102 protein-coding genes and 2 pseudogenes are annotated in these 115,343 nt (G+C 48.3%); 81 read left to right on the top strand and 23 right to left on the bottom strand.

Going from position 1 to position 115,343, the window contains the following annotated elements:
• Positions 1 to 288: 288 nt before the first annotated feature.
• The 6 genes from AC6R1A_RS13275 to AC6R1A_RS13250 all read left to right on the top strand — a co-directional run bounded on the left by AC6R1A_RS13275 (position 289) and on the right by AC6R1A_RS13250 (position 4,397).
• Positions 289 to 987 (top strand): hypothetical protein, encoded by a 699-nt coding sequence (locus tag AC6R1A_RS13275; protein WP_500633692.1) that lies wholly within the window; start codon positions 289 to 291, stop codon positions 985 to 987.
• Positions 988 to 1,139: 152 nt separating this feature from the next.
• On the top strand, positions 1,140 to 1,676 hold the full coding sequence (locus tag AC6R1A_RS13270; protein WP_500633693.1) for a hypothetical protein: 537 nt from the start codon (positions 1,140 to 1,142) through the stop codon (positions 1,674 to 1,676).
• A 156-nt stretch (positions 1,677 to 1,832) separates the two neighbouring features.
• Positions 1,833 to 2,240 (top strand): hypothetical protein, encoded by a 408-nt coding sequence (locus AC6R1A_RS13265; RefSeq protein ID WP_500633694.1) that lies wholly within the window; start codon positions 1,833 to 1,835, stop codon positions 2,238 to 2,240.
• Entirely contained in the window at positions 2,230 to 2,673 is a 444-nt protein-coding gene (locus tag AC6R1A_RS13260; protein WP_500633695.1) for a hypothetical protein, read from the top strand. The genes AC6R1A_RS13265 and AC6R1A_RS13260 overlap by 11 nt, the downstream gene beginning before the upstream one ends.
• 174 nt (positions 2,674 to 2,847) lie before the next feature.
• Positions 2,848 to 3,606, top strand: a complete 759-nt coding sequence (locus tag AC6R1A_RS13255) for a hypothetical protein (RefSeq protein WP_500633696.1) — start codon at positions 2,848 to 2,850, stop codon at positions 3,604 to 3,606.
• A 191-nt stretch (positions 3,607 to 3,797) separates the two neighbouring features.
• Positions 3,798 to 4,397, top strand: coding sequence for an outer membrane beta-barrel protein (locus AC6R1A_RS13250; RefSeq protein WP_500633697.1), 600 nt, complete (start codon positions 3,798 to 3,800; stop codon positions 4,395 to 4,397).
• A 20-nt stretch (positions 4,398 to 4,417) separates the two neighbouring features.
• On the opposite strand, the pseudogene AC6R1A_RS13245 reads toward AC6R1A_RS13250, so the two are convergent.
• From AC6R1A_RS13245 to AC6R1A_RS13235, 3 genes and pseudogenes are all read right to left on the bottom strand, one after another.
• Positions 4,418 to 4,558 (bottom strand): annotated as a pseudogene (locus AC6R1A_RS13245) (IS110 family transposase); the annotation flags it as partial.
• A 107-nt stretch (positions 4,559 to 4,665) separates the two neighbouring features.
• Positions 4,666 to 5,727 carry an HNH endonuclease family protein gene (locus AC6R1A_RS13240; protein WP_500630036.1) on the bottom strand — a complete coding sequence of 354 codons (1,062 nt, stop codon included), beginning with the start codon at positions 5,725 to 5,727 and terminating at the stop codon, positions 4,666 to 4,668.
• 19 nt (positions 5,728 to 5,746) lie between these two features.
• Positions 5,747 to 6,322, bottom strand: a complete 576-nt coding sequence (locus AC6R1A_RS13235) for a class I SAM-dependent DNA methyltransferase (protein WP_500633698.1) — start codon at positions 6,320 to 6,322, stop codon at positions 5,747 to 5,749.
• A gap of 402 nt (positions 6,323 to 6,724) precedes the next feature.
• Between AC6R1A_RS13235 and AC6R1A_RS13230 the strand changes: the two genes are divergently transcribed.
• Both AC6R1A_RS13230 and AC6R1A_RS13225 read left to right on the top strand, forming a co-directional pair.
• Positions 6,725 to 6,934 carry a helix-turn-helix domain-containing protein gene (locus AC6R1A_RS13230; RefSeq protein WP_500626067.1) on the top strand — a complete coding sequence of 70 codons (210 nt, stop codon included), beginning with the start codon at positions 6,725 to 6,727 and terminating at the stop codon, positions 6,932 to 6,934.
• A 9-nt stretch (positions 6,935 to 6,943) separates the two neighbouring features.
• Positions 6,944 to 8,215 carry a VapE domain-containing protein gene (locus tag AC6R1A_RS13225; RefSeq protein WP_500633699.1) on the top strand — a complete coding sequence of 424 codons (1,272 nt, stop codon included), beginning with the start codon at positions 6,944 to 6,946 and terminating at the stop codon, positions 8,213 to 8,215.
• A gap of 173 nt (positions 8,216 to 8,388) precedes the next feature.
• Here AC6R1A_RS13225 and AC6R1A_RS13220 read toward each other — a convergent pair whose 3' ends face one another.
• Positions 8,389 to 9,714: a tyrosine-type recombinase/integrase gene (locus tag AC6R1A_RS13220; protein WP_500633700.1), complete on the bottom strand. Its 1,326-nt coding sequence runs from the start codon at positions 9,712 to 9,714 to the stop codon at positions 8,389 to 8,391.
• Positions 9,715 to 10,087: 373 nt separating this feature from the next.
• Here AC6R1A_RS13220 and AC6R1A_RS13215 point away from each other — a divergent pair, with 373 nt between their 5' ends.
• The 16 genes from AC6R1A_RS13215 to AC6R1A_RS13140 all read left to right on the top strand — a co-directional run bounded on the left by AC6R1A_RS13215 (position 10,088) and on the right by AC6R1A_RS13140 (position 27,329).
• On the top strand, positions 10,088 to 10,441 hold the full coding sequence (locus AC6R1A_RS13215; RefSeq protein ID WP_500626070.1) for a DUF1428 domain-containing protein: 354 nt from the start codon (positions 10,088 to 10,090) through the stop codon (positions 10,439 to 10,441).
• Positions 10,442 to 10,619: 178 nt separating this feature from the next.
• Positions 10,620 to 11,702 (top strand): calcium/sodium antiporter, encoded by a 1,083-nt coding sequence (locus tag AC6R1A_RS13210; protein ID WP_500633701.1) that lies wholly within the window; start codon positions 10,620 to 10,622, stop codon positions 11,700 to 11,702.
• A 222-nt stretch (positions 11,703 to 11,924) separates the two neighbouring features.
• Complete coding sequence (locus AC6R1A_RS13205; RefSeq protein WP_500633702.1) at positions 11,925 to 12,665, top strand: nucleoside recognition domain-containing protein; 741 nt, start codon at positions 11,925 to 11,927, stop codon at positions 12,663 to 12,665.
• Entirely contained in the window at positions 12,665 to 13,132 is a 468-nt protein-coding gene (locus tag AC6R1A_RS13200; RefSeq protein WP_500633703.1) for a YjiG family protein, read from the top strand. The genes AC6R1A_RS13205 and AC6R1A_RS13200 overlap by 1 nt, the downstream gene beginning before the upstream one ends.
• A gap of 10 nt (positions 13,133 to 13,142) precedes the next feature.
• On the top strand, positions 13,143 to 14,267 hold the full coding sequence (locus AC6R1A_RS13195) for a M20 family metallopeptidase (protein ID WP_500633704.1): 1,125 nt from the start codon (positions 13,143 to 13,145) through the stop codon (positions 14,265 to 14,267).
• A gap of 216 nt (positions 14,268 to 14,483) precedes the next feature.
• The gene (locus AC6R1A_RS13190) at positions 14,484 to 15,092 is read left to right on the top strand and encodes a DUF2913 family protein (RefSeq protein ID WP_500633705.1); all 609 of its coding nucleotides are present in this window, start codon (positions 14,484 to 14,486) and stop codon (positions 15,090 to 15,092) included.
• A gap of 526 nt (positions 15,093 to 15,618) precedes the next feature.
• Positions 15,619 to 17,091, top strand: a complete 1,473-nt coding sequence (locus tag AC6R1A_RS13185; protein WP_500633706.1) for a protein adenylyltransferase SelO — start codon at positions 15,619 to 15,621, stop codon at positions 17,089 to 17,091.
• Positions 17,092 to 17,239: 148 nt separating this feature from the next.
• Complete coding sequence (locus AC6R1A_RS13180) at positions 17,240 to 17,968, top strand: response regulator (RefSeq protein WP_500633707.1); 729 nt, start codon at positions 17,240 to 17,242, stop codon at positions 17,966 to 17,968.
• Between the two features lie 24 nt (positions 17,969 to 17,992).
• Complete coding sequence (locus tag AC6R1A_RS13175) at positions 17,993 to 19,441, top strand: ATP-binding protein (protein ID WP_500633708.1); 1,449 nt, start codon at positions 17,993 to 17,995, stop codon at positions 19,439 to 19,441.
• 144 nt (positions 19,442 to 19,585) lie between these two features.
• The gene (locus AC6R1A_RS13170) at positions 19,586 to 20,836 is read left to right on the top strand and encodes an ABC transporter substrate-binding protein (RefSeq protein ID WP_334552591.1); all 1,251 of its coding nucleotides are present in this window, start codon (positions 19,586 to 19,588) and stop codon (positions 20,834 to 20,836) included.
• Positions 20,837 to 20,953: 117 nt separating this feature from the next.
• Complete coding sequence (locus AC6R1A_RS13165) at positions 20,954 to 21,877, top strand: carbohydrate ABC transporter permease (RefSeq protein ID WP_500630328.1); 924 nt, start codon at positions 20,954 to 20,956, stop codon at positions 21,875 to 21,877.
• On the top strand, positions 21,874 to 22,731 hold the full coding sequence (locus tag AC6R1A_RS13160; protein WP_334552587.1) for a carbohydrate ABC transporter permease: 858 nt from the start codon (positions 21,874 to 21,876) through the stop codon (positions 22,729 to 22,731). The genes AC6R1A_RS13165 and AC6R1A_RS13160 overlap by 4 nt, the downstream gene beginning before the upstream one ends.
• Positions 22,732 to 22,736: 5 nt before the next feature.
• Positions 22,737 to 23,852: an ABC transporter ATP-binding protein gene (locus AC6R1A_RS13155; protein ID WP_500633709.1), complete on the top strand. Its 1,116-nt coding sequence runs from the start codon at positions 22,737 to 22,739 to the stop codon at positions 23,850 to 23,852.
• Positions 23,853 to 24,211: 359 nt separating this feature from the next.
• On the top strand, positions 24,212 to 25,207 hold the full coding sequence (locus tag AC6R1A_RS13150) for a TRAP transporter substrate-binding protein (RefSeq protein WP_500633710.1): 996 nt from the start codon (positions 24,212 to 24,214) through the stop codon (positions 25,205 to 25,207).
• 91 nt (positions 25,208 to 25,298) lie between these two features.
• A complete protein-coding gene (locus tag AC6R1A_RS13145; protein ID WP_334552581.1) occupies positions 25,299 to 25,964 on the top strand; it encodes a TRAP transporter small permease in 666 nt (221 codons plus the stop codon).
• A gap of 3 nt (positions 25,965 to 25,967) precedes the next feature.
• Positions 25,968 to 27,329 (top strand): TRAP transporter large permease, encoded by a 1,362-nt coding sequence (locus tag AC6R1A_RS13140; RefSeq protein WP_500633711.1) that lies wholly within the window; start codon positions 25,968 to 25,970, stop codon positions 27,327 to 27,329.
• Between the two features lie 48 nt (positions 27,330 to 27,377).
• On the opposite strand, the gene AC6R1A_RS13135 is transcribed toward AC6R1A_RS13140, so the two are convergent.
• A complete protein-coding gene (locus tag AC6R1A_RS13135) occupies positions 27,378 to 28,727 on the bottom strand; it encodes a sigma-54-dependent transcriptional regulator (protein ID WP_500633712.1) in 1,350 nt (449 codons plus the stop codon).
• Positions 28,727 to 30,514, bottom strand: a complete 1,788-nt coding sequence (locus AC6R1A_RS13130) for a sensor histidine kinase (RefSeq protein WP_500633713.1) — start codon at positions 30,512 to 30,514, stop codon at positions 28,727 to 28,729. Before AC6R1A_RS13130 ends, AC6R1A_RS13135 begins: the two co-directional genes overlap by 1 nt.
• Positions 30,515 to 31,049: 535 nt before the next feature.
• Here AC6R1A_RS13130 and tig point away from each other — a divergent pair.
• The 13 genes from tig (at position 31,050) to pyrF (ending at position 45,602) form a co-directional block, all read left to right on the top strand.
• The gene (gene tig / locus AC6R1A_RS13125; protein WP_500626083.1) at positions 31,050 to 32,351 is read left to right on the top strand and encodes a trigger factor; all 1,302 of its coding nucleotides are present in this window, start codon (positions 31,050 to 31,052) and stop codon (positions 32,349 to 32,351) included.
• A 104-nt stretch (positions 32,352 to 32,455) separates the two neighbouring features.
• Positions 32,456 to 33,082, top strand: a complete 627-nt coding sequence (gene clpP / locus AC6R1A_RS13120; protein ID WP_045975254.1) for an ATP-dependent Clp endopeptidase proteolytic subunit ClpP — start codon at positions 32,456 to 32,458, stop codon at positions 33,080 to 33,082.
• Between the two features lie 82 nt (positions 33,083 to 33,164).
• Positions 33,165 to 34,448 (top strand): ATP-dependent protease ATP-binding subunit ClpX, encoded by a 1,284-nt coding sequence (gene clpX, locus AC6R1A_RS13115; RefSeq protein WP_500633714.1) that lies wholly within the window; start codon positions 33,165 to 33,167, stop codon positions 34,446 to 34,448.
• A gap of 129 nt (positions 34,449 to 34,577) precedes the next feature.
• Positions 34,578 to 36,923, top strand: coding sequence for an endopeptidase La (gene lon, locus AC6R1A_RS13110; protein ID WP_500630052.1), 2,346 nt, complete (start codon positions 34,578 to 34,580; stop codon positions 36,921 to 36,923).
• A 194-nt stretch (positions 36,924 to 37,117) separates the two neighbouring features.
• On the top strand, positions 37,118 to 37,396 hold the full coding sequence (hbs, locus tag AC6R1A_RS13105; protein ID WP_334552786.1) for a non-specific DNA-binding protein Hbs: 279 nt from the start codon (positions 37,118 to 37,120) through the stop codon (positions 37,394 to 37,396).
• Positions 37,397 to 37,573: 177 nt separating this feature from the next.
• Positions 37,574 to 39,433 carry a peptidylprolyl isomerase gene (gene ppiD / locus AC6R1A_RS13100; RefSeq protein WP_500630324.1) on the top strand — a complete coding sequence of 620 codons (1,860 nt, stop codon included), beginning with the start codon at positions 37,574 to 37,576 and terminating at the stop codon, positions 39,431 to 39,433.
• 160 nt (positions 39,434 to 39,593) lie between these two features.
• Positions 39,594 to 39,926, top strand: a complete 333-nt coding sequence (locus AC6R1A_RS13095; RefSeq protein WP_334552570.1) for a ComEA family DNA-binding protein — start codon at positions 39,594 to 39,596, stop codon at positions 39,924 to 39,926.
• Between the two features lie 329 nt (positions 39,927 to 40,255).
• Entirely contained in the window at positions 40,256 to 40,936 is a 681-nt protein-coding gene (cmk, locus tag AC6R1A_RS13090) for a (d)CMP kinase (RefSeq protein ID WP_500633715.1), read from the top strand.
• 103 nt (positions 40,937 to 41,039) lie between these two features.
• A complete protein-coding gene (gene rpsA, locus AC6R1A_RS13085) occupies positions 41,040 to 42,710 on the top strand; it encodes a 30S ribosomal protein S1 (protein WP_334552568.1) in 1,671 nt (556 codons plus the stop codon).
• A 204-nt stretch (positions 42,711 to 42,914) separates the two neighbouring features.
• Positions 42,915 to 43,196, top strand: a complete 282-nt coding sequence (ihfB, locus tag AC6R1A_RS13080) for an integration host factor subunit beta (protein WP_011080796.1) — start codon at positions 42,915 to 42,917, stop codon at positions 43,194 to 43,196.
• 160 nt (positions 43,197 to 43,356) lie between these two features.
• A complete protein-coding gene (locus AC6R1A_RS13075) occupies positions 43,357 to 43,635 on the top strand; it encodes a lipopolysaccharide assembly protein LapA domain-containing protein (protein ID WP_500630323.1) in 279 nt (92 codons plus the stop codon).
• Between the two features lie 32 nt (positions 43,636 to 43,667).
• Complete coding sequence (gene lapB, locus AC6R1A_RS13070) at positions 43,668 to 44,837, top strand: lipopolysaccharide assembly protein LapB (RefSeq protein ID WP_334552566.1); 1,170 nt, start codon at positions 43,668 to 43,670, stop codon at positions 44,835 to 44,837.
• Positions 44,838 to 44,906: 69 nt separating this feature from the next.
• Positions 44,907 to 45,602, top strand: a complete 696-nt coding sequence (gene pyrF / locus AC6R1A_RS13065) for an orotidine-5'-phosphate decarboxylase (protein WP_500630322.1) — start codon at positions 44,907 to 44,909, stop codon at positions 45,600 to 45,602.
• 56 nt (positions 45,603 to 45,658) lie between these two features.
• Here pyrF and miaE read toward each other — a convergent pair whose 3' ends face one another.
• Both miaE and AC6R1A_RS13055 read right to left on the bottom strand, forming a co-directional pair.
• The gene (gene miaE, locus AC6R1A_RS13060; protein ID WP_500630321.1) at positions 45,659 to 46,438 is read right to left on the bottom strand and encodes a tRNA isopentenyl-2-thiomethyl-A-37 hydroxylase MiaE; all 780 of its coding nucleotides are present in this window, start codon (positions 46,436 to 46,438) and stop codon (positions 45,659 to 45,661) included.
• Positions 46,439 to 46,503: 65 nt separating this feature from the next.
• Entirely contained in the window at positions 46,504 to 47,265 is a 762-nt protein-coding gene (locus tag AC6R1A_RS13055; RefSeq protein WP_334552563.1) for a DNA repair protein, read from the bottom strand.
• A gap of 294 nt (positions 47,266 to 47,559) precedes the next feature.
• Here AC6R1A_RS13055 and cysB point away from each other — a divergent pair, with 294 nt between their 5' ends.
• The 5 genes from cysB to AC6R1A_RS13030 all read left to right on the top strand — a co-directional run bounded on the left by cysB (position 47,560) and on the right by AC6R1A_RS13030 (position 52,715).
• On the top strand, positions 47,560 to 48,534 hold the full coding sequence (cysB, locus tag AC6R1A_RS13050) for an HTH-type transcriptional regulator CysB (RefSeq protein ID WP_334552562.1): 975 nt from the start codon (positions 47,560 to 47,562) through the stop codon (positions 48,532 to 48,534).
• Positions 48,534 to 49,760 carry a methyltransferase gene (locus AC6R1A_RS13045; RefSeq protein WP_500632691.1) on the top strand — a complete coding sequence of 409 codons (1,227 nt, stop codon included), beginning with the start codon at positions 48,534 to 48,536 and terminating at the stop codon, positions 49,758 to 49,760. Before cysB ends, AC6R1A_RS13045 begins: the two co-directional genes overlap by 1 nt.
• 179 nt (positions 49,761 to 49,939) lie before the next feature.
• Positions 49,940 to 50,905 carry an ABC transporter substrate-binding protein gene (locus AC6R1A_RS13040; protein ID WP_334552561.1) on the top strand — a complete coding sequence of 322 codons (966 nt, stop codon included), beginning with the start codon at positions 49,940 to 49,942 and terminating at the stop codon, positions 50,903 to 50,905.
• 77 nt (positions 50,906 to 50,982) lie between these two features.
• Positions 50,983 to 51,924, top strand: coding sequence for an ABC transporter permease (locus AC6R1A_RS13035; RefSeq protein WP_334552560.1), 942 nt, complete (start codon positions 50,983 to 50,985; stop codon positions 51,922 to 51,924).
• Entirely contained in the window at positions 51,921 to 52,715 is a 795-nt protein-coding gene (locus AC6R1A_RS13030) for an ABC transporter ATP-binding protein (RefSeq protein WP_334552559.1), read from the top strand. The genes AC6R1A_RS13035 and AC6R1A_RS13030 overlap by 4 nt, the downstream gene beginning before the upstream one ends.
• A gap of 28 nt (positions 52,716 to 52,743) precedes the next feature.
• On the opposite strand, the gene dusC is transcribed toward AC6R1A_RS13030, so the two are convergent.
• Positions 52,744 to 53,703 (bottom strand): tRNA dihydrouridine(16) synthase DusC, encoded by a 960-nt coding sequence (dusC, locus tag AC6R1A_RS13025; RefSeq protein ID WP_500632687.1) that lies wholly within the window; start codon positions 53,701 to 53,703, stop codon positions 52,744 to 52,746.
• 104 nt (positions 53,704 to 53,807) lie between these two features.
• Between dusC and AC6R1A_RS13020 the strand changes: the two genes are divergently transcribed.
• The 4 genes from AC6R1A_RS13020 (at position 53,808) to serS (ending at position 57,840) form a co-directional block, all read left to right on the top strand.
• Positions 53,808 to 54,413 (top strand): SEC-C metal-binding domain-containing protein, encoded by a 606-nt coding sequence (locus AC6R1A_RS13020; protein ID WP_500630319.1) that lies wholly within the window; start codon positions 53,808 to 53,810, stop codon positions 54,411 to 54,413.
• A 58-nt stretch (positions 54,414 to 54,471) separates the two neighbouring features.
• The gene (gene lolA / locus AC6R1A_RS13015; RefSeq protein WP_334552555.1) at positions 54,472 to 55,068 is read left to right on the top strand and encodes an outer membrane lipoprotein periplasmic chaperone LolA; all 597 of its coding nucleotides are present in this window, start codon (positions 54,472 to 54,474) and stop codon (positions 55,066 to 55,068) included.
• Between the two features lie 2 nt (positions 55,069 to 55,070).
• Positions 55,071 to 56,417 carry a replication-associated recombination protein A gene (locus AC6R1A_RS13010; RefSeq protein ID WP_500632690.1) on the top strand — a complete coding sequence of 449 codons (1,347 nt, stop codon included), beginning with the start codon at positions 55,071 to 55,073 and terminating at the stop codon, positions 56,415 to 56,417.
• A 115-nt stretch (positions 56,418 to 56,532) separates the two neighbouring features.
• Positions 56,533 to 57,840 carry a serine--tRNA ligase gene (gene serS / locus AC6R1A_RS13005; protein WP_334552554.1) on the top strand — a complete coding sequence of 436 codons (1,308 nt, stop codon included), beginning with the start codon at positions 56,533 to 56,535 and terminating at the stop codon, positions 57,838 to 57,840.
• A 90-nt stretch (positions 57,841 to 57,930) separates the two neighbouring features.
• On the opposite strand, the gene ansA is transcribed toward serS, so the two are convergent.
• Together ansA and sppA are read right to left on the bottom strand one after the other, a co-directional pair.
• Positions 57,931 to 58,947, bottom strand: coding sequence for an asparaginase (ansA, locus tag AC6R1A_RS13000; protein ID WP_334552553.1), 1,017 nt, complete (start codon positions 58,945 to 58,947; stop codon positions 57,931 to 57,933).
• A gap of 115 nt (positions 58,948 to 59,062) precedes the next feature.
• On the bottom strand, positions 59,063 to 60,913 hold the full coding sequence (gene sppA / locus AC6R1A_RS12995; protein ID WP_500626094.1) for a signal peptide peptidase SppA: 1,851 nt from the start codon (positions 60,911 to 60,913) through the stop codon (positions 59,063 to 59,065).
• Positions 60,914 to 61,112: 199 nt separating this feature from the next.
• Between sppA and AC6R1A_RS12990 the strand changes: the two genes are divergently transcribed.
• Positions 61,113 to 63,116, top strand: coding sequence for an FAD-dependent oxidoreductase (locus AC6R1A_RS12990; RefSeq protein ID WP_487901242.1), 2,004 nt, complete (start codon positions 61,113 to 61,115; stop codon positions 63,114 to 63,116).
• Between the two features lie 68 nt (positions 63,117 to 63,184).
• On the opposite strand, the gene purU is transcribed toward AC6R1A_RS12990, so the two are convergent.
• Entirely contained in the window at positions 63,185 to 64,018 is an 834-nt protein-coding gene (purU, locus tag AC6R1A_RS12985; protein ID WP_487901103.1) for a formyltetrahydrofolate deformylase, read from the bottom strand.
• 266 nt (positions 64,019 to 64,284) lie between these two features.
• Here purU and AC6R1A_RS12980 point away from each other — a divergent pair, with 266 nt between their 5' ends.
• From AC6R1A_RS12980 to rnd, 8 genes are all read left to right on the top strand, one after another.
• Positions 64,285 to 64,485, top strand: a complete 201-nt coding sequence (locus AC6R1A_RS12980; protein WP_500630316.1) for a hypothetical protein — start codon at positions 64,285 to 64,287, stop codon at positions 64,483 to 64,485.
• A gap of 113 nt (positions 64,486 to 64,598) precedes the next feature.
• The gene (gene yoaA / locus AC6R1A_RS12975) at positions 64,599 to 66,515 is read left to right on the top strand and encodes a DNA repair helicase YoaA (protein ID WP_500630315.1); all 1,917 of its coding nucleotides are present in this window, start codon (positions 64,599 to 64,601) and stop codon (positions 66,513 to 66,515) included.
• A 23-nt stretch (positions 66,516 to 66,538) separates the two neighbouring features.
• The gene (gene tsaB, locus AC6R1A_RS12970) at positions 66,539 to 67,240 is read left to right on the top strand and encodes a tRNA (adenosine(37)-N6)-threonylcarbamoyltransferase complex dimerization subunit type 1 TsaB (protein WP_500630314.1); all 702 of its coding nucleotides are present in this window, start codon (positions 66,539 to 66,541) and stop codon (positions 67,238 to 67,240) included.
• 40 nt (positions 67,241 to 67,280) lie between these two features.
• Positions 67,281 to 67,583, top strand: coding sequence for a chromosome partitioning protein ParA (locus AC6R1A_RS12965; RefSeq protein WP_500630313.1), 303 nt, complete (start codon positions 67,281 to 67,283; stop codon positions 67,581 to 67,583).
• Between the two features lie 32 nt (positions 67,584 to 67,615).
• The gene (locus AC6R1A_RS12960) at positions 67,616 to 68,152 is read left to right on the top strand and encodes a Slp family lipoprotein (protein ID WP_500630312.1); all 537 of its coding nucleotides are present in this window, start codon (positions 67,616 to 67,618) and stop codon (positions 68,150 to 68,152) included.
• On the top strand, positions 68,149 to 69,006 hold the full coding sequence (locus tag AC6R1A_RS12955; RefSeq protein WP_500630311.1) for an alpha/beta fold hydrolase: 858 nt from the start codon (positions 68,149 to 68,151) through the stop codon (positions 69,004 to 69,006). The genes AC6R1A_RS12960 and AC6R1A_RS12955 overlap by 4 nt, the downstream gene beginning before the upstream one ends.
• 108 nt (positions 69,007 to 69,114) lie before the next feature.
• Positions 69,115 to 70,806: a long-chain-fatty-acid--CoA ligase FadD gene (fadD, locus tag AC6R1A_RS12950; protein ID WP_500630310.1), complete on the top strand. Its 1,692-nt coding sequence runs from the start codon at positions 69,115 to 69,117 to the stop codon at positions 70,804 to 70,806.
• 110 nt (positions 70,807 to 70,916) lie between these two features.
• Positions 70,917 to 72,032 carry a ribonuclease D gene (rnd, locus tag AC6R1A_RS12945; protein ID WP_500630309.1) on the top strand — a complete coding sequence of 372 codons (1,116 nt, stop codon included), beginning with the start codon at positions 70,917 to 70,919 and terminating at the stop codon, positions 72,030 to 72,032.
• 73 nt (positions 72,033 to 72,105) lie between these two features.
• Here the strand turns inward: rnd and AC6R1A_RS12940 are convergent, their stop codons facing one another.
• Complete coding sequence (locus AC6R1A_RS12940; RefSeq protein ID WP_334552541.1) at positions 72,106 to 73,665, bottom strand: SulP family inorganic anion transporter; 1,560 nt, start codon at positions 73,663 to 73,665, stop codon at positions 72,106 to 72,108.
• A gap of 258 nt (positions 73,666 to 73,923) precedes the next feature.
• Positions 73,924 to 76,968, bottom strand: a complete 3,045-nt coding sequence (gene rne / locus AC6R1A_RS12935) for a ribonuclease E (RefSeq protein ID WP_500632686.1) — start codon at positions 76,966 to 76,968, stop codon at positions 73,924 to 73,926.
• Between the two features lie 571 nt (positions 76,969 to 77,539).
• On the opposite strand from rne, the gene rluC reads away from it, so the two are divergent.
• Positions 77,540 to 78,481, top strand: a complete 942-nt coding sequence (rluC, locus tag AC6R1A_RS12930; protein ID WP_500630307.1) for a 23S rRNA pseudouridine(955/2504/2580) synthase RluC — start codon at positions 77,540 to 77,542, stop codon at positions 78,479 to 78,481.
• A gap of 46 nt (positions 78,482 to 78,527) precedes the next feature.
• Here the strand turns inward: rluC and AC6R1A_RS12925 are convergent, their stop codons facing one another.
• Complete coding sequence (locus tag AC6R1A_RS12925; RefSeq protein WP_500630306.1) at positions 78,528 to 79,109, bottom strand: Maf family protein; 582 nt, start codon at positions 79,107 to 79,109, stop codon at positions 78,528 to 78,530.
• A 149-nt stretch (positions 79,110 to 79,258) separates the two neighbouring features.
• Between AC6R1A_RS12925 and yceD the strand changes: the two genes are divergently transcribed.
• The 14 genes from yceD to ptsG all read left to right on the top strand — a co-directional run bounded on the left by yceD (position 79,259) and on the right by ptsG (position 91,853).
• The gene (yceD, locus tag AC6R1A_RS12920) at positions 79,259 to 79,783 is read left to right on the top strand and encodes a 23S rRNA accumulation protein YceD (RefSeq protein WP_500632685.1); all 525 of its coding nucleotides are present in this window, start codon (positions 79,259 to 79,261) and stop codon (positions 79,781 to 79,783) included.
• 48 nt (positions 79,784 to 79,831) lie between these two features.
• Positions 79,832 to 80,002, top strand: a complete 171-nt coding sequence (rpmF, locus tag AC6R1A_RS12915) for a 50S ribosomal protein L32 (protein ID WP_014232495.1) — start codon at positions 79,832 to 79,834, stop codon at positions 80,000 to 80,002.
• Positions 80,003 to 80,011: 9 nt separating this feature from the next.
• Positions 80,012 to 81,052, top strand: a complete 1,041-nt coding sequence (gene plsX / locus AC6R1A_RS12910) for a phosphate acyltransferase PlsX (protein WP_334552536.1) — start codon at positions 80,012 to 80,014, stop codon at positions 81,050 to 81,052.
• Between the two features lie 5 nt (positions 81,053 to 81,057).
• Positions 81,058 to 82,038, top strand: a complete 981-nt coding sequence (locus tag AC6R1A_RS12905) for a beta-ketoacyl-ACP synthase III (protein WP_500630304.1) — start codon at positions 81,058 to 81,060, stop codon at positions 82,036 to 82,038.
• A 107-nt stretch (positions 82,039 to 82,145) separates the two neighbouring features.
• Positions 82,146 to 83,072, top strand: a complete 927-nt coding sequence (gene fabD, locus AC6R1A_RS12900) for an ACP S-malonyltransferase (protein ID WP_500632684.1) — start codon at positions 82,146 to 82,148, stop codon at positions 83,070 to 83,072.
• A gap of 26 nt (positions 83,073 to 83,098) precedes the next feature.
• The gene (gene fabG, locus AC6R1A_RS12895; protein WP_334552782.1) at positions 83,099 to 83,833 is read left to right on the top strand and encodes a 3-oxoacyl-ACP reductase FabG; all 735 of its coding nucleotides are present in this window, start codon (positions 83,099 to 83,101) and stop codon (positions 83,831 to 83,833) included.
• A gap of 305 nt (positions 83,834 to 84,138) precedes the next feature.
• Positions 84,139 to 84,372, top strand: a complete 234-nt coding sequence (acpP, locus tag AC6R1A_RS12890) for an acyl carrier protein (RefSeq protein WP_004406112.1) — start codon at positions 84,139 to 84,141, stop codon at positions 84,370 to 84,372.
• 91 nt (positions 84,373 to 84,463) lie between these two features.
• Positions 84,464 to 85,708 carry a beta-ketoacyl-ACP synthase II gene (fabF, locus tag AC6R1A_RS12885; RefSeq protein ID WP_500630303.1) on the top strand — a complete coding sequence of 415 codons (1,245 nt, stop codon included), beginning with the start codon at positions 84,464 to 84,466 and terminating at the stop codon, positions 85,706 to 85,708.
• Between the two features lie 84 nt (positions 85,709 to 85,792).
• Positions 85,793 to 86,596: an aminodeoxychorismate lyase gene (pabC, locus tag AC6R1A_RS12880; RefSeq protein WP_500632683.1), complete on the top strand. Its 804-nt coding sequence runs from the start codon at positions 85,793 to 85,795 to the stop codon at positions 86,594 to 86,596.
• Positions 86,593 to 87,609 carry an endolytic transglycosylase MltG gene (mltG, locus tag AC6R1A_RS12875; protein ID WP_334552531.1) on the top strand — a complete coding sequence of 339 codons (1,017 nt, stop codon included), beginning with the start codon at positions 86,593 to 86,595 and terminating at the stop codon, positions 87,607 to 87,609. The genes pabC and mltG overlap by 4 nt, the downstream gene beginning before the upstream one ends.
• Entirely contained in the window at positions 87,606 to 88,256 is a 651-nt protein-coding gene (gene tmk, locus AC6R1A_RS12870; RefSeq protein ID WP_500632682.1) for a dTMP kinase, read from the top strand. The genes mltG and tmk overlap by 4 nt, the downstream gene beginning before the upstream one ends.
• Position 88,257: 1 nt before the next feature.
• On the top strand, positions 88,258 to 89,220 hold the full coding sequence (gene holB, locus AC6R1A_RS12865) for a DNA polymerase III subunit delta' (RefSeq protein ID WP_500632681.1): 963 nt from the start codon (positions 88,258 to 88,260) through the stop codon (positions 89,218 to 89,220).
• A complete protein-coding gene (locus AC6R1A_RS12860; protein WP_500632680.1) occupies positions 89,211 to 89,978 on the top strand; it encodes a TatD family hydrolase in 768 nt (255 codons plus the stop codon). The genes holB and AC6R1A_RS12860 overlap by 10 nt, the downstream gene beginning before the upstream one ends.
• Positions 89,979 to 90,422: 444 nt before the next feature.
• On the top strand, positions 90,423 to 91,853 hold the full coding sequence (gene ptsG, locus AC6R1A_RS12855; RefSeq protein WP_500630298.1) for a PTS glucose transporter subunit IIBC: 1,431 nt from the start codon (positions 90,423 to 90,425) through the stop codon (positions 91,851 to 91,853).
• A gap of 89 nt (positions 91,854 to 91,942) precedes the next feature.
• On the opposite strand, the gene AC6R1A_RS12850 is transcribed toward ptsG, so the two are convergent.
• On the bottom strand, positions 91,943 to 92,728 hold the full coding sequence (locus AC6R1A_RS12850; protein ID WP_500632679.1) for a hypothetical protein: 786 nt from the start codon (positions 92,726 to 92,728) through the stop codon (positions 91,943 to 91,945).
• Between the two features lie 409 nt (positions 92,729 to 93,137).
• Here AC6R1A_RS12850 and AC6R1A_RS12845 point away from each other — a divergent pair, with 409 nt between their 5' ends.
• Both AC6R1A_RS12845 and AC6R1A_RS12840 read left to right on the top strand, forming a co-directional pair.
• Positions 93,138 to 94,088 (top strand): glutathione S-transferase family protein, encoded by a 951-nt coding sequence (locus AC6R1A_RS12845; protein WP_500632678.1) that lies wholly within the window; start codon positions 93,138 to 93,140, stop codon positions 94,086 to 94,088.
• Positions 94,089 to 94,189: 101 nt separating this feature from the next.
• Entirely contained in the window at positions 94,190 to 95,461 is a 1,272-nt protein-coding gene (locus tag AC6R1A_RS12840) for an MgtC/SapB family protein (protein ID WP_500632677.1), read from the top strand.
• A gap of 62 nt (positions 95,462 to 95,523) precedes the next feature.
• On the opposite strand, the gene pta is transcribed toward AC6R1A_RS12840, so the two are convergent.
• Positions 95,524 to 97,668 carry a phosphate acetyltransferase gene (pta, locus tag AC6R1A_RS12835; protein ID WP_487901124.1) on the bottom strand — a complete coding sequence of 715 codons (2,145 nt, stop codon included), beginning with the start codon at positions 97,666 to 97,668 and terminating at the stop codon, positions 95,524 to 95,526.
• A gap of 157 nt (positions 97,669 to 97,825) precedes the next feature.
• A complete protein-coding gene (locus AC6R1A_RS12830; RefSeq protein ID WP_500632676.1) occupies positions 97,826 to 99,022 on the bottom strand; it encodes an acetate kinase in 1,197 nt (398 codons plus the stop codon).
• 345 nt (positions 99,023 to 99,367) lie between these two features.
• Here AC6R1A_RS12830 and yfbV point away from each other — a divergent pair, with 345 nt between their 5' ends.
• Positions 99,368 to 99,820: a terminus macrodomain insulation protein YfbV gene (gene yfbV, locus AC6R1A_RS12825; RefSeq protein ID WP_500632675.1), complete on the top strand. Its 453-nt coding sequence runs from the start codon at positions 99,368 to 99,370 to the stop codon at positions 99,818 to 99,820.
• Between the two features lie 114 nt (positions 99,821 to 99,934).
• Here yfbV and ald read toward each other — a convergent pair whose 3' ends face one another.
• A complete protein-coding gene (gene ald / locus AC6R1A_RS12820) occupies positions 99,935 to 101,059 on the bottom strand; it encodes an alanine dehydrogenase (protein WP_500630293.1) in 1,125 nt (374 codons plus the stop codon).
• Between the two features lie 156 nt (positions 101,060 to 101,215).
• Here ald and lrp point away from each other — a divergent pair, with 156 nt between their 5' ends.
• Complete coding sequence (lrp, locus tag AC6R1A_RS12815) at positions 101,216 to 101,710, top strand: leucine-responsive transcriptional regulator Lrp (protein ID WP_284190498.1); 495 nt, start codon at positions 101,216 to 101,218, stop codon at positions 101,708 to 101,710.
• A 170-nt stretch (positions 101,711 to 101,880) separates the two neighbouring features.
• Positions 101,881 to 104,757, top strand: coding sequence for a DNA translocase FtsK (locus tag AC6R1A_RS12810; protein WP_500632674.1), 2,877 nt, complete (start codon positions 101,881 to 101,883; stop codon positions 104,755 to 104,757).
• 170 nt (positions 104,758 to 104,927) lie between these two features.
• Here AC6R1A_RS12810 and dsbB read toward each other — a convergent pair whose 3' ends face one another.
• Both dsbB and nhaB read right to left on the bottom strand, forming a co-directional pair.
• Positions 104,928 to 105,440, bottom strand: a complete 513-nt coding sequence (dsbB, locus tag AC6R1A_RS12805; RefSeq protein ID WP_500632673.1) for a disulfide bond formation protein DsbB — start codon at positions 105,438 to 105,440, stop codon at positions 104,928 to 104,930.
• A 110-nt stretch (positions 105,441 to 105,550) separates the two neighbouring features.
• Entirely contained in the window at positions 105,551 to 107,140 is a 1,590-nt protein-coding gene (gene nhaB / locus AC6R1A_RS12800; protein WP_500632672.1) for a Na(+)/H(+) antiporter NhaB, read from the bottom strand.
• A gap of 674 nt (positions 107,141 to 107,814) precedes the next feature.
• Between nhaB and fadR the strand changes: the two genes are divergently transcribed.
• On the top strand, positions 107,815 to 108,654 hold the full coding sequence (fadR, locus tag AC6R1A_RS12795; RefSeq protein ID WP_334552516.1) for a fatty acid metabolism transcriptional regulator FadR: 840 nt from the start codon (positions 107,815 to 107,817) through the stop codon (positions 108,652 to 108,654).
• Between the two features lie 78 nt (positions 108,655 to 108,732).
• On the opposite strand, the gene AC6R1A_RS12790 is transcribed toward fadR, so the two are convergent.
• A complete protein-coding gene (locus tag AC6R1A_RS12790) occupies positions 108,733 to 109,929 on the bottom strand; it encodes a DUF1887 family protein (protein WP_500630289.1) in 1,197 nt (398 codons plus the stop codon).
• A 139-nt stretch (positions 109,930 to 110,068) separates the two neighbouring features.
• Positions 110,069 to 112,060: a HAMP domain-containing methyl-accepting chemotaxis protein gene (locus AC6R1A_RS12785; protein WP_500626118.1), complete on the bottom strand. Its 1,992-nt coding sequence runs from the start codon at positions 112,058 to 112,060 to the stop codon at positions 110,069 to 110,071.
• 232 nt (positions 112,061 to 112,292) lie between these two features.
• Here AC6R1A_RS12785 and hinT point away from each other — a divergent pair, with 232 nt between their 5' ends.
• The 5 genes and pseudogenes from hinT to AC6R1A_RS12760 all read left to right on the top strand — a co-directional run.
• Positions 112,293 to 112,643, top strand: a complete 351-nt coding sequence (gene hinT, locus AC6R1A_RS12780; protein ID WP_500626119.1) for a purine nucleoside phosphoramidase — start codon at positions 112,293 to 112,295, stop codon at positions 112,641 to 112,643.
• Between the two features lie 204 nt (positions 112,644 to 112,847).
• Complete coding sequence (locus AC6R1A_RS12775) at positions 112,848 to 114,176, top strand: COG3014 family protein (RefSeq protein WP_500632689.1); 1,329 nt, start codon at positions 112,848 to 112,850, stop codon at positions 114,174 to 114,176.
• Positions 114,173 to 114,562: a YcfL family putative periplasmic lipoprotein gene (locus AC6R1A_RS12770; RefSeq protein WP_334552512.1), complete on the top strand. Its 390-nt coding sequence runs from the start codon at positions 114,173 to 114,175 to the stop codon at positions 114,560 to 114,562. The genes AC6R1A_RS12775 and AC6R1A_RS12770 overlap by 4 nt, the downstream gene beginning before the upstream one ends.
• Positions 114,563 to 114,598: 36 nt before the next feature.
• Positions 114,599 to 115,189 (top strand): penicillin-binding protein activator LpoB, encoded by a 591-nt coding sequence (lpoB, locus tag AC6R1A_RS12765; protein WP_334552511.1) that lies wholly within the window; start codon positions 114,599 to 114,601, stop codon positions 115,187 to 115,189.
• Between the two features lie 21 nt (positions 115,190 to 115,210).
• Positions 115,211 to 115,343, top strand: a pseudogene (locus tag AC6R1A_RS12760) (thiamine kinase); the annotation flags it as partial.

The raw sequence follows: 115,343 nt of genomic DNA, 5'->3' as shown, positions 1-115,343 counted from the left end.
ATAAAAAGAGCTCATGCTCGTATGCAAGGGAAGTTGAATCTTCAAGTGTATAAGGCCTAGTTAAAGTCAAAATTAGCAGTCAATGCCGTCATATACATGATAGACGGGGATTTGCTATAGTATCCAACAGGTCTCATAATGGGCCGTTTACTAATACTCTGATTTTCGGTTATTTATTAGTGCAGCGTCTTAGTGGGTGGAAGTATTAGGCGGAAGGATGCGAGTTGGAAAGGCGGCTTGTTGCCGTATATAAAGCGTTAGCCATACCGCAGTAAATTTGGAGTATCGATGGAAAATACTTGGGCTTCTGGAGCATTAGAATTGCTTCGTCATGCAGATTCTCATATTGAGTTGGGTTCAGCATTCGATTCGCGGATAGCTTTCATAAGCATTGATAACTCAGTTGAAACGTCGATACGAACGTTCTTGTCATTACCTGAAAAATTATCTGGTTTCAAGTTTCCTCGTAAGGAAAAAGATGAGGCAGGTAATAGTTTCCCCAAAATGGTCGAACTTCTGTTCAAATATGCTTCACGTAAGCTAATAGGCTTAGACGAGGGAGATATAGAGCATTACCACAGAATTAGGAATCAACTTTACCATGACGGTACAGGCTTATCTGTTGATAGTCGCTACTTAAAAGCGTATCGACAAATTGCAGCGGTATTACTGAATAACTTATTTGGTGTCGAAACCGAGAAAGTAAACAAAGCGGTAAGCATTGAAAACCTAATATTGTTGTGGAACCAGCTTGAATCAACCATCCATGCAAAGTTCAAACAACACAATATTTCTGCTGGTCACACGTTTAAGTGGGAGCAACTCGAGAAAACTGGTGAAATCAGTTGGGAGCAATTTGAACGGCTTACAAAACTGAGAATGATTCGAAATCATCAGGTGCATTCTACAACCGAAAACTTTGACTATGAACAGTTAGAGGCAAGTATAAGTTTGGCTGAAGCGCTACTCGGTGAGTTGAATGGCTAACAAATTGCTCAACCCAGTTAACGCTCGGCGATTTTGGTTTGGTTGAGTTCTGTGATTAAGGTGGCTTTGCGTGAGAGTCGTGGTTGTTAGCGGCTACTTAGCAAGGCGTTAGCTATTTTAATTGAAGCTTTTACATATAATAGGATAAGAATATGAAAAGAATGTTGGTATTGGGCGCATCGATTGTAGCAGCTTCAGGGTTGTTAGGCATAGAGCAAATTAATAGCTTCAAGCAATTTGGAAATGTTATTGAATTAACTTCTGGGAAAATTAGACTTGGTGAAGTCTACCGTGAAACACTGAGTTCAACATACGAGGTTACATTTGTAGGTGATGACCGTGCATCTACCTCAGTTTATGCAAACACTAAAAATCTTTACTCTTCTGCTTATGATGATCTCAAGAGTACGATTGACGAAATTAACAAGAGCAGAGAAAAAAACAAAGAAGAACCGTTATCAATTGACAGTGTAACTTGGACTAAAGATGCGACGATCAGTTTAACAACCAAAGTTACCTACCAGTCAGAGTTTCATCCAAATTTTGTTCTCACCATTGATGAAACAACGATGGACTATGTAGCTGGTAAAGAAGATTCAAAGAATATTTCGCATTATCTAGCTGAATTAAAGTCATACTCCAACAAAATGGAAAAGCAGTATGAAGCAAGTAATTCATTTATCAAATAGCTAACAAACGCTTTAAGTCGATTCGTAACGCTCGGCACTTTTGGCGTCAAGTTAGGCTTATGTGATTACGGTATTCAAGCTAGGTTCAGTGGCGCGTTACTCACAACTTAAGCGGGCGTTATAGCTTTTTTAGTTTTAATTAACGTTGGAAGTTCTATGGTAAAAAAAGAAATAAGTGACTTAGAAATTACCGAAACTCAAATAGTCGATGACTTAATGACCGGTGGTGATATCGGCACTTGGCAAGCAGACTATTTATTGCGAGAAGTCGAATTTGAGCGACTTAAAAATGGTAAACCCGTTACATATAACTGGGCAAATAGTATCGGCTTAACTACCTTTGGGTTTGCGTTAAATTTACTCGGCAAGGGATATTCTGATTACACCATAATTATTAAAGGTGAGTGGATTGCTTTGGCTTTTGGCGGAGGGGCAACTATCGTTCTTTATTTGGTTGGTTTGTACTTAAAAGATAGCCGAAAATTAGTCATGAAAAAGATAGAGAAGCACTTTGAAAGTGCTCCTACAAGAAGAAGAGTGCTCGGAGGTAACAATGGACAATAAGCTTCCTGATGGTTACAAGCCACTTAAAAAGCTCACTATATGTAGCAACACATTAACTGGCGGTGGAAATTTGGTATCTATTGGTGGGGACATTCCAGTACTAATAGGTAAGGGTAGTATTCCTCAAGTTTGGATCAAAGCTGTAGCTGATTCGTCTACCAATGAATTGGTTCCCGTAGTAGAGAAAAACAAATCATTACACCCAGCAATAAAAGTCGTAACCCAGAACAACAAAATTACGGTACTAATCTCTGGCGAAACGGTCTTATCAGCTAAAGCACCGTCTCAAGATGTTGTAGCTGTTGATAAATTAGACTTACGCCCTCTAGGTCTTAATTTGTACGGCGATAGTTCTTCATTAAAAGTTGGCGGTAACACTTTTTCGCGTAACTCAATGCATGGTGGTGGAACTTTAATAGGGTTTGGTGCATAGAGCTATAACAAACAATTTAAGAGTGATTCCTAACGCTTGGGATTTTTGATTCTAAATTTGAGTATGGTGTTTACAGTGGTCTGATTGAGTTTCGTGGTAGCGTTACCACACCTTAATTGGGCGTTAGCAGTTTTCAAATGAAGCCGATAATAATATCCATGATGGAGTATTAAAATGACAACGTTTGTAGGTACGGAATTAAAAATAGTCAGGGCAAAAAGTCATATTCGAGAACTAGAAAATCAGTTAGTGGATTATATAAAATCAAAGCCATTTAAAGTGGTTGTTGAGAGTGAAGATGGTGGTAGTAATCACCTTTGGACGCTTCGAGTAAAGCATGATATCCCCATGATTTTTGCAGCAATAATTGGGGACGTAATCCATAATTTAAGAGCTTCTTTAGACCTTCTAGCTACCGAGTTAGTAGAACATGCTGGTCAGGATGCAAAAAATGTGTACTTTCCTTTTGGAAATGACGCTTATGGTCTCGAGCAAATGATTAAGAAGAGACGTATTGACAAAGCAGGTCAGGGGGTTGTCGATATCGTTAGAGATTTAAAACCTTATACAGGTGGTAATAAGTTACTTCGCTCGTTACATGATCTTGATATTACTGACAAGCATAAATCACTCGTTCCAGTCGCACACTACGCAGGGATAAAAAATTTTCAAATGAATGGCGTTTCTGGACCAATGCTAACAATTCAAAATTTACATTGTGGTCCAATTCGAGATGGAATGGTATTGATGAGTTTACCTCCAGCTGGAAATGTCAGGGTTGGGCAATCATTCAATCCATCATTAAAACTGTGCTTGGACGAAGATGTAATAGAACGAGATGAAGAATTAGTAGAATCAATGCACAAATACGTCGATATGGTCGAAGGTATCTTACAAAGGTTCAAAGACCTTGTGGCAAAAGAAAACAGCTAAAAATCATTTAAGAGTGATTCAGCACGCTTGGCATTTTTGGCTCGGGTGAGGTTCAGTGTTTAGGGTGTTCAAATTAAGTACCGTGGTAGCGTGCTTCACACCTTAATTGGGCGTTATGCTACCTTGTCTATACGGTGTTCCATAAGTTTGGATTTCTGATATAATTTCGGTTTTAAGTATCGGTATTAATTATGAAAAACACAGCTGGCTTGATCGTAGGTTCTTTGCTTTTATTTAGCTCACCTTCCATTGCAAAGCCTGATGACTTTGTCAAAAAGACTGGCGATCAGTTTTATGTAGGCGCAGATTTAACTGCGGCAAATAATGTTGATGTTAGCATCAATGGTGAATCGGCTGACGAATCTGCAGATATTGGGTTCAATTTTTTAGCGGGTTATGAATTCAATACGCATTCGCTAGTAAAAACGAGTGTAGAAGCAGAATATAGGACGTTTGGTGAAGTTGATAATACAGGGACTTTGAAAGTTGACGGTGATGCTTTCTTTGTGAATCTGAAAGCAAAACTATTTGTACTGTACGACTTCGGTAATTTGTACTTAGCGCCTATGGCAGGCATCGGTCATGTATCAATAGATGGCTCTGGAAACAATATCAGCATTTCAGAATCTCAAACAGGCTACCAAGCGGGTTTGGAAGTTGGTACACGTTTAAAGCAAGGCGTTGATTTAAACTTGGGCTATCGTGCTACATTTACATCAATCAGCCGAGCTGGAAATGATATCGATGTAAACCTATCAGGTGCTTATGCTGGTGTAAGGTACTACTTCTAAAGTAGTAGCATAACAAACGACTATGGCGTCAATCCTTTATTTTGGGCGATGTTTTGGTCCCACATGACGCCATCTCGAAGCATGGAGTTTAAGATGACCACAATCTTGCGAACGCAAGCGATAATCGCCACTTTCTTTGGTTTTCCAGCTTCGAGTAACCGAACGTTTAAGGTTTCAATATATATCTTCTAATGTGAACGAATTAGTTTAGATCAGCACACCTAAAAATTTTTCCCAAAGGTGTGCTGATGCTGACCACTAAGCTGGATTAAAAAGGAGATCCCTTAAGTAATCGAGGTTTCCACTCGTAAGGTGTAGCTTGTTTTGCAACTTTGAATACTTCTTTAATGTAATTTTTGCGCTGCGATGCAGTGTTTCCTGTCTCTAATTGAATTGTTTCACCTAATGGATGCTTGCTACTGATGTAATAATCATTTCTCCGTATTAATGCTGGGAGAAGAGAGTAATCGGGTGTGTGAGCCCATTTAGACCATGCTTCTTCACCATTACAGTCTTTGCAGGTAAGAACTAGGTTCCAAATACCGTTGAGGTTGAGGTTTATGTCAGTTCCAACTTGGTATTGTAGGCTGATTGGGAAAAAATGATCGACGGCTGCCGTATTTGGTTGGTTAGGTACGATACTAATGTCATCAAAGCAGTAAAAACACTTACCTTTTTGATAGCCGCTCAAAGGCTTACGGGCGTGTGTTACAGGGGCTCGTATATGACTATTAAGGTATGATTTATTTGATTTAATGCGTCGTCCGCAGAAAAGCTTTTCAGTGTCATCATACTCAATGATCAACTTGTCTCCCTTGGCATCCCAAGATGACTCTACAAGGTTCCAACGCCCTTCAACTTCTTCAGACAAGTTGCTTGCCTGAGCGAGCTCTCTCAAACGATATAATGAATCATCTATAGTGATACCTTTGACATTGTCTACTACTGATTTTGTATAAAATTTTGCTCCTTGGCCGTATTGCTTTTTTAACTTGGGAAAAGCGTCAATTACATATTGGAAACCTGTTGAAACCGTTAATGAGATTATCTCATCTTCAGTTAGTTTGCCTTCAGAGAAGAGCTGACACGCGTAAAGATATTTTGATGACTTAGCGCTGGTTTGCTTCTTGCCTGATAGGACATGCTGTACTATATGTTTGTAAAAGGGAACAGCGAGCTCATCGAGTCTAATGAAACTCCGTTTTTCTATAGGTAGTTCAAGTAAGGCTTGACCTAAAGCAAATTTGTAGCTGGCAGTATTTGCGCCGTATAGAATAATTGTTCGGAAAGTTTCGAGTTCTGTACTGTTATTTGAAAACTGGATGGTCATTCTTGATTCCAACTTAATACTATTTCTCTTTAATGAGAATTGCGTTGAGCCATTTTTCGTTCTCTCGCCCTTGACGCAAGTCTGACGTTTTCCATGTTTTTAGTATTCTTAGCGGGCTATCTTGAAGCACTATTTCAAGTAAGGTCTCGTTCAGATTTGTAAAATTACGACCATCTCGGTTGACTTCATCATTCCCATACTTGAATGAGCAATAGAACAGCCCTTTAGCTTTTAGGCTTCCAGCAAGATTGTTGAATGCAATTGGTAGTTCGGCTAAAGGTAAATGGAGTAATGACGCACAAGCCCAGATGCCGTCGAATGAAGACTTCGACTGAAATTTCTGGAATGTTGTTACTTCGACGGGTTGTTCAATAAGGCTTTGGGCTAACAACGCAAGCTTGTTACTTGCATCAATAGCATGAACTTTAAACCCTCGAGCTTTGAAAGCTAATGCATCACGACCTGAACCACAACCAGCATCAAGTATGAAACTTCCTAATTTTAGATGCGGCAGGAATTCCTCATATAAGCTATCCATTTCAACATTGATGGTTCCATCATAAAACGCTCGAGCATTTTTATCGTAGTAGTTCATCCTAGTGACCGTGTTGAAATTTATTTCGAATACATGATACCAAAAGTTACAGTAAAATTGAGCTTTCCCATACTGAAGATTATTCGAATTTATGGAGTTAGATTTAATAATCTAAGAAGATTTTGACCAAAAAGAGCGGATATTGAATGACTGTAAGTCTGAGTGCCGATTTCGGTCTTACTGTTCTTAAAATGGTAGGCTTTGGGGGCATGTTAGCGCTCTGACATAACTCAGTATCTATGTTATCCGTTCCCGCTCCAGCCCTTTAAATCAAAGGGATGACGGCTTGTCGCTTAACTCTCTACACTAAAAACCGTTCCCCTCTTCTGATTGCCGTTAAACCTGATCATTCGTAGTCTGAATTTATCCAATTAGGATGATTTCAAACGAGGAAGATTAATTATGAGTAATTCAGAAATTTCAAAGTACGGCAAGAAGTTGAACCGTAAATCAGCAGCAGAGTATTTGGGTGTGACAGAAGGGACGCTCGCCGTTTGGGCATCAACTGGACGCTATCGCCTGCCATTTATCAAAGTGGGCCGTAAGGTGTTTTATACACTGGCTGACCTTGATGCTTTCCTTGAAAGCCGAGTTCAAACACAAACGGCATAAGGAGTGACTATGGATTGTGTTGTTGAAAAAGTAAGCCAGTTACACGACACGGTGAAACCTAACTACCCTGACTTAGATGCGAGGTTTAATCCGCTACCTACATCAAGAAACCTACAAGCGCTGTTAAAAAGCAATGGCATCGATGTAGTGGTCAACAAAATGAATATGGAAGTTGAGTTGTTTGTCGATGGCCAAATGCTCGACAAAACAGCCGAGCAAAAACGTAGCTTGTTGATTGATGTTTGTGTTCGCGGTGGCTTCAAAAAAGAGATTCTAGCCGATCACCTTATGTCTTTGGCTGAGAACAACAGTTACCACCCTTTTGCCAATTACCTGCATGAAAGTAATTGGGACGGTATCGACCGTATGACACCTGTGATTGACGCCATGAACGCGAAGGATAAAGAGCTTGCAAGCTGCGTGATGCGAAAGTTTTTTATTGCGGTGGTGGCATCGGTATTTGAAACACCATTTAGCTCAAAATTGATTCCGGTTCTTCAAGGCGGGCAGTCGTTCAGGAAAACGGCGTTTATCAAGCGATTTGCCTCCGTGTTTGAAGGGGCGTTCTTGGAAGGGCAAGAGATCAACCCTGACTCTAAAGATTCAGTTATTAGCTGTATTAACAGCCTGATTGTTGAGCTCGGTGAGTTAGAGCGTACCTCTCGAAACAGCCAAGGAAGCCTCAAGGCGTTTATTACTAAGGAGGTGGATACAGTCCGACCCCCTTATGGCGCGAAGGATATTAAGAAACCTCGTCAAACGTCGTTTATTGCGACTGTTAACGTGACTGGCTTTCTACGTGATGAAACTGGCTCAAGTCGATATGCCGTTATCGAGCTGGCCGCGCCTATCGACATGGAACTGGTAAACCGTACCCTTGGTTGGCGATATGACAATGGTAGGCTGAGCCACCGTCATCCAGCAGAACTCAAGCAATTTTGGCTTCAAGCCTATGAGCTATACAGGTCTGGTGAATCTTGGCACTTGACGGATACTGAGCTTGAGTTAGCCGCAAAGGTCAACAACGAGCACAATGCCAAAAGTTCTTACTATGAAGCCATCGTTGAGCGCTTCCTAATCGATGACCCTGAAAAGTACGTTTGGGAGTGGGTGACGGCTTCGGAGGTGTGTAAACACATCAATGTGCACGTAGATAAAAATAGAATCGTGGGTAAAGAACTTAAACGACTGGCACAAGAGGAAGGGGCGATTGAGTCTAAGGCTGGCAGGTCAAACACTACTCTATACCGCTTGCCTGTTTCCGTTCGTATTGCAGCCTGATTTGTTTATTCTCTTTAACCCACTAACCAATTTTTGTGGTTAGTGGGTTAAAGAAATATGGAAGATTAGCCGCTGTGTTTTAACCTAATAGGCTTAATGTCACTGGCTAGTTAGCCAGTCAATTTTGGCTAACAAAAAGTGCTTAAGCCAATAAATTCAAGGCTTCGTGCGGCTTAAGCCGTAAGAATGTCAGAATCTACAGATTGTTCCAAATAGCTCATCAATTCCTGCCTTGCTTCGATAGGCAGAGTATCAATCTCTTGCTTAATGCGATCTAACTTAGTCTGCAATGAGTCCCCAAGCATATAGGTGACGGTTTTCTCTAGCGTCTCTCTCACGCTATCGTCCGACAAATGAGCATACACATCATTGGTTATGCTGATGTTGGAGTGACCCAGTAGTTTACTTGTTGCCTGTATTGAGCCGCCCGATGTAACTTGAAAAGTGGCTAGGGTGCGTCTTAGGTCGTGAACTGTTAGATGCTTTTCCGGATTGTCGGGTGCGTACATGCCAACGCGATCGGTGATTCTTTGCCAGAAACCGCCTTTCCCGCTTTTATCGGTGATATGACCGAGTTGGCTTCGAGCGCTTGGGAATACAAATTCTTGGTTAAGTTCAGCTTCATGTGAGCGACGAACCAATATCCTCATTGCCTTTTGAGTGAGTGGAACAGAGTGAGCCTTTTTACTCTTGTTTTTACTGGCTGGAATAATCCAGCGACGATTATCAAGATCAATTTCTTGCCAGCGCATAGAAAGAACCATCGATTTGCGTTGACCCGTCAGCAGAAGCAAAAATATGCAATCTTGGTAAATCTGCTTTTCTTGGCTCAGTGAGTCAAAAAACTGCGCGAGCTCTTTCTTGGATAAGGTTCTTTCGCGTCTGAAAAGGGACTCATCAACCTTATTGATTTTAGCGAAGGGGTTAGGCTCGATATAGGCTCGATTAAACATCGATTTGAGCAAGGTTAGCGAATGGTTGTGTTTGCTGTATCCGTGTTTGGTGAATAAGTCCTGCATTAGCTTCCGCGCTTTCTCGGCATCAAAATCAGTGATGGCCTTTTTACCAAGCTTAGGTTTTAGGTGTAATCGGTAAAGAGTCTGGTTTGATTTGAGGCTACTGGCGCGGCGCTTCTTGGCTTTAATATCGAGCTCGAAAGAGGCAACATAGATATCGAACAAGTCATCAAAGGTTTGGCTTTCTCTGGCTTCTCTTTTTTGCTGGTTTGGGTTGATGCCGTTGGCAAGGTCGGTCGCCGTGTTTCGTGCCATTTCCCTTGCTTGCTCGACCGTCATCGTAGGGAACTCACCGAGTTTGACCTTGATGTTTTTTCCGTTAACTTTGCGCTGAAAACGGAAGATTTTAGCGCCAGAAACCAAGGCATCAAGCACCAAACCTTGAACGCTTTTAGTGCTTCCCACGTCTCTATAGGTAATGCGATGTTTCGGTTTTTCTATGCTTTCTAACGCACGTTTTGTGAAGTTTATTCCTGTGTCCATAACAACTTACCGTCAAATCCTGTGGTGCCTCTGTGGTGCCGTGGGCGTCAATTTAGAGCCATTTTGAGCTATTTTGGTTAAATATACAATTCGGTAATTTGTATCTTAAGTGTATGATAATAAATAACTATTAAGCTTTATTAAACGAAGTTAAAATCCTAGTTTAATTCCTACAGGGCGTGCCATTTCTTTAGAAAGCCCCGATAACTCAATGAGTTGTCGGGGCTTTTGCGTTTCTATTGTGCCAAATCTCATTGCACGCTAATCAGTATCTGAGCGTCTACAGCTGACGGGGCGGAGCCAGTGATCAACAAGTGATCTACTTCTGCATTGGTGGGCTATGGTTATTACTCCACATAAGAGGAGAGTGATCATGACATACGTTGATGGATTTGTAGCGGCTGTACCGACAGCGAACAAAGAAAAATACATGGCACACATAGAAATCGCCGCCGAAATGTTCAAAGATTTCGGTGCCTTAAGGGTGGTGGAAACGTGGGGGAATGAAGTGCCGGATGGAGAGGTGACGTCGTTTCCTATGGCTGTGAAAGCTCAAGACAACGAAACCGTGGTGTTCTCATGGGTTGTGTGGCCATCAAAAGAAGTTCGAGATCTGGCATGGCAACAGATCTCGGATGATCCGCGAATGAGCCCAGAGCAAAATCCTATGCCGTTCGATGGTAAACGAATTATTTATGGTGGTTTTGAGGTCATTTTGGACCAGTAATCATCGACTGTGTAGGCGATATCTAAGGCGCAGTTACCAGCCATGCGTTGCCACTCGATTGTACTAAGCGATAAGGCTCGAATTGATCGAGCTTTATTCATTAATTCGAGTTATTTTAGCTTGTTCAACGCTGAATGCGTTCTTGGTGTGAGTTGGCCTTCGAGTGGGTGAGGTAAACATGGATTATCTTCTTTTAGTTTTGGGTTTGATGTTGTTGATTGCCGGAGCTGACGGGTTGGTCAAAGGGGCGGCGAGACTCGCCGCCAAAGTGGGTATTCCAAGTCTGGTTATTGGTCTAACGGTTGTCGCTTTTGGCACCAGTGCGCCCGAGTTGGCTGTGAGTATCAATTCTGCCGTTTCCAATAAGACCGAACTGGCGATCGCCAACGTTGTCGGCAGCAACATTTTTAACGTTCTGTTTATCCTAGGTTTAGCGGCCGTCATTACGCCACTCACCATCTCAAAGCAGTTGATTCGCCAAGATGTTCCCATCATGGTTGGTTTAAGTGCGCTGGTCTTCTATATGGCGACAGATGGGCGATTAAGCCTGTTGGACTGTGGGATTTTAGTCGCGTTATTGGTTGTTTACACCGCGTTTCTTTTTGTTCAGGGGAAGCGCAGTGAGACCGAAGCGGCAGAGGCGAGTGACGATGAAGTCGCTTCATTGACGCAGGTGCACCAACCAGTATGGCAGAGTGCGTTATGGCTCGTCGTTGGTTTAATCCTACTGATTGCGGGCGCGAATCTGTTGGTGAGTAGCGCAGTGAACATTGCGCGAGCCTTTGGGGTTAGCGAAGCAATGATTGGTTTGACGATTCTAGCCATCGGCACCTCTCTTCCTGAGGTCGTGACGTCGATAGTGGCGAGCTTCAAAGGGCAAAGAGACATCGCTGTCGGGAACGTCGTTGGCAGTAATACGTTCAATTTGTTGGCGGTTTTGGGTATATCCGGTCTATTTAGTGGTGAAGGACTTGTTGGCAACGAGCAGCTCGTCTCACAGGACTTTCCGATCATGCTTGGTGTCGCTTTGTTGTGCTTACCTCTGATGTTGACAGGTGCGATAGTCAGTCGACTTGAAGGAGGGCTTTTTTTTGGCTTGTACTTCCTGTATAGCGCCTTCCTGATTGGTGACGTGAGTGATGCAGGTTGGCTGCCCACTTTGTCAATGGTCACTTGGAATGTGGTTTTCCCCATTGGGCTTTCCGTTATTGTGATTTCTTTACTCAAAGACTGGTGGAGGCAAAAGAAGAAAAGGAGCTAATATCCGCATTGCCAACTTGTTATCACTAATTGGTGGATTAAATGCCTGTTTGAGATCTAATTGTTGGCTAAATATCCTAAATGTGATCAATGTCACAATCGTAAGTGTGACAGAATGATTACGCTCACCTTCCGACTTCTACTTGATTTTGATCATCTATCTAGCACGTCGCTAGGGAGTACATTCGCCGCGCTTTTCCCCAACGAATAGATAGGTATCTTGATGACGACTCCGGTTCAATCTGAACGCAAGGTAACGATCGGCTGCTACATTGCGCTGGCGTTTGCGGTTGTGTTTTTCTCTGGTCTGATGCAATCCAATGAATGGTATGGCGTTTTGGACTTTACAACGCTCAATGGCTCTTTCGGTAAAGTTGCGCACGGCGTGACAGAAACCGCGGATGGCGTTCAAGCCGCGACCACTTCTTTCCGTGGTGTCGGTGGTAGTGGTGCGCGTGATGGCTTCATTTTCGCTCTAACTCTTATTCCCACGGTGATGTTCGCGCTTGGTATGATCAATGTGCTTGAGCACTACGGTGCCCTGGAAGCGGCGCGCAAGCTGCTGACACCATTGCTTCGCCCAGTCATGGGTATTCCGGGTAACACAGGCTTGGCGTTGATCGCCTCTTTGCAAAGTACGGATGCAGGCGCAGCGATGACGCGTCAGCTGAAAGACGAAGGTCAACTGACCAAACGTGAAACTGATGTGTTCACTATGTTCCAGTTCACGGCAGGCGCGACCATTGTCAACTTCTTCTCATCTGGTGCGGTTCTATTTACGTTAACGCTCGCGGACGGCTCTCTCGCCGTAACTTCGTCTATCGGCCTTGCGGTATTAGTGATGTTCGCATTTAAGATTATTGGTGCGAACCTATTCCGCATTTACGTCAATCTGACGGAAGGCAAAGAAGAGAAATCTGACGACAAGCAAAACAAAGAAACACTGACCGAGGAGATCGCATAATGGGTGACGTAAAAGCGAAAAAGCCAATGGTGACGGACATCTTCGTCGAAGGCGCGAAAAAAGGCTGGGTGATTGCAACCACATCGACGGTGCCAAACGTATTGATGGCGTTTGTGATCATTGCGGCGTTGCAAATCACAGGTGCTTTGGATCTGATGGGTATTGTGTTTGCGCCTGTGATGGCGGTATTTGGTCTGCCTGGTGAAGCGGCAGCGGTACTGATTGGTGCATGGATGTCGATGGGCGGCGCGGTAGGTGTCGTGATCACCCTATTTGACCAAGGTATTCTCAATGGCGCGCACATTGCGATTCTTGCGCCTGCTATCTACTTGATGGGTTCACAGATCCAATACATGGGTCGTATCCTTGGCCCAATTGGCACTGAAGGACGCTACATCCCAGTGATGATTGCCATTTCGGTACTCAACGCATTTGGCGCCATGCTTGTCATGAACCTATTTGTGTAAGGGGGAGGCGATGTCATTTTCTCTCCAAACGTATTTAGATGAGCTGCGCCCGCTAGTCAATGTCGATTGCGGCACGTACACGACTGAGGGCATTGAGGTCATCGCTCAGCAGTTTGAGCAGAAGTTCCTCGAGATGGGTGGCTGGAACGTCAAACGCATTGACTGCACCAAAGCGGGTGTCGGGCTTGAAATTCGCAACAAACCTGACGATGAGCAGATCGATGTGATGCTGATTGGTCATATGGATACCGTCTTTCCTGTCGGCACCGCTGCGCAGCGTCCGATGACGGTTGATGCAGAGAAAGCTTACGGCCCAGGTGTGTCTGACATGAAATCAGGCTTGCTCAATGTGGTGTATGCGATGCGTGACCTTGAGGCAAGCGTATTGGATTCGCTGTCGATCTGTATCTGCATGAACCCAGATGAAGAGACCGGTTCACTTTACTCGCAAGATTGGTTGCAATCGGTCGCGAAAAACGCCAAACACGTTCTTGTGGCGGAAGCGGCGCGCGCCGGCGGCAGCTTGGTCAAAGCTCGTAAAGGTATGGCGCGTTACAAGATTGATTTTCATGGTATCGCGGCACACGCGGGCAATGAGCCAGAGAAAGGCCGTAGCGCCGTGACGGAAATGGCAAACTGGATTCTCGCCATGAACGAGATGACCAATTTTGAGTCAGGCACCACTTTGAACGCCGGTGTGGTTTCCGGTGGCGCAGGCGCAAACATTGTTCCAGATTTTGCGCAAGTTATCGTGGATGTACGCTTTTGGAGCAACGAAGAGTATGACGATGTCGATACACGCCTGAATGGCTTAACCGTGACGCCATTTGTTGACGGTGTGCGTGTTGCCTTTGAGCGTGAAGCTTACAAGCCATCCATGGTACCGAGTGACAAAACCGAGAGTTTGATGGCGTTGGTAGAGGAAGCGGCCGATGAGTTGTCAATCCAAATGGGTTGGCAAGCGGTAGGTGGCGGCTCAGATGCCAACTGCACAGCCATCCTAGGTGTACCTACACTTGATGGATTAGGTCCGATTGGTGCGGGATTCCACAGCGATCAAGAGTACTTACTGCTTGAGTCTATCGAGCCACGTATCCAGCTGTTACAGCGCGTACTGAGTAAGCTCGCCAAATAGCGAAGTAATTGTTGTGCGTGATCGGGATTCGCACAACGGTTGACGAGCTTAAGCCTCACACTCTTGGGTGTGGGGCTTTTTGTAGATTGGCATTATTTTTGCGTGCTTGTGCCGCTTCGCATCTGTACATGGCGAAGGGTTTTCGGTAGCATAGCGGTCCTTTTCGTGTTTCAAACGACCACTTTCTCCGCGAGTTTCAGTTAGCTTCCAGTCATAATGCGCAGTATTCATTCCAAAATTAAACCCGAGTTTGAACCTCTCCTGTCTGAATTGGCGCTGCATGCATTGTTGCATCTACGCACCAACCACAACGGACAAGTACTGGCTCGAAAATCGCGCAATGACATCAACGACATTCTTTCTGTATGGTTGAATAAAGCGGCCAACAGTAAGAAATACAAGCCGTTCAAAAAGAAAGTGCGCTCTATGGTGACCCATGCGCGCTCGCAGCGCCTCGACATGGAAGCCATGCTCGATAACTTATTGAGCCCGATGAGTGGCGACGAGTTACCTCATCTTGATAGCTTCTTGCTGCTGATTAATCAGTTAGAAAAAGAGCTTAATACCACCGTTCTCGTCTCAAGCCCTGAAGCGGTAGACTTAGCGTATAACCCGACAGGGTGTCTGCTGTGCGTGCTGTCTGCCGATCTCAATGGTCACTTTGACCGCCGAAATCGCTTGGTACAAAGCGTCTCTATGCTAATGCGCGGTGCGCACGGTGAAAAGCACGCGTTTTTGCGCACTATCTACACGTCTTCGATTTTTGATCACCAAATGGATTACGAAGACGAAAATTTCGTGCGAATCACGCTTTCTTTACGCTAAGCGCCTGATTTTCTTTCAGCGCGCTTTTTCTCCTACAATCTGTTTTTAACGCCTTGTTTTTCTTCGTGATAATGAACAATGTTTCGTGATCTTGTCACAAAAAATTCACACAGATTGGGCTTGAGATAAAACGAAGATTTCATCATATTGTAATTAAGTTGTCATAAAGAGAAAAATAACGAGGAGAATCTATGCAACATCATGAAATGATCGAACCCACTAACTTTGGTGTGATTAGCCGTACTTGCCTGTTCTCATTGGTCGGCATTCTCGGTGTTTTCGCACTGATCTAGTCGATTATCGGGCTGTATTTCGTTACGCGATCGATATCGTACTTCCGATACAGTATAGAGGCGGTGCCTTAGTCTTCGATTAAGGCAGCCTTTCTCTTTATCACCCATGCTATCGGCAATCTCAGGCTTTCTTATCTCGAGCGCTCTTTTTCAATCCCGCTCACACTTTCTCTTGCTACTCTCTGCAACATTTTGCTAACGTCGGCGACAACACTCATTACATTGGGCCGTCTATGTCCTCGTTGTCATCTTTAGCGCTTACTCACCGTTTTTATCAACTGCCTAAGGTGTTTTACACGCCTGTTGAAGCAACGCCACTTAACAACACGCGTTGGGTAAGTTGGAACGCATCACTCGCCGCACAGTTTTCACTGGATGAGTCCCTGCCATCGGGCGATCTAAAAGCGTTTTTGGCGGGCGAGCAACGCGTTGAAGATTGGCCATCATTAGCCATGAAGTACGCGGGGCATCAGTTTGGGGTCTACAATCCTGATTTAGGTGACGGTCGTGGACTATTACTCGGAGAGCTAAAGGACGCCAAAGGTGAAGTCTACGATTTACACCTTAAGGGGGCGGGACTGACGCCGTATTCACGTATGGGCGATGGACGAGCGGTCCTACGCTCAACCATTCGTGAGTATTTGGGCAGCGAAGCGATGGCGGGTTTGGGTATTCCAACCACTCGCGCTTTAGGTATGCTCGCCAGCGATACCCCCGTCTATCGAGAGAAGCAGGAGCGCGGTGCATTGCTGCTGCGTGTGGCGCGCAGCCACCTACGTTTTGGTCACTTTGAGCACTTCTTTTACACCAATCAGCTGAGTGAACTGCGTCTGTTGGCAGACAAAGCGATTGAGTGGTATTGGCCAGAGTGTCAAACCGCCACTAAGCCTTATTTGGCGATGTTTGAACAGATCGTCGAGCGCACCGCTCACATGATCGCTAGGTGGCAAGCGGTGGGCTTTGCGCATGGCGTCATGAACACGGACAATATGTCGATCCTTGGTGAGACGTTTGATTACGGACCATTTTGTTTTCTGGATTATTATGACCCGCAACTTATCTGCAACCACTCCGACTACCAAGGGCGTTATGCGTTTGATCAGCAGCCTCGCATCGCATTGTGGAATTTGTCCGCGCTTGCCCATGCGTTGTCACCGCTGGTCGATAAAGCCGATCTGGAGCAGGGGCTCGGTCAGTTTGAGTCAGTGCTAAATCGCGAATTTAGCGCCATCATGCGCAAAAAATTAGGTCTCAAGACCAAATTAGAGCAAGACACTCAGCTCTTTAGCGCCATGTTTGAGTTATTGGCTCAGCAGAGCGTCGACTATTGCCGCTTTATGCGCGCATTGTCGATGCTCGATAGTGAACCAGAGCAGAACGTCATCGATCTATTTGTTGATAGAGCGGCTGCGAGTGAATGGTTGTCGCTCTATTTAGCGCGTTGTGAATGTGAAATGGATGAAAGCGGAGCGCCTGTTAGCGCCCGTGAACGCTGCGCCGAGATGCGTCAGGTCAATCCCAAATACATTCTGAGAAATTACTTGGCGCAGATGGCAATCGACAACGCCGAACAGGGGGATTATCAACTGGTCAACGAGCTTGCGATGGTGCTTCAATCTCCGTACGACGAGCACCCGAATTTTGAACATTTTGCGGCGTTGCCACCGGATTGGGGCAAACGGCTTGAAATCAGTTGTTCTTCTTAATTGACCATCTACTGATAGATGACTCGCTTAATGTTAAAAACTTGTGAGCTCCATTTGTTTTCTGTTCAAAAAATAAGGATTTATCGGTCACACCGCGGGTGAGAACTGTCTAGACTGTGAGCTAACACCATAGGCAGTGATTGGCGAAATGAACAGTAAAATACTTGTTGTGGATGATGATCAGGAGATCCGCGAGCTTTTGGATGAGTATTTGTCTAAATCGGGCTTCCATGTGGAAGCCGTGGCAGAAGGACAAGCACTTAAGCAGCATCTTGATGTAAAAGGTTACCCTGATCTGATTTTGTTGGATGTGATGTTGCCCGGCGAAGATGGCTTTGCATTGTGCCAGGCGATTCGTCGTGAGTCCAACGTGCCCATCATTATGCTAACGGCGGTGTCGGATGATATGGATCAGGTGGTGGGTCTTGAGCTCGGTGCTGACGATTACATCGCTAAGCCGTTCAATCCACGTCAATTGATGGCGAGAATCAAAGCGGTACTGCGCCGCGCCCAAGTGGTCGAAGAGAAAGGCTCGGAGCCGACCAGCTTACCCAAAACCATCGTATTTGGCGATTGGCAGCTCGATACCTTGGCACACAAAATTACCCATACCACGACAGGGGAACAACACGATTTATCTGGGAGTGATTTTGCCCTGCTGATGCTGTTTCTTACTCGCCCCAATGAAGTGCTGGATAGAGACACCATCTCCTTTGCGACCCGGGGCAGAGAAGCGCTGCCTTTTGAGCGTGGTATTGATGTGCAGCTCAGCCGGTTACGCCATCGGTTGGGTGACTCGGCCAAATACCCTCAGTACATCAAAACCATGCGTGGTAACGGCTATATTCTTGCTGTGCCCGTTAGCGTTGAACATTAACAGCTTACCGAGTCAGACAAAGTGATGAAGTGGTTATTTCGCTTACTGAAACCCAATTCGTTGGTGACCCGGACACTCGGCCTTACCGTGTTGGCGGTGGTGATCGCGCAGGGTATAGCCACCTCCATCTGGTATACCGAGTCTAAGCACAAAGAGCTTGCAGGGATCCGAGACGCCTCGCAAAGCATGGCCAACATGTTTGCCTCTACGGTGACCTTTTTTCAGTCTCTACCGACTGGCTATCGCCATATCGTGCTTGATCAAATTCGCAATATGGGCGGCACGCGCTTTTTTGTCTCGTTCAACAAAGAGCGATTGATTGTCGACCCGATTGACGATACACGCCTAAAACGCGCCTCACTCAATGCCGTGACAACGGTGCTCAAACAGAAGCTGCCTCGCGCTCGCTCGATAGACGTCAACTTCTCCCAGCCAGAAAACCTGCGCTTGCTAAAAAACGACATTTATTTGCACGATTTACCCAAATCGTGGGCGCATCACACGCTCACATTGTCACCGATTGATCCTCCGGTATTGGTGGTACAAATCGAACTGAATGAGCACGAGTGGCTGTACATCGCCGCCTTGTTGCCTGCGCCATACGTGACGTTGGATGACACCTTGATTGGCCGAGAGCAGATTTTATTCCTCTTCTTTTCCACCACCTTGCTGCTTGCCTTGACCTATTTACTGATGCGCCGTCAAGTGAAACCCTTGAAGCGTTTGGCCAAAGCCGCCAATGACATGAGTATGGATGTCGATCAGCCGCCTTTGGCCGAAGATGGCGCTCGTGAGCTGGTGGTGGCGACGCGTGCGTTCAATCGTATGCAGCAGCGTATTCGGCGCTACACTGCCGACCGTGAGCATCTGTTCTCTGCCATTTCACATGACTTAAAAACACCCATTACGCGTCTAAGGCTGCGAGCCGAGCTACTGGAAAGTGACGTGAAACGCAGAAAATTCAATAAAGACCTCGACGAGTTGGAAATGATGGTTAAAGGCGCGCTTCAATGTGTGCGCGATACCGACTTGCACGAGAATAATGCCTACATTGACCTCAATGAGATGATCCTCTCTGTCATTGAGCCCATGAACCACAAGCAACATTGCGTCGACTTTACTCCTATGACTATGGAGCCGATCGTCGCGAAACCATTGGCGATTAAGCGAGTGCTTACTAACTTGCTCGATAACGCAGTGAAATATGGTAAGCGTGCGTCTGTCACGATAGAAGTTCAGCGCGAGTGGATCACGGTGACGATTGATGACTGCGGCCCGGGTATTCCAGAAGATAAGTTGGAAGCGGTGTTTGAACCTTACTTTCGTTTGGCAGAAGATGATCAAGGTCACGGCCTTGGGCTTGGCATCTGCCGCAACATTTTGCACGGACACGGCGGAGATCTCATTATTAGTAATCTCCCGCAGCGTGGTTTACGCGCGCAACTCTTTATTCCACCTGGCCTTGAAGTGTAATGTAACTGAATTGTTACATTGGCTTTACGATTTGTTTCAATCTTCTTTTTCTAGTCGGATAGACTCAATAACGTTCAAGCACGAAGTGAACGGGTCAGTTTGACGTCGACCCAGATGTCTAATCCAAAAACATGGAAGATAACAATGAAAATGAAGAAAACCCTACTTACCTTATCCCTCCTTGCTGCCTCTGCTTTCTCCCAAGCGGGCGAAGTCGAAGTACTCCACTGGTGGACTGCCGGCGGTGAAGCAAAATCTGCAGCGGTATTGAAACAGATGCTCGAAGAGCAAGGCCACAGCTGGAAAGACTTTGCGGTTGCTGGTGGTGGCGGTGAGTCCGCGATGACCGTGTTGAAAACCCGCGCAGTATCGGGCAACCCACCGTCAGCGGCACAAATCAAAGGTCACGACATTCAAGAATGGGGCGGCCTAGGCTTTTTGACCTCACTCGATGACACGGCCAATCAAGAGAAGTGGGACAGCATCTTGCCTTCGGTGGTCACTAAAGTGATGAAGTTTGATGGCGAATACGTCGCAGTGCCAGTGAACGTTCACCGTGTTAACTGGGTATGGGCAAACCCAGAAGTATTGAAAAAATCCGGCGTAGAACTGCCAAAGACATTGGATGAGTTCTTCGTTGCAGCCGACAAGATCAAAGCGGCAGGTTACATTCCATTGGCGCACGGCGGCCAACCATGGCAAGACGCGACAGTCTTTGAAGCGGTGGCGCTCGATGTGCTCGGCAGTGAAGATTACAACAAAGCGTTTGTCGACTTAGATATGGATGTGCTCGCTGGCGACAAAATGGTCGAGGTGTTCACCAAGTTTAAGAAAATGCGCGATTACATCGACGCCAACTCACCAGGTCGTGACTGGAACGTTGCCACCTCTATGGTGATCAACGGTGAAGCCGCCATGCAAATCATGGGTGACTGGGCGAAAGGTGAGTTCTCTGCTGCAGGTAAAGTACCGGGTAAGGATTACATCTGTGCTCCAGCGCCAGGTACTGACGGTCAGTTCACCTTCAACATCGATAGCTTTGCGTTCTTTGAGCTCAGCAATGCTGATAACCAAAAAGCGCAGCAAGATTTGGCGAAAACCATCTTGACCAAAGAGTTCCAAGAAGTCTTCAACCTCAACAAAGGTTCGATTCCAGTGCGTCTGGATATGGACATGAGCGCGTTTGACCAGTGTGCATTGGATTCGATGGCAACGTTTAAAGCCAGTGCAGAGTCGGGTGACCTAGTGCCAAGTATGGCGCACGGCCTAGCGACGACCAGCTACGCGCAAGGTGCTATCTATGACGTCGTGACCAACTTCTTCAATGATGCGAATGCGGATCCAAAAGAAGCGGCACAGAAACTGTCAAAAGCGGTAAAAGCGGCGATTTTCTAACCTTCGCTTAGCATTACTTCACACCCCAAAGGGCGCTTCGGCTTGTGGGGAGCCAAGCGCCCTTTCCTTAACCATCTGACGGTGATGGTGTCAGATGAGAAGACGTAAGGAATCGTTATGGAGCATGTTGTATCTAGGAATGCAAACAAGTCTGCACCAAAGCTCAGCTTTGCAGACAGGTTGCAACGCTGGCTGCCGAAAATTGTACTTGCGCCGACTATGTTAGTGACCGTGGTGTGTATCTACGGCTACATTTTTTGGACGGCGGCATTGTCATTGACAAACTCGCGTTTCCTACCGAGCTATAAGTTTGTCGGCTTTGCTCAGTATGAAAGGCTAATGGAAAATGATCGTTGGATTACGTCCATTTCCAATCTAGGCATTTTTGGCCTGATGTTTATGTTGGTCGCCATTGTGTTGGGTGTTGGTCTGGCTATCTTGCTGGATCAGAATATTCGCCAAGAAGGGGCGATCCGAACTATTTACCTCTACCCAATGGCCCTGTCCTTTATCGTGACGGGTACCGCGTGGAAGTGGATTCTCAACCCAGGTCTGGGTATCGAAAAACTGATGCAAGACTGGGGCTTCACCAGCTTCAAATTTGACTGGTTAGTCAATTCTGAAATGTCGGTGTATACGCTGGTGATAGCAGCGGTGTGGCAATCCTCAGGCTTTGTGATGGCGATGTTTTTAGCGGGCTTGCGCGGCATTGATTCATCGATCATCAAAGCGGCGCAAATTGATGGCGCGAACCTACCGACCATCTACATGAAAATTATTTTGCCTTGTTTACGTCCGGTGTTCTTCAGCGCCGTGATTATTACTTCGCACATTGCGATCAAGAGTTTTGACCTCGTTACCGCCATGACGGCCGGTGGCCCGGGTTACTCCTCAGATTTACCTGCGCTCTTTATGTACGCGCACTCCTTTACCCGTGGCCAAATTGGCCTAGGTGCTGCCAGTGCAATGATGATGCTGGCCGGGATATTGGCCATCTTGGTGCCATATTTGTACTCAGAACTTAGGGAGAAGAAGTCATGACCAAAAACATGAACATGGCTCGCCTGATGATTTATGCCGGGTTGCTATTCTTCTGCTTAGTGTACTTGATGCCGCTGTTTGTCATGGTGATCACCTCGTTTAAAACCTTGCCAGACATCAAGGCCGGTAACCTGATGTCGTTGCCGACCGAGTGGGTATGGGACGCATGGTACAAAGCGTGGGACAGCGCTTGTACGGGCGTAAAATGTGAAGGCGTCAAAGGTTACTTCTGGAACTCGTTCCAGATGGTGATTCCCGCGGTGGCGATTTCAACCTTACTGGGGGCGTTTAATGGTTACGTGGTGACAAAGTGGCAGTTTAAAGGCTCAAACTTGTTCTTTAGCTTGTTGCTGTTTGGGTGCTTTATACCATTCCAGGTGATTTTGCTGCCAATGGCCGCGGTATTGGGCAAATTGGGTCTAGCGAACACTACGACAGGTTTGGTGATCGTTCACGTCATCTACGGTATGGCCTTTACCACGCTGTTTTTCCGCAACTTCTACATCGGTATTCCTGATGAGCTGGTTAAAGCGGCGAAGCTGGATGGCGCAGGCTTTTTTACCATCTTCTTTAAGATTCTCTTACCGCTCTCTACGCCGATCATCATGGTCACGGTGATTTGGCAGTTCACGGCGATTTGGAACGACTTCCTATTTGGGGTGGTCTATTCGGGCTCAGAAACCCAGCCTATTACCGTGGCGCTCAATAACTTGGTCAACACCAGTACCGGGGTGAAGGAATATAACGTGGATATGGCGGCAGCGATTATTGCGGCATTGCCGACACTGCTCGTTTACGTACTGGCAGGAAAATACTTTGTTCGAGGCCTGACGGCAGGATCAGTAAAAGGATAATTACAATGGCAACACTAGAACTTAAACAGATCCGCAAAACCTACCCTAAGGCGGAGCAAGAAACACTTAAGGGTATTGATATCAGTATTGAATCAGGTGAATTCCTGATTCTGGTGGGTCCATCGGGCTGCGGTAAATCGACATTGATGAACACCATAGCCGGTCTTGAAGGGATCAGCTCGGGTGAAATCGTCATCGATGGGCGTGATGTCTCCAGCGTTGAGCCAAAAGACAGAGACATCGCGATGGTGTTTCAGTCCTACGCGCTTTACCCCAATATGACGGTGCATGGTAACATCGCCTTTGGTTTGAAAATCCGCAAAATGCCGGCGGATGAAATTGAAGCGGAAGTGCAGCGAGTGGCGAAAATGTTGCAAATCGACCATCTGTTGGATCGTAAACCGTCGCAACTTTCTGGTGGCCAACGTCAACGTGTCGCGATGGGACGTGCACTGGCTCGCAGACCTAAGCTTTACCTCTTTGACGAACCGCTCTCGAACCTTGATGCTAAGTTGCGCGTTGAGATGCGTCACCAGATCAAACGTCTGCATCAGCAGCTCAATACGACGATTGTATACGTGACGCACGACCAAATTGAGGCAATGACGTTAGCCGATCGTATCGCGGTAATGAAAGACGGTGAGTTACAGCAACTGGGCACGCCGAAAGAGATCTACAACAAGCCGAACAATATGTTTGTCGCAGGCTTTATGGGATCGCCTTCAATGAATTTCATCAAAACCATGGTGGATCTCGATAGTGATGATCAGCCAGTGATTAAAGTGAAAGGGGGCAATGGTCAGGAGCACCACATCAAGCTGCCGGCCTCTATGCGTGAGCAAGACGGCAAAGAGATCGTGATTGGCCTTAGACCTGAGCACATTACTGAAAGTGAAAATGCGGACTCGAGCGCCACCACAGCGCTTAATCTGCAACTTGAAGTGCTAGAGCCGACAGGTCCAGATACGATTGCGATGATTAAGGTCAACGATCAGGAAGTGGCGTGTCGCCTTTCACCTGAGTTTGATGCCAAGGTCGGTCAGGTTGCGCCGTTGCATTTTGACCTATCCAAAGCGGTGTTCTTTGACGCCGACACAGAGCAACGTATCGATTTTCATTGATACACGTATTGAGCACACTCTTCAGTCATATTCACGGGGGGGAATTCAGGCTAGGCTTGCAGTCTGAGGTGAAGAGTGTGCTCCTCTTTATAGGGACGTTTTGGCAGCATGATGCTGCCTTTTTTGTGTCTGTTGTGTTAATGGTGTGTAAACTGACCCATTGCACTCTTTCTCTTGGGTGGATTTCCACACATTTATTATTCGATTTGGCGCTGGGAACGCATCTCTGACTCTCTCGTGTCATATAAGTATATGTTTTTGTTTGTTTTTGATCTTTCTCTCTAAGTTGGCCAGTTTATTGCTCCTTACTTGATACAACACCCAGTGATGGGGTTGCTCAATCCACAAGGAGAATAATAATGTTAAAGCCTTTGACCCTACTATCTGCCTCAATTCTTGCTGTCACCAGTTTCAACGCCGCTGCAAACTGCGATCCTGGCGAGACGGTGATCAAGTTCAGTCACGTGACCAATACCGACAAGCACCCGAAAGGGATTGCGGCGTCACTGCTTGAAAAGCGTGTCAATGAAGAGATGAATGGCAAAGTCTGTATGCAGGTCTTCCCAAACTCGACCCTTTACGATGATGACAAGGTACTTGAAGCGCTACTCAATGGTGATGTTCAACTCGCAGCCCCTTCTCTTTCAAAGTTTGAGAAATTCACCAAAAAGTACCGCATCTTCGATCTGCCGTTCTTGTTTGAAGACGTGGAAGCGGTGGATCGCTTCCAGAACTCAGAAGCGGGTGAGAAGCTGAAGAACGCGATGCAACGTCGTGGAGTTCAAGGTCTTGCATTTTGGCATAACGGCATGAAGCAGATGTCAGCGAGCCAACCACTGCTTGTCCCTGAAGATGCAAAAGGGTTGAAGTTCCGCGTACAAGCCTCTGATGTTCTAGTCGCTCAGTTTGAGCAGCTAGGGGCTAACCCACAGAAAATGTCGTTCAAAGAAGTGTATGGCGGCTTGCAAACCAAAGTTATTGATGGTCAAGAGAACACCTGGTCAAACATTTACGGTAAAAAATTCTTCGAAGTTCAAGATGGCATTACAGAAACCAACCACGGCATTCTTGATTACTTAGTCGTGACCTCGAACGATTTCTGGAATGGGTTACCTGATGATCAGCGAGACCAACTGGCGACCATCATTAAAGAGGTGACTGAAGCTCGAAACGCGGAGTCAACGAAGGTTAATCTTGCCAACAAAAACAACGTAATAGAAGCAGGTGGTGTGGTGAGAAAATTAACACCAGAGCAACGACAAAAATGGGTAGATGCGCTTCAACCCGTGTGGAAGAAGTTTGAAAAAGACATCGGTGCCGATCTGATTGAAGCGGCGTTGGCGTCGAACAAATAATCTCCTCTACAGATAACAATACACACCCTATACAGGCTCCTTCTAGAGGAGGAGCCTGCTGCAAAAGGGTGGAACCAAAAGTGATCACACTATGGAACAGTCAATCTTTGCCAAAATAGGACAAGTGACCGATGCGATTGAGGAAACCTTGATTGCCTTTTTCCTTGGCGCTATGACCCTGCTGACGTTCACCAACGTCGTCTTTCGTTATGTTTTTAACAGTAATATTCTTTGGGCCCTCGAACTTACCGTATTTATGTTTGCCTGGATGGTGCTGGTCGGCGCCTCTTACGGTGTCAAAAAACACTTCCACATCGGCGTTGACGTCATCATCAACATGGTATCGCCGGGCATGCGCAAAACCTACGCCTTGATGGCCGCTGGCTGCTGTTTGGCCTTCTCCATTCTGCTCTTGGTCGGCTCTTGGAACTACTGGTATCCGTTTGCCACCGAGAGAGCTTGGTATGAGACGGACGATATCCCAATGCCCGAGATATTGCAGTTTTTAGCCGATTGGCTCAATGAAGGCGAGCGCTATGAAAAACTGCCGCGTTTTATCCCCTACATGGCTCTACCCATTGGCATGGCACTAATGACGTTCCGCTTTTTGCAACTGACGCTGCAAATTGCCACCGGCAAGCTGGATCGATTGATCGCAGGTCACGAAGCAGAAGAAGAGCTGGAAGCATTGAAAGAAGAACTCAGTGAAGCGGGAGAGGCCATGGAGCCCACCAAGAAAAACGGCAAGGAGAGCTAAGCCATGGATATTTTGTTTTTGTTCGTGATGGTGATTGGCTTCATGCTGATTGGTGTGCCTATCGCAGTCTCACTCGGCCTATCGAGTATTCTTTTTTTGATGATGCACTCTGATGCTTCCCTAGCGTCGGTAGCACAAACCCTATTTAACGCCTTTGCGGGCCACTACACCTTATTAGCGATTCCGTTCTTCATCCTCGCCTCGAGTTTTATGTCGACCGGCGGTGTGGCAAAACGCATTATTCGCTTTGCGATTGCGATGGTGGGTTGGTTCCGCGGCGGCTTGGCGATGGCGTCGGTAGTTGCGTGTATGATGTTTGCGGCCTTGTCAGGCTCTTCGCCTGCGACGGTGGTCGCAATCGGTAGTATCGTGATTGCCGGTATGATCAAAAATGGCTACTCCAAAGAGTTTGCAGCTGGCGTGATTTGTAACGCGGGTACGCTCGGCATTTTGATCCCGCCATCGATTGTGATGGTGGTGTATGCGGCGGCGACCGATGTTTCGGTGGGACGTATGTTCCTTGGTGGCGTGATCCCAGGCTTGTTAGCCGGTGTGATGTTAATGATCGCCATTTACATTGCTGCGCGCGTGAAGAACTTACCGAAACAACCGTTCGTCGGTTGGGGCGAGATGCTTGCCGCTGCGAAAGACGCCAGCTGGGGCTTGTTGCTGGTGGTGATCATCCTTGGCGGTATCTACGGTGGCGTGTTCACCCCGACAGAAGCGGCGGCCGTTGCGGCGATATACTCCTTCTTTATCGCTAACTTTGTCTACAAAGACATGGGACCATTTGCCGACAAAACCAACAAGAAACCAGTATTGGTGAAAGTGTTGCAAGCGTTTGTTCATAAAGATACCAAGCACACCCTATATGATGCCGGTAAGCTGACCATTATGCTGTTGTTCATCATCGCCAATGCGTTGATCCTTAAGCATGTGTTGACCGAAGAGCGCATTCCGCAAATGATCACTGAATCCATGCTCTCGGCAGGGCTTGGGCCGATCACCTTCTTGATTGTGGTCAATTTGCTGCTGTTGATTGGTGGTCAGTTTATGGAGCCATCGGGTCTGTTGATTATCGTCGCGCCGCTGGTATTCCCGATCGCCATTGCACTGGGTATCGACCCTATTCACCTTGGCATCATGATGGTAGTGAACATGGAGATAGGGATGATCACACCGCCAGTGGGGCTCAACCTCTTTGTTACTGCCGGGGTGGCGAAGATGTCGATGATGCAAGTCGTCAAAGCGGCGTTGCCGTGGGTAGCGGTGATGTTCTTGTTCTTAATCATCGTCACTTATGTGCCTTGGGTATCCACTTGGCTACCGACCACACTGATGGGGCCGGAAATCATCACCAAATAGAACCGTCTCTTGTCATGTTGTCGCCCCGGCTACGATGCCGGGGCGATGTTATTCTGGCTGGTCACTTTTGTAGACGCTCTTGTCTATCCCATACTTTTGCATTTTATCGTAGAGCGTTTTTCTTGGCACTTGCAGCAAGGTCATGGTGTCATTGATGCGTCCGGAAGTGCTGGCAAGCGCTTGTTCAATCACTGCTTTCTCAAACTCTGCCACTTGCAGGGCAAGCGGTGTTGCTTCGGCACTCGACTGGCTCGGATTGAGGTGACCAAGGTTACCAAGCAGCACAAAGCGCTCGGCGCTATTGCGCAGTTCACGCACGTTACCCGGCCAATCATGGCACATCAGTGTTTGCAGATCGGCATCGGGCAAGGCATTCGCGGCTTTGCCATATCGCGCGGCGGCAACCAGGAGAAAATGGTGGAATAGGGCAGGGATGTCCTCTTTTCGTTGGCGTAAAGGCGGTAAATCCAAGGTAACAACATTGAGTCGGTAGTAGAGATCCTCACGAAACGTCCCTCGAGCTGACGCTTGCTTTAAATCCACTTTGGTGGCGGCAATGACGCGAATATCCACCGGGATTAGGGTATTTGAGCCAACTCGTTCAATCACTCGCTCTTGCAGCACGCGCAGTAAACGAATTTGCGCCTGCATCGGCATGGATTCGATCTCATCAAGAAACAGCGTGCCACCTTGCGCGTGCTCAAACTTACCGATGCGTTTGGCCTCTGCGCCAGTAAACGCGCCTTTTTCGTGACCGTAGAGTTCACTCTCAATCAAATTTTCAGGGACGGCGCCACAGTTGATGGCGACGAAATTTGCCTCACGACGAGAGCTTTGCTCGTGAATGGAGCGCGCAACCAGCTCTTTACCGGTTCCTGTCTCGCCAAACAGCAGAATATCGGCGTTGGTGTCCGCGATGTGTGCAATGGTATCGCGCAGTGTTTGGATGCTAGGGGTGTCGCCGATAATCCTTGGGCCCAGTGTATTACTGGCCCTAAGGCTGCGCTTTAGTGCTTGGTTTTCGAGCGTTAAGGCCCTTTTGTCCAGGGCGCGCTTGGTGGTGTCAATCAAACGGTCAATGGCAAAAGGTTTTTCAATAAAGTCATAAGCGCCGTTATGCAGCGCATTGACTGCCATGGTGATGTCACCATGGCCGGTAATCAGGATCACCGGCACATCCTTGTCTTGATGCAAAACTGAAGTCAGTAAGTTTTCCCCGGATAGACCGGGCAAACAGATGTCGGTGATCAGCACCTTTGGCATGCCATGCTCTTTGATGGCCAAAAGAGCATCTTCTGCGCAGGCAAAAAAATCGGCAGAGATCCCCTCGAGCTCGAAGCTCTGTTCAATGGCAATGCGGATGTCACTTTCGTCATCAATAAAGAATACGTCGTGCATTAGAGTTCCTTTTCAACAAGAGGGAGCGAAACAGTAAATCGTGCGCCGCCAAGGGGAGAGGTCCCAACGGTGAGCTCACCGTGCATGGTCTCAACAATGTGCTGAGAGATAGAGAGCCCAAGACCCAGTCCGTTTTTCTTGGTGGTGTAAAACGGTTCGAAGAGGTGAAGGGCCGTTTGTTGATCGATGCCAGGGCCATTGTCGTCTATGGCAATCTGCACCTGTTTATCCACTACGTTGGCGCTAAGGCGAACCTTACGCGTATCGAGAGATTCGACCGCCTGCGCGGCGTTAGTGATCAAATTGATCAGCACTTGCTCAAGCTGGATAGCGTTAATGTCCACTTTGCCCAGTTCGGGTGCCAGTTCAACCTCGAAGTCGACTCGATACGATTTGATTTGCGGTGCGACCAACTCTTTCACCGAGGTGATCACGGGGGTGAGTGCCACAATGGAGACATCATTGCTGTCAGATTTGCGCGTAAAGGATTTCAACTGGCTACTGATTTTGGCCATTCTGTCGGTCAGTGAGGAGATACGCTGCAAGTTATCATCAACGCGATCGAGGTGGCTTTTGGCCAGAAAGCGGCGAGCGTTGTCAGCGAAACTGCGAATCGCCGCTAACGGATTATTGAGCTCATGGCTGATACTGGCCGACATCTGACCGAGTACCGCCAGTTTTGCTGCTTGAATGAGCTCATCTTGCGTTTGGCGCAGCGCGGCTTCCGTGCGTGAGCGTTCAAGAACCTCGGCGTGGAGCTCGGCGGTGCGTTCCATCACTAAGAACTCAAGTTTTTGTTTGGCTTCCGCTTGGAGGCGCTCAAATTGACGTTGCTTGAGTCGGCGCTGATAGGTTAATTGCATGGTTAAAAAGACAATCACAAACAGCAACGACCAAACCAGCCCAAAACTCAACACTGACCAAAATACGGTCACTTTTTCCGATAGAACACGAATGGTTAAGTTAAGTTCAGGCAAAGGGCGGCTGGAGACTAAATAGTCCCCTTGAATCCAACCGAGACGCCGGTTAGTCAGTTCCGATTGCGCAAGGTCAATGGCGCCGTTGAGGCCCAGCGATTGAATGTCAGTATCGAGGTATTGCCTGCTGTCGCGAATCGCCTGCCGCGTCGCATCGCCTAAATCGGTCAAGCTCTTAAACAACCAGTGAGGGTTGCTGGACATAAAAATGACATGGTTCTGATCGGTGGCGACAAAGGTGTTTACTTTGCTGCTCCAGTTCTCTTCGATGGCAGAGAGGTCCATCTTGACCACGATGACTCCCACGACTTCAGCGGCATAGACGACAGGGTAGGAATAGTAGTAACCGCGCTGCCCAGAGGTGGATCCCAAGGCGAAGTATTGGCTCGCTCGACCTTGAATAGCTTCAAAAAAATAGGGACGCCAGGCGAAGTTTCGGCTGACAAAGGAGCGATCTAAGTTCCAGTTGCTGGCAGCAATGGTGGTGCCCCAACGATCCAATAGATAGGTGTCGGCGGCGAGAATCGTATCGTTAACGTTTTGCAAAAAGCGATTAGTGAGTTCGACTTGAGCGGGGTTGTTCGGTTGTTTCAGTGCCGCGAGCAATTCACCATCTTGGGCAATTAACTTGGGCAAATGCGCGTATTTGTCCAGTTTGTTAATAATGTGACTGGCAAAGCGATCAAGCTGCTCTTGCTGCTCCGCATGTTGGGCATGGTAACGATACTCCCACATCCATTGTGAGCCGGCAAGTAACGTCAGCAGATAAAGAATAAACACAGACAGATTGGCGCGGCGAAACGACGACATAATACCCTGACAACTCTTAAAATTACGCCTCTCTATCGTACTGTTTTTTGTTACTGGAGTGTTTAAGTTATTAACGAAATTGCGCAGCAAAACCGGACTTGGATCTAGTTTTTCAGTCTATAAATAAAAAAACGCTAGTGAATCTTGAAAAACCAATTAATGTCCCCATTTCTGCTAACAAAGGCCGTCATATTGATGCTTTTTTTAGCACTTAAGTGGGTTTTTAGGAGAATGCAGCCCGTATCACTGCGATTAGCTCGACAGCTATGCATCGGGTCGGTAGAATGCTGCGTCTAAATTTTTGTCCTGAGACTAATTGGAGATGGCTTTGACCTCGCTTTTTTAGTGTGGTGAGAAGAGATCGCTGATTAGTCCGGTAGTCCACATTGTTGGTTACCGATACTCGAATTACGAAATGTGTTCATCGAGCACACAAAGGATGGACCGAATTAGTGGCGTGCGGTGGTGACACTCTGCTCTGCTAATAAGGAACATAAGCTCAGCTTAGCTGAGCCTGTATTGAGGTTATTGAATAATGCAAGTTACTGTTGAAACGCTAGAGGGCCTAGAGCGTCGTCTAAACATTACTGTTCCTGCTGCTAACATCGAAGATGCTGTAACAGCTGAACTACGCAACATCGCAAAAAACCGTCGTTTCGATGGTTTCCGTAAAGGCAAAGTGCCTCTAAAAATGGTTGCTCAGATGTACGGCAAAGCGGTACGTCAAGACGTAATGGGTGAAGTGATGCAACGCCACTTCATCGAAGCGATCGTTAAAGAGAAGATCAACCCAGCAGGCGCTCCTACTTTCGCTCCAGTAGAAGCAAAAGAAGGCGAAGACCTAGTTTTCACTGCAACGTTTGAAGTTTACCCAGAAGTTGAACTGAAAGGTCTAGAGAACATCACTGTTGAAAAACCAACAACTGAAGTTCAAGACGCAGATGTTGAAGAGATGATCGACACATTGCGTAAGCAACAGGCAACTTGGAAAGAAGTTGACGAAGCTGCAGAAGAAGGCAAGCGTGCGACTATCGACTTCGTTGGTTCTATCGACGGCGAAGAGTTCGAAGGCGGTAAAGCAGAGAACTTCCCTCTAGAAATGGGCGCAGGTCGCATGATCCCAGGTTTTGAAGACGGTATCGCAGGTAAGACTGCAGGTATGGAATTCGAAATCGACGTGACTTTCCCAGAAGATTACCACGCTGAAAACCTAAAAGGTAAAGCAGCGAAATTCGCTATCAAACTGAGCAAAGTTGAAGCGCGTGAACTGCCTGAGCTAAACGACGAGTTTGTTGCTAAGTTCGGTGTAGCAGAAGGCGGTGTTGATGCTCTGAAAGCGGAAGTTCGTAAGAACATGGAGCGTGAGCTGAAGCAAGCGGTTAAAAACCGCATCAAAGAGCAAGCGCTCGACGGTCTAGTGAAAGAGAACGATATCGACGTACCAGCAGCGCTGATCGACCAAGAAATTGGTACTCTACGTCAGCAAGCGGCTCAACGTTTCGGTGGCAACCCAGAAGCCGCTGAACAGCTTCCACGTGAACTGTTCGAAGAACAAGCGAAGCGTCGCGTTGTCGTTGGTCTTCTTCTAGGTGAAGTGATCAAGTCTGAAGAGCTAAAAGCTGACGACGAGAAAGTGAAAGCACTGATCGAAGAGATGGCGACAGCGTACGAAGATCCAACTGAAGTGGTTGCTTACTACGAGCAAAACGAGCAAATGATGAACAACATGCGCAACGTTGCTCTAGAAGAGCAAGCAATCGACGCTATCATCGCTAAAGCTCAGGTTTCTGAGAAAGCAGTAAGCTTCAACGAGCTTATGAACCAGCAGCCAGCTTAATAGGCAATATCTTGCGTAGGTAGTTGACTAAGCGTCGACTATTCTGCTAACAATGGTCCGTATGATATTATCATCCGGGCCATTTATTTTAGGGACATAAGAATATGAGCTACCAAGAAAAAAATGCAATGTCGCCGATTCTAGACGCGCTAGTACCCATGGTGGTTGAACAAACTTCCCGAGGTGAACGTTCCTACGACATTTATTCACGTCTACTTAAAGAGCGTGTAATTTTCCTGACTGGTCAAGTGGAAGACCATATGGCAAACCTTGTCGTGGCACAGCTGCTTTTCTTAGAATCTGAAAATCCTGATAAAGACATCTTCCTCTACATTAACTCGCCAGGCGGCAGTGTGACCGCAGGTATGTCAATCTATGACACCATGCAGTTCATCAAGCCTAACGTCAGTACCGTTTGTATGGGACAAGCGTGTTCTATGGGGGCCTTCCTGCTTGCTGGTGGTGCGCCAGGCAAGCGTTATGTATTGCCTAACTCACGCGTGATGATTCACCAACCGCTGGGCGGGTTCCAAGGACAAGCGTCAGATATCCAAATTCATGCGCAAGAAATTTTGACCATCAAGCAGAAGCTCAATAAGTTGCTAGCAGAGCACACGGGTCAACCGCTTGAAGTGATTGAACGTGATACCGACCGTGACAACTTTATGGCAGCCGAACAAGCCGTTGAATATGGTTTGGTGGATGCGGTATTGACGCATCGCGGTGAATAAGCCAGAGCAAATTGTTCTGCGCAATTATGAATGATTTGATGTACACTCAAATCATAAAGAGTAAAGGCTAAGAGGTTAGCGAATGACAGATAAAAGCAAAGAGAGCGGTAGTAGTAAGCTTCTTTACTGCTCTTTCTGCGGCAAAAGCCAGCACGAAGTTCGCAAGCTGATCGCTGGTCCGTCAGTTTACATCTGTGATGAATGTGTCGACTTATGTAATGACATCATCCGTGAAGAAATCAAAGACGTGCTTCCGAAAAAACAGTCAGAAGCACTGCCGGTGCCGCGCGAGATCCGTGCCCACCTTGATGATTATGTGATTGGCCAAGATTACGCTAAAAAAGTGTTAGCAGTAGCCGTTTATAACCACTATAAGCGTTTACGTAATGGGGACACGACCAGTGAAGGTGTTGAGCTAGGTAAGAGTAACATCCTTCTGATTGGTCCAACGGGTAGTGGTAAAACATTGCTTGCAGAAACGTTAGCGCGTTTCCTTGATGTACCATTTACTATGGCTGACGCGACTACGCTGACAGAAGCGGGTTACGTGGGCGAAGACGTAGAAAACATCATCCAAAAACTGCTGCAAAAATGCGATTACGACGTGGCGAAAGCAGAACGTGGTATCGTTTATATCGATGAGATCGATAAAATTTCGCGTAAAGCGGAAAACCCTTCAATTACCCGCGACGTGTCGGGTGAAGGTGTGCAGCAAGCGTTGCTTAAATTGATTGAAGGCACGGTCGCATCCGTTCCTCCTCAAGGGGGCCGTAAGCATCCACAACAAGAGTTCTTGCAAGTGGATACCTCCAAAATCCTCTTTATTTGTGGCGGCGCATTTGCCGGCTTGGATAAAGTGATTGAGCAGCGCGTCGCAACAGGTACAGGTATCGGTTTTGGCGCAGAAGTGCGTTCAAAAGATGAAACCAAAACTGTGGGTGAGCTGTTCACTCAAGTGGAGCCTGAAGATTTGGTTAAATACGGCTTAATTCCTGAGTTCATTGGTCGTCTTCCTGTAACGACGACGTTGACTGAGCTTGACGAAGAAGCCTTGATTCAGATCTTGTGCGAGCCTAAGAACGCATTAACTAAGCAGTACGCGGCACTGTTCGAGCTAGAAGATGCTGAGCTTGAATTCCGTGAAGATGCATTGCGTTCGATTGCGAAGAAAGCCATGGAGCGTAAAACAGGTGCTCGTGGTCTTCGTTCTATCCTCGAGAGTGTTCTGCTTGAGACCATGTACGAATTGCCATCAATGAACGACGTCAGCAAAGTCGTGATTGATGAGTCAGTGATTAAAGGCGAATCGGATCCGTTGCTGATTTATAGCAACGCCGATAACCAAGCCGCTGGCGCTGAATCTTAATCGGATTCACAAACTAAGATGGTGTAAGAAAGGGAGTAATCAATTACTCCCTTTTTTTTATTCTTCCATTGAATCCAACCAATTAGCCCCCATATACTGCTCATAAGACTAAGCGGAAGAGAGAAGAATATGAACTTGGAACGTTCCGAACGTATCGAGATCCCCGTACTACCTCTAAGAGATGTAGTGGTTTACCCGCATATGGTAATTCCTTTGTTTGTTGGTCGTGAAAAGTCGATTGCGTGCCTAGAAGCTGCAATGGACAACGACAAGCAAGTCTTGTTGGTGGCACAAAAAGAAGCTGACACCGACGAACCCACGAAAGACGATCTGTTTGAGGTAGGAACGGTCGCCACCATTTTGCAGTTGCTTAAACTCCCTGACGGTACGGTGAAAGTACTGGTCGAAGGTCAGCAGCGCGCGAAAATTCATCAGTTTTATGAAGAAGAGTTCTTCACTGCAGATGCAGAATTTTTGTTGACTGAGCCACTGGACGAGCGAGAGCAAGAAGTGATCGTTCGCAGCGCGATCAACCAGTTCGAAGGTTTTATCAAGCTCAACAAAAAAATCCCACCTGAAGTTCTAACCTCGTTAAGTGGCATCGATGAAGCCGCTCGTCTGGCGGATACGATTGCAGCGCACATGCCACTCAAGCTGGCTGAAAAACAGAGTGTGTTGGAAATTCTTGATGTCACTGAGCGTCTAGAGTTTTTGATGGGGCAGATGGAATCAGAAATCGATTTGCTTCAAGTTGAAAAGCGTATTCGTACACGCGTTAAGAAGCAGATGGAAAAGTCGCAGCGCGAATACTATCTGAACGAGCAAATGAAAGCGATTCAGAAGGAGCTGGGCGAGTCTGAAGACGGTGTTGACGAATTTGAGACGCTCAAGCAAAAAATTGCTGAAGCGAAAATGCCGCAAGAAGCGCGTGAGAAGACTGAGCAAGAGCTGCAAAAGCTGAAGATGATGTCGCCAATGTCGGCAGAAGCGACCGTGGTTCGTGGTTACATCGATTGGATGATTGGTGTGCCATGGAACAAGCGCTCGAAAGTGAAGAAAAACCTCGCCAAAGCAGAAGAAGTGCTCAACGAAGATCACTACGGCTTAGAGCGAGTGAAAGAGCGCATTCTTGAATATTTGGCGGTGCAAAATCGCATCAATAAATTGAAAGGACCTATCCTGTGTCTCGTTGGTCCTCCAGGTGTGGGTAAGACGTCGCTAGGTCGCTCTATCGCAGCGGCTACCGGGCGTAAATACACGCGTATGGCGTTAGGTGGGGTACGTGATGAAGCGGAAATCCGTGGTCACCGCAGAACCTACATTGGTTCCATGCCAGGCAAGTTGATTCAGAAAATGTCCAAAGTGGGGGTGAAAAACCCGCTGTTCTTGCTGGATGAAATCGACAAAATGTCATCGGATATGCGTGGTGATCCGTCATCGGCGCTCCTTGAGGTTCTCGACCCTGAACAAAACAACGCATTCAATGACCACTACTTAGAAGTGGATTACGATCTGTCCGATGTGATGTTTGTTGCCACCTCGAACTCAATGAACATTCCGGGGCCACTGCTTGACCGTATGGAAGTGATTCGTTTGTCGGGTTACACCGAAGATGAAAAGCTTAACATTGCGAAACGTCACTTGGTCGACAAGCAGATCAAGCGAAACGGTTTGAAAGCGGGTGAGATTGACATTGAAGACTCAGCGATCATCGGCATTATTCGCTACTACACGCGTGAAGCGGGTGTGCGTAGCTTAGAGCGTGAAATTTCGAAGATCTGTCGTAAAGCGGTGAAGAACATTCTGCTCAAACCGGATTTGAAGAAAGTGACGGTGAGCATGGATAACCTCAAAGAGTATCTAGGTGTTCAGCGCCATGATTACGGTAAAGCGGAAGACAGTAATCGTATTGGACAGGTAACAGGATTAGCGTGGACGGAAGTCGGCGGTGACCTGTTAACCATCGAAACCCAATCGATGCCAGGTAAAGGTAAGTTGACTCAAACCGGTTCATTGGGTGATGTCATGCAGGAATCGATTCAAGCTGCGATGACCGTGGTACGTTCGCGCGCTGAAAGCTTGGGTATCAACTCTGACTTTTACGAAAAGCGTGATATTCACGTCCACGTACCTGAAGGTGCCACGCCTAAAGATGGTCCGAGCGCCGGTATCGCGATGTGTACCGCTTTGGTGTCTAGCTTGACGGGCAACCCAGTCAAAGCTGAGGTGGCCATGACAGGTGAGATCACGCTGCGTGGTGAAGTTTTGCCGATTGGTGGTTTGAAAGAAAAACTGCTGGCGGCGCACCGTGGTGGTATTACAACGGTTCTTATTCCAAAAGACAATGAACGCGATTTGGAAGAGATTCCAAGTAACGTCATCGCGGATCTGAAAGTGATTCCGGTTCAATGGATTGATGAAGTCCTGAAAGTCGCACTCGAAAAAGACCCGTCAGGTGTTGAATTTGCTCACTAAAAAGAGTGATGTGCAGCAAAAATAAGTAAAAGATTACGCTGATTAGCCGAAAAAGGCTTGTCAGCGTTTTTTTTGGGCGCTAACGTTAGCTCTTAAAGCGCCAGCCCTTGTCTGATAAGGCTTGCGCTTATATTTGGAAATGAAAATGGAACACAGCTGTCTCATTAAAAATAAAACAGGCGGCACAAAGGGGAATCACAGTGAATAAAACACAATTAGTAGAAAAAATCGCAGAAAACGCAGACCTATCTAAAGCTTCAGCAGGTCGCGCACTAGACGCTTTCATCGAAGCTGTAGGTGACACTCTACAGTCTGGTGATCAAGTCGCATTAGTTGGCTTTGGCACATTCAGCGTACGTACTCGTGCAGCTCGCACAGGTCGTAACCCTAAGACGGGTGAAGAAATCCAAATCGCAGAAGCGAAAGTACCCGCATTCAAAGCCGGTAAAGCTCTAAAAGACGCTTGTAACTAATTCAGAAATTTGACTGCATTTGCAGTTTTTTCGAACCTTTTTAAATTATGCGCATCCTACTGATGCGCATTTCTTTTTCTGGTATTATCGCGCTAATAGTTTTTTTAGTTCAATTAAGTACTTGCTGCTCAAAATATAAGCATCTTGGGCAGAGTACAAGCGGAGAGTAGTTTCAGTATGATGGACCGATTACGCGAGGGCGTGAACAGCATCGCGGTTAAAATTATCCTAGGGCTTATCATCCTATCTTTCGTTTTTGCAGGTGTGGGTAGCTACATTGTCGGTGGCTCAAACAATTCAGCAGCAAAAGTAGGGAATGTTGAGATTGGTCGTGGTGAGTTTGAACAGGCTTACCAAAACGAACGTAACCGAATGCAAGCTCAGCTTGGCGATTACTTCTCAAACCTGTTGGCTGACCCAAGTTATGTGCAATCTTTCCGCAAATCTGTGTTGGATCGAATGGTCAACGATGCGTTGCTAGAGCAGCATGCTGAGTCATTGGGGCTACGCGTGAGCGATGCTCAGGTTCGTACGCTCATTTTGGACATGCCTCAGTTCCAAATTGATGGCAAGTTCGATCAGGACATCTACCAATCTGCGTTGCGTCGTGCGGGCTTCAGTGCTGAAAGTTTTGCTGAGTACTTGCGTCGTGACTTAGTGCGTAATCAGTTACTGACTGCCATCCAGAGCAGTGACTTTGTGCTTGATAATGAAATGGAAGCACAGGGCCAACTGTTGACTCAAACTCGTGATATTAAAAAGGTCACACTCTCTCTAGAAGAGTTTGCCAACAAAGCGAATCTGTCTGAAGAAGAGATTCAGGCCTATTACGAACAAAACCCTGAGCGTTACACTCGCCCAGAGCAAGTAAAAGTTGCGTACATCGAACTGTCTGCTCAGGCGCTTAAGGAATCGATTGAGATCAGCGATGAGCAAGCGAAGCAGTACTATGAAGAGCATCTCGATAAATACTCTTCTGATGAGCAGCGTAAAGTGAGTCATATCCTTATCCAAGGTGATGATGAAGTCAAAGCGCAGGCAATTTTAGACGAGCTACAAGCGGGTGCAGATTTTGCTACTTTGGCACAAGAAAAGTCAGACGACTTTGGCAGTGCAGAAGAGGGCGGTTCACTGGGTTTCATCGAGCGTGATGTGATGGATCCCGCCTTTGAAGAAGCGGCCTTTGCTTTGGAAAATGAAGGTGAAATTTCAGGTTTAGTGAAGTCAGATTTTGGTTACCACGTCATTAAGCTTGATGAGCGAAAAGACGCGGTCGCTAAGCCATTCGAAGAGGTTAGTGCGTCTATTAAGCAAGAGCTCACCGATCAGCAGGCCATCGATCAATTCTACGAACTGCAAAGTGAGTTAGAAAAAGTCGCCTTTGAGTACCCAGATTCACTGGATGATGCAGCAAAAGCGATTGGCGCCACAATCACAACGACGGATTTCATCTCGCAAGTGGACGCGCCTGAGGTGCTAAGATCGGCAGCCGTCATGCAAGCCATCATGAGCCCTGAAGTGAAAGAAGACGGCCTCAACTCAGAAGCGATTGAGATTGCTCCAGAGCACATTATCGTGGTGCGTGTTGAAGAGAGTCGTGATGAAACACTGCTGCCGCTTAGTGAAGTCCGCGAACAGTTGATGGTGTCGCTAGCTAAAGTCAAAGGTGAACAAAATGCCATTGAACTTGCTAAAGCAATGACCGAACAGTTAGAGCAAGGCGACGCATCACTATTGGAAGAGAATGGCCTGGCGTTCTCAGACGTAGAAACCATCGATCGCAGTTCTCCTTATGCTCAGACGGTATTTGCGTTGCCAAAACCTGCAGCGGGTGAAGTTCATTACGCTCAGACCAAAGACCTTAATGGCGACATTGTGATCGTTGAATTAAGCCAAGTCTCGAGTGAGTACGACGCTCAATTTAATACTCAAATTGGTAATCAACTGCTTCAGACGAGTTCACAACAAGAACTCAGTGGACTGGTGAGTATTCTTCGTAAAACCTACGATATCGAGTATTACGCGGTGGCTCAATAATCCCGCTGGCGTGCGAGGCATCGCACGCTAACCGTGTAATTGATAATCTCATCATAACGGGCTGCATCTGCAGCCCGTTATGTTTTCTACTTTTCGCACTTTCTCCTGAGGATACGCACGTTACTCTAGTAGCGGTAATTCAGTGAACTAAGGAGATCCTATGCGAGGGAAAGCATCCCCACTTTTAGCACGCTTGAAAAGCGTCTTTTCTGTCGCAGCGATTACGCTGTGTTTTGTGACCAGTCCACTCTCTTTTGCCAATGAGCAAAAGCAACCAGATAAGTATGAGGGAATAGAAATAACGGTTAACATCAATCAAGCCAGTGCAGAAGAATTGGCCGATTTGCTCTCAGGGGTTGGGATAAAGAAAGCTCAGGCTATCGTAGAGTATCGACAAGCAAACGGAAAGTTTAGTGCAGCCAATGATCTCACCCAGGTAAAAGGGATTGGTGAGGCGATCGTGACAAAAAATGCGGATCGCATAAAGCTTTGAGCGTGATCGTTCAACCGATGTGACCTTTTAAGCATCAATAACCTACTAGAGAGGAATGCCCACTCTCAGCAGTTCTAGTAGGTTTTTATTCACTTCTTTATAGCTGATAAAGATTTTCATTCTGTAACAATATCCAATTAAATGCACTATCACCCGATCCCGCCTAGCGAAAATACGCGTATGAGTATATAATTTGTCGCCGAATTTCAAGGTCAACGCACTTTGCTCTTCACTTCAACGTTGTCACGTTTTAATCATGAGCCATTGCCATTTGAACGTGTGTTTTGTGGAGATCACCGCGGTGACCGTCAATAGACTTGGAGTAAAACATGTCGTCTCATACACCGGTCGTGACCGTTGATGGACCAAGTGGTGCGGGTAAAGGCACGCTTTGCATGCTGTTAGCAAAAAAATTAGGCTTTCATCTTCTCGATTCTGGCGCGATCTATCGCGTATTAGCCTTGGCTGCTATTCATCATGGTGTCGATTTAGAATCTGAAGATGCACTGGTGCCGATTGCGACTCATCTTGATGTCCAGTTCGTTGCAGAAGGCGATTTGGTGCGCGTTATTCTTGAAGGGGAAGATGTTTCTCGCGAACTTCGCAAAGAAGAGACAGGTATGGCCGCATCAAAAGTGGCCGCTTTACCACGTGTACGAGAAGCGCTACTGAGACGCCAACGCGCCTTTGCTGAGGGCAAGGGTTTAGTGGCCGATGGCCGTGACATGGGCACTGTCGTTTTTCCTCAAGCTGAGGTGAAGATTTTTCTCGATGCCAGCGCTGAAGAGCGAGCGAATCGTCGCCTCAAACAGTTGCAAGGCAAGGGCTTAGATGTTAAAATTGACGACCTTTTGAGCGAGATCCAAGAGCGAGACGACAGAGATCGTAATCGCCCTGTGGCGCCATTGCGCCCGGCAGAGGATGCGCTTTTGCTCGATTCTACCTCGATGAGTATCGACGAAGTGGTAGAAAAGGCACTACAATATATCGAATCGAAGCTAGTCGCTTAGGCGGCTAGGTAAGAGCGTTGGTCGCATGGATGATGACTAGCGAATTTAATAACCCCATGTGGTAGGACACCCGTGGACGTTTAATTTATTGAAGATTAACTAAATGACTGAATCTTTTGCTCAACTCTTTGAAGAGTTTCTAAACGAAACAGAATTCCAACAAGGCAGCATCGTTAAAGGTACTGTAGTAGCTATCGAGAACGGTTTCGTTCTTGTTGACGCTGGTCTTAAGTCTGAGTCTGCTATCCCTGCAGAACAGTTCAAGAACGCTGCTGGCGAACTTGAAGTTGAAGTGGGTGCTGAAGTAGACGTAGCGCTAGACGCTGTTGAAGATGGTTTCGGTGAAACTCAACTTTCTCGCGAGAAAGCGAAGCGTCACGAAGCTTGGATCGTACTTGAGAAAGCTTACGAAGAAGCTGAAACTGTTGTTGGTATCATCAACGGTAAAGTTAAAGGCGGTTTCACTGTTGAACTAAACGGTATCCGTGCTTTCCTTCCAGGTTCTCTAGTAGACGTACGTCCTATCCGTGACACTGCTCACCTAGAAAACAAAGAGCTAGAGTTCAAAGTTATCAAGCTTGACCAGAAGCGTAACAACGTTGTTGTTTCTCGCCGTGCGGTAATCGAGTCTGAGAACAGCGTTGAGCGTGATGAGCTTCTAGAAACTCTACAAGAAGGCGCAGAAGTTAAAGGTATCGTTAAGAACCTTACTGACTACGGTGCATTCGTAGACCTAGGCGGCGTTGACGGCCTACTACACATCACTGACATGGCTTGGAAGCGCGTTAAGCACCCTTCTGAGATCGTAAACGTTGGTGACGAGATCCAAGTTAAAGTTCTTAAGTTCGATCGTGAGCGTACTCGCGTATCACTAGGTCTTAAGCAGCTAGGCGAAGATCCATGGGTAGCAATCGCTAAGCGTTACCCAGAAGGTCACAAACTATCTGGTCGCGTAACTAACCTAACTGACTACGGCTGTTTCGTTGAAATCGAAGAAGGCGTTGAAGGTCTAGTACACGTTTCTGAAATGGATTGGACTAACAAGAACATCCACCCATCTAAAGTTGTTAATGTTGGCGACGAAGTTGAGGTTATGGTTCTTGAAATCGACGAAGAGCGTCGTCGTATCTCTCTAGGTCTGAAACAGTGTAAAGCTAACCCTTGGCAGTCTTTCGCTGAAGCGCAAGCTAAAGGCGACAAAGTAACTGGTAAGATCAAGTCTATCACTGACTTCGGTATCTTCATCGGTCTAGAAGGCGGCATCGACGGTCTAGTTCACCTATCTGATATCTCTTGGAACGTTGCTGGTGAAGAAGCGGTTCGTGAGTACAAGAAAGGCGACGAGATCTCTGCAGTTGTTCTAGCAGTAGACGCAGAGCGTGAGCGTATCTCTCTAGGCGTTAAGCAAATGGAAAATGACCCATTCAATGCTTACGTTGCAGAGAAGAAGAAAGGCGTTCTAGTTAACGGTACTGTAACTGCAGTAGACGCTAAAGGTGCAACTATCGAGCTTGAAGAAGGCGTAGAAGGTTACATCCGCGCATCTGAAGTTTCACGTGACCGCGTAGAAGACGCTTCTCTAATCCTAAGCGCTGGTGACACTGTTGAAGCGAAATTTACTGGCGTTGACCGTAAGAACCGCGTAATCAACTTGTCTATCAAAGCGAAAGACGAAGCTGAAGAGCAAGAAGCAATGGCTACACTGAACAAAGCAGACGATGCTTCATTCGGTAATGCTATGGCTGACGCTTTCAAAGCAGCTAAAGGCGAGTAATCTCGTCGATAGTTAGAAAAAGGAGCCGAAAGGCTCCTTTTTTATTGCCTATCAGTGACCTAGTGTCCAATTTGTAGAAATCGTACGAAATTGTCGCGAAGACTACACAAACTGACGAAATCTTGTCTAAAATTGATAGCAAGTGTTTGTTGGAACTACTATTAGTAACTATAATAAATGATAAATTACTCTACGAGGGATACTATGACTAAGTCTGAATTGATAGAAAGACTCTGTGCTGAGCAGACCCATCTTTCAGCAAAAGAAATTGAAGATGCGGTAAAAGATATTCTCGAGCACATGGCGTCAACACTGGAAAGTGGTGACCGCATTGAAATTCGTGGTTTTGGCAGTTTTTCTTTGCACTACCGTGAGCCTCGTGTGGGTCGCAATCCAAAGACAGGCGATAAAGTGGAACTCGAAGGTAAGTATGTTCCCCACTTTAAACCGGGCAAAGAATTACGTGAACGCGTAAATATTGGATAGATTTTCACTGCCTTATTCATAGCGGATGAAGGCAGTATAAAAAAACGGCATACATTAGGTATGCCGTTTTTTTATAAAATGAAAACCCGAGATAACCATGGTTTGTTCAGTGGTTTTACTGCATAATCGTAGCAGCGTTTGTCCATTCAGGTGATAGAAGATGAAAATTATAAAAATTGTTATCGTACTGGCTCTGTTTCTTGTCGCGCTGGCATTAGGTTCGCAAAACCAAGAGGTTGTGAACTTCAATTACTTATTAGCTCAAGGTGAATTCCATCTTTCAACCCTACTTGGCGTGGTATTTGTCGTTGGCTTTGTGATTGCTTGGATCATCTTTGGCAGTTTACATTTACGCTCTCAGCTTGAAGTTCGTAAACTCAAACGCCAGGTCAAGAAACTCTCTCCGGCTGAATCGACACCAGAGCAGTCAAACGCATAATACACTTAGTCGTTAGGTAGGCTCTTCACTCGATGTTAGAAATACTCTTCTTGTTATTGCCAATTGCCGCCGCTTACGGTTGGTATATGGGTAACCGTAGTGCCCAGCAAGACAAGCAGAAACAGTCCAATCAGATTTCCCGTCAGTACGTGACGGGTCTAAACTTGTTGCTGTCCGATCAGTCCGATAAGGCGGTCGACCACTTTATCGAACTGCTCCAAGTTGACAATGAAACCATAGATACCCATTTAGCATTAGGTAATCTCTTTCGCTCTCGTGGTGAAGTGGATAGAGCGATTCGTATTCACCAAAATCTTATCTCACGTTCAGGGCTGACCATCGACCAGAAAAATATCGCGTTGCAGCAGTTAGCCAAAGATTACATGGCGTCGGGTTTTCTCGATAGAGCGGAAAAGATTTTTGAACAACTCGTGGACGAGCCCGATCATAGAGAAGCGGCATTAGGCCAACTGGTCGCGATTTATCAGCAGACACGAGAGTGGGGCAAAGCAATAGAATACGCCACGCTTCTCGTTAAGATGGGGCGTAAGCGTATGCGCAGTAGCATCGCGCATTTTTGGTGTGAGCTTGCAGCGCAAGAAAAGCTCGAGGGGAACATCGACAAAGCCACGCAACATTATAAGCGCGCTTTATCTGAAGACCCCAAATGCGTACGAGCCTCTTTGGCGCTCGGGCGTCTATTTCTTGATGCTGAAAATTACGCTGAAACCATTCACTACCTTGAACAAGTGCTTGAACAAGACAGCGACTTTGTCAGTGAAGTGTTGCCGACGTTGGCGGAGTGCTATCACCATATTGGTGATCAAGAAGCGCTATTGGATTTTTTGCGCCGTTGTATTACCAACAAAGCGGGTGTGTCAGCGGAACTGATGCTGGCTCAGTTGGTGGCCAAGCATGAAGGCGCAGGAGCTGCGCAAGAATTGCTCACAAGGCAGCTGGTTAAAAACCCAACAATGAAAGGTTTTTATCGCTTGATGGATTATCATCTAGCGGAGGCAGAAGAGGGCCGCGCGAAAGCGAGCTTGGCAACCCTGCAAAAGTTGGTGGGTGAACAGTTAAAAGTGAAGCCTCACTATCGTTGCCGTAAATGCGGATTTTCAACCCACTCCCTCTATTGGCATTGTCCATCATGTAAAGGGTGGGGCACGATTAAGCCCATTCGAGGATTGGATGGCGAATAGCCATAAATTTTTAAATGCAGCGGCGATCCCGCTGCTTTTTTTCGACTTATAGATACATTAGGAGATGAAATGATCGACCAAAAAGTGATAGTTGCGCTGGATTATGACAACCAAGCTGACGCACTGGCTTTTGTTGATAAAATCGACCCAGCGTCTTGCCGACTCAAAGTTGGTAAAGAGATGTTTACTCTCTTTGGTCCCAATTTCGTCAATGAGCTGCACAAGCGCGGCTTTTCTGTTTTTCTCGACCTCAAGTTTCACGACATTCCGAACACCTGCTCCAAGGCCGTTCGCGCTGCTGCTGAGATGGGGGTATGGATGGTCAATGTTCACGCCAGTGGCGGTGAACGCATGATGACGGCATCACGCGAGATACTGGAGCCTTATGACAAAGATCGCCCGCTGCTCATCGGAGTTACTGTACTAACGAGTATGGAGCAGCAAGATCTCGCGGGCATTGGATTGGATGTCGCGCCTAAAGAGCAAGTGGTACGCCTTGCAACGCTCACTAAAAATTCTGGGCTGGACGGTGTTGTTTGTTCGGCGCAAGAAGCGAGCATGCTTAAGAGTGAGTTGGGTCGTGACTTTAAATTGGTCACACCAGGCATTAGACCAGCGGGCGCAGCAGTGGGGGATCAGAAGCGTATTATGACGCCTGTTGATGCCATTCAAGCAGGGTCAGATTATCTGGTGATTGGTCGCCCTATCACGCAGGCGAGCGACCCTGCGGCGGTGTTGGCAGAGATCAACGCCACATTGGCTTAAATCATAGTGTATGACTAACAAGGCCAGCAAATTGCTGGCCTTGTGCGTTCTTGGGGTTATTCGGCGCAAAGTGGTACGCCACTGTGGAACTTAAAATCAGCATCGGGTGATGAAATAAGCGCGGCTTCTTTCTGACCAAAATAGTGAATGCGATCTGAGATGTCTTTGCCTGCGATCTCCTCAGCGAGCACGAGATAGTCTTGATAATGACGCGCTTCTGAGCGGAGCAGGGAAATATAAAACTTACCAATATCTTCATCCATTAATGGCGCCAGTTTGGCAAAACGTTCGCACGATCTCGCCTCGATATATGCGCCAATGATCAATTTATCGATCAGTGTTTGCGGCTCATGCGTTGCCATCTCTGATATAAGGCCTTTTGCGTATCGGCTGGCAGGAATCGGCTCGTACGTGATTCCTCGTTGTTCCATGATTTCCAGCACCTGATAGAAGTGGTGCAACTCTTCTTTGATCAGTAACACCATCTTATCGATCAGCGCTTGGCTGTAGGCTGAATCCGATTTCGCCATGATTGACTTGGTAATGTTGCTTTTGCCTTTCAGTGTCTCTAGGTTACCCGTTTGACGATAGGCGAAATCTTCATAGGGCTTGAACCATTCAAGTAACGCAGTCGCACTCGATGGGTCGACCGCATACTTTCGAATCAAGTACATCGCCGACTGACCTGCCTTTAGCTCGCAAAGCAAGTGGTCGATCAACACGGTTTTTAGGTTCTCTGGTTTACTTGCTTCGTTGACCCACTCGTCCGGGGTGTGACAATGAAGAAATTGATGGATGGGAGAGAGTAAATCCTGGTATTGAGCTAAATCTGACATGGGGTATCTGTTTAAATAGAAAAGGTCGCAACCGCGACCTTTGAAAAGGGTGATAACTGATTATATTACCATTTTTTCTTGGCACCAAAGAGCACGTCCATATCGTCTTGACGTTCTTTCTCTTCGATTTGGTGTAACTCTTCCGCGTTGCGTGATTGACGTTTCTGCTCAAGCTGATCATACATCTCCTGCAGCTTTTCTCTCGCTTGGTTGGAGTAAGCGTCATTTTTGGTGCTTAATGCATCCAAGCCTTTGCGCAGCAGTTGAATCGCGGTACCCGGTTGGCCACGTACGATGGCATCGTTGGAACGTTTGATAACATTTTCGATATTGATGCGAATCTGAATGGTTTCCAGACGCGCGTTCTCAGTGACGAAAGTCTGAGTGTCTAGGCGTCCTTTGTTATGTTCGCTGCGAACGGTATCACGAAGACGTTTCACTAGCTTAAGCATCACAATGGCTTGTTTGTCACTGGTTGGCACCTTGAAAGCGGTACTCTCACCTGACTCACTATTTTTCAATTGAGCAATTTGTTGTTTGACGGATTCAACACGCTGTTCCAATTGTTTGTTCTTCGGATCCAGTTCATACATGCTTTGCAATGAATCTAAGATACGATTGTTTAAGCAAACGAGTAGCTCTTTACTATAAGGAAGGTGGTGCGCGTGACCGATAAGTTCTTCTGTTGCATCAATGATTTGCAGGTAACGTGAGCTTTCTTGTTTCTTGGCCGTTTCAACTTTCACTTTATACTGAAGCATAATGTTGTAGCCAAGAACGAGAACCAACAAGATGGCAACGAGCGCTATGATTAAACCAATATTCATAAATTCCGTATCTTATGTTCCGTCATGGTTAGCAGTTAAGGATACATGATCCATCGCCGCTAGACACTTTTTTATATTATTACTCAACAGATTATTTAAAGTAATGAAAAACATCAACTGCTGAGCAAATCTGTGCCTCTGCTTGCAAAACATCCGCTTGAATCCAATTTGGTTATGCTTTTGCGTCGCATTTAAAGCATAGGACTATTATTTTAAGCCTAGAGGCGTTATAACTAAATATTATAAAATATGTTGGCACTTGCCGTGCGTAGGTAAGGGAATACGAGGTCGAGAATGAAATTACAACAATTGAAGTACATTGTTGAGGTGGTCAATCACAATTTGAATGTCTCCGCGACGGCGGAAAGTCTTTATACATCGCAGCCTGGCATCAGTAAACAAGTACGATTACTTGAAGATGAACTCGGCATTCAAATATTTGAGCGCAGCGGCAAACACCTTACCCAGGTAACGGGCGCGGGCCAAGACATTATTCGTATTTCTCAAGAGATCCTCGCGCGCGTTGAAAGCATCAAAGCGGTCGCCGGTGAGCACACTCACCCGGAGATGGGCACGCTCAATATCTCAACGACCCATACCCAAGCGCGTTATGCCTTGCCGGATGTGATCAAAGGGTTTACGGCGCGATACCCTAAAGTCTCCCTTCACATGCACCAAGGCACCCCTTCGCAAATGTCAGAAGCGATTGCGAAAGGCACTGCCAACTTTGCCATTGCGACGGAAGCACTGCACCTTTACCAAGATGCTATCATGTTGCCGTGTTACCACTGGAATCGCTCTATTGTGGTACCTAAAAATCACCCATTGGCGCAGAAAGCTCAGGTGACCATTCAAGATCTTGCCTCATACCCTCTGGTGACTTACGTCTTCGGCTTCACAGGCCGCTCTGAGCTCGACACGGCCTTTAATAAGGTTGGTTTAACGCCAAGAGTCGTGTTCACTGCGACCGATGCAGATGTGATTAAAACCTATGTAAAAATGGGCATGGGAGTCGGCGTGATTGCCAGCATGGCGATTGACAAAACTCAGGATACCGATTTGGTTTCCATCGATGCAAGCCACATCTTTGGCGCCAGCACCACCAGTATCGGGTTCCGTCGTGGTACCTTCTTGCGCTCTTACATGTTTGATTTTATGGAGCGCTTTGCGCCGCACTTGACTCGCCCTGTGGTTGAGCAAGCTCTGACGTTAAAATCCAACGCCGAAATTGAAGAGATGTTTAAAGACATCGAACTGCCAGTGCGATGATCGAGAGGCACTTCCAAGCGCTGGATGACTATTTACGCCAACATCAAGTCTATTGGCGTTTTGAGCCTTTTCTCGCGAGCAGCGCCTCTTCTCTACCTTGGCAAGCGATTAACCCCGATCTTTGCCATTGGTTAGATACCTTGTCGGAAGAAGAAATTGAGCAGTACAAATCGGATACCGATGCGCTGCTCGCCGCGATGACGCTACATTTTCCTGAGCTAGGCAGTATCAAAGCGCTTACCGATTTATCGCTCTATTCACTACCTACCGCGAGCCATCTATCGACAGACGTTGAGAGCGTGTCACTGCCTCGCGGATTAGAGAAAGGGATCCCCGGCAGAAAACTTCGACAGATCACCTTAATGGGCACTGCAGCGCTAACGCATCATAAAGGTGATGAATGGTTGGAGTGGTGTTCGGGCAAGGGTTACCTTGGCCGTATATTGGCGAGTCAGTCTCAGCAAAACGTCACCAGTTTCGAGTACCAAGCGGCTCTCTGTCTATCTGGGCAAACGGAAGCGGATCAGATGGGCTTGACGATGACGTTTGTTCAAGGCGATGCATTGAGCAACGAAAGCCAATCGGTACTAAAGCCCAATCAACACGCGGTGGCGCTTCACGCGTGTGGTGATTTACACGTTTCACTCATGCACAAGTCCATTGCCGCAAAGCTGCCCGCTATAACCTTATCACCTTGCTGTTATCATTTAATCGAAGGTGAGACCTATCAAGCTCTCTCGGCTCAAGGAAAGGCATCAAGCCTTGGATTAACCCAGCAAGAACTGCGGATCCCGCTACAAGAAACCGTGACTGGCGGCGAGCGAGTCAAACGCCATCGCCAACTGGAAATGAGGTATCGATTAGGTCTCGATTGTCTGTTTCGTCAAGCGTTGGATTATCGTCACTATGAGCCGATCCCCAGTGTAAAAAAATCACAGTTATCCGAAGGCTTTGAGTCGTTTTGTCACTGGGCATGTCAACAAAAGGGGATAGAATTACCGAGCGTTGACTTTGCTGACTATGAACAGCAGGGGATGAGGCGTTATTGGCAGATGGAGCGATTGAGTCTTTGTCAGCAAGTTTTTCGCCGTGTGCTTGAACTGTGGCTAGTGATGGACAAAGCGCTCTACCTAGAGCAGAACGGATACCGTGTCTACGTAGGCGAATTTTGTTCGAGAGAAACCACGCCGCGCAACATTTTAATCCATGCTGAACGTCAGTCGTGACTGAAGTCTACCCGCCTCTCTTTTTTGTTACTGCACTGTTAAAAGTTGCTTCCTTTTTCATCACCTTGTTGGTAATAATGAATACCATGCTCATACATGAAGCATGGGTATAACTATTACAAGCACACCCTCATTAATTACAAACACAACATCGTTATTGCTTATATCAAGGAGTTAAGATGAAAGCAGGTAAAATCTTTGCCACCGCAGTACTGGCCAGTGCGGCGCTTCTTAATGCAACCTCTATTGCAGCGAAAACTGCTACGGTTGCCGTTTCACAGATCGTTGAACACCCAGCGCTTGATGCGACTCGTCAAGGTCTATTAGATGGTTTGGCAGCGAAAGGGTACAAACAGGGCGAAAACCTAGAATTCGATTATAAAACCGCACAAGGTAACCCAGCGATTGCCGTTCAGATCGCTCGTCAGTTTGTTGGTGAAAACCCAGATGTATTGGTAGGCATTGCAACGCCGACGGCGCAAGCCTTGGTGTCGGCAACGCGTAACATTCCAGTGGTATTTACGGCGGTCACGGATCCAGTGGGCGCGAAACTGGTTAAGCAACTGGAACAACCGGGCAAGAATGTCACCGGTCTTTCCGACCTCTCGCCTGTCAAGCAGCATGTTGAGCTTATCCAAGAGATCTTACCTGAAGCCAAGTCTATTGGTGTGGTGTTTAACCCAGGTGAAGCCAATGCGGTGACGTTAGTCGAGCTGTTAAAAGAGGCCGCTGCGGAAAAAGGCCTAACGGTGGTCGAAGCGACGGCGCTGAAAAGTGCGGACGTTCAGTCAGCGACACAAGCCATTGCGGCCAAATCTGACGTAATTTACGCACCGACCGATAACACCGTTGCCAGCGCGATCGAAGGTATGATCGTGGCGGCAAACCAAGCGAAAACACCCGTGTTAGGCGGAGCAACTTCCTATGTAGAAAAAGGTGCGATTGCAAGCTTGGGCTTTGATTACTACCAAGTCGGCGTGCAAACTGCCGATTATGTCGCCGCGATTCTAGAAGGCGCTGAGCCAGGGACATTGGATGTCAAAGTGGCGAAAGGCTCTGATCTCGTGGTTAACAAAACGGCGGCTGATAAACTCGGCGTCACGATTCCTAGCGCCGTGATTGAACGAGCGACAAGCGTGAAGTAATTCACTGACGAGGGAGGCGCGTTCTCCCTCACCTCTCACCTGAAAAACGGAGAGTATTAGCAGAAAAGGGAGTTTTTATGTCTGCTTTCGCTTTTTTTGGTGCACTTGAGATTGGATTGATCTACGGCCTTGTGGCACTTGGCGTGTACCTTACCTTTCGTGTACTTGATTTTCCTGACCTAAGTGTTGATGGTAGCTTTCCTATGGGAGCCGCCGTGGCGGCGACTGCGATAGTTGCGGGCATTAACCCTTGGGTTGCAACCTTTATGGCTATTGTTGCCGGAGCGATGACAGGGTGGGTCACGGCCTTTCTTGCCGTGCGCTGTGGCATCTTGCATCTGTTGGCGTCGATACTCACCATGATCGCCGCATTTTCGATCAATATTCGCATCATGGGTCGCCCTAACATGGCGTTGTTGGGTGAAGATACCATTCTGACACCGTTCGAAACGATGGGCGATCCCATGTTGGTTCGACCGCTGTTAGTGGGCGTGTTGGTTCTGTTATCTGCATGGTTCGTCATTCGACTGCTCAACAGTGATTTCGGTTTAGGGCTGAGAGCGACGGGTGTCAATGCGCGCATGGTCTCAGCACAAGGTGCAAGCACCTCCTTTTACACCTATTTTGGCCTTGCTCTATCCAATGGATTCGTGGGTTTCGCGGGGGCCTTGTTTGCGCAGACCAATAGCTTTGCCGACGTGACCTCCGGGGTCGGAACGATCGTTGTCGGTCTCGCGGCGGTGATTCTTGGTCAAACTTTGATCCCGGGTCGACGAATTTGGGTCGCGGTGGTCGCGGTGATCGTCGGCTCTGTGCTCTACCGTTTGGCTGTCGCCTTTGCGCTCAGCTCTGGCATGTTCGGTTTACAAGCTTCTGATCTTAACTTAGTGACAGCAGTATTGGTTGCGCTAGCACTGATTGCACCGAAGTTGAAAGGCAACATAAAGGCAAAAAAGCCTAGTCCTGCCGAGGCACCACGGGCGTCAAAGCAAAACGATAGCAATGGAGGCGTCGCATGATTCGGCTAAAAGATATTCAAGTCACCTTTAACCCAGGGACCATTTTGGAAAATCGCGCGCTAAGAGGTGTCGATCTTGAGGTACCTCAGCATCAGTTTTTAACCGTGATCGGCTCAAACGGTGCGGGTAAATCGACGCTGCTTGGTGCCGTCACCGGTGAAACACCTATGGTGGGTGGACAAGTAGTGATTGATGAACTGGATGTGACAAGACAAACGGTTTCCCAGCGCGCCAGTCAATGTGCGCGCGTGTTCCAAGATCCGTTGGCAGGCACTTGTGGTGAGCTCACCATTGAAGAGAACATGGCGCTGGCCTATATGCGAGGCAAAAAGCGCGGTTGGAGTCTCTCCTTGTCGAGCAAACGGCGTCGTCTGTTTCAAGAGCGCATCAGCATTTTGGGCTTAGGGTTGGAAGACCGTTTGGGTGATAACATTGGTCTTTTGTCTGGCGGGCAGCGGCAAGCAGTCAGCTTGGTGATGGCCACTTTATCGGACAGCAAGTTACTCTTGCTTGATGAGCACACCGCCGCGCTGGACCCACGTATGGCCGCGTTCATTATTGATTTGACCAAAACCATTGTGAGCGAGTTCAACTTGACCGTCATGATGGTAACGCATTCGATGAAAGATGCACTTGCGTGTGGAGATCGCACCGTGATGCTCCACCAAGGTGAAATTGTACTCGATGTTCAAGGTCAGCAACGAGCGGGCATGACAGTGCCTGATTTGCTCGAGATGTTCACCAAAGTACGGGGCGAAGAACTGGCCGACGACAGTCTACTGCTCAATTAACGGCATGCATCCTAGAGAGTGTGTTTCTCTAGGATGCATTTTCTAACAGCGTTGCTTGATAACGCTCAATATGATCAACGATAGGCTGAGCTTTGTTGAAGGTGCGAATTTCGCGAAACAGCGCATCAGCTTGTGGGTATTGCTGACGCAAATAGGAGAACCACTGCTTCACGCGGTTCGGGTAGTAGAGCCCTTTATCGCCTTTCATCTCATACTGAGAATAGACCAGTAGCAGCTTGACGACGTCTTCCCACGGCATGGGGGCGTGATTGTGTTTGACCACGTTGCAAAGATTGGGCACGTTGAAGGCGCCTCGGCAAACCATGAGTGAGTCGACTCCAGTCGTCTCGATACACGCTTGGCCATCTTGATAGTTCCAGATCTCGCCGTTGGCGATCAGTGGGATAGAAAAACGTTGTCTAATCTGGTCAATGTACTCCCACTTAATTTCACTCGCTTTGTAGCCGCCCGTTTTGGTGCGCGCATGCACAGTGAGCTCATCGGCGTTGGCCGATTGAATGGCGTCAACAATCTCGAAGCAATCTTCCGGGTTCTCCCAACCTAAACGGATTTTGGCGCTGACAGGAACGCGCGGATCCACTGCGTCGCGGCATGCTTTGACGACATTGTGAATCAATTCAGGATGCTGCAATAAGGCGGCGCCACCTTTACTTTTATTCACAAGCTTGGCCGGGCAGCCAAAGTTAAGGTCAATCCCTCTTGCACCTAACTCCACTGCGCGCAGGGCATTTTCCGCCATCCAATGCGGATCTTGACCAAGCAGTTGGACATGAACAGGCACGCCTGATTTGGTTTGAGAGCCTTGTTGTAATTCTGGACAAAGACGATGAAAAACGTGCTCTGGCAGTAATTGGTCCACGACACGGACAAACTCGGTGACGCACAGATCGTAATCATTAATATCTGTGAGAATTTCTCTCATTAAATGGTCAAGGACGCCCTCCATCGGGCCAAGAACAACGCGCATAACACTCACCTCTTTGCGGGAGGCGTGATTCTAGTGGGTTCGCTTTCGATTGTCACTAGCTAGGGGTATAATGCGACGGTTTCTCCCAATCCAAAAGAAGCTAGATGACCTATCAATTGTTAATCCTTGACCCCGCCACCTGTGAAGAATCGCCTTTGTTTATTGAAGGACTTACCTTGGCCGCTAACCTAGCGACCAAGCCACTTGCCCCGCTGCAGTGGGTGGGTGAGATCTTGTCTGATCAGGTTGATGCGAATCTTATCGAGTCACATATCACCGCGCAGTACAGTGCGATCAAACGTAATGATTACTCACTGCTTGCGTTACTGGCTGAGCCGCGAGATGAGCAGCTGGCCGATGTGGCAGAAGGCTTCATGACCTTGTGGCCGACGATTGAAACCCAGTGGCAAGGCCTGACCTTGAGCGATGGCACGGAGCGCATGTTACAGGCACTATTGACCACCATGATGCTGGCCATTGATCAAGAACAAACCCAACAGCAAATGCGTGAAGCGGGCATCGATACGCCGCCAGCGTTAGAGGATTTGGTTGACCAATTAGATCTGATGCTGATCGAAGTGGCACAAGCGGCCGACGAGCAATTAGTCGGAGCGAAAGCGCAAAGCGTCAATCCTTACAAATCGATCGGTAGAAACGATCCTTGTCCGTGTGAAAGCGGCCGAAAATTCAAACAGTGCTGTGGTCAATAGAACAAAATACCGAGATGTAGGTCGAAAGACTGGGTCTACGTGTAAAAAAGGAACCTAAATGAAAAAATTAGCCGCTCTATTTTTGATGAGTTGTTCTGTCCTTGCTGCGCCGAAAGATGAGCTCAACGCGCGCCTACAAAAAACCGAAGGCTTCAGTGCCAATTTCAGTCAAAAAGTGGTCAGCCCAGAGGGCGACGTCGTTATGCAAGGTGAGGGGACAGTCGATATTTCGCGACCCAGCCTCTTTCGTTGGGAAACGACGCTACCCGATGAGAACTTATTGATCTCTGACGGCGAGAGCTTGTGGTACTACAGCCCGTTTATCGAGCAGGTGAGCATTTATTCGCAAGAGCAGGCGACGGAGCAGACACCTTTCGTGTTGCTTACCCGCAATCGAGCCAGTGATTGGGATAACTATCGTGTCAGTCAAGAGGGCGACCAGTTTACCCTTATTCCAACTGCTGTCGATTCAAACCAAGGTCAGTTTCGCTTAGAAATTAACTCGAAAGGTGCAGTCAAAGGGTTTAGCGTGGTGGAGCAAGATGGGCAAACCAGCAACTTTGTCTTTGATGATATTCGCCTTGGCAAGCCGTCGGCCGATAAGTTCACGTTCCAAATCCCAGAGGGTGTGGAAGTGGACGATCAAAGGAACTAATGGTGAGTAATTACTCGTTAGACTTCTCAGGGGACGAAGATTTTCGTCCTCTTGCCGCTCGAATGCGCCCGCAAACGGTGGAGCAATACATCGGCCAGCAACATATTCTCGCTGAGGGTAAACCGCTGCGCCGTGCATTGGAGGCTGGTCACATTCACTCTATGATTTTATGGGGGCCACCTGGAACCGGTAAAACCACCTTAGCGGAAGTGGCGGCGAATTACGCCAATGCTGAAGTGGAGCGAGTCTCGGCCGTTACCTCTGGGGTGAAAGAGATTCGCTCTGCGATTGAAAAAGCACGTGAAAACAAACTGACAGGTAGACGCACCATCCTATTTGTGGATGAGGTGCACCGTTTTAACAAATCACAACAAGACGCTTTTCTGCCACATATTGAAGATGGCACCGTGACATTTATTGGTGCTACGACAGAAAACCCTTCGTTTGAGCTTAATAACGCGCTGTTATCACGAGCTCGCGTGTACAAACTGACTTCGCTTTCTCAAGCGGAAATCCGCCAAGCGCTGGATCAAGCGATTAACGATACCGAGCGCGGACTCGGCCATATTGATGCGGACTTTGGCGAAGGTGTGCTTGAGCGTCTCTCTGAGCTAGTGAATGGTGATGCACGAATGTCACTCAATTATCTCGAGCTGTTGTACGACATGGCTCAAGATGATGCGCAGGGGCGCAAAGCCATTACCTTACCGCTGCTTGCCGAAGTCGCAGGTGAAAAAGTCTCCCGTTTTGATAACAAAGGCGATATATGGTACGACCTGATTTCTGCGGTGCATAAATCCATCCGTGGGTCTAACCCCGACGCTGCGCTCTATTGGTCGGCGAGAATGATTGCCGCAGGGTGCGATCCTCTTTATATCGCGAGACGCCTGTTGGCGATTGCGTCGGAAGATATTGGTAATGCGGATCCAAGAGCCATGCAAGTGGCGCTATCGGCTTGGGATTGCTTTACCAGAGTCGGGCCGGCCGAAGGTGAGCGGGCGATCGCGCAAGCGGTGGTTTACCTCGCATGTGCACCAAAGAGCAACGCGGTTTATAGTGCCTGGAAACAAGCTTTGGCCGATGCACACAACCTGCCTGAGTACGAAGTGCCTGTCCATTTACGCAACGCGCCCACTAGCTTGATGAAAGACTTGGGTTACGGCGCTGAGTATCGATACGCGCATGATGAGCCAGGTGCTTACGCCGCAGGCGAGCGCTACTTGCCACCAGAAATGAGTGAAACGCGATACTATCAGCCGACCAATCGTGGCTTAGAAACGAAAATTGGCGAAAAGTTAGATTACTTGGCTAGTTTAGACGCAAAAAGCCCACAAAAGCGCTATGAATAAGCGCCTATTTTAGATACATTTATTCGGTTGTGGTTTTGGTCAAGCACCACAGTGGCAGGCCAAAATCAGAAACGCACATTCTTAAAGCACATTATTGATAAGCATAGGGTTAACAATGCTGGATTCTAAATTACTTCGTACAGAGCTGGATGACACAGCTGCAAAACTAGCGCGCCGAGGCTTTAACCTTGACGTTGAGACAATCCGTACACTTGAAGAGCAACGCAAGTCGATTCAAGTCGAAGTTGAAAATTTACAATCCACTCGTAACTCCATCTCCAAGCAGATCGGTCAATTGATGGCGAAAGGTGACAAAGCCGGCGCAGAAGAGATCAAAAAGCAAATCGGTTCTCTTGGTAGCGATCTTGACGCGAAAAAAGCGGAACTGGACGTGATTATGGCGAAGCTCGATGACATTACGTTATCTGTGCCTAACTTGCCAGCAGAGGATGTGCCAGACGGTAAAGACGAAAACGACAACGTGGAAATCTCACGTTGGGGTGAACCTAAAACTTACGACTTCGAAGTGAAAGATCATGTCGATTTAGGTGAGATTGCAGGCGGTCTTGATTTTGCTAGCGCCACCAAGATCACCGGCGCGCGCTTTATTGTCATGAAAGGCCAGTTTGCTCGCCTTCACCGTGCGATCGCACAGTTCATGCTGGACTTGCATACCGAGCAGCACGGCTACACGGAAATGTACGTGCCGTACCTTGTTAACTCTGACAGCTTGTTTGGCACAGGACAACTACCTAAGTTTGGTAAAGACTTGTTCCATACCGAGCCGCTTGAAGAGAAAGCCAGCGACGAAGAGCTACGTCGTCTTTCATTGATTCCTACGGCAGAAGTGCCAGTGACCAACATGGTGCGTGACACCATCTCTGATGAAGCGGATTTGCCTCTAAAGATGACGGCTCACACCCCTTGTTTCCGCTCTGAAGCGGGATCGTACGGTCGTGATACGCGTGGTTTGATTCGTATGCACCAATTTGACAAAGTTGAGCTGGTTCAAATCACCAAACCAGAAGATTCAATGGATGCATTGGAAGAGCTAACGGGTCATGCTGAGAAAGTCCTGCAACTGCTTGAACTTCCTTACCGTAAAGTAGTGCTATGTACCGGTGACATGGGCTTTGGTGCGCGTAAGACTTACGATTTGGAAGTCTGGGTACCGGCGCAGCAGACCTACCGTGAGATTTCATCTTGTTCAAACATGTGGGACTTCCAAGCTCGTCGTATGCAGGCGCGTTTCCGTCGTAAAGGCGAGAAGAAGCCTGAGTTGGTCCACACACTTAATGGCTCTGGCCTCGCAGTGGGTCGTACTATGGTGGCGATTCTTGAGAACAACCAGCAAGCTGATGGCCGTATTGAGATTCCTGCCGTGCTGCAACCTTACATGGGCGGCGCGACGCACATCGGTTAATGACCTATCGGTGTCATCATCGTTGACATAGCTAGGGGCTGATGTTGAACATCAGCCCCTTTTTTATGATTTGATTTGAGTCACATCGGACTAGAGCGTCATCTCGCCGCGCAGCACCTGTTGCATTTGCACTTTTACCTCGTCGTAAGAGAGGTTTTGGCTGAGCAAATAATGCAGTTTGGCTAGCGCCGCTTCGCGCGTCATATCAAAACCGCTGATCACGCCTGCTTCAGCCAAGGCGCAGCCTGTTGCGTAACCGCCCATGTTGACTTTACCCGCCAAACACTGGGTTAAGTTCACGACGATCACACCACGTTCAGACGCCTCTTGAAGATGAGCCAGAAGCTGTGGGTTTTGCGGCGCGTTGCCAACACCAAAAGTCAGCAGAATCATCGCATTCACAGGTTGTAGCAGGGTGTTGCGAATGACTTCATGCGAGATGCCAGGGTACATGGTAATGACGCCAATCGGCTGAGGGGTAATATCATGCACTTTAAACTCGCCACTCGGCATTTGGCCTACCGTGACATCTTTGCTCACTTGAATATTAATACCTGCTTCCAACAGAGGAGGTAAGTTGGGTGATGTAAAAGCATTAAAGCCGTCGGCATGAGATTTTGTGCTTCGGTTACCGCGCATCAGTTTGTTGTTAAAAAACAGCGTCACTTCGTTGATGGGGTAATTGGCAGCGATGTGCAGGGCATTGAGCAAATTCGCTTGGCCGTCAGAGCGCAGTTCTGCCAGTGGAATTTGTGAGCCTGTCACAATCACGGGTTTACCTAAGTTCTCCAGCATGAAAGAGAGCGCGGAGGCGGTGTACGCCATGGTGTCGGTGCCGTGAAGAATGACAAAGCCGTCGTACTTGTCGTAGTTATCACGGATGTCGTCAGCAATTTGTTGCCAGTCGGCCGGGGTCATGTCGGACGAATCAATCAGCGGGTCGTATTCGTGAATGGTGTATTCAGGCATTTCTGGGCGGTGGAACTCCGGCATACTTGCGAGCTGTTTTTCCATAAATCCAGCCACCGGCACGTAACCGTGATCATGTGACTTTTTCATGCCAATTGTTCCGCCTGTGTAGGCGATGTAGATATGTTTTCTAGCCATGACTCAGAAACCGTATGTAGGGAAGTGTGCGCGATTATATATTAATTACTCGCAGAAAAAAGGGCATGGCAGCGTGAGTGGCGCTGTCATGCCCTAGGTCAGAGGAGTGCTTGTCCTATTGCACTTGGCAGTTCAAGCAAAACGCATAGTGACCTTTAGGATCATTGAAGCTTTGCAATAGGTCGGCATCACTACTCAATTGATGAATCACGGGAGAGAGTGAGGCGGGTAGCAGCGCGCTTACGTCTAAGCCAACGCGCACTTCCACTTGGTTGATAAGCTCTTGCAAGAACTGCTGCGCTGGAGAGAGTGGCTCTTCAACCCAGTAAATGTTGTAGTCCTCGACGTTAGCAAGCTCAGCCGCGAGTGCAATCGCATCGTCAAAATCACCAATTTTGTCGATAAGGCCTAGGTTTAGGGCGTCTTGACCCGTCCAAACGCGACCTTGTGCCAGCGCGTCCATATCTTTGCGCGGAATATCTCGAGCGTCGCTGACCAAGCCGACAAAGCGATGGTAGCCATGCTCGATACCCATCTGAATGGCTTGCGAGGCGCCGTCTGACAAACCGGTGGTCACACCGACATCAGAAAAGGGTGATGTGCCAACGCCATCGGTATAAATGCCGAGTTTGTTGAGCCCTTTTTCAAATGTCGTGATAACACTGAAGATACCAATTGACCCGGTGAGCGTCGTTGGCTGCGCCACAATGCTGTCGGCGCTCATTGATATCCAGTAACCGCCAGAGGCCGCTAGGCTCGACATCGACACCACCACAGGCTTGCCCGCCGCGCGTAGCGCTTCGACTTCATTGCGAATTACTTCTGAGGCGAAGGCGCTGCCTCCGGGGCTGTCAACGCGCAACACGACCGCTTTCACCTTGTCATCGCTGCGCGCTTGACGAAGTAAGGCAGCAGTGGTGTCGCCACCGACGGTACCACGCGGCTGTGAGCCGTCCATGATCGCGCCGCTTGCCACCACGACGGCAATATCATCTTGGGCAAGGTTCAGCGGCATGCGCATGGTCGGTAAGTATTCATAGTAAGTGATGTAGTTGTAGCTATCGTCACCATCACTGCCAAACACGTCGATCAGTTCGCTGCGCACTTGTTGGCGTGTCGCTAGTTGATCCACCAAGCCTAATCCTTTAGAGAGCGCCGCTAAATCACCTTGGTATTGCTCAAGCAGTGTTAGGAAGCTATCCATATCTGGATTGAGTTTTTCTGCACTGATTTGGCGGTTGGTCGCCACATCGTCAACGTACGCGCCCCACAGTTGACCGAGCCAACGTGACGCGGATTCACGCGCTTCATCGGACATATCATCACGCAGAAACGGTTCCACAGCCGATTTATAGCTGCCGACACGGAAAACGTGTGTGCTGACATCCAGCTTTTCAAGCAAGGTTTTGTAGTACAGCGAGTACGCGCTGTAGCCTTTGAGCATCACAGCGCCATCCGGGGCAAGATAAATCTTATCCGCGTAGCTGGCGAGGTAGTACTGGCTTTGGTTGTAGATGTCCCCGACCGCATAGATGGGCTTGCCCGATGCTTTAAACTCATTCAAGGCTTTGGCGATGTAACGCAGTTTCGTGAGATTGGTTTCCGGCATGTCACGCAGCGCGAGCACTAGGCCGCTGATGCTGTTGTCGTCTTTGGCGTGGCGAATGGTGTCCACCAGCTCAAACAGGACATTCTCTCTTGGCATCTCTTGGCCAAATAGGGAGCCGGTCAAAGAGTCCATCGCGTTGATGTAGCGAGGCTGCTCAACAATCGGGCCAGAGAGGTTAAGCACGAGTGCGGATTCTTTTGGTACCGATGGCGGCGGGGCATCCGTAGCGGTGTAGAGGAAGTAGATAACAGCGATGCTCGCCAAAAAGATCAGATTGGTTAGGGCGATGCGTAGGAAGGTGAGCAGTTTCCACATTCCCTTGAAAATCATCCCTATGATTTTGAATATTTTTTTCATTCTATCTCCGCTGCGACGTCAACGCAGGTGATGGGGTTACCCTAGATGTCCGGACACCCTCCATCCTACTGAAACTCGTGGAGTGGAACAACTGTAAGATTGATCGGTGTTACAAAAATGTAAACGCCTGTTTGATTTTTTATAAAGAAGCTCATATCGTGGTCAGACCACAATAATAAACAGTATAGTGATGTCTGCCATGTACCCAAACCTACTCAAGCCCTTAGATCTCGGCTTTACTCAGATTCGAAACCGTGTCTTGATGGGCTCTATGCACACCGGCCTTGAGGAACAGAAAGAAGGCCTTGGAAAACTTGCCGCTTTCTACGCTGAACGTGCCAAAGGCGGTGTCGGTTTAATTGTGACGGGTGGCTTTTCGCCCAATTTACGCGGTCGTCTTCATCCATTTTCGGCTGAATTTAGTAAGCCGAAACATGCACAAGCACACAAGGTCGTGACCGAAGCGGTCCACCAACATGGCAGCAAGATTGCGTTGCAACTGTTGCACGCAGGTCGCTATGCAATGCACCCCTTCTCCCAAAGTGCTTCTTCCATCAAAGCGCCCATTGCGCGTTTTGCACCGAGTGAGATGAGTACTCGTCAAATCAAGAAAACCATCGACGCGTTTGCAAACAGTGCGCAGTTAGCTCAGTTGGCAGGATATGATGGCGTGGAAGTAATGGGGTCGGAAGGTTATCTCATTAACCAGTTCATCTGTAAACGAACCAATATGCGCTACGACGATTGGGGCGGTAGTTACGAAAATCGTATGCGTTTTCCCCTAGAGATCGTCAAAGCCATTCGAAAAGCAGTTGGCGAAGAATTCATTATCATTTTCCGTCTATCGATGCTGGATCTGGTGGAAGAGGGCAGCACATTTGATGAAGTGGTGATGCTCGCCAAAGCGCTAGAAGCGGCTGGGGTCACCATCATCAACACCGGCATCGGCTGGCACGAAGCGCGGATTCCAACCATTGCGACGCAAGTCCCGCGAGGCGCGTTTACGTGGGTGACCGAGAAAGTGAAGCCGCATGTCAATGTGCCGATTGTGACGTGTAACCGAATCAATATGCCCGATGAAGCGGAGCGAATCTTAGAGAGTGGCCATGCGGATATGGTCTCGATGGCGCGTCCATTCTTAGCAGACCCATATTTCGTCGCCAAAGCCGAGCAGGACAAGGCGAAGCTCATCAACACCTGCATCGGTTGTAACCAAGCCTGTCTGGACAATGTCTTCAAAGGTAAACGTGCAAGCTGCTTAGTCAACCCGCTCGCCTGTCGAGAGGAAGAGTGGATTGTCTCGCCGGTGCAGAAGGCGAAAAACATTGCCGTGGTGGGCGCAGGTCCTGCTGGCCTGGCGTGTGCCACGACTTTGGCCGAGCGAGGCCATCAAGTGGATTTGTTTGAACGCAGTGACCGTATCGGTGGTCAGTTCCGTCTTGCCATGCAGATCCCGGGCAAGGAAGAGTTTCGTGAAACCATCCGCTATTTTGCTAACCGCATTGATGAAACGGGCGTCAAACTCCATTTAGAGACGGAAGCGAATTTCGATCTATTGGCGGAGTACGATGAAGTGGTCATGGCCAGTGGTGTTGAACCTCGTAAAGTGACTATTGAGGGGATTGATAACCAAGAGAAAGTGGTGGATTACCAAACTCTAATTCGCGAAAAAACCTACGTTGGCGACAAGGTGGCGATTGTGGGAGCCGGCGGCATTGGTGTCGACGTTGCCACCATGCTCACCGAGCCTCAAGGACACAATCTTGACGATTGGCTGCATGAGTGGGGTATCGACAAAGCGATTTCACATCCGGGCGGCTTGTTCCCTTACCCAGATTCGCTCAGTGATAAAACCGTGTGGGTGTTGCAACGTCGTAAAGGGCGTGTCGGCAAAGGTCCGGGAAAAACCACAGGTTGGATTCATAAGCGGACACTGGAAAAACGTGGGGTTCACCTGCTTGGTGGGGTGAGTTACGAGAAGATTGACGACCAAGGACTGCACATTGCGATTGATGAACAAAAGCAGTTACTCGAGGCCGACAAAGTGATCATCTGCGCGGGCCAAGAATCCGTTCGTCCGTTTGAGAATGAGTGGGAGAAGTTTGGCGACAAACTGCATGTGATTGGCGGCGCGGATTATGCCGGTGAGTTGGATGCGGTGCGTGCAATTAAACAAGGTGTCGAGCTGGCGATTAAGCTCTAATGTGTTCAATAGAAAACGCCAGATGGAGTCGCTCCATCTGGCGTTTTTTTATTCCCACTGAGAAAGCGTTACAAAATGACCGTCTTGTTTCCGTAGACAAATACATGGTCATTAAGGACTTTGGTTAGCGCTTTGCTGAGAACGTTTTTCTCCACATCGCGACCTGCTTGCGCCATATCTTGGGCGTTGAAGTTATGATCGACTGGAATTACGTCCTGCTTAATGATCGGGCCTTCATCGAGGTCGTTGGTGACAAAATGCGCCGTTGCGCCGATGATTTTGACACCGCGCTCATACGCTTGCTGATATGGTTTCGCGCCAATAAACGCAGGCAAGAAGCTGTGGTGAATGTTGATGATCTTATGGTTGTACTTTTCGACAAAAGAGGGAGTAAGAACGCGCATGTATTTCGCGAGCACTAAGTAGTGCGGTTCATACTGCTCAATCACTTCCAGCATTTTCTGCTCATGCTCCTCACGGTTTAACCCTTCGTGAGAGACGCAGTGATAAGGAATGTCAAACTTTTCTGTCAGGCTTTGCAGGTTGTCGTAGTTACCGACCACGGCCGCAATCTCAACATCTAGGCTACCATCGTAATTTTTCATAAGAATATCACCCAAGCAGTGCGCTTCTTTGGTGACCAAAATGACAATGCGTTTGCGCTCAGAGCCAATCAATTTACGTTTCGTACCGGCAGGTAGCGCTTGGTCTAGATCGGCCAACAAGGTTTGATCATTAAAGTAACCTTCCAATTCGGTACGCATGAAGAAGTGGCCGCTGGTATTGTCGACAAATTCGTTGTTGTGAATGATGTTGAGTTGATGCTTATAACAGATGTTAGTGATTTTAGAAATCAGGCCCGCAGCGTCTGTACAGTGCGTCAGTAGTGTTTTCTTTTCCATTAAGTCGATACTTCCGAGAATTATTTTTTTTTAAAAGTAAAATTTTTGCGCCGCTTCGAACGGTGAAGCCACACGCAATATTGAAGCTACAATTAAACTAATATCAGATTGGTTTCAACAATTAATCTGAGTTAATTGATTATCTGCTTCTCTGTATCGTCAACGAAGGTCGCAGGCCAGTGAAATGAGGGCGCACTGTTCGGGCAATACGAATAAGCTCAAGGTTGACTCATTCTACTCTCAAAGAGTTGTTTAAGGTGGTATGTATGGATAAAGAACTCCTCGCCCGCAAACTGTATTCTGAGCGTGTTCATGCGCTGCTCGGTGATCATGAAATTGATGAACAAATTTTAGGAGAAATGTGGGAATGCAAAGCGTCGCCAAGTGAAGCGGCCAGAGCCATGCTTGATCAGCACACTGGATTTTCCGGTCCTGCGTGGTTAGCGCGTTACCTCAACAAACGCTAATCCACTCGTCACCTCTCTACTTGCTTATCTACCAACTTAGGGCGCGAAACACATTCGCGCCCTTTTTAAAAAACTGACATAATCCCCAGTAACCCCTCTTATCGTATTGTCGAATGATTGCAAAAACCTTCACTCAAGATGGCGCCTTGGGCAAGGCCATCCCAGGCTTTCAGCCTCGCCAAGCACAGTTAGATATGGCAGAGGCGGTGCATCAAGCGATTCAAGATGGTTCGCAGCTCGTGGTTGAAGCGGGAACGGGAACCGGAAAAACGTTCGCCTACTTGGTGCCCGCGCTGCAAAGCGGCAAGAAAACCGTAATCAGTACTGGTTCAAAGAACTTACAAGAGCAGCTCTACCACCGCGATCTACCACTGATGGTCGAAGCGCTCGGGTTTTACGGACAAGTGGCCTTGCTGAAAGGTCGTGCTAACTATCTCTGTCTAGATCGTCTAAGTCGACAAATGCTCGAGAGTCACCATCAAAGTTCGGATCCGACCTTACTCAGTCAGTTGGTCAAAGTGCGCAGCTGGTCTTCAGAGACAAAAACCGGAGATTTGGGCGATTGTGATGCGATTGCGGAAGACAGCCCTGTGATTCCGACCATTACGTCCACCAACGATAACTGCTTGGGAAAAGAGTGCCCTAGCTACCAAGACTGTTTTGTACTCAAAGCGCGTAAAAAAGCGATGGAAGCGGATGTGGTTGTCGTCAATCATCACCTCTTTTTGGCCGATTTAGCCATTAAAGAGACGGGGTTTGGTGAACTGATCCCAGAATCGGACGTGTTTATATTCGACGAGGCACACCAACTGCCGGATATTGCTAGCCAGTATTTTGGTCAGTCGTTATCCAGTCGCCAAATACAGGAGCTGTGCAAAGATATTGAGATCGCCTATCGCACCGAAGCAAAAGACATGCGTCAACTGCAAAAGGTCGCGGAAAAACTGGGTCAATGTGCGATGGATCTGCGCATTACTCTGGGTGAACCTGGGTTTCGTGGCAATTGGCGTGAAGCGATCAAATCACCGTCGATCGCTCGAGAGTTGAACCGTCTTGAAGAGAGCCTTGATTTTACCGTTGAAGTGTTGAAATTAGCCCTTGGCCGCAGCCAGTTGCTTGATAGCGCTTTTGAGCGAGCGAGTACCATCAAAGCGCGCTTGGAGCGCGTGTGTGATGTCTCTATCACGGGCTACTCCTACTGGTATGACACGACGCCTCGTCATTTCAGTTTGCACATTACGCCCTTGAGTGTGGCGGATAAGTTCCATGAACAAATGACGCTCAAACCCGGTGCGTGGGTATTTACCTCTGCAACGTTAGCGGTTAATCAAGATTTTGCGCACTTCACGTCTCGTTTGGGTATACAGCCCACTCAGCAGATGTCGCTACCTAGCCCATTTGATTACCAACAGCAGGCGAGACTTTGCGTGCCCCGTTATCTTCCCGAGCCAAATTCGGCGGGTTTACCAGACAAACTGGTTGCTTTACTCGCGTCTGTCATTGAACAAAACCAAGGTCGCTGCTTTTTCTTGTGTACCTCCCATTCGATGATGCGAGAGTTGACTGAGCGATTTCGCGCGGTACTCAATGTCCCGGTTCTTATGCAAGGTGAGACAAGTAAACAAAAGACCTTGGCGGAGTTTATGGAGTTGGGTAATGCACTGCTGGTGGCGACAGGGGCCTTTTGGGAAGGGATAGATGTTAGAGGCGACGCGCTGAGCTGTGTTATTATCGACAAACTGCCGTTTACCGCGCCCGATGACCCACTGCTTAAAGCACGTATTGAGGATTGTCAGTTAAAAGGGGGAGACCCGTTTGCACAGGTACAAATTCCTGATGCGGTGATTACGTTAAAGCAGGGCGTAGGGCGATTGATTCGTGATAAAACGGACAGGGGAGCGCTAATCATTTGTGATAATCGATTAGTAACACGTGATTACGGTGGTGTGTTCTTAGCCAGTTTACCTCCAATTCCTCGTACACGGGATATTGAAGCGATAAAGCAGTTCCTCCAGCCCAATAAAGATTAATGAAATTAGATTTAGAGAACATCATGAGCGCAAAAATTCTTGCCCTAGATACCGCTACAGAGAACTGCTCTGTGGCCCTATTAGCCTTCGACAAAGTGTTTGTTCGCAGTGAAGTCGCCCCGCGTGATCACACCAAGAAGATTCTTCCTATGGTCGATGAAGTGCTAAAAGAAGCCGGGCTTACGCTACAAGATTTAGACGCGTTAGCCTTTGGTCAAGGCCCGGGTAGTTTTACTGGCGTACGTATTGGCATTGGTATTGCACAAGGTTTAGCGTTTGGTGCGGATCTGCCCATGATTGGTGTGTCGACACTCGCCGCGATGGCTCAAGGTAGCTACCGTCTCCACCAAGCGGAGCAAGTTGCGTGCGCCATTGATGCTCGCATGAGTGAAGTGTATTGGGGACGTTTTCAGCGTCAAGAAGATGGCAGCTGGGCCAATGTGGATGAAGAGTGCGTGATTGCTCCCGATGAGCTCGTTCAACGCACGCCTTCTGATGCGCAGTGCTGGCACACGGCAGGAACGGGGTGGCAAACCTATCAAGCTCCGCTGGCGGAACTCCCATTAACGCTGAAAGCGGGTGATGTGCTGTTCCCGGATGCGCAGGATATGGTGATCTTGGCCGAGCAAGCTTGGCGAGAGGGACTCAGTGTCAGTGCAGAAGAAGCCAGCCCTGTTTATCTTCGCGATACGGTTGCGTGGAAAAAGCTTCCTGGGCGTGAATAATACTCTGCCCAGTGAGCGCACAGCGAAATGAGTGAATAGTATGGTGTCTATAAACGGTTTACCCCCCTCGGTCCCCGGACCGAATCGTGCGAATAAAGCCAATAAAAAACAGGGGGTAAACAAGCAAAGTAAGGGTAACGAGGTTTCGCAGCCGACCAAGGTGGCAAACGCCGTTGCGAATTCTATTCGCCCCATCACAGAATCTGACGTCGAACGGGCGAAGGTTCAATATGATCTTCCAGAAGGCAAGAGCCGTAAAGCGATGGAAGAGTATATGAATGTGATGCATCAGGTGAAGCGAGATGAACTCTCGCAGATGCTTGGTGTCGATCTCTATATCTAGCACACTTTCCTTTTTCCGATAAAGAGTCTCCGATGAAATCAGCACTACTCCTTTTTGCGACTACGTTTCTCATGACGGCATGCAGCACACTGCCCACACAGCTAGTGAATGACGACCCTGCGCTCGTGACAGATTACGCGCAGTGGGATGCCTCACAATCTCACCCTGTGCGCCTTGGCGGCGTGATTGCCGACGTGAAGAATCTGGATTCACAAACGCGGATAGAAATAGTCAATCTGCCTATCTCAAGTAGTGGTAAGCCTGACATCACGCAAGAGCCCAACGGTCGCTACGTCGCCTATGTGCCCGGTTTTGTGGATCCTGTCAGCTTAGCTGAAGGACGCTTGATCACGACGCTGGGGCAATCTGCGGGTGTCGAAGAGGGTAAAGTCGGTGATTACTTACATCAGTTTCCTGTGATGAAACAAGCGACCCTTCACTTGTGGCGTATTGAAGAGCGTGTGATTGTGGATGACTTTGGCAGCTATATGTTCCCTTGCCGAGGCTACTACTGTCGTGATGTGGGGTACCGACCAAGAGAAGGGCGCGTGATTCAGGAAGTCAAATGACGTTTGAACATTGCCACTACCAGATTGACGGCGGCAAGGTCGCCACCCTTGAGCTAGGAGATAAACAAACGGCCGGTGTCTCGGTCGTTTTTTTGCACGGTTGGTTAGACAACGCCGCCAGTTTCACTACTGTAATGACAGCACTAGCGCATCAGTTACCTCACGCCCACTTGTGCGCCGTAGACTTGCCTGGACATGGGCACTCATTTCATAAAGCCTCTCCTCATTTCTATTCGTTTCATGACTATATCGACGATGTTTACCAAGTTTTGGCTAAGTTATCGCCAAACAGAACCGTATTGGTTGGACATTCGCTTGGTGCTTTGATCGCAAGTTGCTATAGTGCCGCGTTTCCAGAACAGGTGGCTGGATTAGTCCAGATTGAAGGCGATGGGCCGCTTGCGGAGACGCCGGAGTGTGCGGTCACAAGATTGCGCCAAGGGGTGATGAGCCGCCAACGTATTCGTCGTAAGCCTGTGCGTTTGATGAGCTCAGCGGACGATGCGGTAGCCCGGCGTGCCTCGGTCAACTCGCTGACGGAGGCACAAATTACGCCGCTTGTGCTGCGCGGAATTAAGCAAACCGAACAGGGCTGGGCTTGGCGCCATGACACCGCTTTGCAAAGTGACTCCCTCTACCGGATGTCTCATCAGCATGCTCAAGCGATCCGCGATGCGATAGTCTGCCCTCAGATCATTGTGCTGGGAGAGCAAGGCTTTTCTCATTTGAAGCCCATGACGTCAGAGGCAAATCCGGTGCGCGAGTTTGTCACCCTCTCGGGCGGACATCACTGCCATTTAGAGCATCCTTCTAGAGTATCTGACCTAATTTTTGGCTTAGTTAACAAAATTTAAACAAGTGTTTGAGTCTTCCGTGCGCGGGCGCTGCGCCTGTGCTGTAATAGGCCAATAACAACATAACGATATCGGCGCGCGCACGCTGTTTTTTCGAGGAGTATTAACGTGGATAAACCTTGGTTGTCACGCTATCCAAGCGATGTACCTGAGCACATTAACCCGGACCAGTATCCATCTCTGGTTGAGATGTTTGAGCAGTCCGTACAAAAATACGCGGATCAACCTGCTTTTGTGAATATGGGGTCGGTGATGACCTTCCGTAAATTGGAGGAACGCAGCCGAGCGTTTGCCGCCTATTTACAAAACGATCTTAAGTTGCAAAAGGGTGATCGCGTCGCGTTGATGATGCCAAACTTGCTGCAATATCCGGTCGCCCTGTTTGGTGTATTGCGAGCTGGGCTGATCGCCGTCAACGTTAACCCGCTTTACACGCCACGTGAGTTGGAGCATCAGCTCAATGACTCTGGTGCCAAAGCGATTGTGATTGTCTCCAACTTTGCCAGTACGCTTGAGCAAGTGGTGGAGAACACGCCTGTTAAGCACGTGGTGTTGACGAGCCTTGGGCAAATGCTGCCTCGAGCGAAAGGTACCTTGGTCGATTTTGTCGTTAAGTACGTCAAAGGCATGGTGCCAAAATATGACTTGCCTGGGGCGATCTCGATGCGCAAAGCCCTCCACAAAGGCCGTCGTCTACAGTACGTGAAGCCGTTTATGTCGGGGGATGACATTGCATTCTTGCAATACACGGGCGGGACGACAGGGGTGGCGAAAGGCGCAATCCTAACCCACCGCAATATGATTGCTAACGTTTTGCAGGCGAAAGGTGCTTACGGCCCTGTCTTGACAGAAGGGCGTGAATTAGTGGTAACAGCGCTGCCGCTGTATCACGTATTCGCTCTGACGGTGAACTGTTTGCTGTTTGTTGAACTGGGGTGCCAGAACCTGTTGATCACCAACCCAAGAGACATTCCAGGCTTTGTCAAAGAGTTGCAAAAGCACCCTTTCACCGCGATCACTGGGGTGAACACCTTGTTCAATGCCTTGGTGAGCAATGAAGATTTCCACGAACTTGATTTCAGCAAGCTTAAGCTCGCCGTTGGTGGTGGCATGGCGGTGCAGCGCGCGGTTGCCGACCAATGGAAGAAGACAACTGGCATTCACTTACTTGAAGGCTATGGTCTGACCGAATGCTCGCCGCTAGTAACGGGGAACCCTTACGATTTGAAAGACTACACAGGTGCGATTGGATTGCCTGTTCCTTCAACGGAAGTGCGTATTGTGGATGATGCCGGACAGGTATTACCAACCACCGAGGTTGGAGAACTACAAGTACGCGGCCCTCAAGTGATGCAAGGTTACTGGCAGCGTCCGGAAGCGACTAAAGAGGTGATCAACAGCGAAGGTTGGTTGTCAACGGGTGACATCGTCAAATTCGATGAGCACGGCATGATTTATATTGTCGATCGTAAAAAAGACATGATTCTGGTCTCCGGTTTCAACGTCTACCCGAATGAGATAGAAGATGTGGTTGCTCTGCATGGCAAGGTGCTGGAAGTGGCGGCAATCGGTCAATCTCACGATGTCTCTGGTGAAGTGGTCAAAGTGTACGTTGTCAAGCGAGATCCAAGCCTCACCAAAGAGGAAGTGATTGCTCACAGTCGTAAGCATCTGACCGGCTATAAAGTGCCAAAATTGGTTGAGTTTAGAGAAGACTTACCTAAAACCAACGTTGGTAAGATTTTACGTCGCGTTCTGCGAGAGGAAAACGAAGCGAATCTGGCCAAGCACGATAGCTAAACTCGCTAAGCAGATCGTAAGCTTTGATGTTAGAATGCCGACATAACCATGGTCGGCATTTTTTATGTGCCGCAACTAGAACGCCACTCTATAGGCGTAGCGAGACCTTTGTGAATTACCAAATCATTACCGATACCCAACAACTAAACTCTATCTGCCAGCAAGCACGCCAGGTGGATGTAGTGATGCTCGATACCGAGTTTGTCAGAACGCGTACCTTCTACCCACAGCTAGGGCTGATACAACTGTTCGATGGCGAGCAGCTCTCATTAATCGATCCAACCGTGATTGATGACATGAGTGAGTTTGTGGCTCTGCTCAAAGACAGCTCGGTGCTGAAAGTGCTCCACGCCTGTGGTGAAGATTTAGAAGTGTTTAACAATAGCTTTGATTGCTTGCCGTTTCCCATGGTAGACACGCAAGTGATGGCGGCGTTTCTCGGCCATGGCCTGTCAACCGGCTTTGCTGCCCTGGTTGATCACTACTTAGGTGTAGAGCTCGATAAAAGTGAATCACGCACCGATTGGTTAGCTCGTCCACTCTCAGATAAGCAACTCGACTACGCGGCGGCAGACGTGTTCTACCTCTTGCCACTGTATGAAAAACTGCTTGATGCAGTGACTCAAGCAGGCTGGTGGGACGCAGCGCAGCAGGAGAGCGAAATGCTGGCCGCAAAGCGAATCAAAAGTATCGATCCAGCTAACGCTTATTTAGACATCAAGGGCGCATGGCAACTGAAACCTAAAGAGCTGGCCATATTGAAGCCTCTGGCCACTTGGCGTTATAAAGAAGCGCTGCGTCGTGACTTAGCGTTAAACTTTGTGTTTAAAGAAAATGATTTGCTCAACGTCGCGAGACTGGGTTTGCAAAACAAGCAGCGTATGGAGCAAGAAGGCATGGACCCAAGATCCGTGCAACGTCATGCTACGCGACTCATTTCGTTGGTGAAAGAAGCCAAAATGACGCCAGCAGACGAGTACCCAGAGAAAATTGAACGTTTGATGGATTTACCAGGCTACAAGCAGGTGTTTAAACGTCTAAAGGATGAAGTTAAACACGCTGGACAAAGCTCAGGTCTGGCGACTGAATTCATTGCCTCAAAAAAACAGCTCAATCAGATCATCACTTGGGTATGGAAAAAAGACCGAGATCCTGCGGCCTTACCGGACGTGATGCAAGGATGGCGTAAGTCCTTAGTGGGCGAAAAGTTGAATCAACTGCTGTAATCATCGCGGTTAATAAAAAGGGCTTCCAATTGGAAGCCCTTACTGTTTCTGTGCTATCGATAAAAGCGAACCGTTAGCCTGCTAAGACGTCGGTGGCCACCTTGTAGCTTGGGTCTTCTTTGACATTGATTTCCACTAAGCTACCGGCTTTATGTAGCAGCTTACGGCAGTCTGGACTGAGATGGCGCAGGTGCAATGTCTTACCGACGGTCGCGTAGCGATCCGCCAAGGTTTCAATGGCCTCAATCGCTGAGTGGTCAGTGACGCGAGAGTCGGCAAAATCGACGATCACATCACTTGGATCATCTTGTGCGTTAAACAGCTCAAGGAAGTTGGCGGTAGAGCCAAAAAACACCGGACCATGAATCTTGTACTCTTTTGACCCCTCGTCATTGATGCGCGTATCAGCATAAATGTGTTTGGCGTGCTGCCATGCAAACATCAAGGCAGAAGCGATCACACCGACCGCAACGGCGACGGCCAGGTCAGTTAATACCGTGACCACAGTGACGAGAACAATCACGAAGAAATCTTGTTTTGGTACGCGGCGTGCTAGTTTGAAGGTTGCCCATTCAAAGGTACCGATCACAACCATAAACATGACGCCAACCAGAGCCGCCAGCGGAATCATCTCAATCAGAGCCGACGCAAATAAAATAAACATCAGCAAGGCAACCGCAGCAACAATACCGGAAAGGCGGCCACGACCACCCGAATTGACGTTAATCATCGATTGACCAATCATGGCACAACCACCCATCGCGCCAAAGACGGAGCAAGTCATGTTCGCCATACCTTGGCCGATACATTCGCGGTTAGATTGACCGCGAGTATTGGTCATTTCATCGAGAACCGTCAGGGTTAATAGTGATTCGATCAGGCCAATCGCCGCTAAAATGATGGCGTAGGGTAGGATGATTTGCAGCGTCTCAAGGGTAAACGGCACCATAGGGATGGAGAAGGTGGGCAGTGAGCCCGCCAGTGTCGCAGCATCATCACCAGACATGGTACGAAGAAAGTCAACCACGGTACGTGTTTCGAGGTCTAAACCCACCACCAAAGCGGTGACGGTCACGATGGCCACGAGCGAAGAGGGCACTGCTGTAGTGATTTTAGGCAAGAAATGGATGATGGCCATGGTCAGTGCAACTAAGCCCAACATCAGCATCATTTGACCTTGTGGTAGCCAAGTCAGCATACCGTTGATATCCGGGGCTTTAAATTGGCCTAACTGAGCGAGGAAGATAACGATCGCCAATCCATTCACAAAGCCGATCATCACAGGGTGAGGTACGATGCGAATAAATTTACCTAGCTTAAAGATACCCGCGGCGACTTGTAAGATGCCGGCAAGCATGATGGCAGCGAATAAATACTGTACGCCATGACTGGCAACCAGTGAAACCATAACCACGGCCATGGCACCCGTCGCGCCTGAAATCATACCTGGACGACCGCCAAAAATGGACGTAATTAAACCAACAATAAAGGCGGCGTACAGGCCAACCATAGGGTCAACGCCGGCGACAAACGCGAAAGCGACGGCTTCTGGGACTAAAGCCAGGGCGACCGTTAGGCCAGAGAGCACATCGTTTTTCACCGAGTGCTTAGAAAATTGAGGAAATTCAAACATACTTATTTTGTTCTGCTCATGAGTTAGGCCTAGTCTGAATGACGTCATAGTGCGCAAAATGCGATGATACTTTTGATATGGGTATCGAAAGGGTTGCTAAAACGTTAATTCAGTTCGTGACCGCGAATGCTACCTAAAAGTGTGATTAAGTTCAATAATGACTAGAGTGTAGCATGTGGTGTGTGACACAGTGAGGGTGTATCACAGAGAAAAAACAGCCCCAAAAAGGGGCTGTCTTACTGAGGGATTAAGGTTGTATTAGTAACCTTGTGGCTTTGCCATCGCTGCGCTTGCCTGGTTGCGCGCGACTTGACTGCCGGCTCCTTTAGGCTGATAGCGCTCTTGACGAAGAGGCGCGGCGACCACTGAAATCTCTTTCATTTCATCGCTGCCAGGGGCTTTAGCCATCGGCGCAGAAGCAAATCCTTTCAGAGGAGAAGCCTTCGCTGGCTTAACTACTTTCGGTTCCGGTTTGACTTCTGCCTGTTCAACTACGGGTTCAACAGCTGGGGTCACTAGCTCAGAGACGTCCGCTGGCGCTGATTCCGTCGCGACGGTCTCTTCAACCACCTTGTCTGCAACGGCTTCAACTGGCGCTGGAGCCTCTACCGTTTCGGCTTTGACCGCTTTAGGTGCTTCAGGAGTGACGTTCACCACTTCGGCTTCCACTGGTGAAGGCACGGTCTCAGCTTGAGCCTGGACAGGTTGCTCGCGACGAATGATCACTTTACCCATTGCCATTTCTGGGCAGGCAAATCCACCAAGGGTCACTGTTACCTCTGTGGTCTCTTTTTCCACTTTAGGCTTCGCAGTTGGTTTAGTAATGCCGTAGCTTGGCATCACTTTACCCATCGCCATTTCTGGTGACGCGACACCGCCTTTGCGCAAACGGAACGGGTTAGGGCGACGATCACGTCCACGACGACGACGCTGACCACTTGCACGTAAGTGACGCGGTGAGCGGCGGTTGCGGCGCTGCTTAGGCTGTTCAGCTTGTTCATTCGCTGTGTCGTTCGTCTGTTCAACGGACTCAACAACCGCCTCAGCTTTTGCTTCTTGAGCATTGGCATCGGCTTGGGCCTGAGCTTGTTGATCTTTCACGCGAACCTGTTTGGTGAGTTTGCGGCGCTGGCGACGCTCTTTCACTTTTTCAGTTTTCTCTTCACGCGCTTTGGTAGGCTCAGTTTGCTGGGCATCAGCGGCAAGCTTCAATCCTTCTTCCGCAACTTTCGCATTGCCTTTTGTGGCATCATCGCGCTTGGTATTGCGGCGATCTTGCTTTGGCTTGCGGTTCTGGCTCTTACGCTCAGTGGTCGCGTTGCTTTCTGTTGCTTCGACTTCATCGCGATTGTTATTGCGACGCTTGTCATCACGGTTGCTATTGCGACGGCGGTCATCACGGTTGCTATTGCGACGGCGGTCATCACGGTTATCGCGTTTGTCATCACGATTGTTGTTACGACGGCGATTGTCATTACGACCACGACGGTTGCGATTGTTGTTACTCGCGTTGTCTTTCTTCTCGCTTTCGACTGGTTTTTCTTCTTTCTTCTCTGCTTCGCTATTAGAACCAAACAAGAAGCCAGCCAGTGCTTTAAACAGGCGAGCAACGACGCCAGGTTGAGCCGGAGTCTCTTCAACCGGTTTCTCTACCGCTTTTGGCGCAGCAGGTGGTGGCGTTGGTGCAGATGGTGTTGCCGAGGCAAATCCTTTAAGAGCAGGCTCTTCGATTTTCTTCGGTTTCACTTCTGTTTCTGCAACATCACGGCTTTCTGCTTCCTTCATCGCTTCCAATTTTTGTGGTAGCAAATAAGAGAGCAGATCAAACTCTTCACCTTCACGTACACGAATCACATCGAAGTGAGGGGTTTCCATGTCAGAGTTCGGTACCACGGTAATTTTAACTTCTTGAATGCGTTCGATGTGGTTAACCGAGCGACGTTTTTCATTCAACAAGTAAGAAGCGATAGGTACAGGAACTACAGCCAACACTTGGGCAGTGTTGTCTTTTAGTGCTTCTTCTTCAATCAAGCGCAATACTGACAGGGCGAGTGATTCGTTATCACGCACCACGCCTGTACCGCTACAGCGAGGACAAATATGGTGGCTTGCTTCTGCAAGCGACGGGCTTAGGCGTTGACGAGACATTTCTAGCAAGCCAAAGCGAGAGATACGACCAATTTGCACGCGCGCTCTGTCCATACGAACCGCGTCACGAAGGCGGTTTTCAACTTCACGCTGGTGACGCACCGGTGTCATGTCGATGAAGTCGATAACGACCAGGCCACCCAAATCACGTAAACGCAATTGGCGTGCGATCTCATCCGCCGCTTCTAGGTTAGTATTGAGCGCTGTCTCTTCAATGTCGCCGCCTTTGGTGGCGCGTGCCGAGTTGATATCGATAGACGTCAACGCTTCCGTTGGGTCAATAACGATAGAACCGCCTGAAGGCAGGCGCACTTCGCGTTGGAAGGCAGATTCTATCTGGCTTTCAATTTGGTAGTGGCTAAACAGTGGCACTTCACCATCGTACTTTTTCACACGATTGACAAAGTCAGGACGCACCAAACGGATGTGCTCAAGTGCACGTTCGTAAATGGTGTTGCTGTCGATCAGGATTTCACCAATATCGCGGCGCAAATAGTCACGAATCGCTCGGACAATCACGTTACTTTCTTGGTGAATCAAGAACGGTGCTGGATTCGCATCAGAGGCTTGTTTGATCGCACCCCAATGGTTAAGCAGAACGTTCAAGTCCCACTTCAGCTCTTCAGCACTTTTGCCCACACCCGCGGTGCGAACAATCAGTCCCATGCCTTGCGGGAGCTCAAGCGTGCTCAATGCCGCTTTGAGTTCAGTACGCTCGTCGCCTTCAATGCGTCGAGAAATACCACCCGCGCGTGGGTTGTTTGGCATTAATACAAGGTAACTACCCGCAAGAGAGATAAAGGTGGTTAAGGCTGCGCCTTTACTACCACGCTCTTCTTTCTCTACCTGCACGATCACTTCTTGGCCTTCCTTTAGCACTTCTTTAATGCTTGGACGACCTTGATAGGTGTAACCGTTAGGGAAGTATTCGCGGGCAATTTCTTTGAGAGGGAGGAAACCGTGTCTTTCTGCACCGTAGTCAACGAAGGCGGCCTCTAGACTAGGTTCGATGCGGGTGATACGTCCTTTGTAGATATTTGCTTTCTTTGATTCATGTCCTGGACTTTCGATATCTAGATCATACAGTCGCTGGCCATCAACCAGTGCAACACGCAACTCTTCTTTTTGAGTTGCGTTAATTAACATTCTTTTCATTGATAAATCTCGTTGTCATTCTTTTGTATATTGTTGCCTTTTTTCTCTATCACGGTGCCTGATCCCATGGCTTATGTCGTTGCAGCCTCCCGGCTGGAGGGATGCTCTCAGGGCACTTCAGTCTTACACGCGCTGGCGTGTAAGCCGCTATCATTAGCGGTCGATACTCAAACATGATGGAGCAGTAAGCAGGGCAACAATTTTACTAATGTCGAAAATGTCTTACGCCGTATGCTGCATTTTGCTAAATTAGCTGGCTACTTACCGTCTTGCGCTAAGATGATTGGGTTTGTGTAAAATGCAACCAAATCATTTATTGCAGGTGTGAACTATAGCAGTACCCAGTAAACACAGCAATCTGCTTTATAATAAAACGCTAAAAAATCAAATTTTGTTTTTTATAAAACCTTGTATTTAAAGTTATTAGTTTGGTTTTAATACAGATTTGCAAATGCCACGGTTAAAAAGTATCCGTAGCAGAACTGAGACTCATTGTTTGAGATAAAACCGCGTTTAAATTGCAGAGGAAATGTGATTTCAAGCACGGTTATGAGAGTGTTAGAATAGCCCGATGAGCGAAATTAGAACGAAAGTCCAATTCGTCGATATAGATGACGACATGGCTGGTCAGCGCATTGATAACTTTTTGCGCAACCAACTCAAAAGCCTGCCGAAAAGTGTGGTTTACCGCATTTTGCGCAAAGGCGAAGTACGAGTGAACAAAAAACGCGTCAAAGCTGAGTACAAACTGCAAGCGGGTGACTTGGTTCGAATTCCGCCGGTGACGGTCGAAGAAAAAACCGACGATATTGCCCCAAGCACAAAGCTGAGTAAGGTGGCGGAGCTAGAGCAGATGATCATTTTCGAAGATGATCACTTACTCATTCTCAATAAACCCTCGGGTACCGCAGTCCATGGTGGCAGTGGCTTGAAGTTCGGTGCGATTGAAGCGTTGAGAGCATTGAGGCCCCAAGCTCGATTTTTGGAATTGGTGCACCGTATCGACCGCGACACATCTGGGATTTTACTTGTGGCTAAAAAACGCTCAGCACTGCGTCACCTGCAAGCGCAATTTAGAGAGAAAACCGTCAAAAAGCGTTACTTTGCTCTCGTGATGGGGAAATGGAAGCGCAGTTGCAAAGTGGTCAATGCGCCACTGTTGAAAAACGAAGTAAACAGCATTGTGCGCGTCAACCCCAATGGCAAAGCGTCTGAGACGCGCTTTAAAATAATCGAAGAGTTTGAACAGGCGACCTTAATTCAGGCCAGTCCAATTACAGGGCGCACTCACCAGATCCGTGTGCACACCCAATATGCAGGTCATCCTATCGCATGGGATGACCGATATGGAGATCGCCGGTTTGATGCCTATACCGGGCAAGTCGGTTTGGATCGCCTGTTTTTACATGCGGCGACGATCCAATTTGTCCATCCGCAGACGCAAGATTGGATGGAGATTAGCGCGCCGATGGAGCCAAAGCTTGAAAAGGCGTTAGCCGGGCTAAGGTCCTAACCCCAGTGGTTCCTGCGTGTGATGAGTAACAAGAGTGCGTGTCAGTCTAAAGGACGGATACGCCCTCTTGCTCAAGCATGTCAACCAAATCAATCAAGGGTAATCCGACCAAGGTGTTGGGGTCCTTGCCTTCTAAGCGCTCAAACAGCGCAATACCTAACCCTTCACTTTTAAAGCTCCCTGCGCAATAAAAGGGCTGCTCTTTATCGACATAGCGTTCAATTTGCTGCTCGGTGAGCGTGCGAAAATGTACGGTAAACGTATCGACGCGGGTGTGCAGCGCTTGGGTGGCACTGTTGAATAAGGCAACGCCTGTGTAAAAACAGATCGCACGGCCGCTTTGCCGACGCAATTGTTCAATGGCGCGCTCACGTGTATGGGGCTTACCAACAATTTCGCCGTCAATCACACACACTTGATCGCTACCGATGACAAGGCTCGGCTGCGATAGTGAACAACCTTGCGCTTTACCCACTGCGAGACGTTCCACTAACGCTTGAGGTGATTCGTTTCTTAGTGGCGTTTCGTCACAGTCTGGTGCGATGGCGCTAAACGTGAGACCGAGTTTTTCCAACAATAGTTTACGGTAGGGAGAGGTGGACGCTAAGACGAGTGGGTAAGAGTACATTTTAAATCATCAGTGTTTTGTTTGATTTAGGTGAGCTTAAAGGATCTTTTTGCTAAGATCATTGCTCTGGTGGAGCAAAGGAAAAAAAGTCCAACTTTTTCTCCTTTTTCTTTGACTCAAAATGAATTGGAAGATAGAATTCGCGCCCTATGCAAAAGGTAAAAATACCGCGAACGGTTGATCCCGCAAGAGCGGCTCAAAAGCGTCTTGATTATGATGGTATCATTCAAGAAAGTCTTTTTAAGCGCTTAAGCGAATCAGTCGAAGGCGTTAAACGCGACGCTCAAGTGTCATTGTCATTTGAGTTGGATGAACAGCGACTTGTTGTTATCTCTGGTAAAGCTAACATCGAAGTCGATTTAGAGTGTCAACGCTGTAATGAGGTTTTCGCACATGAGTGCGAAGTCGAATTCACTTACACGCCATACTATAGCGAGAAGAGTGAAGAAGACGCACCGGAAGAGTACGATTTGGTAGATCTGAACGAGTACGGTGAAGTCGACCTAATACAGTTAGCTGAAGACGAGTTCATTCTCAACTTGCCTCAAGTAGCAATGCATGATGAAGCGGATTGTAGCGTTGATTCAGATAACATGGTGTTTGGTGACCTTCCAGAAGAGGTAGTGGAAGAGAAGCCGAATCCATTCGATGTTTTGAAAAGCTTAAAGCGTTAACTTTTTAGTAAGCAAGACACTTTAAGAACTAACATAGGAGTAGGGTCAATGGCCGTACAAAAAAACCGTAAAACACGTTCTAAGCGTGGTATGCGTCGTTCACACGATGCCCTAACTACAGCTGCACTTTCTGTTGACGCAACTTCAGGTGAAACTCACCTACGTCACAACGTGACTGCTGAAGGTTACTACCGCGGCAAGAAGGTTATCAACAAGTAAGGTTGACCTTTGCAAAATATAACCGTTGCACTTGATGCAATGGGCGGGGATTTCGGTCCTCGCGTTACAGTGCCTGCCGCCGTGCAGGCACTGTCGCATTTCCCAGAGCTAAAAGTGATCATCTTGGGTGATCAGCACATGATCACAACCCAACTCTCCCAACTTGGTGTTCAGTCCAACGCACGGTTACGCGTTGTGCACAGTGACCGAGTCATTTCTAACTCAGAAAAACCTTCTCTAGCGCTGCGCAATAGTGCGAATACGTCCATGGCGATGGCAATCGATGCGGTATCCAACGCTGAAGCGGATGCGTGTGTCAGCGGTGGCAACACCGGCGCGTTAATGGCATTGTCACGCTTCAAGCTTAAGCTTTTACCGGGTATTGAACGTCCTGCATTAATTTCTGCGTTGCCAACGGCATCCGGCGGTAAAACCTGGATGTTGGATTTAGGGGCCAATGTCTCGAGTGACGCCGATTCGCTGTTTCAATTTGCGGTAATGGGCAGTGCGTTAGTCGAACAATACTTGGGTAAACCGCCACGAGTCGCTATTCTCAATATCGGCGCTGAAGAGATCAAAGGTAATGATCTCGTTAAACGCTGCGCTGAAATGCTTTCTCAGACTCAGTCGGTCAATTTTGTCGGCTATATTGAAGGCAACCAATTGTTACGCGATGCCGCTGATGTCGTCGTTTGTGATGGTTTTGTGGGCAATATCTGCCTCAAAACCTGTGAAGGGACAGCGCAACTCTTTATCGATAAGTTGAAATCACACATGATGGCCTCATCTATAAAGGGTTGGATTGCAAGAAAATTATTTTCTGGCTTATTTAATGAGCTAAAAACCCTGAACCCCGACCAGTATAACGGCGCAAGTTTGCTAGGATTGCGCGGCATTGTCATAAAAAGCCATGGAAGTGCTGATGTAGACGCGGTCATCAATGCCATTGGTGAAGCACTACACGAGGTCAAACGACAAGTACCAAGCCGTATTAGTGATCGTTTGGAAACTGTTCTGTTCGATCAGCAACCCCAAGAGAGGCATTACTAGTCTTCATGTATAGCAAAATTTTAGGTACTGGCAGCTACCTGCCATCTCAGGTGCGTTCAAACGCAGACTTAGAGAAAATGGTAGATACAAGTGATGAGTGGATTGTTGCTCGCACGGGTATTAAAGAGCGTCGTATTGCTGCGGAAAATGAAACCGTTGCAGATATGGGTTACCAAGCGGCGAAAAATGCTATCGAGATGGCAGGCATTGACAAGAACGACATCGACATGATTCTTGTTGCGACCACCAGTGGTTCACATGCATTTCCATCAGCGGCCTGTCAGGTGCAAGCCTTGCTTGGCATTAAACACTGCCCAGCGTTTGACATGGCTGCGGCGTGTTCCGGCTTTGTTTACGCACTGTCGGTGGCCGATCAGTACATCAAAACCGGTCATTGCAAACACATCTTGGTGATCGGCGCTGATGCGTTATCAAAAACCTGTGACCCGAGTGATCGCTCGACCGTGATCTTGTTTGGTGATGCCGCTGGTGCGGTTATTGTAGGCGCGAGTAATGAGCCGGGTATTTTGTCGACCACCATTAATGCCGACGGTCGCTTTGGCGACCTACTGAGCTTGAAATACCCTAATCGCCGTGAAGAAATCAGCAGTGACTTTGAGCACAGTGATGACATCAATAGCTGGTTGCACATGGCGGGTAATGAAGTCTTCAAAGTAGCGGTGACTCAGTTGTCTCGCCTTGTGACGGAAACTCTCAAGCAAAACGGCATGGATAAAACCGAGCTGGATTGGTTGGTGCCACATCAGGCAAACCTTCGCATTATTTCTGCGACCGCGAAGAAGTTGGCGATGTCAATGGATCAAGTCGTGGTCACACTGGATAGGCACGGTAACACCTCTGCGGCGACAGTACCGACTGCACTTGATGAAGCCGTACGTGATGGGCGTATTCAGCGTGGGCAAACCTTGCTGCTTGAAGCCTTTGGCGGTGGCTTCACATGGGGTTCAGCCCTAGTGAAGTTTTAATCACGCAAGAATTCAAATTGAAGATGCCGCAGTGGCATCTTTTCTTTCTGACAGCAGAAAGAGCAACCGAATCAAGTCTTAAAAGAAATTGAGTTAAGGAAAAGAGTATGAGCAAGTTTGCTATCGTATTTCCAGGTCAAGGATCGCAAGCCGTTGGCATGTTGGCTGAACTTGGCGAGCAATACCCAGTAGTGAAAGCGACGTTTGCTGAGGCTTCAGAAGCACTCGGTTACGATCTTTGGGCGTTGGTGCAAGATGGGCCAGTGGAAGATCTTAACCAGACATTTCGCACCCAGCCTGCGCTGCTAGCGTCTTCGGTTGCGGTATGGCGTGTGTGGCAAGAGCTAGGACAAGAGCTGCCAGCCAACCTAGCGGGTCACAGCTTAGGTGAGTACTCTGCACTTGTGTGTGCAGGTGTGATTGATTTCCAGAAGGCGATCAAGCTAGTTGAATTGCGCGGCCGCTTAATGCAAGAAGCGGTACCAGCGGGCACGGGCGCTATGTATGCAATTATCGGTCTTGACGATGCCGCGATTGCTCAAGCGTGTGAAGACGCAGCGCAAGGCGAGGTTGTCTCTCCTGTTAACTTTAACTCGCCAGGTCAAGTTGTTATCGCCGGCAGTAAAGCGGCGGTGGAACGTGCGGGCGCCTTATGTAAAGAAGCGGGCGCAAAGCGCGCGTTGCCTTTACCTGTCTCTGTGCCTTCTCACTGCGCTCTGATGAAGCCTGCGGCGGATAAACTGGCGGTTGCACTAGAAGAGATCGAGTTCAACACGCCTTCTTTACCCGTCATCAACAACGTGGACGTCGTGGCAGAGACCGATCCTGCGAAAATCAAAGAAGCACTGGTGCGTCAGCTTTACAGCCCGGTGCGTTGGACGGAAAGTGTTCAGCTCATGAGCGAGCAAGGCGTCGAATCACTGTTAGAATTTGGCCCAGGTAAAGTATTGACTGGCTTGACGAAACGTATTGTAAAAACGCTTAGCGGCGCAGCCGTTAACGATGTCGCTTCACTCGAAGCAGCTAAGTCATAAGCGACTCAAAGGAAACAACAAACATGATGAATCTTGAAGGTAAAATCGCACTGGTTACCGGTGCTAGCCGTGGTATCGGCCGTGCTATCGCTGAACTATTGGTTGAGCGTGGTGCGACAGTGATCGGTACTGCAACCTCTGAAGGCGGTGCGGCAGCGATCAGCGAATACCTAGGGGACAAAGGTAAAGGACTCGCGTTAAACGTCACAGACGTGAACTCCATCGAGTCAACCCTGAAAACCATTAATGACGAGTTTGGTGCGATTGACATCCTAGTGAATAACGCAGGTATCACACGTGACAACTTGCTGATGCGTATGAAAGACGATGAGTGGAACGACATCATCGATACCAACCTCACGCCGATTTTCCGTATGTCAAAAGCGGTATTGCGCGGCATGATGAAAAAGCGTCATGGCCGTATCATCAACGTAGGTTCTGTGGTTGGCACTATGGGTAACGCAGGTCAGGCTAACTACGCGGCAGCGAAAGCTGGCGTGATTGGTTTTACTAAATCAATGGCACGTGAAGTTGCGTCTCGCGGCATCACAGTGAATACTGTGGCGCCTGGCTTTATTGAGACAGACATGACCAAAGCATTGAACGACGATCAGCGTGCGGCAACACTATCGAACGTCCCAGCGGGTCGTCTTGGTGACCCACGTGAGATTGCGTCGGCAGTGGTATTTCTGGCTTCCCCAGAAGCGGCATACATCACCGGCGAAACTTTGCACGTAAATGGCGGGATGTACATGGTTTAAATTGGGCTTTAGCAAGTGAAAGTGAACTTTTACATCAAATATCACTCGAAACTTTGCTGAATCTTCAATTTGTACCCAATGTCGCCAAATTGGCTATTTAATGTCATAAAAATAGCCTATAGTCAGTGTTTATTGGCAGTGAAGTGCACAAGATTTGTGCATGATTTAAGTCAAAAATGTATTGAATTTCGGTTAAAATCGCTAAAATTGTGGTTTGACCAGCAAGGTCCCACTTGCAACTTTCAATAGTTCGAATAAACTACGGAATCATCGCATTGAGCGAAATCTGTAAAGGAAAAGAAAAAATGAGCAACATCGAAGAACGCGTAAAGAAAATCATTGTTGAACAGCTAGGTGTAGACGAAGCAGAAGTGAAAAACGAAGCTTCTTTCGTTGATGACCTAGGTGCCGATTCTCTAGACACTGTTGAACTAGTAATGGCTCTAGAAGAAGAATTCGACACTGAGATTCCAGACGAAGAAGCTGAGAAGATCACTACTGTTCAAGCTGCAATCGACTACGTAAACAGCGCTCAGTAAACCCCTCTCTCAGGCGGCCAACTGGCCGCCTGTGTTTTACCAACTCTTCTATACCTCCCATAGAATCATTTCAAACCCGGAGAATAAAATCGTGTCCAAGCGTCGTGTTGTTGTCACTGGCATGGGTATGTTGTCACCGGTAGGCAACACTGTAGAATCCTCTTGGAAAGCCCTGCTAGCTGGTCAAAGTGGTATCGTCAATATCGAGCACTTTGATACTGAAAATTTCTCAACTCGTTTTGCAGGCCTAGTCAAAGATTTTGATTGCACAGAATACATGTCAAAGAAAGATGCACGTAAGATGGACTTGTTCATCCAGTACGGTATCGCAGCGGGTATTCAGGCTCTTGATGACTCTGGCTTAGAAATTAACGAAGAAAACGCCGCACGAGTGGGCGTCGCTATCGGTTCAGGCATTGGTGGCCTTGACTTGATTGAAGCGGGTCACTCAGCATTGGTCGAGAAAGGTCCACGTAAAGTGAGTCCGTTCTTCGTCCCATCGACCATTGTTAACATGGTGGCGGGTAACTTATCAATTATGCGTGGTCTACGTGGTCCAAATATTGCGATCTCGACGGCGTGTACAACTGGTCTGCACAACATCGGCCATGCAGCGCGTATGATCGCGTATGGCGATTGCGAAGCGATGGTGGCGGGTGGCTCAGAAAAAGCGTCCACCCCACTTGGTATGGCAGGTTTTGGTGCAGCGAAAGCACTGTCTACTCGTAATGATGCGCCTCAAAAAGCCTCTCGCCCTTGGGACAAAGACCGTGACGGTTTTGTTCTTGGTGATGGCGCAGGCATGATGGTGCTAGAAGAGTACGAACACGCGAAAGCGCGTGGCGCGAAAATTTACGCTGAAGTGGTTGGCTTTGGTATGTCAGGTGACGCTTACCACATGACTTCGCCAAGTGAAGATGGCTCAGGCGGTGCATTGGCAATGGAAGCGGCCATGCGTGACGCGGATATCGAAGGCACACAAGTTGGCTACGTGAATGCACACGGTACATCGACGCCAGCAGGCGACGTCGCGGAAGTGAAAGGCATCCGCCGTGCACTGGGTGAATCGGGCGCGAAACAAGTCAAAGTGTCATCAACCAAGTCGATGACAGGTCACTTGTTGGGTGCTGCGGGCTCAGTAGAAGCCATCATTACCGTACTCTCTTTGCGCGATCAAATTGTGCCGCCGACGATCAACCTTGATAACCCGGAAGAAGGGTTAGAGGATATCGATCTTGTGCCGCACACTGCGAAAGAAGTATCGATGGATTACGCGATTTGTAACTCATTCGGCTTTGGTGGTACGAACGGCTCGTTGGTGTTCAAAAAGATCTAAACCGTGCTACGTGTAGTGGGATGATTTGTGTTAAAACGGCTTAATGCTTCGGTATTAAGCCGTTTTGTTTTCTAAGGTGGACGGATGTTTTGGGTCAATGGACAGAGAGCGGACACAATCGCGCTAAGTGATCGATCGTTTCAATATGGTGATGGCTGCTTTACGACCATACTGACTCGCCATGGTCAGATTGAGGGGTGGTCAGCCCATGTGTCGAGAATGGAAGCGTGCTTGCGTTTGCTGGGTATTGAGTTCCCAGATTGGCAGCAAGTGCGCCAATGGCTAGAGAAGGCGTCACTGCCTGCAGCGAAAGCCGGTCTCAAGCTGCATGTCAGCCGAGGAGAAGGTGGGCGCGGATATAGCCCTGCGCACGTCACGACACCCAATGTTACTATTAGTCACTTTCCATTTCCCGCCCATTATGAACAATGGCAACAGAATGGCGTAGCACTTGGCGTGTGCGAGCGGCGTTTAGGCCACAACCCACTCCTTGCTGGTCACAAACACAACAACCGACTTGAGCAAGTGTTGCTCAAACAAGAGTTAGACGAGCAAGGCTATGCAGATGGCTTGGCACTCGACATTGATGGCTTCGTGATAGAAACTACGATGGCGAACCTGTTTTGGTGTCGCGAAGACACGTTATTTACCCCCGACCTTACTCTTGCGGGGGTCGCGGGGACAATGAGAGAGCGCGTGCTTCAATGCGCATTGACAATGGGATTGCACATTGAAGTGGGGCAATTCACGCTCTGCGATATTGAACAGGCCGACGAGGTCTTCATCTGCAACGCTTTGTTAGGTGTCGCACCGGTCAGCGCTATTTCGCATAAAATGTTCACCATTGGACCACAAACTCGACGATTTCAGGAGAACCTTTCCTCGTGATTAAGAAAATCACCTATTTATTGATTGCTATATTGTTGATTGCTTTTGCGGGTTACCGCTACATCACTAACCAAGTGAATGAGTACGTCAATCAACCCCTATCGATGACACAAGAACGCATTTTTACCCTTAAAACCGGTACCAGCTTTCAGCGAGTGTTAAGTGACCTTACTCAGAGCGACCTTATCGAACCGAGCGATTTAACGCCGCTGGTTCGACGCTTTTATCCCGAGCTTACTCAAGTAAAAGCGGGCACCTATCTGTTGGAACCTGGCCTGACGCTACGTCAAGCGTTGCTGCTTTTTAAGTCGGGTAAAGAGCACCAGTTTTCGATCACCTTTGTTGAAGGGTCGACGTTCAAAGAGTGGCGTGAAGCGCTGTCTCAAGCGCCGCATCTGACGCATGATACGACAGAGATGACGGAAGCGGAGATTGCCCAAGCGCTAGAACTCGATGTGGAGAAGTTAGAAGGCATGTTCTTAGCCGAAACCTACCACTATACCTTCGGAGCGTCAGAGTTGGATATTCTTGAGCGAGCATCGCGTAAGCTCACTCAGGTGCTCGACTATCACTGGGCAGAACGTCAGCGTGATTTACCATTGAAATCGTCGTATGAAGCCCTCATTCTTGCTTCTATCATTGAAAAAGAGACCTCAGTGGAAGAAGAGCGAGAGCGAGTCGCGTCAGTGTTTGTTAATCGCCTCAACAAAGGTATGCGTTTGCAAACCGATCCGACGGTTATTTATGGTATGGGCGACAGCTACGACGGCAACATACGTAAGAAAGACCTTCGTACGCCCACGCCTTACAACACCTATGTCATTTTTGGTCTGCCACCTACGCCGATCGCGATGCCGGGTGAAGCCTCTATCGCAGCGGCGACCAACCCTGAGAATGGGGATTACTACTACTTTGTCGCCAGTGGAACCGGCGGTCATGTGTTTTCAAAAACATTGGCTGAGCACAACCGCGCGGTCCGAGCCTATTTAAAACAGTTAAGAAGTAAACAATGATACAAGCAAAATTTATTGTTATCGAAGGATTAGAAGGCGCGGGTAAAAGCACTGCGATTCAAGCCGTATTGACCACGTTACAAGCGGCGGGCATTACTTCGATTCAACAAACTCGCGAACCCGGTGGCACCACGTTGGCTGAAAAGTTACGTGACTTGGTCAAGCAAGAGCATGAGGGTGAAGCGCTGCAAGACATGACGGAGCTGCTGTTGATGTATGCCGCGCGTGTCCAACTGGTGGAAAATGTCATCAAGCCGGCCTTGGCAAAAGGTGAGTGGGTGGTGGGTGATCGTCATGATATGTCCTCGCAAGCCTATCAGGGTGGCGGCCGACAGATTACCGCTGAGACGATGTCTACACTCAAACAGACGACGCTTGGCGACTTTAAGCCCGACTTGACCTTGTACTTAGACATCGACCCTCGAGTTGGCCTTGAGCGAGCGCGTGGTCGGGGTGAACTCGACAGAATTGAAAAAATGGACATGAGTTTTTTCGATCGTACTCGCGCACGCTATCTTGAGATCGCGCGCCATGATGCAACGGTTCTGATCATCAATGCTGAGCAATCTATAGAGCAAGTGGCTGCTGATATCTCTGCGGCGTTGAAAGGCTGGCTAGAGGCTCAGACTGAGCAAGGCGTCGCCTAGTATGAATGAGCTGTACCCTTGGTTAACACCGCTTTGGGCGGAGTGGAAATCGAGCCTCGAACACCAACGTTTTGCCAACGCCTCGATGTTGATTGCACAGAGTGGCATGGGGGCAGAGCAGTTGGTGGACAGACTCTCAAGAGCAGTGATGTGCCAACACGACCACTCTGAGCCGTGTGGGTTTTGTCATGGTTGCCAGTTGATGCAATCGCAAAGCCATCCCGATTTTCATCGAGTGGTGCCTGAAAAAGAGGGCAAAGCGATCACGGTTGAACAGGTGCGGCAGTGCAACCGGTTAGCACAAGAATCGTCCCAACTTGGTGGCTATCGACTGTTTGTGATTGAGCCGGCTGAGGCAATGAACACGTCCGCCTCGAACGCTTTGCTCAAAACCTTGGAAGAGCCAGGGGAAAACTGTCTGTTCCTTTTGGTGACGCACCGTCAGAATCATCTGCTTGCCACCATCACCAGTCGCTGCCAGCAATGGTATCTCAATACGCCGAGTGCCACCGACGTCGCAGAGTGGTTGTCACATCACACACAAAAGGCGGTGCCAGCCTTTGCCGCCCATATTCATGCGAACTCCCCGCTCGATACGTTGGCGTTTATTGAACAGGGGGGGGAATCTCAGTATCAGCAGCTAGAGTCCGCCTTGCTTGCGTTTTTGGTCAGCCAAGACGATGGGGTGAAGCTTGCTAAGGAATTGGCGAAAGCGCCCGATGAGTCTCTACCCTGGTTATGGACCTTGCTGACTGATGCACAAAAAATTCATTTTTCAGTGAGGGATGAGGCGATGACACCTGGCTGTCAGCGTGTAGCTGAGACAGTGTCTTACGCGCAGCTCTACCAACATACACAATCACTGACTAAACTTATTAATCAACTGAGTGACCACCCAGGGCTCAACGCAGAGTTACTGATCATGAGTTGGTTGTTCTCATTAAAAGAGGAATTATGTTCGTAGATTCGCACTGTCATCTAGATAAACTTGATTACCAAGAGCGACATAATGATGTGGCTGATGTCATAAAGAAAGCCACCGCTGCTAATGTCACCGAGTTGCTTTCGGTGGGGGTAACGCTTGATTCGTTTCCCGATATGTTGGCTATGATTGAGCCTTATGACAACGTACACGCGTCGTGTGGGGTTCATCCATTGGACGTCGAAAGTGACTTTGCCCTTGATCGCTTACATGAATATGCTCGTCATCCGAAAGTGGTCGCGATTGGTGAAACGGGCCTGGATTATCACTATCAGCCTGAAACCGCTGACCTGCAAAAACTGCGCTTTGAGCAGCAGGTCGAGCTCGCGGTCAATGTGAATAAGCCGCTGATCATTCATACGCGCAACGCACGAGAAGATACTCTGGCTATTTTAAGAGCAGGACAGGCAGAGAAATGCGGTGGTGTCATCCACTGTTTTACGGAAGATCTTACCTTTGCTAAGCAAGCGATGGAGTTAGGCTTTTACATTTCCATCTCTGGTATCGTGACGTTTCGACAAGCAACGGAGTTGAAAGACGTGGTCAAAGCGTTGCCACTTGATCGCTTGTTGATTGAGACCGATTCTCCCTATTTGGCCCCGGTCCCTCATCGCGGCCAACAGAATGAACCAGCCTATGTGGTTGAAGTCGCCGCATACATTGCGAAGCTTAAGTCTTGCGGCCTACATGAGGTGGCCGCAGCCACAACGACGAACTTCAAAAAACTTTTTTTAAGATAGAAATTAATGGCGGTATAAAAAAGGGGCGCTCGCCCTTTTTTTTTGTTACAAGCGTCACGTATCTGACTCATCAAACCAGTGTTCACCAAATCTGTTGAAGATGCGAGACAAAATTTGTTCAAATGTAATTTTGTTACATAAAATAACAATCTATTCTATTTTATTTACGCCATAAAATTAATGTTGTGCAATAAAAACTTCATATTTTTCATGGGGATAAGTTGGTATAAGGGCCTTGTTTGGCGCTTCGTTATTGTGATCTATCTAGTAGTTTGAAACTTATTTTCGTAACGCGCTAGAAAGTTTGTTCACCATCAAGATATATTTAGAGGCAGAAAATATACTGTCATATGTGGTTACATTTTCTTTGGGTGCTAACATTTAAGGCTGCGGGGGTGTGCCGTTAGTGCCCGATAATTCTTATAACTTTTCAGGAGCATAAACATGTTTAAGAATCTTTTTGCTAACCTGCAAAAAGTAGGTAAATCACTGATGCTACCAGTATCAGTATTGCCTGTTGCAGGTATCCTACTTGGTGTTGGTGCTGCCAACCTTGGTTTCATTCCAGAGATTGTATCAAACCTAATGGAACAAGCGGGTGGTTCAGTATTTGGCCAGATGGCACTGCTATTTGCAGTGGGTGTCGCTCTAGGCTTCACTAACAACGACGGCGTAGCGGGCCTTGCTGCTATCGTTGGTTACGGCATCATGACGGCAACACTAAGCGTTATGGCTGGCGTGATGGGCGTTGAGAAAATCGATACGGGTGTTCTCGGTGGTATCCTAGTCGGTGGTGTGGCTGCGTGGGCGTTTAACCGCTTCTTCCGCATTCAATTGCCTGAGTACCTTGGCTTCTTCGCTGGTAAGCGTGCTGTGCCAATCATCACTGGTTTTGCAGCTATCGCACTGGGTATCGTACTGTCTATCATCTGGCCACCAATTGGTTCAGCTATCGGTGCGTTCTCTCACTGGGCTGCAGAGCAAAACCCACAACTTGCATTCGGTATCTACGGTATCGTTGAGCGTTCATTGATCCCATTCGGTCTACACCACGTGTGGAACGTACCTTTCTTCTTCGAAGCAGGTCAATGTGTGAACGCAGCAGGTGAAACTCAAAACGGCGTACTGACATGTTACCTAGTGGCAGATGAAGCGTCTCGCGCAGCAGGTAATGGCTTCGGTCAGCTTGCAGGTGGCTACATGTTCAAGATGTTCGGTCTACCAGCAGCGGCTATCGCGATTGCACACTCTGCTAAGCCAGAGAACCGCGTTAAAGTTATGGGTATCATGGCGTCAGCAGCGTTGACTTCATTCCTAACAGGTATTACTGAGCCAATCGAATTCTCATTCCTATTCGTTGCGCCACTACTTTACGGAATCCACGCTCTACTTGCTGGTTCTGCATACGTTGTTGCTAACACTATCGGCTTCGTACACGGTACATCATTCTCTCACGGCTTGATCGACTTCCTAGTACTTTCTGGCAACGCTCAGAAGATGGGTATCATGATCGCGACTGGTCTTGTTTACGCAGCAATCTACTACGTAGTATTCCGTGCAGTGATCAAAGCGATGGACCTAAAAACTCCTGGTCGTGAAGACGAAACTCAAGCTGAAGCGGCGGCGTCTGGTTCAGACATGGCTGGTGAGCTTGTTGCAGCGTTCGGCGGTAAAGCAAACATTACAGGTCTTGACGCGTGTATCACTCGTCTACGTGTTGCGGTTGCTGACACAGAAGTGGTTGACCAAGACAAACTTAAGAAATTGGGTGCAGCAGGCGTTGTAGTCGTCGCAGGTGGTGTTCAAGCTATCTTCGGTACTAAGTCTGACAACCTTAAAACAGATATGGATGAGTGGATTCGTAACAACGGATAATCCCTACCCTCATCGATAGATAGAAAAATGCCAGTCAAGTGACTGGCATTTTTTATGGCTTAGCGTTACTAAATGTGCACGGCTGACACTCAGAAACGCCAATCGATCCCCAATGAAATTTTCGCATCTTCGCTGCGCTTTTTCGGGCCTATTACTTCGGTCTCAATGTTGTGATAGCGGCCTTCCACAAAGATATTAATGTTCTGACCATTCACATAAGCTTGCATCCCTTGAACCCACATCAAATCGACAAAGTTGAGGTCATCAATACCGTCGACAGCTTGTCCAGCCATCGCTTGAATGACGGTGTAGTGGGTGTCATTCCAAGGCTGCAAGGCATAAAGGTTGACCGATGCTAAGTGGGCATCTTTCGCCCCCAAAGAGTGCAGCACAGATTGAATCTCATCAACGCTACCGCCACTGTTTTTGGCGATGCGGCCTGCCGCTTTATTGAGGTCGACATCCACATAAGTGTAATTCACTGAAGGGAAGAACTTTGTGGTGCCGTTGGCGGCTTCCAGAGGCAGCATGTAGCCTGCGGTGTAGGAGTCTGCCAGCTTAGTGCCATACAAGTCGATATAAACCCCGCCCACACGACTGTCAAAATGCGCCATGCGTGCACGCATGTTATCTGTATCCGTAAAGTATTCACCAAAGAGCACGGTTTGAGTTTTGCCTTCTGGTCCCGCATCGTAAAGGTTGGCAGCGCCATAGCCGGCAAACAGCTTTAACTCACCGCTGTCTGTGTTGACCATAGTACCAATGCGAGATTGGGTATTTCGTGGATCGAACGCGTGCAACTCATCCGAGTCCGCAGCAAAAATTGGGCTAGAAGCGAGGGCCAGAGCCACTGCACAAATCGTGGTGTTTTTCATCGTTATACCTTTTTCGTTGTTGTGCGCCAGCGAAGGGAGAGGGCGCTTACGACGTATCCTAATGAGATCAAAAAATGAAAAACATAGAGAGGGGGTTATTAAACACATAACAATCGAAGATGTATGTCTTGATTGAAATGTGATGTTCTCCGTGACGTTAGCAAGAGGTATGGAAATTGTTGCGATTTACTGGAAGGTATATCAAGTTTCAGCGCTCATAGTGGAGAGGCTAGGAATAGATGAGACAAAGGATTTCTTTCATTTATCTCTACTGGTTATGAGTAAGTTTGCTGGCAGTTATTCAAATATGTTGACCAAGTTCGTCTAATTTCCCTTACTGCCATTTTGAATCAACTCGCTATAGTAAAAGCAAGGTTTTTACAGTGAACGAGAATAACGAAGGTGAATTATGGGCAAGCTAGTTGAAGGCGTGTGGCACGATGTGTGGTACGACACTAAATCAAACGGCGGTCAATTTGTGCGCGAAGACGCCGGGTTTCGTGATTGGGTCGTCAATGAAGAGGGCGCGCGTTTTGCGCCGGAATCCGGGCGCTATCATCTTTATGTCTCGCTCGCGTGTCCTTGGGCTCACCGAACTCTAATTTTTCGCCGCCTAAAAGGGCTGGAGTCTCATATTGATGTCACTGTGGTCTGCCCAGATATGATGAGTGAAGGCTGGCAAATGGGGCTGCCTGAGCCGCTGTTTGGTCATACGCGATTGCACCAAATCTACACTCAGGCTAAGTCCGACTACACAGGGCGCGTTACGGTGCCTGTCTTGTGGGATAAAAAGCACAACACCATTGTCAGCAATGAGTCGTCAGAAATCATCCGTATGTTTAATCATGCGTTCAACGACTTGACGGGCAATACTCTCGATTACTATCCAGACCACCTCCGCGAAGTGATTGATGAGTGGAACGATTTTATCTACCCCAACGTCAATAATGGTGTCTACCGCTGCGGTTTTGCGACGACGCAAGAAGCGTACGAAGAAGCATACGATAAGCTGTTCTCTGCGTTGGATAAGCTTGATACTCATCTCGCGAGTCATCGCTACCTAGCGGGCGGTCAGGTAACGGAGGCCGATTGGCGTTTGTTTACCACCTTGATTCGTTTTGATGCGGTGTATGTGGGCCACTTTAAATGCAATAAGCAGCGTATTGAAGATTACCCGAACTTGCACGGTTATCTAAAAGAGTTGTACCAAGTGGAAGGGGTCAAAGAGACCACAGATTTTTATCATATTAAGCGCCATTACTATTTCAGTCACACCGGGATCAACCCCACACAAGTGGTACCTAAAGGACCAGAATTAGACCTCGATTCTCCCCACGGACGAGAGGCCATCAGCGCTTAACTTAATCCCCCGCACTTCGCGGGGTTTTTTATGCCCTATCACAGAATTATCTGCGTTAGTTCCTACACTTAACATTGAACAGTTAGCAAGTGGGAGGGCGTATGGAGTTACAACATCTCGTCAGCGATGAGCAGCTCTTTTGGCATCTTTTGATTGCGTTGATGCTTGGGGCGATTGTTGGGACACAGCGTGGCTGGGTGATGCGCAATAATGCGGAAGGCACGCGCGTTGCAGGGATCCGAACCTTCTCTCTCGTAGCGGTACTCGGCGCGCTGGTCGCGATTTTAGCCAAAGTCTATTCCCCTTTGCTGCTGGGTTTTGCTTTTGTCGCCTTGGTGATTCTTGCTTGTGTGGCGTTTGTCGCGCAGCAAAAAAACAGCACCAGCATCAGTATTACCGGTGTGGTCAGCTTGCTGATGACCTTTGTTCTCGGCGCGCTCACGGTCTCGGGGTACGCTGTCTTGGCTGCGTCAGCGGCGGTGATTACGGCAGTGGTGCTTGATAACAAACGCGAACTGCACCAAGCCCTGCAACGTCTACAAGAGTACGAATTGGACGCGGCACTGCGGCTATTGATGATCTCCATCGTCTTATTGCCATTGCTACCAAATCAAACCTTTGGGCCTTGGAATGCGCTCAATCCATATGAAATTTGGTGGATGGTGGTGTTGATCGCAAGCATCTCTTTTGTGGGCTATTTTGCGATCAAAATTGGCGGTACCAAACGGGGTATCTTGTTCACTTCGCTATTTGCTGGATTGAGCTCATCGACGGCGCTGACATTGCAATTTTCTCATCTATCACGGGAACAGCCGCATTTGAGCGGTTTACTCGCTACGGGCATATTAGTCAGTTGTGGCACCATGTTTCCGCGTTTACTGATTGTGCTAAGCGTGATTAACCCCTTACTGGTCGAGCAAATCGCTTACCCAGCGTTAGTGACGATGGCAGCACTCTATCTGCCCGCATGGTGGATTTGGCGCCGCTGTCATATCGAGCCTGTCGAACCCAATAGCAAGCAAAGTAACCCACTTGCGTTGCAATCGGCCTTGCTGTTTGGTTTGGTGCTCGCGGGGATCATTTTACTTTCGCATGCCTTGACTGAGTGGTTTGGTGAGTCGGGTGTGCTGATCCTAGCGGGGATCTCTGGCATGACAGATGTCGATGCAATTTCTCTCGCGCTGGGCAGACAAAGCGTGACCATATTAAGCGTAGAGGTGGCATCGCTGGCGATCTTAATTGCGGCGGCGGTGAATACGTTAGTAAAAATGTCGATGGTGGCCATCATTGGTGGCCGGGCGCTATGGCACAAAGTGGTGCCGGTTATGAGCTGCGCCGTTATGCTCGGCGCCGTTATGTATGGCTTGCAATAATAGGGAAATAAAAAAGCCCTCCAGTAGTCGGAGGGCTTAAAAGAGTCTCGCAAGAGCGGTGACTACTTCTGCTCTTGGTCTGCTTGAATCGCTGTCAGCGCGATGGTGTAGACGATGTCATCAACCAAGGCACCACGAGATAGGTCGTTCACCGGCTTGCGCATACCTTGCAGCATTGGACCGATAGAAACAAGGTCAGCACTACGCTGTACCGCTTTGTACGTCGTGTTACCTGTGTTCAAGTCTGGGAAGACAAATACCGTTGCTTTACCTGCAACAGGCGAGTTCGGAGCTTTAGACGCTGCCACATTCTCCATGATCGCCGCGTCGTACTGTAGCGGACCGTCAATCACTAGATCAGGACGTTTTTCCTTAGCAATGCGTGTTGCTTCACGCACTTTATCGACGTCTGCACCTTTACCAGACTCACCGGTAGAGTAAGAGATCATCGCAACGCGAGGATCAATACCAAAGGCCGCAGCAGAGTCTGCAGATTGAATCGCGATTTCCGCCAATTGTTCCGCCGTTGGATCTGGGTTGATCGCACAGTCGCCGTAAACCAGTACTTGGTCTGGCAGTAGCATGAAGAACACAGACGAAACGATAGACGCATTCGGCGCAGTCTTAATGATTTGGAACGGAGGAACGATGGTGTTCGCCGTAGTGTGAACCGCACCTGAAACTAGGCCATCGACTTCGTTGTTTTCAAGCATCATGGTGCCAAGGAATACGGAGTCTTCAAGCTTCTCACGCGCAACCACTTCAGTCATGCCTTTCGCACCACGAAGCTCAACTAGACGAGCAACGTAGTTTTCACGGATAGCGTCTGAGTCGATGATCTGCACACCAGCGCCAAGCTCAACACCTTGCTGCTCCGCGACGCGGCGGATTTCAGCGGGGTTACCTAGCAACACACACTCAGCAATGCCGCGCTCTGCACAGATGGCAGCCGCTTTCACTGTACGTGGTTCGTCGCCTTCTGGAAGTACGATACGCTTGCCTGCTTTACGGGCCAGTTCAGTCAACTGGTAACGGAACGCGGGTGGACTTAGGCGACGTGATTTTTGCGTGCCTTCAGTCATAGACTCAATCCAGTTACCGTCGATGTGGCCAGCAACGTGTTCATTGATGAACTCGATACGCTCTTTATCATCTGCGGGAACTTCGATGCTGAAGCTTTGCAGGTTCAATGATGTTTGCCACGTGTTACCTTGTGCTTTAAAGATAGGTAGACCAGTGTCAAACGCTGGCTGACAGAGACCTGCGATTTCCTTAGGAATGTCGTAGCCGCCGGTCAGCAAAATAGCACCGATGTCGACGCCGTTCATTGCCGCCAGTGATGCGGCAACGATAACGTCAGGACGGTCTGCTGAAGTCACAAGCAGTGAACCCGGTTTAAAGTGCTCGATCATGTTTGGCAAAGAGCGCGCACAGAAAGTGATGCTCTTAATGCGGCGAGTGTTGATGTCACCAGCGTTAATGATGTCTGCTTTTAGGTGCTCTGCCATGTCGATAGCGCGTGTCGCGATGAGATCGATGCTCCAAGGCACACAACCTAGTACACGGATAGGAGAAGTGTTGAAGATCTCCATCACTTTTAGCTCGCTTTGCTTCGCGCTGTCTGCGTCATCAAAGATCTCAGACAGATCAGGGCGAGTACGACCCGCTTCGTCAACCGGCGCGTTGAGCTTGTTGATGATCACGCCAGAGATGTTTTTGTTCTTAGTGCCACCAAAGTTTGAACACGCAACTTCAATACGCTCTTTCAGTTGCGCAGGGTTATCGGTACCCGGTGTGGCGACAAGCACGATTTCTGCGCCCAATGTGGCCGCGATTTCCGCGTTCACTTGGTTGGCAAATGGGTGCTTACGCGTTGGCACAAGACCTTCGATCAGGGTTACGTCTGCATCTTTGTTGATCTGGTTGTAACGTTCAACGACGGTTTCTAGCAACTCGTCCATGTTGTCGTTACCGATCAAGCTTTCCGCGACAGACATCGGCATTGGCTGGCCGATTTTCACATCGCTGTTACGGCCCACAATCGTCGAGGTGAGATCCGGTTGATCGCCACCGCTACGAGGTTGACAGATTGGCTTGTAGAAAGAAACTTTAACGCCTTTACGCTCCATAGCGCGAAGAACACCCATACTCACGCTGGTCAGACCGACGCCAGCACTGGTAGGGATAAGCATAATAGTACGAGACATTCGTAGAGTACCTTTAGCTATTAGGGGGAGTTAAGCACAGTGACATAAACGATAGAGAGGGAGAATGCCAGTTGTGCCCCTTGGTCATCACAGTTCGCTGTAATTGACCGACTTCAGTTAGAAAACCGGCTAGCACTTGGCTAGCCGGTGAATCTGATTAAAGACCTGCTAGGCGAGCAGTGTCTTCGGCAATGACAAGCTCTTCGTTGGTCGAAATCACCATTGCTGGGATGCGGCTGTCTGCAGTTGTGATGGTGCCTTCACCGCCAAAACGTGCTTTCAGGTTTGCTTCACCATCTACTTCGATACCGAATACGCCTAGACGGTTCAATACCATCTCACGGATTGGGCCAGAGTTTTCACCGATACCGCCAGTAAAGACGATCGCGTCTAGACGGCCTTCCAGTGTCGCAGTATAACCCGCTACGTATTTCGCTAGGCGGTGACAGAATACGTCCATCGCACGCGTTGCTTCTTCTTTTTGACCGTAGTTGTCTTCAACGAAACGACAGTCAGACGTCACTTCAGTTAGACCTTGTAGGCCAGACTCTTTGGTTAGCATGGTGTTGATTTGCTCAACAGAGTAACCTAGTGCGTCGTGTAGGTGGAAGATGATTGCAGGGTCGATATCACCACAGCGTGTACCCATCACCAAACCTTCAAGCGGTGTCAGACCCATGGAGGTGTCTACTGATTTACCGTTCTTGATTGCACACACAGATGCGCCGTTACCTAGGTGACAGTTGATGATGTTCAACTCGTCAGCCGGTTTACCTAGACGCTCAGCTGCTTCGCGAGCGATGAATAGGTGTGATGTGCCGTGCATGCCGTAGCGACGGATACCGTGCTCTTTGTACAGGTTGTATGGCAGTGCGTATAGGTACGCTTCTTCAGGCATAGACTGGTGGAAAGCCGTATCAAATACCGCAGACATTGGTAGGCTAGGGAACGCTTTTTGAGCCGCTTTAATACCAATGATCGCTGCTGGGTTGTGAAGAGGCGCCAACGTTGCACAGTCTTCGATACCTTTCAGTACGTCGTCAGTGATAAGCGCAGATTGCGTGAATTTCTCGCCGCCGTGTACCACACGGTGACCGATCGCTTTCAGTTGCTGTGCAAGTTCTGGCTTAGAAGCAAGAATAGTTTCAACGATGAAAGAAAGAGCTTCATCGTGCGCAGCGCCTTCACCAAGTTGTGCTTCGTGTTTGCCATCTAGCTTCCATTTGATACGCGCTTCTGGAAGATGAAGACATTCAGCAAGACCGGTTAGGTGCTCGTCGCCGTTTGCTGCATCAACAATAGCGAACTTAAGAGAAGAACTACCGCAGTTTAAAACTAAAACTAGCTTTGACATGAGTGACTACCTGTAATAATCAGTTAGGATAAAAATTAATCACAAGAATAGACGATACGAGGTTCGCTGCGTACTAATCTTGGTCAAAAAAACGTCGAATTCCGTATAAAGAGACAGTAACGTCTCCCGAACGTTACCATTGCATCCTTGCAGATAGGTCCCATAGAGTTGCGTAAATTGTAAATAACAGCAACAATGAGATTGTGGGTCCGCGAAGGATAACGATAATAGAGAATAATAACAAAAAATTTTGAAAGAATATTAACTTTTATCAATTTTTTACTTAGAAAGTTTAATTCTTCAACTAAATTTTAATTTGGTCGCCTAAACCAGTGAGAGAGTCGTATGAGTAATAAAGTCGGTTTGATTCATAGCCTACGTGACGGTCAAAAATACATGGAAATCTGGCCGATGCGCAAAGAGCTTAACATGCTGTTTCCAGAGCAACGCATCATTAAGGCGACTCGGTTTGGTGTGAAGGTCATGCCTGCGATTGCAGCCATCAGTGTGCTGACTCAAATGGCGTTCAACAACTATCAGGCTATACCGCAGGCGGTGATCATCGCCTTGTTTGCCATCAGTATGCCCATTCAAGGCATGTGGTGGCTCGGCAATCGTTCGAACACTGTACTTCCTCCTGCGTTGGCTGGCTGGTATCGAGAAATCCATCAGAAAATTGTCGACAGTGGAGGCGCGCTAGAGCCGATGAAATCTCGTCCGCGTTATAAAGAGTTGGCGCGTCTACTTAACCGAGCGTTTAAACAGCTAGATCGTGCGTCATTAGAGCGCTGGTTTTAAGCGTTCTCGGATTGATCCTTACGGCTTGGTCAGAGCCAATTCTTAGAATCAATAGAATAAAGAAAGCGCTTGTGTTTCGGCACAAGCGCTTTTGTTTGTTGTTGCTGTTAAAGCTTAGTTGAACATCGCGATCGCTTGTTCTGGAACGACGTACTCAAGGTCAAAGCTTTCCGCCACTTCTTGGCAAGTTACTTTACCGTGAATAACGTTCAATCCTTCCAGGAAGCCTTTGTCTTCGAGTAGCGCTTGGCGATAGCCTTTATTGGCCAGTTTGACAATGTACGGCAAGGTCGCGTTGTTAAGAGCGAAGGTTGACGTGCGCGCAACCGCACCCGGCATGTTCGCCACACAGTAGTGGACAACGTCATCAACAATGTAGGTCGGATCGGCGTGCGTGGTCGCGTGAGAGGTTTCAAAACAGCCGCCTTGGTCGATAGCAACATCCACTACCGCCGCGCCCGGTTTCATCTTGGCAATGTGCTCTTTAGTGACCAGCTTCGGCGCCGCAGCACCTGGGATCAATACCGCACCGATGACCAAATCCGCTTCGAGTACGTGTTTTTCAATCGCGTCTTTGGTTGAGTAGACGACTTTTGCACGGCCTTGGAACTCTTCGTCCAAGCGGCGCAAAGTGTCGACATTTCGGTCAAGGATAGTCACATCTGCGCGCAGACCAACGGCCATGCGCGCCGCGTTTGCACCGACCACACCACCACCGATGACCACCACTTTTGCAGGCTCCACACCCGGTACGCCGCCTAGCAGAAGACCACGTCCGCCGTGCGATTTTTCCAAGGTTTGCGCACCGGCTTGGATAGACATTCGACCCGCAACCTCAGACATTGGCGCTAATAGTGGCAAGCGACCCATATTATCTGTTACAGTCTCGTAGGCTATACAGACGGCTTTGCTCTTGATTAGCTCTTCAGTTTGTGGAAAATCTGGTGCGAGGTGTAAATAAGTAAATAAAATTTGCCCTTCGCGGAGCATGGCTCGCTCGACAGCTTGAGGTTCTTTAACCTTTACAATCATCTCTGCCTTCGCAAATACGTCGGCAGCAGTAGGAAGAATGGATGCGCCTACAGCGATGTAATCATCGTCTGAAAAACCGATGCCTGCGCCGGCATTGGTTTCAACCAACACTTGGTGGCCTTGTGAGACTAACTCGCGGACGCTGGCTGGGATCATGCCCACACGGTATTCGTGGTTTTTAATTTCCTTTGGTACGCCAATGATCATCCTGACTCCTTATCGATAAATGGTTGTATCAACTGTATTTAGGGTAATTCTGTCGAATTAATGCCTAGTATAGTTAGGATGTAATAAAATTTGATACCGTATATTAAGAAGTTGTAGTATAAATTTTTGCAAGGAAGTAATAAGGTGGAATAAAAAATGGCAGACAACAATAAGAAGCCGTCCAAGGATCTAGACCGTATCGATCGCAATATTCTGAATGAGTTGCAAAAAGATGGTCGAATTTCGAATGTAGAATTGTCTAAACGAGTCGGTCTTTCGCCCACTCCGTGTTTAGAGCGTGTAAGACGCTTAGAGCGTCAGGGATACATCACTGGGTACACAGCGTTGCTCAACCCTCAGTACCTAGACGCGTCTCTATTGGTGTTTGTGGAGATCACGCTAAACCGTGGTGCTCCAGACGTGTTTGAACAGTTTAATGCAGCCGTACAGAAGCTTGACGACATCCAAGAGTGTCATCTTGTTTCTGGTGATTTCGACTATCTTTTGAAAACACGTGTTTCGGATATGAGTGCTTATCGTAAACTGCTAGGGGATACACTACTTCGTCTACCCGGTGTTAATGACACACGTACTTACGTGGTTATGGAAGAAGTGAAACAAACCAATCAATTGGTGATCAAAACTCGTTAATCCCTAAGCCTAGTATGGGAATGACTATTCAGGGCGAAGGCGAGACAAAGTGAGAATCCCTTTCGATATTCTGACTTTTCATAATTGGGTTTTGTAGGCCGATGTGGTTAAATCAATAGTCCGTGCAGCTTGGCTGTTCGGGCTATTTTTTTCAGTATGTTAGAGTGGTTATGTTCCGAGAAACCAAAAACAAAGTCGAAACCATCGTCGACACTGGGGACCATCGTCAAAAGACGCGCCTTTCCGGTTCCGAGCGTTTACAAGAATGCAGCCTAATCGTGGTTTTCCTCGCCGCTATTTTACTGTCTGTTGCTCTGCTGACCTTCAGCGCGGCCGATCCATCATGGTCGCAAACCGCCTGGGGTATGGAGATTGAAAATGCCGGTGGTATTGTCGGGGCTTGGCTCGCGGACACACTGTTTTTTACGTTTGGCTCACTGGCGTACACTATTCCAGTGGTCATCGCACTGACCGCCTGGGTTCTGTTTCGTAAACGAGGCGAAGATGAGCCGCTCGATTTTATGCTTTGGGGCACACGCTTACTCGGCTTAACTATATTGATTCTCACCAGTTGCGGTCTTGCCGACATCAACTTCGACGATATCTGGTACTTTTCATCGGGCGGCGTTATCGGTGATGTGCTGACCAGTCTCGCTCTGCCGACACTCAACGTGCTAGGCACCACGCTAGTGCTGCTGTTTTTGTGGGGCGCGGGTTTTACGCTGTTGACCGGGATTTCTTGGCTAACGATCGTGGATTGGATTGGCGAGCAGGCGATTGGTGCCATCACTTGGGTGATCAATAAGCTGCGCGGTGAGAAGGATCAGGTGTTTGCGCCGACCTTGACCGAACCGGATGCGACGCAATCTGACTCATTAGAGCATAAGTCGCGAGAAGGTATGAACACGTCGCCTGCCATCCAAGCGGATTCAGAGCGTGAGGAGCCAGTCAGCGAGGCAGTATCTCCTCAGTCCGCGACACGTCGCTACAATATTCATATGCCGGACAATAGTGCCACTCAAGCGTCCACCTCTGCGCCAGAGACGCCGCTTTATCACTACGACGAGCAAGAGGATGACGAGCAGAGTAACCTGCGTGTTAAGCAGCTTGGTGCCACTATAGAGGAGCTCGATGCGGCGGCCAATAGTGCCAACGATTACGCCCCTGAACCGATTTTGACTCAAGCGTCCAGCGAGTTGCAGTCGCAAGAGCGCGAGCAAGAGCTTACTCCGCCTTGGCAAGATGAGCCTGTTTTCCACGATCGTGATGATTCGCCACTCCCTGATATTGAAGAGGATGAGCAACCTCGTATCTCCAGTTTTGATGTGGTCGAAGACAACCCTGAGCCAAGCTTTACGCCACAGGAACCCGTCGACGCGTTTATTGATGAACAGGGCGGCTCAACAGATGATGACGAGGGCGACGTCGATGTAGCACAAGACGAAGATGCGGCCGCGCTGCAAAACTTGGTAGCGGAAGCGCAAGCCAAAGTGGTCGCGTCTCAGAACCCGTTTTTGGTTCAGCAAGATCAAAACTTACCGAAACCGACCGAGCCTATGCCAACGCTCGAGCTCTTATACCACCCAGAGAAGCGAGAAAACTTTATTGACCGCGATGCGTTAGAGGAGATAGCTCGTCTGGTGGAATCTAAGTTAGCGGACTATAAAATCACCGCATCGGTGGTGGATATATTCCCAGGACCAGTGATTACTCGTTTTGAATTGGATTTGGCACCAGGGGTGAAAGTAAGCCGCATCTCAAGTTTATCAATGGACTTAGCACGCTCACTCTCAGCGATGGCGGTGCGTGTGGTGGAGGTGATCCCTGGCAAGCCTTATGTTGGCCTTGAACTGCCAAACATGAGCCGCCAGACGGTCTATTTCTCCGACGTGGTCGGCAGCCAAGCGTTTGTTAACGCTAAATCACCGACGACCGTCGTCCTTGGTCAAGATATTGCGGGCGAAGCCGTGGTGGCGGACCTGTCGAAAATGCCTCACGTGTTGGTGGCGGGTACCACAGGCTCAGGTAAATCGGTCGGGGTGAACGTCATGATCTTGAGTATCCTCTATAAAGCGACCCCAGAAGATGTCCGCTTTATCATGATTGACCCGAAAATGCTTGAGCTGTCGGTGTATGAAGGGATTCCTCACTTGTTGTCTGAAGTGGTGACCGACATGAAGGATGCGTCCAATGCATTGCGTTGGTGTGTTGGCGAGATGGAGCGGCGTTACAAGCTGATGTCTGCACTAGGCGTTAGGAACATCAAAGGATTCAACGACAAGCTGAAAATGGCCGCAGATGCGGGCCACCCAATCCACGATCCGCTCTGGCAACCGGGTGACAGTATGGATGAGCATCCACCGCTGCTCGAAAAGCTGCCTTATATCGTAGTGATCGTGGATGAATTTGCCGATCTGATGATGGTGGTCGGGAAGAAAGTCGAAGAGTTGATCGCGCGTTTAGCGCAAAAAGCGCGCGCCGCGGGTATCCACCTCATTTTGGCGACGCAGCGACCTTCAGTAGACGTTATTACCGGTTTGATTAAAGCGAACATTCCTACGCGGGTTGCATTTACCGTTTCAACCAAAACGGACTCTCGAACCATTCTCGATCAAGGTGGTGCAGAGTCACTGCTGGGTATGGGTGATATGTTGTATCTTCCTTCCGGATCGAGTCACACCATTCGCGTCCATGGGGCATTTGCTTCAGATGATGATGTGCATGCGGTGGTCAACAATTGGAAGGCACGCGGCAAGCCAAACTATATTGATGAGATCACCAACGGAGACCAAGGGCCAGAAGCGTTGCTACCGGGCGAGAAACCCGAAGGTGATGAAGAGATGGACCCTCTGTTTGATCAAGTGGTCGAGCACGTAGTGCAATCTCGTCGTGGTTCAGTCTCTGGCGTTCAGCGCCGATTTAAAATCGGTTACAACCGTGCGGCGCGAATTGTCGAGCAGCTTGAGGCTCAAGGTATTGTCAGCGCGCCAGGTCACAACGGCAACCGAGAGGTCTTGGCGCCAGAGCCGGGTCGAGAGATGAACTGATAGCAGGTAATATGCGTTGTTACTTTACATAGGGTCACTTTACATATGGTAACTCTATATATTGTTCCTCGAAACATAGTCAGCGTCGCGCCGGCAAAGACGACTCATAAAAAATGGCTTCCGTTTGGAAGCCATTTTTTTACTCGTGTACTCAGAGTGAGTGATGGGTGTTATTTATCTTTGGCAAATTGAGAGAGAACAATGACACCAAGCGCGAGCAGGTTTGCAGCAAAGATAACCACGAGCCACTGTGGCATGGAGAGCGTCAAAAACTGCCATACGATTTTGCTGCAATCCCCATAAGCTTCAAACATCCAAGGCGCCCATTGATTGAGCGGTGCCCAGTCAGGGAATTGAACAAACAGATCACAGGTGTAGAACGGCGAAGGGTTAAACTGGTAATCCACGTGTTCTAGTGACAGCATGAGTCCTTTATAAGCACTGCCGCCCCACGCTGCGAGCCCTAACCAACGCAATACAGCAACACGTGGATTGATGGCACCAATCAGCGCTGCGCCCGCGACGCCAAGCATGGCGATGCGCTCATAAATACACATCACACACGGCGCCAAGCCCATTCCGTGCTGGAAGAACAGTGCACACAACTCTAGTGCGACAATCAAGCCAAACAGCAGTAGCCAAGCAAATCGTCCCTGAGAAAACTGTTTAATCGAAGAAAGCATAAGTAATGAAATATCCCTAACAAAGAAAAGAAAAAAGCTCTGACTAATCAGAGCTTTTTAGCGTGTAAAAGTTTCTATCGCAATAAAAAATTATTCAAACGTGATGCCGACTAGTGACCTTTGGTCACCGCATGCATGATTTCTGCTGAGTGATGCGTGATCCAGCCTGCTTCATAGAACCACGCGGTCATTGGTTCAAGCAGGAAGACAATACCGGCAAAGCCAACTAAAGCCAGCACTATCGTGTAAGGCAGTGCCATGATAACCATGCGACCGTAGGACAAACGAATCAAAGGTGCCAGCGTTGAGGTCAACAAGAACAAGAAGGCAGCTTGACCGTTCGGGGTGGCAACCGATGGCAAGTTGGTGCCCGTATTGATCGCTACTGCGAGCAGGTCAAACTGGTCACGATTGATCACGCCTTCCATCAACGCCGTACTAACCTCGGTAATGTAGACCGTGCCGACGAATACGTTATCAGACACCATCGAAAGCAGTCCATTGGCGACATAGAAGAGCGCCAATTGGGTGCCTTTGTCTTCGACGTGCAATACCGCATCAATCACTGGCTTGAATAGCTCTTGGTCGATGATGACAGCAACAATTGAGAAGAACACCGTCAAAAGCGCGGTAAAGGGCAGGGCCTCTTCGAAGGCTTTACCTAGCGAGTGCTCTTCAATCACGCCCGTAAACGCAGTAGCCAGAATGATGACAGACAAGCCGATGAGGCCGACTGCCGCGAGGTGGAGCGCAAGGCCGACAATCAGCCATACCGCGATAACACCCTGAACCCAAAGCTTGGCCACATCTTGTTTGGTGCGCTTTTTACGCTCTTCGTTGTCGTAATCAACCAGAATCTGACGCACCGTGTCAGGCAGGCGGGCGCCATAGCCGAAGACTTTCATTTTTTCGACGAGCACACACGTTGCGAGACCACAAATCAACACGGGTAGAGTAACGGGTAACATGCGAACAATGAACTCACCAAACTGCCAGCCAGCCTGATCAGCAATGATCAAGTTTTGCGGCTCACCCACCATGGTCATCACGCCACCGAGTGCCGTACCCACCCCTGCGTGCATGAGCAGCGAACGCAAGAAGGCGCGGTAGTTCTCTAAGTCATCACGTGTAAGATCGTTAAGGTGATCATCTGACGTATGGTCATGGGTCGCGTGACCTCCCTGACCGGAGGCAACTTTGTGGTAGATCGCGTAGAAGCCAACTGCGACACTGATGACAACAGCGATCACCGTTAATGCATCTAAGAAAGCAGATAAGAACGCTGCGGCAAAACAGAACGCCAGCGATAACATGCTTTTAGACTGAATACCGAGCAGAATTTTGGTAAAGATAAACAGCAAAAGCTGCTTCATGAAGTAGATACCTGCGACCATAAAGACCAGCAGTAGCAACACTTCGATATTCGCGACAAGCTCATGCTTGACTTGATCCGCACTGGTCATGCCAATGGCGATGGCTTCAATGGCCAATAAACCACCGGGTTGCAGCGGGTAACACTTCAGTGCCATCGCAAGGGTGAAAATAAACTCTGCGACCAACAACCAGCCTGAGACAAAAGGATCGATGAAAAAGAACACAAGCGGGTTGATGATGAGGAAGGCTATGATGGCAACTTTGTACCAATCCGGTGCCTTACCAAGAAAGTTCTTGATGAAGGCGTTTCCGAGTGACATCGGCATGACATTAATACTCTTTATTGTTGTACTGAATTAACACAGACGTGCCCGAATTCAATGTAAGCGTCGCAGCGGGTCATGCGCAGATGGCTCATGCGCAGATAGTCCAGCCGTGTAACGCCCAATCAACAGCGACTTAGAAAAACAACATCCTGAGTATCAATATGTGGTCTTGCCAAGTCACTCCCTGAGAAAGACAAGCACTCCTTACTTCGGTCGCCACTCTACCGTTGATAACTTGTTAGTCAATGATTAAGTGATATCTGATAAATGTATCAGTCCACTTTTATTCAAAAACGCGATCAAAGTTACGTAACGCTTGCATAATAGTTGTGAAAATCAGCAATTGATGGCAGTTAGCCATTTAGTTGAATTGATAAGCAACAATATGGGATTATATTGCATCAAAATAACAATGTTAGTTTCAAAAATAAAAACTCATATTGTGTGATTAATGCAGTACTCATAAGGCCTCAGAGAAAGTGAGGTTAGGTAAAGTTAAAATTTATTGGTTTTGACAATCCCCACACCACTTAAAACCGCCAAAACAAATTAGAGTTAATGCTCTATATGACATCCATGCCATGTTTACTGGTGGTTTGTTTTCGCTAGGCAAAAACTAGTGGTATGATGAGTTCCATTCGACCCAGATAAATATAAAATTGGAACAGTAATTAATGGTCATCAAGGCAAAGAGTCCCGCAGGATTTGCAGAGAAATACATTATCGAAAGTATTTGGAAAGGGCGCTTCCCTCCGGGTTCGATTCTCCCAGCCGAACGAGAGCTCTCTGAACTCATTGGTGTAACACGTACGACGTTGCGTGAGGTATTACAAAGATTGGCTCGTGATGGTTGGTTAACCATTCAGCATGGTAAGCCGACTAAAGTAAACCAGTTTATGGAAACGTCCGGGTTACACATTCTTGATACATTGATGACGCTCGATGCTGAAAACGCAACCTCTATCGTAGAAGATTTGCTTGCGGCACGTACAAACATCTCACCTATCTTCATGCGCTATGCGTTCAAAGTAAACAAAGAGAGTTCAGAGCGTACCATTCACAATGTGATCGACTCTTGTGAAGCCTTGCTCGCGGCCGACTCTTGGGATGCTTTTATTGCCTCCTCGCCGTATTCAGACAAGATTCTGCAACACGTGAAAGACGATGGTGAAAAAGATGAGCAGAAACGCCAAGCGACGTTGATTGCGAAAACGTTTAATTACTACGATTACATGCTTTTCCAGCGTCTCGCTTTCCACTCAGGTAACCAGATTTACGGCTTGATCTTTAATGGATTGAAGAAGCTTTACGATCGTGTGGGTAGCTACTACTTCTCAAGTGCTCAGGCGCGTGGTTTAGCGCTCAAGTTCTACCGTGATTTGTTGGAGGTATGCGAAACGGGCAACCGCGAACAAATTTTGGTGGTTGTGCGTCATTACGGGATGGAGAGCGCGCAGATCTGGAATCAGATGAAGCAAACCCTACCGACCAATTTTACCGAAGACGACAGCTAATCTCGCTGCCGACCTTAAGTAAGCCAAAAGCCGCGATTGTCATCGCGGCTTTTGTGTCATTGGTATCAAGAACCCTGCTTAACGAGCCGCAGGGCTGTTTGCTCCTGTCTTAAGGTCGAGTCCGTCAATGCCTCCAGCGGCTTGAAACCATGTCGTAAGATGGGTTTTCAAGTCCTTGAGCTCATCAGGGCCGATTAACGCGAGACCCAAATCTTCTGCTCGAGTGATGTCGTTGTAGCGCAGTGGTCTGAAGCTGACGAGCATGGCGCGTGCCTGTAAGCCGCCGAGCAAATCTCTTAACGATTCGAGTTTGTATAAGGTGTCATCGCCATCATCACGCATACCTTTGGTCTTACACTCAATGATATGGAGCTTGTTGTTGACCACGCAGGCGACATCCAGCTCATTGCGCACTTCACGCTCACCGAGCTCACGATACACCTGCACATTAAGTGAGTGATCTTGAATCGTTGGCATGCTGTGTTGAATCTGGCGCACCGTGCTGTGGACTAGGGTTTCCAGCCACTCCCCGTTGGAGAAGCGTCTTGCATCTTCATTGGCAAAGGTAAGCACACCGTTCTCATACGTCGCGATGTCGGCATCCACCAAATCATCGATCAGCATCTTGAGCTCACGATAGCCTTGCTGCTTCTCCGACAGCTCCACACTGAGGATCTGTTCTTTGCGGCATGTCGTGGCGAGATAATTGAGTGTCGCAAGGCCTGGGCCAAGTTCTAAGGCGTTACTCGCCCAACGCTCACCCAACTCATAGAGTTTTTGGTCCAACTGAGGAGGCAACGTTTGTTGGCTAAATTCGCCGCGCGCGCCAAATACCGTAAGGTAATCGTCAATGGTGATCCAATCTTGCAGCTGCGTGTCTTCTACGCCATCAGGGTAGAGCCAGCAGACGCGATCACTGTTGGGCTCAACCACAAAAATTGGCCAATGAAAGGTGCGAAACACTTCGTAAATCGACAGGAGTCGATGACGCAGACCACAACTGGCGTTAAGGCGCACATCTTCACCACTTTGCTTAAGGCGCTCTGCCAGTTCCGCAACGATGTTCTTTATCTCAGAAGGATTAGTAACGTCAGGAATTTCATAGAACTCTGAGTGAATCTCACGCTTAGCCAAGACACGACTCAGTCTGTCGAATAGGGTGCGCTGGGCATTGACGCCAATAAAGACGATGTGGTTACTGATGCTGCGGTTATCTAATAGGGGGGTGACCAAGCGAATCGGGTCTTGGTCGATGATGCCAACATGAACTGTCATAGTTATTCCTCATGTCAGGCCCACAAAAAGGAGAGTAAAAGGGTGAGGCCTAATCACGATATAATGACAATCTGCCGAAAAAACAAGGGCAACCGTTATAATTGGTCGCCCTCTGTCAATAATTTACCGTATCTTTACGTTACAGCTTGAATCGATGCACCAGTTCGCCTTGCTGACCAGCAAGCTGACTTAAGTCATGACTGGTTTGAGCGATTTGCGCCATCGCCTGATAGCTGGTGTCGGCGATAAGGTTAATCTCTTCAATGTTTCTTGCAATGTCTGAGGTGGTTTCACTTTGCTCTGCTGCGGCTTGAGAAATGTGTCCACTCATCTGGCTGATCTCCATGATCAAGCCCTGAATTTCTTCCATTGCACTGTTGGCGTTGGACGCTTGTTCAACCGACAGCTCCATATCGTCCATGCAGCTTTGAATGACTTGGTTGGCTGAAGCAGAACTCGATTGCAAGTTACTGATCATGTTTTCAATTTCGCTGGTGGATTCAGTAGTGCGCTGCGCAAGCACGCGAACCTCGTCCGCCACCACCGCAAAGCCTCGGCCTTGGTCGCCCGCGCGCGCCGCTTCAATCGCCGCGTTGAGCGCAAGTAAGTTGGTTTGCTCAGCAATGTTGCGAATCACATCCAAAATACTGCCAATCTGGCTACTCATGGTTTGCAGATCTTTGACCGCATCAACGGATTCCGTTAGACGTGTCTCAAGCTGATTGATGGTGGTGATGTTAGTGCCCATGATTTGACGACCAGATTCCGACGCCGACTCCACTTGCTCAACCATCTTCTGCGAGCTTTGCGCACTTTGGGCCACTTCCTGAACGGAGTGGGCCATTTCAGTCATCGCGGTGGCGACGTTGGCCGTTTGTTCACGCTGCTGATTAAGCTGCGATTGCGCTTGAGAAGAGGTCTCTTGGTTGGTGCGAGCGGTATTGGTTAAGTTATCCGAGGCATCATTGAGCTTCACCAAGATATTGTGCAGGTTGTCCGCCAACGAGTTGATGTGACCGCTGACGCGGCTGAACTCATTGTTGTAACGGATTTCGATACGGTGTGTCATGTCGCCTTTGGTGAGGTATTCCAAGGTGCTAAGAATACGCGTGAGTGGCTCGCGGACACTGTGGGCGATGTGGTAACCGATGCCCAATGCCAGTGCAATCACGATGGCACCAATCAACAGTGAACGAATCTTGCCTTGATTGTAGACTTGCTCTGCTTCAACCAGTGAGGCATTGAGACCCGCTTGGGCCGCTTCGCTGTAGGTAGCCAGCAGCGCCATGGTCGCATCCACTTGCTCAGTCAGGCTCGCAATGTTGGCGTAGAGCGCGTCTTTTGCCACAAGGTAATTGCTGTGTTGATCAAGGACACCGCCTTTTTGACCGATGTCGAGCGTGAACTGCTTGACCGACTCATCAAAGGCTTTTTTCAACTCAGGCATTTGATTGGATAGGCCGTTGTAGGCGTAGTTCAAGTGCGTTACGGCTTTTTTGTTTTTCGCAACGGCTTCTGCTACGAACGCAGTGTCTGAACTTGCGAGCGCGTCAGAGGTGATCACTTCGGCGTCTTTCAGCTTAATGAAGTAGCTTTTCGCCATCACTTTGACGGAAATGCTGCTTTGGTCATCGACGTACTCTTTCATCCCGACACTTAACTCAGAGTGCAAGCGTTGGAAACGGCGAGAAGATTGTTGTACTTGCGCTTGAGACTCAAACATCGAGCGATAGTTTTCCATCGCTTGCTTGGCTTCTCCGAAGTAACTGCTCTCTTTCTCTTTAAGATCCGCCATGCTGGCGACCAATTCTGGCTTGCTTGCACTGGCCTTTTCAAGGGCAGCTAAGGTTTGATTATATTCAACACGTGCTTGATCGAATTGGCTTTCGATTTGTTCCATGCGCTCAAAGCTCTGAGTGGTCAGAAAATCTTTGAAAAGCTTATCCGCAGAAAGCAGAGAGACACTGGTTTCGTTGGCTTTGGAAACAAGAGGTAGTGAGGTGTTGGAGACACTCTCGAAATTGGATTGGATTTGCTGCATTCCGTTCAACGTCATCATGGTGGATACGATGAACATCACAATGATCAGTGCAAAGCCAGCGTACATTCTTCTTATCACTGAGCCTTTCATAGATCTCTCCCTAACTATGGCAAAAATTCAAACTATAACGCTATAAATAGCAAAAAGAGTTTGATTGTATGGAGAGTGAGACACACATTTTATGACGCACAATACAAAAATGAAAATGTGTATCAATAAAATGCTCACAACATGATGTGAACACTGTTTTTATTGTGATCTCGATTTGCTTGACGCATACTCGATGGCATTGAAAATTCAACGATACCTTCTGGAGAGTTTCATGGCTGAAGAAACCATTTTCAGTAAAATCATTCGTAAAGAGATCCCGGCCGATGTGGTTTATCAAGATGATTTGGTTACCGCGTTTCGTGATATCAACCCTCGCGCGCCGAGCCATATTTTGATCATTCCTAATACTCTTATCCCAACGGTGAACGATGTCACAGAGGCCGATGAAGCGGTCATGGGGCGCCTATTTACTGTGGCTCGCAAGTTGGCCAAAGAAGAGGGGATTGATGAAGAGGGTTACCGCCTGATCGTTAACTGTAACGCGCACGGTGGCCAAGAGGTCTACCACATTCACATGCACTTAGTCGGCGGCCGTCCACTTGGCCCGATGTTGATGGGTTAATCGACGCGATACAGTCATGACACAAAGCGAACTTTTTGCGTCGCTTTGTGTCAGAGAGCAGGTCTCACTGATATTTATGTCGGTGAGATCGGTATCTGAAATTCTGATTTGAGGCTTGGAGTGCGTTTTACGAATCAACTCACCATCCACATTCAACGTTGTGCATTACTCGCCAGTACCCTTGTTATCACGGCGTGTGCCAATATGTCGGCTGGCAATCTGTTTAGTCATTACAGCGCACAAAATGCTGATGTGTACCAAGCGGTGCAGCGAGGGGATTATCAGCGCGCACAAGAAGCGCTGCCTGACTCTGTGGCGGGCGATATTCTCGATAACCTTGAAAAGGGGCGCGTGCACTTTCTCAATCAAACCTACAGCGATAGTAAAGCGGCGTTTGAGTTGAGTGACCAAGCCGTTCGCGCTCAGCAAGATAGAGCCACGGTGTCGGTCAGTGAAACTCTGACTAGCGTTAGTTCACTCGCGGTGAACGACAATCTCAACGAATATCAGCCCGCAGATTATGAGTTGGGCTTTCTTCACCTCTATCTTGGTCTCAATTATCTACAGCAAAACCAACTGGAAGGGGCGTTGATTGAGATGCGACGCGCCAATCAAGTCCAAGAGCGTGCCAAGCAAGAGCGTGAAAAAGAGTTAGCGAAAGCGCAAAGCAATATGCAAGCGCAGGGCTTATCTCCCAATTTAGGCAGCGTGCTGTCGAACTACCCTGATGCCGGAAAAACCTTGGCGGCGGTGCAAAATGCCTATTTGTTGTATCTGTCGGCACTGCTTTATGAAGCAGACAATGACCTCAATGCCGCCTATGTGGACTATCGACGCGCGCTCGCGGTGGCGCCAGACAATCAGCAAATCATAGATGGCACCATGCGCGTTGCGACGCGCCTTAGCATGAAAGAAGACCTGATTAAATTAGAGCAGCGATACGGTAAAGCCAGTTTGTTAGAGAGCGACAAAGCGCGCGTCATCGTGCTCGATGAACAAGGCATAGTGACGGCGTTGCAAGGTTGGAAGCAATCTTTGCCTTTGTATGACAGTCGCAACAATGTGGCCTTCTATACTATCGCTCTGCCATATTACCCGCCTGCTTCGCCAGAGCGATTTACACCGCTTACATTGAATCAAGCGCCGCTCAAGGAATCGCGCTTGACCGATGTCAATGCGATGGCCCAACGTGATTTATCGGAACGTATTACTGCGATGGTGATCCGTCAAGCATTGCGGGTTTGGGCAAAAGATCAATTGCGAAAAGAGGCCACACAAGGCGATGACGTCGGCAATCTCGTATTTAATATTTGGAACACGCTCACCGAGCAACCCGATACCCGCAGTTGGTTAACGTTACCGGGTCATGTTGCGAGCAGCAGTCGTGTGGTCGAGCCCGGAACGCAGATTATTCGGGTGAATAACCAAGACTACCCGTTTGATGTCGCGGCGGGGCGCACCGCACTGGTGTGGATATCTCGTCAGGGAGAGAATGCTACAATATGGCATAAACAACTAGGAAGTATACGATGAAAAAATGGCTTATAGCGGCCCTCGCGGCCACGGCGCTGATCGGATGCGCAGACAACACAGCAGGTCTTAGAATCGATGGAGAGACACACAAAGTGCTCTTTGGCGATAACGTCTTAGCCGGCAATCTAAAAATTGAAGACATCGCCACAACAGAGGTAGAAGGGCATGCACGTGGGGTTGTGCGCATGACCAACCAGTCGAAAGGTGACCTCAATGTACTGTATCGCTTTTATTGGTATGACGACAATGGCTTGGAGGTCAACACTAAGCTTAGCCCTTGGCGTCAATCCATCTTACGCGGGACGGAAACGGTGGCCTTGTCTGAGGTGTCGGTGAACCCGAATGGCAAACATTTCCGTTTACAAATTCGTGAAAATAATCAATAAATTAATGACAATTCAAGGTTTATGAGGAACCAAGAAATGAAGAAAAGTGTAATAGCATTACTTGGCTTGGCTGTGATTCTCGGCGGTTGTTCGAACAAAGTGAGTTATGGTGACGCGCAAGCGGTTGAAACCACCACGATTGATTTTGGTTCCACTGACTTGCAAAAAATTGCCGGTGAAATGGTCGATAGCATGATGATGTCAGGCTCGGTGGCGGCCATCACGCGTGATGCGCGCCCTATTGTTTTTGTTGAGCGCATCAAAAACAAAACCAGTGAGCACATCGATACTGAATCCATTACCGATACCATCAGCACTAAGATGCTCAACTCAGGTAAATTCCGCTTTGTGGATATGGATCGCGTGGAATCGGTGCGTGAACAGTTGAACTTCCAAAACAACGACGAACTCGTTAACCAAAGTACCGCCATCCAGTTCGGTAAAATGGTTGGGGCGCAATACATGTTGTACGGTAACCTATCGAGCATCGCCAAAAATGCCGGTAGTGATAAAGACGTCTACTACAAAATGACCATGCGCCTGATGGATCTGGAAACGGGTTTGATTGAGTGGGCAGACGAGACTGAGATCCGCAAACAAGAGTCAAAAAGCTTTCTAGGTATGTAATGACAAGGGAAGAGGTGATCTATGGCCAGGATGTCTTGGCATGAAGCGTGTCAACTTGATCGCTCTTTGACTGCGCTCAATCCGTTCTTCCCTGAGCCCGCCCAATACGCTCAAACGTTGACAGGCGGGCTGACCAACCGTTGTTGGAAAGTGG

The organism is Vibrio sp. R10-SG3-ISO3 (assembly GCF_059834225.1).
The sequence above is the reverse complement of the archived record's forward strand: the minus strand, read 5'-3'. Positions and strand labels throughout refer to the sequence as shown.

Bases quoted from the DNA above. Each gene is read 5' to 3' on its own strand.
- AC6R1A_RS12830 (WP_500632676.1), bottom strand. From the start codon at position 99,022: ATGTCAAAGCTAGTTTTAGTTTTAAACTGCGGTAGTTCTTCTCTTAAG.
- clpX (WP_500633714.1), top strand. From the start codon at position 33,165: ATGACAGATAAAAGCAAAGAGAGCGGTAGTAGTAAGCTTCTTTACTGC.
- AC6R1A_RS13145 (WP_334552581.1), top strand. From the start codon at position 25,299: ATGGAACAGTCAATCTTTGCCAAAATAGGACAAGTGACCGATGCGATT.
- pta (WP_487901124.1), bottom strand. From the start codon at position 97,668: ATGTCTCGTACTATTATGCTTATCCCTACCAGTGCTGGCGTCGGTCTG.
- AC6R1A_RS13260 (WP_500633695.1), top strand. From the start codon at position 2,230: ATGGACAATAAGCTTCCTGATGGTTACAAGCCACTTAAAAAGCTCACT.
- AC6R1A_RS13220 (WP_500633700.1), bottom strand. From the start codon at position 9,714: ATGGACACAGGAATAAACTTCACAAAACGTGCGTTAGAAAGCATAGAA.
- yceD (WP_500632685.1), top strand. From the start codon at position 79,259: ATGCAAAAGGTAAAAATACCGCGAACGGTTGATCCCGCAAGAGCGGCT.
- AC6R1A_RS13270 (WP_500633693.1), top strand. From the start codon at position 1,140: ATGAAAAGAATGTTGGTATTGGGCGCATCGATTGTAGCAGCTTCAGGG.
- lpoB (WP_334552511.1), top strand. From the start codon at position 114,599: ATGAAGAAAAGTGTAATAGCATTACTTGGCTTGGCTGTGATTCTCGGC.
- AC6R1A_RS13165 (WP_500630328.1), top strand. From the start codon at position 20,954: ATGGAGCATGTTGTATCTAGGAATGCAAACAAGTCTGCACCAAAGCTC.
- AC6R1A_RS12990 (WP_487901242.1), top strand. From the start codon at position 61,113: ATGTACCCAAACCTACTCAAGCCCTTAGATCTCGGCTTTACTCAGATT.
- AC6R1A_RS12940 (WP_334552541.1), bottom strand. From the start codon at position 73,665: ATGTTTGAATTTCCTCAATTTTCTAAGCACTCGGTGAAAAACGATGTG.
- purU (WP_487901103.1), bottom strand. From the start codon at position 64,018: ATGGAAAAGAAAACACTACTGACGCACTGTACAGACGCTGCGGGCCTG.
- AC6R1A_RS13135 (WP_500633712.1), bottom strand. From the start codon at position 28,727: ATGCACGACGTATTCTTTATTGATGACGAAAGTGACATCCGCATTGCC.
- AC6R1A_RS13020 (WP_500630319.1), top strand. From the start codon at position 53,808: ATGACCTATCAATTGTTAATCCTTGACCCCGCCACCTGTGAAGAATCG.
- AC6R1A_RS13225 (WP_500633699.1), top strand. From the start codon at position 6,944: ATGGATTGTGTTGTTGAAAAAGTAAGCCAGTTACACGACACGGTGAAA.
- AC6R1A_RS13155 (WP_500633709.1), top strand. From the start codon at position 22,737: ATGGCAACACTAGAACTTAAACAGATCCGCAAAACCTACCCTAAGGCG.
- clpP (WP_045975254.1), top strand. From the start codon at position 32,456: ATGAGCTACCAAGAAAAAAATGCAATGTCGCCGATTCTAGACGCGCTA.
- AC6R1A_RS13235 (WP_500633698.1), bottom strand. From the start codon at position 6,322: ATGAACTACTACGATAAAAATGCTCGAGCGTTTTATGATGGAACCATC.
- AC6R1A_RS13215 (WP_500626070.1), top strand. From the start codon at position 10,088: ATGACATACGTTGATGGATTTGTAGCGGCTGTACCGACAGCGAACAAA.
- AC6R1A_RS13030 (WP_334552559.1), top strand. From the start codon at position 51,921: ATGATTCGGCTAAAAGATATTCAAGTCACCTTTAACCCAGGGACCATT.
- AC6R1A_RS13190 (WP_500633705.1), top strand. From the start codon at position 14,484: ATGCGCAGTATTCATTCCAAAATTAAACCCGAGTTTGAACCTCTCCTG.
- AC6R1A_RS13170 (WP_334552591.1), top strand. From the start codon at position 19,586: ATGAAAATGAAGAAAACCCTACTTACCTTATCCCTCCTTGCTGCCTCT.
- rpmF (WP_014232495.1), top strand. From the start codon at position 79,832: ATGGCCGTACAAAAAAACCGTAAAACACGTTCTAAGCGTGGTATGCGT.
- AC6R1A_RS13275 (WP_500633692.1), top strand. From the start codon at position 289: ATGGAAAATACTTGGGCTTCTGGAGCATTAGAATTGCTTCGTCATGCA.
- acpP (WP_004406112.1), top strand. From the start codon at position 84,139: ATGAGCAACATCGAAGAACGCGTAAAGAAAATCATTGTTGAACAGCTA.
- pyrF (WP_500630322.1), top strand. From the start codon at position 44,907: ATGATCGACCAAAAAGTGATAGTTGCGCTGGATTATGACAACCAAGCT.
- AC6R1A_RS13160 (WP_334552587.1), top strand. From the start codon at position 21,874: ATGACCAAAAACATGAACATGGCTCGCCTGATGATTTATGCCGGGTTG.
- holB (WP_500632681.1), top strand. From the start codon at position 88,258: ATGAATGAGCTGTACCCTTGGTTAACACCGCTTTGGGCGGAGTGGAAA.
- AC6R1A_RS12960 (WP_500630312.1), top strand. From the start codon at position 67,616: ATGAAATCAGCACTACTCCTTTTTGCGACTACGTTTCTCATGACGGCA.
- AC6R1A_RS13200 (WP_500633703.1), top strand. From the start codon at position 12,665: ATGGGTGACGTAAAAGCGAAAAAGCCAATGGTGACGGACATCTTCGTC.
- hinT (WP_500626119.1), top strand. From the start codon at position 112,293: ATGGCTGAAGAAACCATTTTCAGTAAAATCATTCGTAAAGAGATCCCG.
- lolA (WP_334552555.1), top strand. From the start codon at position 54,472: ATGAAAAAATTAGCCGCTCTATTTTTGATGAGTTGTTCTGTCCTTGCT.
- fadR (WP_334552516.1), top strand. From the start codon at position 107,815: ATGGTCATCAAGGCAAAGAGTCCCGCAGGATTTGCAGAGAAATACATT.
- dusC (WP_500632687.1), bottom strand. From the start codon at position 53,703: ATGCGCGTTGTTCTTGGCCCGATGGAGGGCGTCCTTGACCATTTAATG.
- AC6R1A_RS13185 (WP_500633706.1), top strand. From the start codon at position 15,619: ATGTCCTCGTTGTCATCTTTAGCGCTTACTCACCGTTTTTATCAACTG.
- rpsA (WP_334552568.1), top strand. From the start codon at position 41,040: ATGACTGAATCTTTTGCTCAACTCTTTGAAGAGTTTCTAAACGAAACA.
- AC6R1A_RS13040 (WP_334552561.1), top strand. From the start codon at position 49,940: ATGAAAGCAGGTAAAATCTTTGCCACCGCAGTACTGGCCAGTGCGGCG.
- miaE (WP_500630321.1), bottom strand. From the start codon at position 46,438: ATGTCAGATTTAGCTCAATACCAGGATTTACTCTCTCCCATCCATCAA.
- lapB (WP_334552566.1), top strand. From the start codon at position 43,668: ATGTTAGAAATACTCTTCTTGTTATTGCCAATTGCCGCCGCTTACGGT.
- AC6R1A_RS12785 (WP_500626118.1), bottom strand. From the start codon at position 112,060: ATGAAAGGCTCAGTGATAAGAAGAATGTACGCTGGCTTTGCACTGATC.
- lon (WP_500630052.1), top strand. From the start codon at position 34,578: ATGAACTTGGAACGTTCCGAACGTATCGAGATCCCCGTACTACCTCTA.
- AC6R1A_RS12905 (WP_500630304.1), top strand. From the start codon at position 81,058: ATGTATAGCAAAATTTTAGGTACTGGCAGCTACCTGCCATCTCAGGTG.
- AC6R1A_RS13205 (WP_500633702.1), top strand. From the start codon at position 11,925: ATGACGACTCCGGTTCAATCTGAACGCAAGGTAACGATCGGCTGCTAC.
- tmk (WP_500632682.1), top strand. From the start codon at position 87,606: ATGATACAAGCAAAATTTATTGTTATCGAAGGATTAGAAGGCGCGGGT.
- ansA (WP_334552553.1), bottom strand. From the start codon at position 58,947: ATGGCTAGAAAACATATCTACATCGCCTACACAGGCGGAACAATTGGC.
- AC6R1A_RS13230 (WP_500626067.1), top strand. From the start codon at position 6,725: ATGAGTAATTCAGAAATTTCAAAGTACGGCAAGAAGTTGAACCGTAAA.
- AC6R1A_RS12850 (WP_500632679.1), bottom strand. From the start codon at position 92,728: ATGAAAAACACCACGATTTGTGCAGTGGCTCTGGCCCTCGCTTCTAGC.
- pabC (WP_500632683.1), top strand. From the start codon at position 85,793: ATGTTTTGGGTCAATGGACAGAGAGCGGACACAATCGCGCTAAGTGAT.
- AC6R1A_RS12770 (WP_334552512.1), top strand. From the start codon at position 114,173: ATGAAAAAATGGCTTATAGCGGCCCTCGCGGCCACGGCGCTGATCGGA.
- AC6R1A_RS12965 (WP_500630313.1), top strand. From the start codon at position 67,281: ATGGTGTCTATAAACGGTTTACCCCCCTCGGTCCCCGGACCGAATCGT.
- AC6R1A_RS13130 (WP_500633713.1), bottom strand. From the start codon at position 30,514: ATGTCGTCGTTTCGCCGCGCCAATCTGTCTGTGTTTATTCTTTATCTG.
- cmk (WP_500633715.1), top strand. From the start codon at position 40,256: ATGTCGTCTCATACACCGGTCGTGACCGTTGATGGACCAAGTGGTGCG.
- AC6R1A_RS12790 (WP_500630289.1), bottom strand. From the start codon at position 109,929: ATGACAGTTCATGTTGGCATCATCGACCAAGACCCGATTCGCTTGGTC.
- ptsG (WP_500630298.1), top strand. From the start codon at position 90,423: ATGTTTAAGAATCTTTTTGCTAACCTGCAAAAAGTAGGTAAATCACTG.
- AC6R1A_RS13140 (WP_500633711.1), top strand. From the start codon at position 25,968: ATGGATATTTTGTTTTTGTTCGTGATGGTGATTGGCTTCATGCTGATT.
- AC6R1A_RS13035 (WP_334552560.1), top strand. From the start codon at position 50,983: ATGTCTGCTTTCGCTTTTTTTGGTGCACTTGAGATTGGATTGATCTAC.
- AC6R1A_RS12840 (WP_500632677.1), top strand. From the start codon at position 94,190: ATGGAGTTACAACATCTCGTCAGCGATGAGCAGCTCTTTTGGCATCTT.
- AC6R1A_RS12810 (WP_500632674.1), top strand. From the start codon at position 101,881: ATGTTCCGAGAAACCAAAAACAAAGTCGAAACCATCGTCGACACTGGG.
- fabG (WP_334552782.1), top strand. From the start codon at position 83,099: ATGAATCTTGAAGGTAAAATCGCACTGGTTACCGGTGCTAGCCGTGGT.
- ppiD (WP_500630324.1), top strand. From the start codon at position 37,574: ATGATGGACCGATTACGCGAGGGCGTGAACAGCATCGCGGTTAAAATT.
- AC6R1A_RS13210 (WP_500633701.1), top strand. From the start codon at position 10,620: ATGGATTATCTTCTTTTAGTTTTGGGTTTGATGTTGTTGATTGCCGGA.
- AC6R1A_RS13075 (WP_500630323.1), top strand. From the start codon at position 43,357: ATGAAAATTATAAAAATTGTTATCGTACTGGCTCTGTTTCTTGTCGCG.
- ald (WP_500630293.1), bottom strand. From the start codon at position 101,059: ATGATCATTGGCGTACCAAAGGAAATTAAAAACCACGAATACCGTGTG.
- rluC (WP_500630307.1), top strand. From the start codon at position 77,540: ATGAGCGAAATTAGAACGAAAGTCCAATTCGTCGATATAGATGACGAC.
- AC6R1A_RS12980 (WP_500630316.1), top strand. From the start codon at position 64,285: ATGGATAAAGAACTCCTCGCCCGCAAACTGTATTCTGAGCGTGTTCAT.
- AC6R1A_RS13195 (WP_500633704.1), top strand. From the start codon at position 13,143: ATGTCATTTTCTCTCCAAACGTATTTAGATGAGCTGCGCCCGCTAGTC.
- AC6R1A_RS12925 (WP_500630306.1), bottom strand. From the start codon at position 79,109: ATGTACTCTTACCCACTCGTCTTAGCGTCCACCTCTCCCTACCGTAAA.
- AC6R1A_RS12775 (WP_500632689.1), top strand. From the start codon at position 112,848: ATGTCGGCTGGCAATCTGTTTAGTCATTACAGCGCACAAAATGCTGAT.
- yoaA (WP_500630315.1), top strand. From the start codon at position 64,599: ATGATTGCAAAAACCTTCACTCAAGATGGCGCCTTGGGCAAGGCCATC.
- AC6R1A_RS13175 (WP_500633708.1), top strand. From the start codon at position 17,993: ATGAAGTGGTTATTTCGCTTACTGAAACCCAATTCGTTGGTGACCCGG.
- yfbV (WP_500632675.1), top strand. From the start codon at position 99,368: ATGAGTAATAAAGTCGGTTTGATTCATAGCCTACGTGACGGTCAAAAA.
- tig (WP_500626083.1), top strand. From the start codon at position 31,050: ATGCAAGTTACTGTTGAAACGCTAGAGGGCCTAGAGCGTCGTCTAAAC.
- AC6R1A_RS13265 (WP_500633694.1), top strand. From the start codon at position 1,833: ATGGTAAAAAAAGAAATAAGTGACTTAGAAATTACCGAAACTCAAATA.
- dsbB (WP_500632673.1), bottom strand. From the start codon at position 105,440: ATGCTTTCTTCGATTAAACAGTTTTCTCAGGGACGATTTGCTTGGCTA.
- AC6R1A_RS12955 (WP_500630311.1), top strand. From the start codon at position 68,149: ATGACGTTTGAACATTGCCACTACCAGATTGACGGCGGCAAGGTCGCC.
- fabD (WP_500632684.1), top strand. From the start codon at position 82,146: ATGAGCAAGTTTGCTATCGTATTTCCAGGTCAAGGATCGCAAGCCGTT.
- AC6R1A_RS13255 (WP_500633696.1), top strand. From the start codon at position 2,848: ATGACAACGTTTGTAGGTACGGAATTAAAAATAGTCAGGGCAAAAAGT.
- AC6R1A_RS13250 (WP_500633697.1), top strand. From the start codon at position 3,798: ATGAAAAACACAGCTGGCTTGATCGTAGGTTCTTTGCTTTTATTTAGC.
- AC6R1A_RS12860 (WP_500632680.1), top strand. From the start codon at position 89,211: ATGTTCGTAGATTCGCACTGTCATCTAGATAAACTTGATTACCAAGAG.
- serS (WP_334552554.1), top strand. From the start codon at position 56,533: ATGCTGGATTCTAAATTACTTCGTACAGAGCTGGATGACACAGCTGCA.
- sppA (WP_500626094.1), bottom strand. From the start codon at position 60,913: ATGAAAAAAATATTCAAAATCATAGGGATGATTTTCAAGGGAATGTGG.
- nhaB (WP_500632672.1), bottom strand. From the start codon at position 107,140: ATGCCGATGTCACTCGGAAACGCCTTCATCAAGAACTTTCTTGGTAAG.
- lrp (WP_284190498.1), top strand. From the start codon at position 101,216: ATGGCAGACAACAATAAGAAGCCGTCCAAGGATCTAGACCGTATCGAT.
- ihfB (WP_011080796.1), top strand. From the start codon at position 42,915: ATGACTAAGTCTGAATTGATAGAAAGACTCTGTGCTGAGCAGACCCAT.
- AC6R1A_RS13180 (WP_500633707.1), top strand. From the start codon at position 17,240: ATGAACAGTAAAATACTTGTTGTGGATGATGATCAGGAGATCCGCGAG.
- AC6R1A_RS13055 (WP_334552563.1), bottom strand. From the start codon at position 47,265: ATGAATATTGGTTTAATCATAGCGCTCGTTGCCATCTTGTTGGTTCTC.
- cysB (WP_334552562.1), top strand. From the start codon at position 47,560: ATGAAATTACAACAATTGAAGTACATTGTTGAGGTGGTCAATCACAAT.
- rne (WP_500632686.1), bottom strand. From the start codon at position 76,968: ATGAAAAGAATGTTAATTAACGCAACTCAAAAAGAAGAGTTGCGTGTT.
- AC6R1A_RS13095 (WP_334552570.1), top strand. From the start codon at position 39,594: ATGCGAGGGAAAGCATCCCCACTTTTAGCACGCTTGAAAAGCGTCTTT.
- tsaB (WP_500630314.1), top strand. From the start codon at position 66,539: ATGAGCGCAAAAATTCTTGCCCTAGATACCGCTACAGAGAACTGCTCT.
- AC6R1A_RS12845 (WP_500632678.1), top strand. From the start codon at position 93,138: ATGGGCAAGCTAGTTGAAGGCGTGTGGCACGATGTGTGGTACGACACT.
- AC6R1A_RS13150 (WP_500633710.1), top strand. From the start codon at position 24,212: ATGTTAAAGCCTTTGACCCTACTATCTGCCTCAATTCTTGCTGTCACC.
- AC6R1A_RS13240 (WP_500630036.1), bottom strand. From the start codon at position 5,727: ATGACCATCCAGTTTTCAAATAACAGTACAGAACTCGAAACTTTCCGA.